117 protein-coding genes (2 of these 117 running past the window's edge) are annotated in these 112,590 nt (G+C 70.5%); 68 read left to right on the top strand and 49 right to left on the bottom strand.

From position 1 onward, the window contains the following. From AB0J78_RS17190 to amaP, 8 genes are all read left to right on the top strand, one after another. A protein-coding gene (locus AB0J78_RS17190; protein WP_363790007.1) for a hypothetical protein crosses the window boundary here: on the top strand, positions 1-317 show its 3' portion. It extends 247 nt beyond the left edge of the window; the window shows 317 of its 564 coding nt (coding positions 248-564); its start codon lies off the left edge, out of view; it ends in the stop codon at positions 315-317. A 146-nt stretch (positions 318-463) separates the two neighbouring features. Then, the gene (locus AB0J78_RS17185) at positions 464-976 is read left to right on the top strand and encodes an Asp23/Gls24 family envelope stress response protein (RefSeq protein ID WP_363790005.1); all 513 of its coding nucleotides are present in this window, start codon (positions 464-466) and stop codon (positions 974-976) included. Positions 977-1,019: 43 nt separating this feature from the next. Then, on the top strand, positions 1,020-1,331 hold the full coding sequence (locus tag AB0J78_RS17180; protein ID WP_363790003.1) for a hypothetical protein: 312 nt from the start codon (positions 1,020-1,022) through the stop codon (positions 1,329-1,331). Beyond that, positions 1,331-1,597, top strand: a complete 267-nt coding sequence (locus tag AB0J78_RS17175) for a hypothetical protein (protein WP_363790001.1) — start codon at positions 1,331-1,333, stop codon at positions 1,595-1,597. Before AB0J78_RS17180 ends, AB0J78_RS17175 begins: the two co-directional genes overlap by 1 nt. A 39-nt stretch (positions 1,598-1,636) precedes the next feature. Further along, positions 1,637-1,816, top strand: coding sequence for a hypothetical protein (locus AB0J78_RS17170; protein WP_363789999.1), 180 nt, complete (start codon positions 1,637-1,639; stop codon positions 1,814-1,816). Further along, positions 1,813-2,154: a hypothetical protein gene (locus AB0J78_RS17165; protein ID WP_363789997.1), complete on the top strand. Its 342-nt coding sequence runs from the start codon at positions 1,813-1,815 to the stop codon at positions 2,152-2,154. The genes AB0J78_RS17170 and AB0J78_RS17165 overlap by 4 nt, the downstream gene beginning before the upstream one ends. A gap of 5 nt (positions 2,155-2,159) precedes the next feature. Next, positions 2,160-2,693, top strand: coding sequence for a DUF6286 domain-containing protein (locus tag AB0J78_RS17160; RefSeq protein ID WP_363789995.1), 534 nt, complete (start codon positions 2,160-2,162; stop codon positions 2,691-2,693). Next, positions 2,693-3,307 (top strand): alkaline shock response membrane anchor protein AmaP, encoded by a 615-nt coding sequence (gene amaP, locus AB0J78_RS17155; RefSeq protein WP_363789993.1) that lies wholly within the window; start codon positions 2,693-2,695, stop codon positions 3,305-3,307. Before AB0J78_RS17160 ends, amaP begins: the two co-directional genes overlap by 1 nt. 4 nt (positions 3,308-3,311) lie before the next feature. On the opposite strand, the gene AB0J78_RS17150 is transcribed toward amaP, so the two are convergent. Beyond that, positions 3,312-3,956 carry a DUF3159 domain-containing protein gene (locus AB0J78_RS17150; RefSeq protein ID WP_363789991.1) on the bottom strand — a complete coding sequence of 215 codons (645 nt, stop codon included), beginning with the start codon at positions 3,954-3,956 and terminating at the stop codon, positions 3,312-3,314. Continuing rightward, on the bottom strand, positions 3,953-5,827 hold the full coding sequence (locus tag AB0J78_RS17145) for a S9 family peptidase (protein ID WP_363789989.1): 1,875 nt from the start codon (positions 5,825-5,827) through the stop codon (positions 3,953-3,955). Before AB0J78_RS17145 ends, AB0J78_RS17150 begins: the two co-directional genes overlap by 4 nt. 156 nt (positions 5,828-5,983) lie before the next feature. Between AB0J78_RS17145 and AB0J78_RS17140 the strand changes: the two genes are divergently transcribed. From AB0J78_RS17140 to AB0J78_RS17130, 3 genes are all read left to right on the top strand, one after another. After that, positions 5,984-6,709, top strand: a complete 726-nt coding sequence (locus tag AB0J78_RS17140; RefSeq protein WP_363789987.1) for a MerR family transcriptional regulator — start codon at positions 5,984-5,986, stop codon at positions 6,707-6,709. Positions 6,710-6,783: 74 nt separating this feature from the next. Continuing rightward, positions 6,784-7,599 carry a polysaccharide lyase gene (locus tag AB0J78_RS17135; RefSeq protein WP_363789985.1) on the top strand — a complete coding sequence of 272 codons (816 nt, stop codon included), beginning with the start codon at positions 6,784-6,786 and terminating at the stop codon, positions 7,597-7,599. A gap of 113 nt (positions 7,600-7,712) precedes the next feature. Next, complete coding sequence (locus AB0J78_RS17130; protein ID WP_363789983.1) at positions 7,713-9,593, top strand: N-acetylmuramoyl-L-alanine amidase; 1,881 nt, start codon at positions 7,713-7,715, stop codon at positions 9,591-9,593. Between the two features lie 18 nt (positions 9,594-9,611). Here AB0J78_RS17130 and AB0J78_RS17125 read toward each other — a convergent pair whose 3' ends face one another. The 5 genes from AB0J78_RS17125 to AB0J78_RS17105 form a co-directional block, all read right to left on the bottom strand. Further along, positions 9,612-11,330 (bottom strand): ABC transporter permease subunit, encoded by a 1,719-nt coding sequence (locus AB0J78_RS17125; protein WP_363789981.1) that lies wholly within the window; start codon positions 11,328-11,330, stop codon positions 9,612-9,614. After that, complete coding sequence (locus tag AB0J78_RS17120) at positions 11,327-12,808, bottom strand: ABC transporter substrate-binding protein (protein ID WP_363789979.1); 1,482 nt, start codon at positions 12,806-12,808, stop codon at positions 11,327-11,329. Before AB0J78_RS17120 ends, AB0J78_RS17125 begins: the two co-directional genes overlap by 4 nt. A 36-nt stretch (positions 12,809-12,844) precedes the next feature. After that, a complete protein-coding gene (locus AB0J78_RS17115) occupies positions 12,845-14,116 on the bottom strand; it encodes an MFS transporter (RefSeq protein ID WP_363789977.1) in 1,272 nt (423 codons plus the stop codon). Beyond that, complete coding sequence (locus tag AB0J78_RS17110; protein ID WP_363789975.1) at positions 14,113-14,658, bottom strand: GNAT family N-acetyltransferase; 546 nt, start codon at positions 14,656-14,658, stop codon at positions 14,113-14,115. The genes AB0J78_RS17115 and AB0J78_RS17110 overlap by 4 nt, the downstream gene beginning before the upstream one ends. A gap of 91 nt (positions 14,659-14,749) precedes the next feature. Beyond that, the gene (locus tag AB0J78_RS17105; RefSeq protein ID WP_363789972.1) at positions 14,750-15,580 is read right to left on the bottom strand and encodes a hypothetical protein; all 831 of its coding nucleotides are present in this window, start codon (positions 15,578-15,580) and stop codon (positions 14,750-14,752) included. A gap of 206 nt (positions 15,581-15,786) precedes the next feature. Between AB0J78_RS17105 and AB0J78_RS17100 the strand changes: the two genes are divergently transcribed. Beyond that, positions 15,787-16,323 (top strand): RICIN domain-containing protein, encoded by a 537-nt coding sequence (locus tag AB0J78_RS17100; RefSeq protein WP_363789970.1) that lies wholly within the window; start codon positions 15,787-15,789, stop codon positions 16,321-16,323. A gap of 343 nt (positions 16,324-16,666) precedes the next feature. On the opposite strand, the gene AB0J78_RS17095 is transcribed toward AB0J78_RS17100, so the two are convergent. The 3 genes from AB0J78_RS17095 to AB0J78_RS17085 form a co-directional block, all read right to left on the bottom strand. Continuing rightward, the gene (locus tag AB0J78_RS17095) at positions 16,667-17,023 is read right to left on the bottom strand and encodes a hypothetical protein (RefSeq protein ID WP_363789968.1); all 357 of its coding nucleotides are present in this window, start codon (positions 17,021-17,023) and stop codon (positions 16,667-16,669) included. 48 nt (positions 17,024-17,071) lie between these two features. Further along, on the bottom strand, positions 17,072-17,308 hold the full coding sequence (locus AB0J78_RS17090) for a DUF397 domain-containing protein (RefSeq protein WP_093413953.1): 237 nt from the start codon (positions 17,306-17,308) through the stop codon (positions 17,072-17,074). A 233-nt stretch (positions 17,309-17,541) separates the two neighbouring features. Then, positions 17,542-18,408, bottom strand: a complete 867-nt coding sequence (locus tag AB0J78_RS17085) for a helix-turn-helix transcriptional regulator (protein ID WP_363789965.1) — start codon at positions 18,406-18,408, stop codon at positions 17,542-17,544. A 270-nt stretch (positions 18,409-18,678) separates the two neighbouring features. Here AB0J78_RS17085 and AB0J78_RS17080 point away from each other — a divergent pair, with 270 nt between their 5' ends. Together AB0J78_RS17080 and AB0J78_RS17075 are read left to right on the top strand one after the other, a co-directional pair. Then, a complete protein-coding gene (locus tag AB0J78_RS17080; protein WP_363789963.1) occupies positions 18,679-19,473 on the top strand; it encodes an exodeoxyribonuclease III in 795 nt (264 codons plus the stop codon). A 123-nt stretch (positions 19,474-19,596) separates the two neighbouring features. Beyond that, entirely contained in the window at positions 19,597-19,983 is a 387-nt protein-coding gene (locus AB0J78_RS17075) for a hypothetical protein (RefSeq protein ID WP_363789961.1), read from the top strand. Positions 19,984-20,035: 52 nt separating this feature from the next. On the opposite strand, the gene AB0J78_RS17070 is transcribed toward AB0J78_RS17075, so the two are convergent. After that, positions 20,036-20,410 carry a VOC family protein gene (locus tag AB0J78_RS17070; protein ID WP_363789958.1) on the bottom strand — a complete coding sequence of 125 codons (375 nt, stop codon included), beginning with the start codon at positions 20,408-20,410 and terminating at the stop codon, positions 20,036-20,038. Between the two features lie 253 nt (positions 20,411-20,663). After that, positions 20,664-21,239, bottom strand: coding sequence for a dihydrofolate reductase family protein (locus AB0J78_RS17065; protein WP_363789956.1), 576 nt, complete (start codon positions 21,237-21,239; stop codon positions 20,664-20,666). A 101-nt stretch (positions 21,240-21,340) separates the two neighbouring features. On the opposite strand from AB0J78_RS17065, the gene AB0J78_RS17060 reads away from it, so the two are divergent. Beyond that, a complete protein-coding gene (locus tag AB0J78_RS17060; RefSeq protein ID WP_363789954.1) occupies positions 21,341-21,871 on the top strand; it encodes a TIGR03086 family metal-binding protein in 531 nt (176 codons plus the stop codon). Here the strand turns inward: AB0J78_RS17060 and AB0J78_RS17055 are convergent. Together AB0J78_RS17055 and AB0J78_RS17050 are read right to left on the bottom strand one after the other, a co-directional pair. Next, on the bottom strand, positions 21,849-23,084 hold the full coding sequence (locus AB0J78_RS17055) for an FAD-dependent oxidoreductase (protein ID WP_363789952.1): 1,236 nt from the start codon (positions 23,082-23,084) through the stop codon (positions 21,849-21,851). The genes AB0J78_RS17060 and AB0J78_RS17055 overlap by 23 nt on opposite strands. Positions 23,085-23,320: 236 nt before the next feature. Next, positions 23,321-24,814: a S8 family serine peptidase gene (locus AB0J78_RS17050; RefSeq protein WP_363789950.1), complete on the bottom strand. Its 1,494-nt coding sequence runs from the start codon at positions 24,812-24,814 to the stop codon at positions 23,321-23,323. Positions 24,815-24,988: 174 nt separating this feature from the next. On the opposite strand from AB0J78_RS17050, the gene AB0J78_RS17045 reads away from it, so the two are divergent. The 4 genes from AB0J78_RS17045 to yhjD all read left to right on the top strand — a co-directional run bounded on the left by AB0J78_RS17045 (position 24,989) and on the right by yhjD (position 30,265). After that, positions 24,989-27,574, top strand: a complete 2,586-nt coding sequence (locus tag AB0J78_RS17045; protein ID WP_363789948.1) for a bifunctional FO biosynthesis protein CofGH — start codon at positions 24,989-24,991, stop codon at positions 27,572-27,574. 297 nt (positions 27,575-27,871) lie between these two features. Then, on the top strand, positions 27,872-28,081 hold the full coding sequence (locus AB0J78_RS17040; protein ID WP_363789946.1) for a hypothetical protein: 210 nt from the start codon (positions 27,872-27,874) through the stop codon (positions 28,079-28,081). A gap of 43 nt (positions 28,082-28,124) precedes the next feature. Further along, complete coding sequence (gene trpS / locus AB0J78_RS17035; RefSeq protein WP_363789944.1) at positions 28,125-29,168, top strand: tryptophan--tRNA ligase; 1,044 nt, start codon at positions 28,125-28,127, stop codon at positions 29,166-29,168. A 62-nt stretch (positions 29,169-29,230) separates the two neighbouring features. Continuing rightward, positions 29,231-30,265: an inner membrane protein YhjD gene (gene yhjD, locus AB0J78_RS17030; protein ID WP_363789942.1), complete on the top strand. Its 1,035-nt coding sequence runs from the start codon at positions 29,231-29,233 to the stop codon at positions 30,263-30,265. Positions 30,266-30,304: 39 nt separating this feature from the next. Here the strand turns inward: yhjD and AB0J78_RS17025 are convergent, their stop codons facing one another. After that, positions 30,305-31,588, bottom strand: a complete 1,284-nt coding sequence (locus AB0J78_RS17025; protein ID WP_363789940.1) for a D-alanyl-D-alanine carboxypeptidase family protein — start codon at positions 31,586-31,588, stop codon at positions 30,305-30,307. 93 nt (positions 31,589-31,681) lie between these two features. Between AB0J78_RS17025 and AB0J78_RS17020 the strand changes: the two genes are divergently transcribed. Continuing rightward, complete coding sequence (locus AB0J78_RS17020) at positions 31,682-31,909, top strand: hypothetical protein (protein WP_363789938.1); 228 nt, start codon at positions 31,682-31,684, stop codon at positions 31,907-31,909. Positions 31,910-32,050: 141 nt separating this feature from the next. Here AB0J78_RS17020 and AB0J78_RS17015 read toward each other — a convergent pair whose 3' ends face one another. The 4 genes from AB0J78_RS17015 to sdhC form a co-directional block, all read right to left on the bottom strand. Beyond that, positions 32,051-32,836 (bottom strand): succinate dehydrogenase iron-sulfur subunit, encoded by a 786-nt coding sequence (locus tag AB0J78_RS17015; protein ID WP_363789936.1) that lies wholly within the window; start codon positions 32,834-32,836, stop codon positions 32,051-32,053. After that, positions 32,836-34,626 (bottom strand): succinate dehydrogenase flavoprotein subunit, encoded by a 1,791-nt coding sequence (sdhA, locus tag AB0J78_RS17010; protein WP_210970438.1) that lies wholly within the window; start codon positions 34,624-34,626, stop codon positions 32,836-32,838. The genes AB0J78_RS17015 and sdhA overlap by 1 nt, the downstream gene beginning before the upstream one ends. Before the next feature lie 88 nt (positions 34,627-34,714). Next, positions 34,715-35,134, bottom strand: a complete 420-nt coding sequence (locus tag AB0J78_RS17005) for a succinate dehydrogenase hydrophobic membrane anchor subunit (RefSeq protein ID WP_132675818.1) — start codon at positions 35,132-35,134, stop codon at positions 34,715-34,717. 6 nt (positions 35,135-35,140) lie between these two features. Beyond that, positions 35,141-35,575 carry a succinate dehydrogenase, cytochrome b556 subunit gene (sdhC, locus tag AB0J78_RS17000; RefSeq protein ID WP_363789932.1) on the bottom strand — a complete coding sequence of 145 codons (435 nt, stop codon included), beginning with the start codon at positions 35,573-35,575 and terminating at the stop codon, positions 35,141-35,143. Between the two features lie 520 nt (positions 35,576-36,095). Between sdhC and AB0J78_RS16995 the strand changes: the two genes are divergently transcribed. The 6 genes from AB0J78_RS16995 to AB0J78_RS16970 all read left to right on the top strand — a co-directional run bounded on the left by AB0J78_RS16995 (position 36,096) and on the right by AB0J78_RS16970 (position 43,226). Continuing rightward, on the top strand, positions 36,096-37,181 hold the full coding sequence (locus AB0J78_RS16995; protein WP_363790433.1) for a BMP family ABC transporter substrate-binding protein: 1,086 nt from the start codon (positions 36,096-36,098) through the stop codon (positions 37,179-37,181). A 195-nt stretch (positions 37,182-37,376) separates the two neighbouring features. Then, positions 37,377-38,906, top strand: a complete 1,530-nt coding sequence (locus tag AB0J78_RS16990) for an ABC transporter ATP-binding protein (protein ID WP_363789930.1) — start codon at positions 37,377-37,379, stop codon at positions 38,904-38,906. A 138-nt stretch (positions 38,907-39,044) separates the two neighbouring features. Then, positions 39,045-40,133 carry an ABC transporter permease gene (locus AB0J78_RS16985; protein WP_363789928.1) on the top strand — a complete coding sequence of 363 codons (1,089 nt, stop codon included), beginning with the start codon at positions 39,045-39,047 and terminating at the stop codon, positions 40,131-40,133. Beyond that, a complete protein-coding gene (locus tag AB0J78_RS16980; RefSeq protein ID WP_363789926.1) occupies positions 40,130-41,386 on the top strand; it encodes an ABC transporter permease in 1,257 nt (418 codons plus the stop codon). Before AB0J78_RS16985 ends, AB0J78_RS16980 begins: the two co-directional genes overlap by 4 nt. Next, positions 41,383-41,760, top strand: coding sequence for a cytidine deaminase (locus tag AB0J78_RS16975; RefSeq protein ID WP_363789924.1), 378 nt, complete (start codon positions 41,383-41,385; stop codon positions 41,758-41,760). The genes AB0J78_RS16980 and AB0J78_RS16975 overlap by 4 nt, the downstream gene beginning before the upstream one ends. Positions 41,761-41,933: 173 nt before the next feature. After that, entirely contained in the window at positions 41,934-43,226 is a 1,293-nt protein-coding gene (locus AB0J78_RS16970) for a thymidine phosphorylase (protein ID WP_363789922.1), read from the top strand. Between the two features lie 3 nt (positions 43,227-43,229). On the opposite strand, the gene AB0J78_RS16965 is transcribed toward AB0J78_RS16970, so the two are convergent. Beyond that, complete coding sequence (locus tag AB0J78_RS16965) at positions 43,230-44,468, bottom strand: hypothetical protein (protein WP_363789920.1); 1,239 nt, start codon at positions 44,466-44,468, stop codon at positions 43,230-43,232. Between the two features lie 345 nt (positions 44,469-44,813). On the opposite strand from AB0J78_RS16965, the gene AB0J78_RS16960 reads away from it, so the two are divergent. From AB0J78_RS16960 to AB0J78_RS16950, 3 genes are all read left to right on the top strand, one after another. Beyond that, positions 44,814-45,902: an adenosine deaminase gene (locus tag AB0J78_RS16960; protein ID WP_363789918.1), complete on the top strand. Its 1,089-nt coding sequence runs from the start codon at positions 44,814-44,816 to the stop codon at positions 45,900-45,902. A 107-nt stretch (positions 45,903-46,009) separates the two neighbouring features. After that, positions 46,010-46,774, top strand: coding sequence for a helix-turn-helix domain-containing protein (locus AB0J78_RS16955; protein WP_363789916.1), 765 nt, complete (start codon positions 46,010-46,012; stop codon positions 46,772-46,774). A gap of 96 nt (positions 46,775-46,870) precedes the next feature. Further along, on the top strand, positions 46,871-47,446 hold the full coding sequence (locus tag AB0J78_RS16950; RefSeq protein ID WP_363789914.1) for a sigma-70 family RNA polymerase sigma factor: 576 nt from the start codon (positions 46,871-46,873) through the stop codon (positions 47,444-47,446). A gap of 6 nt (positions 47,447-47,452) precedes the next feature. Here the strand turns inward: AB0J78_RS16950 and AB0J78_RS16945 are convergent, their stop codons facing one another. After that, complete coding sequence (locus tag AB0J78_RS16945; RefSeq protein ID WP_363789912.1) at positions 47,453-48,679, bottom strand: primosomal protein; 1,227 nt, start codon at positions 48,677-48,679, stop codon at positions 47,453-47,455. Positions 48,680-48,937: 258 nt separating this feature from the next. Here AB0J78_RS16945 and AB0J78_RS16940 point away from each other — a divergent pair, with 258 nt between their 5' ends. From AB0J78_RS16940 to AB0J78_RS16930, 3 genes are all read left to right on the top strand, one after another. Further along, on the top strand, positions 48,938-49,519 hold the full coding sequence (locus AB0J78_RS16940; RefSeq protein WP_363789910.1) for an SMI1/KNR4 family protein: 582 nt from the start codon (positions 48,938-48,940) through the stop codon (positions 49,517-49,519). 83 nt (positions 49,520-49,602) lie between these two features. Next, positions 49,603-49,953: a PadR family transcriptional regulator gene (locus AB0J78_RS16935; protein ID WP_363789908.1), complete on the top strand. Its 351-nt coding sequence runs from the start codon at positions 49,603-49,605 to the stop codon at positions 49,951-49,953. After that, complete coding sequence (locus AB0J78_RS16930; RefSeq protein WP_363789906.1) at positions 49,950-50,567, top strand: hypothetical protein; 618 nt, start codon at positions 49,950-49,952, stop codon at positions 50,565-50,567. The genes AB0J78_RS16935 and AB0J78_RS16930 overlap by 4 nt, the downstream gene beginning before the upstream one ends. A 27-nt stretch (positions 50,568-50,594) precedes the next feature. On the opposite strand, the gene AB0J78_RS16925 is transcribed toward AB0J78_RS16930, so the two are convergent. From AB0J78_RS16925 to AB0J78_RS16910, 4 genes are all read right to left on the bottom strand, one after another. Continuing rightward, positions 50,595-51,467 carry an aldehyde dehydrogenase family protein gene (locus AB0J78_RS16925; RefSeq protein ID WP_363789904.1) on the bottom strand — a complete coding sequence of 291 codons (873 nt, stop codon included), beginning with the start codon at positions 51,465-51,467 and terminating at the stop codon, positions 50,595-50,597. After that, positions 51,460-52,896, bottom strand: coding sequence for an aldehyde dehydrogenase family protein (locus tag AB0J78_RS16920; RefSeq protein ID WP_363789902.1), 1,437 nt, complete (start codon positions 52,894-52,896; stop codon positions 51,460-51,462). Before AB0J78_RS16920 ends, AB0J78_RS16925 begins: the two co-directional genes overlap by 8 nt. Next, on the bottom strand, positions 52,896-53,843 hold the full coding sequence (gene deoC / locus AB0J78_RS16915) for a deoxyribose-phosphate aldolase (protein WP_363789900.1): 948 nt from the start codon (positions 53,841-53,843) through the stop codon (positions 52,896-52,898). Before deoC ends, AB0J78_RS16920 begins: the two co-directional genes overlap by 1 nt. A gap of 282 nt (positions 53,844-54,125) precedes the next feature. Beyond that, entirely contained in the window at positions 54,126-54,347 is a 222-nt protein-coding gene (locus AB0J78_RS16910; protein WP_363789897.1) for a DUF397 domain-containing protein, read from the bottom strand. On the opposite strand from AB0J78_RS16910, the gene AB0J78_RS16905 reads away from it, so the two are divergent. The 4 genes from AB0J78_RS16905 to AB0J78_RS16890 all read left to right on the top strand — a co-directional run bounded on the left by AB0J78_RS16905 (position 54,333) and on the right by AB0J78_RS16890 (position 57,757). Continuing rightward, positions 54,333-54,557 carry a zinc finger protein gene (locus AB0J78_RS16905; protein ID WP_363790431.1) on the top strand — a complete coding sequence of 75 codons (225 nt, stop codon included), beginning with the start codon at positions 54,333-54,335 and terminating at the stop codon, positions 54,555-54,557. The genes AB0J78_RS16910 and AB0J78_RS16905 overlap by 15 nt on opposite strands. Before the next feature lie 88 nt (positions 54,558-54,645). After that, complete coding sequence (locus tag AB0J78_RS16900; RefSeq protein WP_363789895.1) at positions 54,646-55,779, top strand: glutathione-independent formaldehyde dehydrogenase; 1,134 nt, start codon at positions 54,646-54,648, stop codon at positions 55,777-55,779. 72 nt (positions 55,780-55,851) lie between these two features. Beyond that, on the top strand, positions 55,852-56,475 hold the full coding sequence (upp, locus tag AB0J78_RS16895; RefSeq protein WP_363789893.1) for a uracil phosphoribosyltransferase: 624 nt from the start codon (positions 55,852-55,854) through the stop codon (positions 56,473-56,475). A gap of 112 nt (positions 56,476-56,587) precedes the next feature. Continuing rightward, entirely contained in the window at positions 56,588-57,757 is a 1,170-nt protein-coding gene (locus AB0J78_RS16890; protein WP_363789890.1) for a glycosyltransferase family 2 protein, read from the top strand. A gap of 67 nt (positions 57,758-57,824) precedes the next feature. Here the strand turns inward: AB0J78_RS16890 and AB0J78_RS16885 are convergent, their stop codons facing one another. From AB0J78_RS16885 to AB0J78_RS16865, 5 genes are all read right to left on the bottom strand, one after another. After that, the gene (locus AB0J78_RS16885; RefSeq protein WP_132622630.1) at positions 57,825-58,160 is read right to left on the bottom strand and encodes a hypothetical protein; all 336 of its coding nucleotides are present in this window, start codon (positions 58,158-58,160) and stop codon (positions 57,825-57,827) included. A 250-nt stretch (positions 58,161-58,410) separates the two neighbouring features. Beyond that, the gene (locus AB0J78_RS16880; protein ID WP_363789886.1) at positions 58,411-58,863 is read right to left on the bottom strand and encodes an NAD(P)H-dependent oxidoreductase; all 453 of its coding nucleotides are present in this window, start codon (positions 58,861-58,863) and stop codon (positions 58,411-58,413) included. Then, positions 58,864-60,486 (bottom strand): phospho-sugar mutase, encoded by a 1,623-nt coding sequence (locus tag AB0J78_RS16875; protein ID WP_363789884.1) that lies wholly within the window; start codon positions 60,484-60,486, stop codon positions 58,864-58,866. Beyond that, a complete protein-coding gene (locus AB0J78_RS16870; protein ID WP_363789882.1) occupies positions 60,483-61,292 on the bottom strand; it encodes a purine-nucleoside phosphorylase in 810 nt (269 codons plus the stop codon). The genes AB0J78_RS16875 and AB0J78_RS16870 overlap by 4 nt, the downstream gene beginning before the upstream one ends. A gap of 178 nt (positions 61,293-61,470) precedes the next feature. Continuing rightward, entirely contained in the window at positions 61,471-63,159 is a 1,689-nt protein-coding gene (locus AB0J78_RS16865) for a serine/threonine-protein kinase (protein WP_363789880.1), read from the bottom strand. Positions 63,160-63,547: 388 nt separating this feature from the next. On the opposite strand from AB0J78_RS16865, the gene mbhE reads away from it, so the two are divergent. The 13 genes from mbhE (at position 63,548) to AB0J78_RS16800 (ending at position 75,923) form a co-directional block, all read left to right on the top strand. Continuing rightward, a complete protein-coding gene (gene mbhE / locus AB0J78_RS16860) occupies positions 63,548-65,869 on the top strand; it encodes a hydrogen gas-evolving membrane-bound hydrogenase subunit E (protein WP_363789878.1) in 2,322 nt (773 codons plus the stop codon). Further along, positions 65,866-66,405 (top strand): MnhB domain-containing protein, encoded by a 540-nt coding sequence (locus tag AB0J78_RS16855; protein ID WP_363789876.1) that lies wholly within the window; start codon positions 65,866-65,868, stop codon positions 66,403-66,405. The genes mbhE and AB0J78_RS16855 overlap by 4 nt, the downstream gene beginning before the upstream one ends. Beyond that, complete coding sequence (locus tag AB0J78_RS16850) at positions 66,402-66,848, top strand: Na(+)/H(+) antiporter subunit C (RefSeq protein WP_363789874.1); 447 nt, start codon at positions 66,402-66,404, stop codon at positions 66,846-66,848. The genes AB0J78_RS16855 and AB0J78_RS16850 overlap by 4 nt, the downstream gene beginning before the upstream one ends. Further along, positions 66,845-68,380 carry a Na+/H+ antiporter subunit D gene (locus tag AB0J78_RS16845; RefSeq protein ID WP_363789872.1) on the top strand — a complete coding sequence of 512 codons (1,536 nt, stop codon included), beginning with the start codon at positions 66,845-66,847 and terminating at the stop codon, positions 68,378-68,380. Before AB0J78_RS16850 ends, AB0J78_RS16845 begins: the two co-directional genes overlap by 4 nt. Beyond that, positions 68,373-68,921, top strand: coding sequence for a Na+/H+ antiporter subunit E (locus tag AB0J78_RS16840; protein WP_363789870.1), 549 nt, complete (start codon positions 68,373-68,375; stop codon positions 68,919-68,921). The genes AB0J78_RS16845 and AB0J78_RS16840 overlap by 8 nt, the downstream gene beginning before the upstream one ends. Next, a complete protein-coding gene (locus AB0J78_RS16835; protein ID WP_363789868.1) occupies positions 68,918-69,184 on the top strand; it encodes a monovalent cation/H+ antiporter complex subunit F in 267 nt (88 codons plus the stop codon). The genes AB0J78_RS16840 and AB0J78_RS16835 overlap by 4 nt, the downstream gene beginning before the upstream one ends. Then, positions 69,181-69,528, top strand: a complete 348-nt coding sequence (gene mnhG / locus AB0J78_RS16830) for a monovalent cation/H(+) antiporter subunit G (protein WP_363789866.1) — start codon at positions 69,181-69,183, stop codon at positions 69,526-69,528. Before AB0J78_RS16835 ends, mnhG begins: the two co-directional genes overlap by 4 nt. Before the next feature lie 187 nt (positions 69,529-69,715). Then, entirely contained in the window at positions 69,716-70,000 is a 285-nt protein-coding gene (locus AB0J78_RS16825) for a hypothetical protein (RefSeq protein WP_363789864.1), read from the top strand. A gap of 395 nt (positions 70,001-70,395) precedes the next feature. Next, positions 70,396-71,655 (top strand): M20 family metallopeptidase, encoded by a 1,260-nt coding sequence (locus tag AB0J78_RS16820; protein WP_363789862.1) that lies wholly within the window; start codon positions 70,396-70,398, stop codon positions 71,653-71,655. Between the two features lie 143 nt (positions 71,656-71,798). After that, positions 71,799-73,028, top strand: a complete 1,230-nt coding sequence (locus AB0J78_RS16815; RefSeq protein ID WP_363790429.1) for a M20 family metallopeptidase — start codon at positions 71,799-71,801, stop codon at positions 73,026-73,028. An 84-nt stretch (positions 73,029-73,112) separates the two neighbouring features. Beyond that, complete coding sequence (locus AB0J78_RS16810; protein WP_363789860.1) at positions 73,113-73,724, top strand: hypothetical protein; 612 nt, start codon at positions 73,113-73,115, stop codon at positions 73,722-73,724. 145 nt (positions 73,725-73,869) lie between these two features. Further along, positions 73,870-74,571: an HAD family hydrolase gene (locus AB0J78_RS16805; protein ID WP_363789858.1), complete on the top strand. Its 702-nt coding sequence runs from the start codon at positions 73,870-73,872 to the stop codon at positions 74,569-74,571. After that, entirely contained in the window at positions 74,568-75,923 is a 1,356-nt protein-coding gene (locus AB0J78_RS16800) for an FGGY family carbohydrate kinase (RefSeq protein ID WP_363789856.1), read from the top strand. Before AB0J78_RS16805 ends, AB0J78_RS16800 begins: the two co-directional genes overlap by 4 nt. Here AB0J78_RS16800 and AB0J78_RS16795 read toward each other — a convergent pair. Then, the gene (locus AB0J78_RS16795) at positions 75,920-76,390 is read right to left on the bottom strand and encodes a gamma-glutamylcyclotransferase (protein ID WP_093413862.1); all 471 of its coding nucleotides are present in this window, start codon (positions 76,388-76,390) and stop codon (positions 75,920-75,922) included. The two genes, AB0J78_RS16800 and AB0J78_RS16795, sit on opposite strands and share 4 nt — an antisense overlap. 291 nt (positions 76,391-76,681) lie before the next feature. On the opposite strand from AB0J78_RS16795, the gene AB0J78_RS16790 reads away from it, so the two are divergent. From AB0J78_RS16790 to AB0J78_RS16780, 3 genes are all read left to right on the top strand, one after another. Next, positions 76,682-78,085 carry an NAD(P)H-quinone dehydrogenase gene (locus AB0J78_RS16790; RefSeq protein ID WP_363789850.1) on the top strand — a complete coding sequence of 468 codons (1,404 nt, stop codon included), beginning with the start codon at positions 76,682-76,684 and terminating at the stop codon, positions 78,083-78,085. Between the two features lie 31 nt (positions 78,086-78,116). After that, positions 78,117-78,506 carry a DUF393 domain-containing protein gene (locus AB0J78_RS16785; protein WP_363789848.1) on the top strand — a complete coding sequence of 130 codons (390 nt, stop codon included), beginning with the start codon at positions 78,117-78,119 and terminating at the stop codon, positions 78,504-78,506. A gap of 178 nt (positions 78,507-78,684) precedes the next feature. After that, on the top strand, positions 78,685-79,875 hold the full coding sequence (locus tag AB0J78_RS16780; protein WP_363789845.1) for a macrolide family glycosyltransferase: 1,191 nt from the start codon (positions 78,685-78,687) through the stop codon (positions 79,873-79,875). Positions 79,876-79,988: 113 nt separating this feature from the next. Here the strand turns inward: AB0J78_RS16780 and glpK are convergent, their stop codons facing one another. Next, positions 79,989-81,491 carry a glycerol kinase GlpK gene (gene glpK / locus AB0J78_RS16775; RefSeq protein ID WP_363789843.1) on the bottom strand — a complete coding sequence of 501 codons (1,503 nt, stop codon included), beginning with the start codon at positions 81,489-81,491 and terminating at the stop codon, positions 79,989-79,991. A 22-nt stretch (positions 81,492-81,513) separates the two neighbouring features. After that, positions 81,514-82,266: an MIP/aquaporin family protein gene (locus AB0J78_RS16770; RefSeq protein WP_363789841.1), complete on the bottom strand. Its 753-nt coding sequence runs from the start codon at positions 82,264-82,266 to the stop codon at positions 81,514-81,516. A 405-nt stretch (positions 82,267-82,671) separates the two neighbouring features. Between AB0J78_RS16770 and AB0J78_RS16765 the strand changes: the two genes are divergently transcribed. Then, positions 82,672-83,499 (top strand): DeoR/GlpR family DNA-binding transcription regulator, encoded by an 828-nt coding sequence (locus AB0J78_RS16765; protein WP_363789839.1) that lies wholly within the window; start codon positions 82,672-82,674, stop codon positions 83,497-83,499. A 91-nt stretch (positions 83,500-83,590) separates the two neighbouring features. Next, entirely contained in the window at positions 83,591-85,339 is a 1,749-nt protein-coding gene (gene glpD / locus AB0J78_RS16760; RefSeq protein ID WP_363789837.1) for a glycerol-3-phosphate dehydrogenase, read from the top strand. A gap of 188 nt (positions 85,340-85,527) precedes the next feature. Here the strand turns inward: glpD and AB0J78_RS16755 are convergent, their stop codons facing one another. The 8 genes from AB0J78_RS16755 to AB0J78_RS16720 all read right to left on the bottom strand — a co-directional run bounded on the left by AB0J78_RS16755 (position 85,528) and on the right by AB0J78_RS16720 (position 91,144). After that, a complete protein-coding gene (locus tag AB0J78_RS16755; protein WP_363789834.1) occupies positions 85,528-86,334 on the bottom strand; it encodes an ESX secretion-associated protein EspG in 807 nt (268 codons plus the stop codon). Next, positions 86,331-87,188 carry a PPE domain-containing protein gene (locus AB0J78_RS16750; RefSeq protein WP_363789832.1) on the bottom strand — a complete coding sequence of 286 codons (858 nt, stop codon included), beginning with the start codon at positions 87,186-87,188 and terminating at the stop codon, positions 86,331-86,333. The genes AB0J78_RS16755 and AB0J78_RS16750 overlap by 4 nt, the downstream gene beginning before the upstream one ends. Positions 87,189-87,194: 6 nt before the next feature. Continuing rightward, on the bottom strand, positions 87,195-87,545 hold the full coding sequence (locus tag AB0J78_RS16745) for a hypothetical protein (protein ID WP_132686579.1): 351 nt from the start codon (positions 87,543-87,545) through the stop codon (positions 87,195-87,197). Between the two features lie 94 nt (positions 87,546-87,639). Continuing rightward, the gene (locus AB0J78_RS16740) at positions 87,640-88,314 is read right to left on the bottom strand and encodes a DUF3558 domain-containing protein (RefSeq protein WP_363789830.1); all 675 of its coding nucleotides are present in this window, start codon (positions 88,312-88,314) and stop codon (positions 87,640-87,642) included. Positions 88,315-88,358: 44 nt separating this feature from the next. Then, entirely contained in the window at positions 88,359-88,730 is a 372-nt protein-coding gene (locus tag AB0J78_RS16735; RefSeq protein WP_363789828.1) for a DUF1707 domain-containing protein, read from the bottom strand. A 94-nt stretch (positions 88,731-88,824) separates the two neighbouring features. Next, positions 88,825-90,156, bottom strand: coding sequence for a dicarboxylate/amino acid:cation symporter (locus tag AB0J78_RS16730; RefSeq protein ID WP_363789826.1), 1,332 nt, complete (start codon positions 90,154-90,156; stop codon positions 88,825-88,827). A gap of 120 nt (positions 90,157-90,276) precedes the next feature. Continuing rightward, positions 90,277-90,357, bottom strand: a complete 81-nt coding sequence (locus AB0J78_RS16725) for a putative leader peptide (protein ID WP_363790427.1) — start codon at positions 90,355-90,357, stop codon at positions 90,277-90,279. Positions 90,358-90,517: 160 nt separating this feature from the next. Then, positions 90,518-91,144 carry a nucleoside triphosphate pyrophosphatase gene (locus tag AB0J78_RS16720; RefSeq protein ID WP_363789824.1) on the bottom strand — a complete coding sequence of 209 codons (627 nt, stop codon included), beginning with the start codon at positions 91,142-91,144 and terminating at the stop codon, positions 90,518-90,520. A gap of 80 nt (positions 91,145-91,224) precedes the next feature. Here AB0J78_RS16720 and AB0J78_RS16715 point away from each other — a divergent pair, with 80 nt between their 5' ends. The 4 genes from AB0J78_RS16715 (at position 91,225) to AB0J78_RS16700 (ending at position 94,222) form a co-directional block, all read left to right on the top strand. Then, entirely contained in the window at positions 91,225-92,052 is an 828-nt protein-coding gene (locus AB0J78_RS16715; RefSeq protein ID WP_363789823.1) for a biotin--[acetyl-CoA-carboxylase] ligase, read from the top strand. 74 nt (positions 92,053-92,126) lie between these two features. After that, positions 92,127-92,633 carry a PH domain-containing protein gene (locus AB0J78_RS16710; protein WP_363789822.1) on the top strand — a complete coding sequence of 169 codons (507 nt, stop codon included), beginning with the start codon at positions 92,127-92,129 and terminating at the stop codon, positions 92,631-92,633. Next, entirely contained in the window at positions 92,634-93,584 is a 951-nt protein-coding gene (locus AB0J78_RS16705; protein WP_363789821.1) for a hydroxymethylglutaryl-CoA lyase, read from the top strand. Next, complete coding sequence (locus tag AB0J78_RS16700) at positions 93,581-94,222, top strand: adenosylcobinamide amidohydrolase (protein ID WP_363789820.1); 642 nt, start codon at positions 93,581-93,583, stop codon at positions 94,220-94,222. Before AB0J78_RS16705 ends, AB0J78_RS16700 begins: the two co-directional genes overlap by 4 nt. 2 nt (positions 94,223-94,224) lie before the next feature. Here AB0J78_RS16700 and AB0J78_RS16695 read toward each other — a convergent pair whose 3' ends face one another. Continuing rightward, positions 94,225-94,674, bottom strand: coding sequence for a MaoC family dehydratase (locus tag AB0J78_RS16695; protein ID WP_363789819.1), 450 nt, complete (start codon positions 94,672-94,674; stop codon positions 94,225-94,227). 217 nt (positions 94,675-94,891) lie between these two features. Here AB0J78_RS16695 and AB0J78_RS16690 point away from each other — a divergent pair, with 217 nt between their 5' ends. The 5 genes from AB0J78_RS16690 to AB0J78_RS16670 all read left to right on the top strand — a co-directional run bounded on the left by AB0J78_RS16690 (position 94,892) and on the right by AB0J78_RS16670 (position 100,042). Continuing rightward, positions 94,892-95,311 carry a YbaB/EbfC family nucleoid-associated protein gene (locus AB0J78_RS16690; protein WP_363789818.1) on the top strand — a complete coding sequence of 140 codons (420 nt, stop codon included), beginning with the start codon at positions 94,892-94,894 and terminating at the stop codon, positions 95,309-95,311. Between the two features lie 2 nt (positions 95,312-95,313). Next, complete coding sequence (locus AB0J78_RS16685; RefSeq protein ID WP_363789817.1) at positions 95,314-95,634, top strand: hypothetical protein; 321 nt, start codon at positions 95,314-95,316, stop codon at positions 95,632-95,634. Between the two features lie 5 nt (positions 95,635-95,639). Next, on the top strand, positions 95,640-97,643 hold the full coding sequence (locus AB0J78_RS16680; RefSeq protein ID WP_363789816.1) for a TNT domain-containing protein: 2,004 nt from the start codon (positions 95,640-95,642) through the stop codon (positions 97,641-97,643). Then, positions 97,640-97,942 carry a hypothetical protein gene (locus AB0J78_RS16675; RefSeq protein ID WP_363789815.1) on the top strand — a complete coding sequence of 101 codons (303 nt, stop codon included), beginning with the start codon at positions 97,640-97,642 and terminating at the stop codon, positions 97,940-97,942. Before AB0J78_RS16680 ends, AB0J78_RS16675 begins: the two co-directional genes overlap by 4 nt. A gap of 342 nt (positions 97,943-98,284) precedes the next feature. Beyond that, a complete protein-coding gene (locus AB0J78_RS16670; protein ID WP_363789814.1) occupies positions 98,285-100,042 on the top strand; it encodes a DUF2339 domain-containing protein in 1,758 nt (585 codons plus the stop codon). A 198-nt stretch (positions 100,043-100,240) separates the two neighbouring features. Here the strand turns inward: AB0J78_RS16670 and hisN are convergent, their stop codons facing one another. Further along, positions 100,241-101,014, bottom strand: a complete 774-nt coding sequence (hisN, locus tag AB0J78_RS16665; RefSeq protein ID WP_363789813.1) for a histidinol-phosphatase — start codon at positions 101,012-101,014, stop codon at positions 100,241-100,243. A gap of 125 nt (positions 101,015-101,139) precedes the next feature. Between hisN and AB0J78_RS16660 the strand changes: the two genes are divergently transcribed. Both AB0J78_RS16660 and AB0J78_RS16655 read left to right on the top strand, forming a co-directional pair. Beyond that, positions 101,140-101,814 (top strand): response regulator transcription factor, encoded by a 675-nt coding sequence (locus AB0J78_RS16660; protein ID WP_363789812.1) that lies wholly within the window; start codon positions 101,140-101,142, stop codon positions 101,812-101,814. A 202-nt stretch (positions 101,815-102,016) separates the two neighbouring features. Next, positions 102,017-103,291, top strand: coding sequence for an ATP-binding protein (locus AB0J78_RS16655; protein WP_363789811.1), 1,275 nt, complete (start codon positions 102,017-102,019; stop codon positions 103,289-103,291). A 3-nt stretch (positions 103,292-103,294) separates the two neighbouring features. Here the strand turns inward: AB0J78_RS16655 and AB0J78_RS16650 are convergent, their stop codons facing one another. Then, the gene (locus AB0J78_RS16650; protein WP_363789810.1) at positions 103,295-103,819 is read right to left on the bottom strand and encodes a GtrA family protein; all 525 of its coding nucleotides are present in this window, start codon (positions 103,817-103,819) and stop codon (positions 103,295-103,297) included. Positions 103,820-103,943: 124 nt separating this feature from the next. Beyond that, positions 103,944-106,421, bottom strand: a complete 2,478-nt coding sequence (locus tag AB0J78_RS16645; protein ID WP_363789809.1) for a sigma-70 family RNA polymerase sigma factor — start codon at positions 106,419-106,421, stop codon at positions 103,944-103,946. A 232-nt stretch (positions 106,422-106,653) separates the two neighbouring features. On the opposite strand from AB0J78_RS16645, the gene AB0J78_RS16640 reads away from it, so the two are divergent. From AB0J78_RS16640 to purE, 3 genes are all read left to right on the top strand, one after another. Continuing rightward, a complete protein-coding gene (locus AB0J78_RS16640) occupies positions 106,654-107,421 on the top strand; it encodes a hypothetical protein (protein ID WP_363789808.1) in 768 nt (255 codons plus the stop codon). 71 nt (positions 107,422-107,492) lie between these two features. Next, complete coding sequence (locus AB0J78_RS16635; protein ID WP_363789807.1) at positions 107,493-108,677, top strand: 5-(carboxyamino)imidazole ribonucleotide synthase; 1,185 nt, start codon at positions 107,493-107,495, stop codon at positions 108,675-108,677. Between the two features lie 64 nt (positions 108,678-108,741). Next, positions 108,742-109,230, top strand: a complete 489-nt coding sequence (purE, locus tag AB0J78_RS16630; RefSeq protein WP_363790425.1) for a 5-(carboxyamino)imidazole ribonucleotide mutase — start codon at positions 108,742-108,744, stop codon at positions 109,228-109,230. 223 nt (positions 109,231-109,453) lie between these two features. Here purE and AB0J78_RS16625 read toward each other — a convergent pair whose 3' ends face one another. From AB0J78_RS16625 to AB0J78_RS16610, 4 genes are all read right to left on the bottom strand, one after another. Beyond that, positions 109,454-110,236: a thioesterase family protein gene (locus tag AB0J78_RS16625; RefSeq protein ID WP_363789806.1), complete on the bottom strand. Its 783-nt coding sequence runs from the start codon at positions 110,234-110,236 to the stop codon at positions 109,454-109,456. 55 nt (positions 110,237-110,291) lie between these two features. After that, a complete protein-coding gene (locus AB0J78_RS16620) occupies positions 110,292-111,005 on the bottom strand; it encodes a TIGR03089 family protein (RefSeq protein ID WP_363789805.1) in 714 nt (237 codons plus the stop codon). Positions 111,006-111,022: 17 nt separating this feature from the next. Continuing rightward, the gene (locus tag AB0J78_RS16615) at positions 111,023-112,117 is read right to left on the bottom strand and encodes an LCP family protein (RefSeq protein WP_363789804.1); all 1,095 of its coding nucleotides are present in this window, start codon (positions 112,115-112,117) and stop codon (positions 111,023-111,025) included. Between the two features lie 403 nt (positions 112,118-112,520). Next, positions 112,521-112,590 carry the final stretch of a DUF4232 domain-containing protein gene (locus AB0J78_RS16610; protein ID WP_363789803.1) on the bottom strand. It continues 539 nt past the right edge of the window, so 70 of the gene's 609 nt are visible here — the last part of the coding sequence; its start codon lies beyond the right edge, outside the window; its stop codon occupies positions 112,521-112,523.

The raw sequence follows: 112,590 nt of genomic DNA, 5'->3' as shown, positions 1-112,590 counted from the left end.
GCGGCGTCAGCGCCGGACCGACGATCGAGATCCCGCAGGAAGGCGGGGCGTTGCGGATTTCCCCGCACGCCACGCTGGTGCTGGCGCGGCGCTTGACCGCCGAGCTGCTCGTGGGCTTCCCCGGTGTCCGGTTGCTGGCGTGCACGGGCGATTCGCAGGAGATCCGCGTCGAGCTCCAGGTGACCTACGGCTCGGACGCCCCGGAGCTGGCGAGTCGGCTGCGCGATGAGGTCGAGGACGGGTTGCGCGGCGCGCTCGGTCCGGGTGCCCCTGCCGTGTGGGTCCGCATCGCCGACGTCTCGTTCCCCGGGGAGTGACGGCTTCCGCTTCTGCCGTGACGCGCGTCACTTCGCCGTCACAGATCCTTGCGACGCCGCATCTGATCTTCCGTCGGCAGCGGTTCGGCCCGGCCCGCGGTGTTCGCGGTCGGGCGGCCGCGAGTGATCGAGCGGAAGGAATCACCATGCCCCAGTCGAGCGGCAACTCCACCCAGCGCACCGAGTCCCAGGACGTCTCGACCTCGGTGACCACCGGCTCCGGTGCGGGATCGGTTCGGCCCACCGAGCAGACCTCGCAGGGCAAGACCACGATCGCGGCCTCGGTGGTGCAGAAGATCGCGGGCATCGCGGCGCGCGAGATCTCCGGGGTGCACGCGATGGGCGGCGGGGTCTCCCGCGCCTTCGGCGCGATCCGGGAGCGCATTCCGGGTGGTAGCGGCACCTCGTCGACCTCGGGCGTGCAGGTCGAGGTCGGGGAGAAGCAGGCGGCCGTCGACCTGGACATCATCGTCGAGTACGGCGCGTCCATCTCGGAGATCGCCCGCGCGGTGCGCCGCAACGTCATCAGCGGGGTCGAGCGGATGACCGGTCTCGAGGTCATCGAGGTGAACATCGCGGTCAACGACATCCACCTGCCTTCCGACGAAGGCCAGGACAACGAGGGTGCCTCCAGCGGCGCCTCCTCCCGGGTGGAGTGACCGTGGCGTCCGCCCACCTCCCGCGATGCGCGGAGGAACCGGGATGAGCCCCGGCGCAGCTGAGGTGGCCGACCAGGTCGCCGCGGCCGTGCTGGCGCACCCGGCGGTGGCCGGGCTGCACGGCGGGAGTTTCGGCACCACGGCCACGCACCTGCCCGGCCGCCGGGTCGTCGGCGTTCGGCTCGCCGACGCGCAGGACGCGGTCGAGGTCGGAGTGGTGCTGCGGCTCGGCGACCCGCTGCCGGACGTCGTGGAACAGCTGCGGCGGCGAGTCGCCGCGGTCGTCGGCGACGTCTCGGTGGACGTGGTGGTCGGCGCCGTCGTAGCGCCGGGCGAGGAACCGGGAGACAGCTGATGGTCCGCGAACCGGATCCGGACGCGCGGCGCCGGTATCGCGCTTTCATCCGGGCCAACCACCCCGACGCGGGTGGTGATCCGGAGGTGTTCGCAGCGGGTCTGGGACGGCTTCGCGACCGCTCGCGGCCGGAGCGGGGACGCGACGGCCGTCCAGACCGCTACGACGCCCCGGTGCACGTGGTCCCCAACGCGCGGATGGTGACCCGGCTCGCCGGCCGGGTCCGCGCCTGGCGTCGGCGCAGGAAGCGCAGCCGGGTGCGGTGAGAGATCGCCTCGATCGAGGCGACGAGGAGGGTGTGGCGAATGAACGCTGTGCAGACAGGGCTGCTGGCCGGGTTGATCCTCGGAGTTGCCGCTGCGGCAGGAGGTTTCACCGGTTTCCTGATCGCGCTGGTGCTCGGTGCGATCGGTGTGGTCGCCGGCCGGGTCGTCGAGGGGGAACTGGACCTCGGAGAGGTGTTCGGCCGGGGCGGGGACCGGTGAGCGCCCCGGCCGCCGAGGCGCAGGACGCGGGTGAGCGCGGCTCGCTGGAGATCGACCGCGGCGTGCTCCGCAAGATCGTCGAGCACGCCGCGAGCGGAGTCGCGGGCGTCGCGCGCACCCGCCGCGGACCGAGCGCGAAGCTCTCCGGGCCCGCCGAGGAACTGCGCATCCGGCTGGATCTGCCGGTGAGCTACCCGGAACCGGTCCCGGAGACCGCCCGCGCGGTGCGCGAGGCCGTGTCCGAGGAGCTGGAGCGGCTAGCCGATGCCGGGGTGCTGAACGTGGAGGTCACGGTCTCCGCCCTGGTGCCCGCCGCCCGACGAAACCGAGTGGAGTGAGTCCCGTGCGCGTCGTCGTCCGATTGCTCACCTCCCTGGCGGGGCTGGTCGTGCTCGCCGGCGGAGTGCTGCTGATCGTGGAGGTCGTCGGGGTCTGGGTTCGCCCGGACTCGGGCGGCGTGCTGGTCCCGTGGTCGGCCGCTCGGCCCGCGCTGAACGGGCTGACCTGGCGAGACGGTCCGGTGCTGGTTGTCGCTGCCGGGTGCGCGGTGCTCGGTGCGGTGCTGCTGCTGGTCTCGCTGCTCGCGGGACGCCGGGTCATCCGGCTGCTCGACCCGGCGCCGGAGGTGACGGTCACGACCGATCCCCGTTCGCTGGCCAGGGTGGTCGGCCACCGGGTGCGCGCCGAGGGCGGTGTGGCTGCCGCGGCGGTGACCGCCCGTCGGAAGCGGGTGCGGGTGAGGGTGACCGGGCGGTTCCGCGCCGTCGGCGATCTGCGGGACCGGGCGGCGACCACCGCGACCGCCGCGGTCGAGGGGCTGCCGCTGCGGCGCGGCCCGAGGGTGTCGGTGTCGGTCTCTCCGGCGAAGGAGCGGTGATGACGAAGGTGAACGGGGACGTGCGGCCGAGCCGCACGCCGATCGGACGATCGCTGGGATTCGAGCGTTCGCTGCTGAGCGTGCTCGCGCTCGTGCTGCTGGCCGCAGGCGCCTCGGCGCTGGTCGTCGGTACCGGTCTGCTCGGCCGGTTCCGCGCGGGACGGCCGGTGCTGGACCCGCTGCTGGAGAACTGGGTCGGTGCGAACCGTGTGCCGTTCCTGGCCGGCGCCGCTGCGCTGGGCGCGGTGCTGGTTGTCCTCGGGCTCTGGTGGCTGCTGCGTTCGCTGCGCCCGGAGGGGCGGCCGGACGTGCCGCTGGCCGACGAGGACGGCGGTTCGGCCACCATCACCTCCGGAGCGCTCGCCGCGGCGGTGCGCGCCGACGCCGAGCAGGTCGCGGGAGTCAGCCGCGCCCGGGTGCGGATGGCGGGCACCGAGCAGCGGCCGCACCTGCGACTCGCGCTGTCCTTGCAGGAAGGCGCGGACGTGCGCGGGGTGTGGGCGGAGCTGGACGACAAGGTCCTCGACCGCGCACGCCGAGCCCTGGGGGCAGAACGGCTGCCGGCCGCGATCCACTTCCGGTTGGATCGCGCGGCCGGCCGCCGGGTCAGCTGATCGGTCAGGGCTTGAGGGCCTTCGTGGTGCGGCGGAAGGCCCAGAGGACGACCAGGGCGGCCAGCGCGGTCAGCGGGGTGCCCATGGCGATCTTGGCGAAGGCCAGCCAGCCGGTGGAATCGGCGAGGTAGAGCCATTCCTTGACCACGAACCGGCCCGCGAAGACCAGCAGCACCGCCATCGACGCGAGGTAGTGGGCGCGCAGCGCGGACCGGTTCTGGCGCCAGGCGTTCTCGCCGCCGTGCAGGAGGTTCCAGATGACCCCGGTCAGCGGACGTCCGGCGAGCATCGAGACCAGCACGACGACCGCCCCGGCGAGGCTGGCCCAGATCCCGATGAGGAAGAAGTCCTTGGCCGAGCCGGTCCAGGCCGCGACACCGCCGGCGGCGGCGATGGCCAGCACGCCGCCAAGGGCCGAGGACAGCTTCTCGCCGCGCAGCAGCCGGAAACCGGTGAGCGCCAAGGCCACCGCGAGCGCGACCCCGATCGACGGGGTCAGCGGCAGGAACGCGGTGGCGGTCACGAACACCACCACGGGCAGCGTCGTGCACAGCATCCCCATAGGTCCGCCGAGGCCGTCGAGCAGCGTCTGCTGGACGTTGACGGGCTGCTGCTCGCTCTGGGGCGAATCGGCTTCTGTCGCGGTCATTTCACGTCTCCTATGTGGCGGGTGATGAAGCGGTCGGCTGCCTGGAACATGGCGATGACGTTCTCCCGGTTGACGAACATGTGTCCTTCGTCGTCGAAGACCAGGTACTCGACCTCGATGCCGCGCGCGCGGACGGCGTCGACGATCAGGTCCGACTCCTGCTGCACGACGCGGGCGTCGTTGGCGCCCTGGACGACCAGCAGCGGGGCGCGGATCGCGTCGACGCGGGTGATCGGCGAGCGGGCCAGCATGTCGGCCTCCTGCTCCGGATCGGCCGGGTCGCCGACGTAGCGGAACCAGTTGTTGACCAGCCCGGGTTTGACGAAATCGGGTTGGGTGCGCATGAAGTTCGCGAGGTTGGAGATGCCGACGTAGTCGACGACGGCTGCGAAGCGGTCGGGCGTGAAGGTGGCGCCGACGAGCGCCGCGTAGCCGCCGTAGGAGCCGCCGAAGATCGCGACCCGGTCGGGGTCGGCGTAGCCCTGCTCGACGGCCCAGTCGACACCGTCGATGAGGTCGTCGTGCATCGCTCCGGCGAACTCGCCGATCGCGGCCTGCGTGTGCGCCTTGCCGAAACCGGTCGAACCCCGGAAGTTGACCTGCAGGACCGCGCAGCCGCGGTTGGCGAACAGCTGCGCCACCGGGTCGAAACCCCACGCGTCGCGCGCCCACGGTCCACCGTGGACCAGCAGCACCAGCGGCAGCTTCGACGGTTCCACGCCGACCGGGAGGGTCAGGTACGACGGTAGCTCCAGCCCGTCGCGGGCGGTGATGGTCACCGGCGTCATCGGGGCCAGCGACTCGGGGTCGAGGTGCGGCCATGGCCGGAACAGCAGCCGCCGCTCACCGGTGGAGTGGTCGTAGAACCAGGTGGCGCCCGGGTCGCGGTCGTGGTTGAACGAGGCGATCCAGCGCTGCCCGGCGTCGTCGGAGGTGAGTTCGCCGAGGTCGCCGTCGGAGAGCTCCTGGAGCCGGGCCAGCACCTCGGCGAAGTGCGGGTCGAGCGCCCGGATCTCCTGGCGTTCGCCGAGGTAGCGGACGCCGAGCAGCTCGCCGGCGCGGTCGAGGATCAGCGTCGCGGGCGCGGTGGGGAACACCTGCGGGCGCGGATCGAGGTCGAAGGTCGGGTGGCTGTCGACCTCGGTCGACTCGCCGGTGGCGAGGTCGATGCGGACCAGACGGGTCCGGTCGGTGCCCTCGTTGGTGCCGAACCACATGCCGGTGCCGTCGGGCGTCATCTGCGACATGCCGCCGACCGGGTGGTCGGGGCCCGGCAGCAGCAGCACGCGCCGCAGCGCGCCGTCGGCGTCCGAGCGCAGGATCTCGACGTCGCCCTCGGCGGTGAGCGCGGTGGCCAGCAGCTCCCCGCCACCGGCCTGGAACCAGCTCATGCCGAGTCCCGGGCATTCGCCGAGCATCGTGAGCTCGCCGGTGGCGATGTCGAGCTCGTGCAGGTCGAACTCGGCCGGGTTGCGCGCGTTCAGCAGGAGCGCGAGCTTGCCGGGGCGGCCGATGGACGGTTCGGCCGAGACCACCCGCGCGCCGGGGAACGGCGTGAGGTCCACGGCGGGCGCGCCTGGGTCGTCCAGGTCCACCCGGTGCAGGTGCCAGTTCTCGTCGCCGCCGTCGTCTTGCAGGTAGAGCAGCCAGCGCGGATCGTCGGTCCAGTGGAAGCTCTGCACGCTGCGGGTCTCATCGGCGGTCACGCACCGCGGCTCGGCATCCGCGTCGAGGTCCTGAACCCACACGTTGAGCCGGTTCTTCCAGGGCGCGAGGAACGCGAACCTGGTGCCGTCCGGCGAGATCCGCGCCTTGGCGCGCTGCGGGTCGGCGAAGAGGTCCTCGACCGCGATGTGGTCGGGTCTGGCCATGTCATCCCCCTCGTTCGTGGCTGTGGAACAAGGAGAAGGTGTGCCGCTGCGGCATGCTCAAGCCCGCGGCGGAGTGATGCGCCTCACCCTTGACCATGCCGCAGCGGCACGGTTTTGACTACGACGTGCAACGCCCTTGAGACGAGGAGAAACCCGGTGGCCTGGAGCACCCGCGAGATCGCCGAGCTGGCGGGCACGAGCCTGCGCGCCGTGCGGCACTACCACGAGGTGGGGCTGCTCGACGAGCCCGAACGCCGGGCCAACGGCTACAAGCAGTACGGCGTCGCCCACCTGGTCCGGTTGCTGCGCATCAAGCGCCTGGTCGACCTCGGGTTCTCGCTGTCCCAGATCGCCGCCATGGGCGACGCCGACGACCACCCGGAGGAAGCCCTGCGCGCTCTCGACGCGGAACTCGCCGCCACCATCGAACGACTGCAACGAGCCCGCGTGGAGCTCGGTCTCCTCCTGCACCAGGCCACGCCCACCGACCTGCCGCCCGAACTCGGCTCCGCCGCGGCGGAGGCCCCGATGACCGAGACGGACCGCTCGTTCCTCGTCGTGATCTCCAGGGTCCTCGGTCCGCAGGGGATGCAGGCCTACGTCGACATGTTGCAGAACGCCTCGGTCGAGGAGGCCTCCCCGGAGTTCGACGACCTGCCCGCCGACGCCGACGAACCCACCCGCCAGGCCGTCGCCGAAGGGCTCGCCGAGGTCACCCGAACCCTCTACGAGAAGCACCCCGGCCTGCTCGAACTCGACGCCGACGCCCCCGGCGGCTCCCGGCACGCCTGGATCACCGCGGGCAAAGCCCTCGCCGACCTCTACAACCCGGCCCAGCTCGACGTCCTGCGCCGAGTCCACCACCTCGTCCACGGCACCTGACCCGCGGCAGGTTCCCGCCAGGGCGTTGACCGGGTGGGGGTGGGGGTGTGTGCTCGTGGCCGAGGTGATCAACGATGCGCACTCGCCGATCTCGCCGAGCGGCAGGGCTTCTCGGGTTCCTGCTGGCCGCGGCGGTCTCGCTGCCCGCGACGGCGTCGGCCGCGGACCCGTGGAGCGGTGACTTCACCGGCTTCCCGGACGATTCCTGGTCGCAGCAGTGGGGTGTGGTCGGTGACGGGCAGTTCGGGTTCGACCGGATGTCCGGCCAGGACGGGGCCGTGGACGTGTTCTACGGCCGGGGTTCGTCCGCGCCGTCCTGCGAGGACTGCCCCAGCGAAGGCGGCGGCCAGTTCTACAGCGACTTCACCGCCGCCGGGCGCGGCGACCTCGCCGAGGCGCGCAGCCTCCAGCTGACCTACCAGGTCCGGTTCCCGGCGGACTGGGACTTCGGCAAGGGCGGCAAGCTGCCCGGTCTCTACGGCGGAACGCCCGGCGAGGCCGGAGGCGGGAACCACGGTCAGGCGTGGTCGACCCGGTACATGTGGCGCAACGACAGCGGTTCCGGCGCGCGCAGTGCCGACGGCGAGGTCTACGTCTACGACCCGTCGATGGGTGACGGCTACGGCGAGGACGTCGGTCGCGGAGTCTGGCAGTGGCAGGCCGACGACCAGTGGCACACCGTGCAGCAGACCGTCGACCGCGACAGCGGGCGCATCGTGGTGAGCGTCGACGGGCAGCAGGTGCTCGACGAGCAGGGGATCCAGCAGATCTCCGACATCCCCTTCGCCGGCATCTTCTTCTCCACGTTCTTCGGCGGCCACGTCACCGAGTGGGGCCCGAGCCACGACGTGCGCGCCCAGTTCCGCGATTTCCAGGTCAGCACGCCCTGACGGGTAACGAGCGGGCGGCGGTTGCATAAACTCGCCGACGCGCCCGCGACCGGAGGAGGACATTCCGTTCCCGAGCGCTCCATCGTGAGCCGGACACCGAACGGGAGGCCCGGGTGAAGGCACAGGCGAAGCGACGCGCGCTGTGGGCGGCGGTGACCGCGGGGCTGCTGATCAGCACCGCTCCCGCTCACGCGGCGGATCCGGATACCGCGGTGCAGCGGACGTTCGAGTCGGCCGCGGCTGAGTTCGGCGTTCCCGCACCGCTTCTGGTGGCCACGTCCTACCAGCTCACCAGGTGGGAGGACCACCACGGCGAGCAGAGCAGGGCGGGCGGCTACGGGCCGATGCACCTCACCGAGGTCGACGTGGCCCAGCTGCGCGAGGAGAACCCGAAGCTGCGCGAGCTCGCCGACCACCCGGCGCTGCACACGCTGCCGGAAGCCGCAGGGCTCGTGGGCGTTCCGGCGGAGACGCTCAAGCGCGACCCGGAGCAGAACGTCCGCGCCGGGGCCGCGCTGCTCGCCGAGCGCGCCAAGCGGCTCGGCGGCGGTGAGCTCCCGAACGACCTAGGCGCCTGGTACCCGGCGATCGCCGACCTCAGCGGCAGCCCGCGGACCAGCGGCGCGCAGGACTTCGCCGACAGCGTCTACGACGTGCTCGGGCAAGGGCGTTCCCGCACCACCTCCAGCGGGCAGCACGTCGCGTTCTCCCGGATCCCCGAGGTGGAACCCGACCGCGACCTCTCCGCGACCGCTCTCGCCGAGGACGAAGCGGAATCCGAAGCCGAGTGCCCGGATTCGCTGGACTGCCGCTTCATCCCGGCCGCCTACGCGCCGACCGACCCGGAGAACCCCGCGGCCGGGTACGGGAACTACGACACCGCCGAGCGGCCCGACGACGTCGAGATCGACTCGATCGTCATCCACGACACCGAAGTCGCCTACCAGACGGCGATCTCGCTGTTCCAGGACCCGGCGCACGGTGCCGCCTCGCACTACGTGATCCGGTCGTCCGACGGCGAGGTCACGCAGATGGTGCCGACCAAGGACATGCCGTGGCACGCCGGTAGCTGGGACCGGAACATGCGCTCCATCGGCATCGAGCACGAGGGCTGGGCCAACGAGGGCGGCACCTGGTACACCGAGGCGATGTACCGCTCGTCGGCGAAGCTCGTGCGGTACCTGGCGGAGAAGTACGACATCCCGCTGGACCGCGAGCACATCGTCGGCCACGACGAGGTCAGCGCCGACAAGCCCACCGGTGCCGGGTCCGAGCACTACGACCCGGGCCCGTACTGGGACTGGGCGCACTACATGAACCTCGTCGGGGCACCGCTCGACGGCGAGCGCGGCGAAGGCGAAGCGGTGACCGTCCACCCGCGCTTCGCCACCAACCAGCCGCCGGTCACCGAATGCCCGGACGGCGCCTGCCAGGAACTCCCCGCGCAGCCGGCGAACTTCCTGCACCTGCGCACCGAGCCGCGCGACGACGCACCGCTGCTGAGCAACCCGGCGCTGCACCCCGACGGCGAACCCGGCACCACCCGCATCGAGGACTGGTCGGCCAAGGCCGCCACCGGTCAGCGCTACGCAGTCGCCGAGCGGCGGGGCGACTGGCTGGCGATCTGGTTCGACGGGAAGAAGGCGTGGCTGCGCGACCCGGGCGGCCAGAACACCGCTCCCGCCGAGGACGCCGAGCTCGTCGAGGCCCGCCGCGACGGCATCCCGACCTACGGCATGGCGGCCCCGGCGCCGCGCGAGTACCCGGAGGGCATCGACCCCACCGTGGTCGACCCGCTGCCGTACACCATCCCGGCCGGGCAGGTGTACGTCGCCGGGGACGACGTGCGCGCGACGGACTACCACGTCGGCTACGACGGTCTCGAAGACCCGAACAACCACGTGGTCATCAGCGGAGCCGAGCAGTACGTGCGGATCTCCTACAACCACCGCTGGGTGTACGTGAAGCGATCGGACATCAAGCCGGTCGCGTGACGCAGGCGGTTCCGGTGGTCAGCCCGGTTCGGAACCGCCCGGTGCGTGCGGGGCCAGCGCGGCGGTGATCCCGAGCAGGGTGAGCCCCGCGGTCGGGAAGAGCACGCTCCAGGGGGCGGTTTCGGCGTAGTCGATGGACTGCGCGAGGATCGCGCCCCACTCCGGGGAGTCGTGCGGCGCCGCGAGCCCCAGGTAGCCGAGGCCCGCGAGGGCGAGGGCGTTGTGCGGCAACCGGATCAGTGCGTGCCGCAGGACCGGCGTGAACACCGAGGGCAGCAGGTGCCGGGTGATGACGTGGGTCCGGCTCGCGCCGGTGGCGATGGCGGTGCGGACGAAACCCGAGGCGCGCACCTCGGCCGTCAGGGTCCGGGCGTGCACCGCCAGGGGGATCCAGGCGACCGAGCAGACCGCGATGACGGCGCTGAGCATCCCCGGCCCGGCCACGGCCGCGACCACGACGCCCGCCAGCACCGGCGGCACCGCGTTGAGGATGTCGGCGACGCCCGCGCGGGTGCGGGTCATGCCCGAGGCCAGGCCGAGCACCAGCGCCACCGCGCTGACCACCAGCGATCCGCCGATGCTGAGCAGCGCGCCGTGGCCGAAGCGGGCGAGCAGGTCGCGGCCCAGCGAGTCGGTGCCGAAGGGGTGCGTGGACGTCGGGGCCTGCAGCCGGTCGGTCAGCGAGATCGCGTTCGGGTCGCGCAGCAGGCCGGCCAGCACGGCGGCCGCCAGCACTCCGGCCGCCACCAGCGCCCAGCGCGCGCTCCCCGTCGAGTCCGATGTGGACTGCGGGATGCCCGTGCTGTGCAGTGCGGGGCCCAGCATCCACCGGTGCGCGAGGACACCCAGGCCGCCGAGCACCAGGCCCAGCAGGGCCAGCACGATCACGCACCCCTGCACCAGCGGCAGGTCCTGCGCGAGAACGGCGTTCAGCGCGGTCGCCCCGAGACCGGGGATGGCGAAGACCGCCTCGACCACGATCCCCGAACCGAGCAGTCCGACGAACAGCAGCACCAGCTGCGGGAACGCCACCGCCACCGCGCGCCGCACCACGGCCCGCAGCACCGCGCGCCTGCGAAACCCGTTGGCCCGCCACACCCGCACCCACGGCTCGGCTAGCGCGCCGTCGATCGCGCTCGCCAGCACCCGGCCGAGGGCACCGGCGGCCGGAAGCCCCAGCGCCAGCGCCGGGAGCGGCATGTTCGCCGGACCGGACCAGCCCGAGGTCGGAGCCAGCCTCCAGTGCACGGCGAGCAGCACCAGCAACCCGGTGGCGAGCAGGAACTCGGGCAACGCGGCGAGCACGGCACCGGTGGCCAGCGCGCCCCTGCCGACACCACCGGAGCCCTGGGCGGCCCGCCACAGGCTCGGCGCCAGCACCAGCAGCGCGCACACCAGCGCCGTCAGCGAGGCGACGAGGGCCAGCGTGATGGAGATGCCCGCGGCCCGGCCGATCGAATCCGACACCGGAACGCCGCTCACCCAGGACCGCCCGAAGTCCCCGCGCACCGCACCCGCCAGCCAGCTCAGCGCTCCGGTCACCGGGTCGTCGGGAATGCCGACGTCGCGCCGGATCGCTGCGAGCACGGCCGGGTCGAGCTCCTGCTCGGCGGAGCGGGCGCGCAGCACGGTCTGCGCCGGGTCGTCGCCGCGCAGCCACGGCAGCGCGCCGACGACGAACGCGGGGACGAGCACGGCGCCGGCGGTGACGAGCAGTCCGCGCAGCACCTTCCTCATGCGCCGTGCGAGGTTTCGACGGTGATCAGCCTTCGGTCGAAGCCGTCCTCGGCGACCCCGCTGACGCCGGGAGCGACGCCGATGCGGCTGCGCTCGTGCGCGATCGGGACGATCGCATCGGTGCCGAGCACCTGCTCGGCGATGCGCACCGCGGCGCGTTCGCGCTCCTCCGGGGGCGCGGGCTGGGCGGCCTCGACGGCGGCGTCGATTGCCGGGTCGCACAGCCGCGACAGGTTGTACCCGCCGTCGCAGGTCCAGTCGCTGCGCAGGTAGCCGATGGGGTCACCGGTGTCCACCGAGTAGTTGCGGGCGCCGATCACCACGTCGTAGGCGCCGGAGAGCAGGTCGGACTCCATCGTGGAGAACTCCTGCACGACCACGTCGGTCACCTCGAAACCGGCGTTGCGCAGGTCCTCGGCGACCACCGAGGCGATCTCGGGCAGTTCCGGGCGCTCGTCGTAGGTGGCGATGCGGATGCGGCCGCGCGGCTGGGCCGCGGGAGCCGGAGGCGGCGGGCCGGCGGTCGCCCACGGGCTCGCCGGGCCGAACAGACCCCGCGCCGGATCGGCCTGACCCGCGTAGACGCCCTCGGCGATGCGGGCGGGGTCGATGGTCTGCCGCGCCGCCGCGCGCATCGCCGGGTCGGCGAACACCGCGGAGCGGGTGTTGAGGTGCGCGCCGACCAGCCGGGGCAGCGGCACGTCGAGGACCTCGTTGCCCTCGACGGTGGGCAGCTGCGAGACGGGCACGGTGTCGACCACGTCGACCTCGCCCGCGCGCAGCGCGTTCGCCCGGCTCGCGCCGTCGGCGATGAACCGCGCGTCCACACCGGACGCCTTCGGCGCACCGCCCCAGTAGCGCGGATTGGCGTTGAGCGTCGCGCCTGCCGCGCCCTGCACCGAGTCGAGCACGTAGGGGCCGGTTCCGGTGCGCACCGGGTTCGGTGCCGCCGGGTCCGCGTAGGCCGCGGGGGCGAGGACCGCCAGCTGCGGGGCGGTGAGCCGCTGCGGCAGGATCGGGTCCGGTCGCGCGGTGGTGATCTCCAGCGTCCGCTCACCCGCGGCCTTCGCCGTGAGCTGCACGCCCTTGAGCGCGCGGGGCGGGGTCGTGGCGGTGACTACGCGGTTCAGGGATGCGGCGGCGTGCTCGGCGGTCAGCGGTGTGCCGTCGTGGAAGGTGACGCCCGCGCGCAGGTTCAGCCGCAGAGTGAACGGGTCGGCCTGCTCCCAGCTCTCGGCCAGCGCGGGCCGCGCGGTGCCGTCGCGGTCGAGGACGGTGAGCGTTTCGGCGGCTCCGAGCTTGGTGAGCAGCAGCGCGTCGTCGCTGTGAGGCGAGAGGTTCGCGACCGGCTGGAACGACATGGCCACGCCCAGCCGGTCGTCCGCACCACCGCCGGGAGCGGCGGCGAAGCATCCGGAGAGCACGAGCGCGCCGGCTAACAGCGCGGCGACGCGGGTGAGTCCCTGGGGCGAGGGCATGGGGTGCGGACCTCCTCGGGTGCGGAAGCACCCAGCTTAATGAGAACGACTTTCATTCCTGTACCGCCTGGCGAGGATCAGCAGCGTGAGACCACCCACAGCGGGCAGCAGCGCCAGCACCGACCACGGCACCGGCGCCGACGGGCCCGGAGCCTCCGCCAGATCGAGCAGTCCACCCGCGACACCGCTTCCCACGAGCACCGCGAGACCGCCCGCCGAGGACAGGAACCCGTAGTACGAGCCGAGATTGCGCCCACCCGCCAACCGGGGAACCAGGTCCTGGGCCACCGGAACCGCCAGCATCTGCCCGAAGGTCAGCAGCACCACGAACAGCACCGCCGGAAGCAGCGACAGCCCGCCGGGCAGCGTCCACGGCGAGAGCACCGCCACGACGGCGAAGGCGAGGCTGAGCAGGCCGAACCCCAGCGGCAGCGCGCGATGCGCGCCGAACCGGTTGCGCGCCCACGCCGCCAGCGGCAGCTGGCCGACGACGACCACGACCGCGGCGAGCGCGAACATCCAGCCCAGCGCCCAGTCCGCTCCCACCCGACCCAGCTCCACCGGCAGTGCCAGGTAGAGCTGGTTGTAGCTGAGCAGGTAGGCGCTGTACCCGGCGGCGAAGATCAGGAACGTGCGGTTGCGCGCGATGTCGGCCCATCCGGCCAACAGCGGCCGCCGCTCGGAGTGCGGTCCGCGCGGCAGCCATCGCGCGTGCGCGGCCAGGATGACCGCGAAGACCGCGGCCGCGACCGAGCAGGTCAGTCCGAAGTCGACGCTGAGCAGGACCGCTCCGAGCAGCGGCCCGGTCACCGCGCCGACCTCCCCGCACACCGCGAACAGGCCGAACAGCTCGGTCCGGGAGATCACGCCCCGGTCCTCCAGCTCCGCGCCCTGCACGGCCAGCGCCGATTCCACCGCGGGGGAGAACAGCGCGGCGGCGAGCCCGATCAGCACGGTTCCGACCAGCACGGTCGCGAAATCACCTGCCGCGGCCAGCACCAGGAACCCGGCGATGCGCACCGAACATCCCGCGAGCACCGCGGGTCGGACGCCGAAGCGGTCGGCCAGCGCGCCGCCGAGCGCGAACATGCCCTGCTGGCTGAAGGTGCGCACGCCGAGCACGATGCCGATCGCCCAGCCGGCCATCGCCAGATCTTCGGCCAGGTGCGTGGCCAGGAACGGCACCACCAGGTAGAAGCCGATGTTGAAGGCCAGCTGCGTGAGCAGCAGCAGGCGGGCGAGTCCGGGCAGGACGGCCCACCGCGCCAGCAGCGACCACCGGCCGCGCCGGGTGTCGGCGGCGGTCACGCGGGTGAGGTCGGCAGGGCGATCTCGAAGTGGACGATCGCTTCGCCTTCGCCGCGCGCGTCGTGGACCTCCTTGGCGAGGCTCCGCCAGAACGGTTCCGCACCGTCGATCTCGGGGTTGGTGTGCAGGTAGGCGGTGTCGTAGCCGGACTCCGCGGCGAACTCGCAGCACTTCTCGACCAGCGCCCGAGCCAGCCCGCGCCTGCGGTGCGACGCGCGGACGTAGGTGCGCACCAGCTGCGCGGTGGCGCCGCGCGCGTAGTGCTCGGCGAGCCACAGCGGGTTCGGCGGGCTCTTCGGGCCACCGGCACGCAGTCCTGCGGTGGCCACGACCTCACCACCGAAGTCGGCGACGAACAGCGTCTGTCCGGGAGTGCGCAGGTAGGTGCGTTCGAGGTCGATCACGTCGGCGTGCCACTCGGGGACGTAGCCGGAACCCATCTCCCGGTAGAAGGTGTCGAGCATCAGCGCGCGAGCGCCCTCGACGTCCTCCGGGCGGGCTTGCCGCAACGCGTAGTCGCCGATCCGCTGCACCTCGTCCACGTTCCCCCCTCGGTCAGGACCAACCTCTCCGAGGTTAATCACTCCTCGATTGCTGTAGCAATGAGGTGGCAATAAAAGGGGGGGTGCGGGGTCAGACCCGGCGCTGGGCCGCCTGGTCGAGGAGTTCGCCCACGGTTCGGCTGCCCGCGGCGGTGTCGCCGTTGAAGCGGCGCAGGATCTCGATCCGCGCCTCGGCCGCCTGACCCTGCGCGACCTGCAGCAACAGCAGGTCCTTGTCGGCCGACGGCAGATGGGTCACCCAGGCGCCGAGCGCGCTGGGGTCGAGCCGCTCCTGCAGCGGCGTGCTGTTCTCGGCGGCCACCGCCAGCAGGTCGTCGTCCAGCCGCAGGAACTCCGCGAGCGCGGTCTGCGCGGCGGTGAGCTGCGCGAGTCCCGGCGGTACGACCGGTTCGAGCTCGTCCTCGGCGCTGGTGTCGAAGGCGAACTCGTCGCGTTCCCACGTGCCGTAGCCCGCCAACCACGCGAGGTACAGCGGACGCAGGTCCCCGGAGGCGATCTCGTCGCGGATGCCTGCCAGCCGCGGCAGCAGTCCGTCGTGGCCGGTGGGGGTGGAGGGCTCCTCGTCCTCGCTGACGAAGTCCAGCACCACGTGGTCGTCGGAGCTCCAGACGTCGACGCGCTCGGCGACCTCGAACTCCTCGGCGATCGCGTCGTCGAGGTCCCCGCGCGAGACCCGGATCATCAGCCGGTGCGTGCCCCAGCTCGTCACGTGCAGGTGGGCGTCGTAGTAGGACTCGATCATCACGTCGGGGTCACCGCGGAAGTCGTCCTGCTCGTAGGTGGCGGCGAAGGCCGTGTCGCTGATGACCGCCCGGCTGGACAGCTCCCGCACCTCGGCCTGCTCGTCGTCGCTCAACGGCCGGTCGACCGCGAGGAACTCGTAGTGCTGGTACTCGGTCACCGAAAATCCTCGCAGCTCTTGGGGAACACCGGGCCGTCAGGCTACTCACCGGTGGTGACGGTCCGGGGAACACCTCGAATCATCCGGGCTTCGCTCGTTGTGATTACTGGCCGCGAACATCACCCGGGGCGCTGGTATCTATCGATTTCGGGCGAACCGGACTGGCTCGCCTTCCCCGAAACACCTTCATTCTTGGAGGAACAACCATGAGACGCGCTCGCTGGATGCTGGGTGCACTCGGCGCGATGGCGGTCCTGTCGGTCGTGCCCGCGCCGACGGCCTCGGCCGATTCCGTGCTCGTCACCAAGATCACCACAGTCGCCGACAAGTCCCGCTGGGTGGTCAACGGACCCGACTCGGTGATCAGCACCGTGCAACCCCACTCGGCCGCGCAACCGCGCTCGGCCGATCAGTGGGTCATCGCCAAGCGCCCCGACGGCGCGATGACCATCCAGAGCCAGGAGAACCGCCAGTGCGTGACCGCCGAGGCGCGCACGGGTGGTGAGCTGCGCACCGCCGCCTGCGATCCGGCCAACGCAGCCCAGGTCTGGACGATCAACCGCCGCAACGACGGCACCGTCGTCATCAGCCCGAAGTCCACGCCGCGACTGGTCGTGGCGATCCAGCAACCCCCGGCCAAGAACGGCGCACTGCAGCTCATCGAACGAGAACAGGTCACCAGCAATTCCACCAAACCCGTTCACAACGCCACGGACACCCAGTCGTTCAAGCTCGACATCTGAGCGGACGGAGAAGGCGGCTGCCCCACCGGAATTCCGGTCGGGCAGCCGTTTTCTGCGCGGGGAGAACCGTCAGGGAAGCAGCGGTGGAGTTGGCGCTTGTTCGCGGTAATGCTGCCGACAGCGACCACGCACGAGTGAACACGCCCGCCCGAAACCCAAAAGATCGGGTTCCCGCACGCTGGGGGACTTGGGCGCGGGAACCCGATCCATTTGGGGGCGTCCGCTCCGGTGCGCGGCATGGGGGGTGGCCGAACACCGGGGTTTCGGACGGGGGTTTCAACAGCAGGGTCAGGCCCGGGGTGGGACGCGCCCACCACGAATCAGGCCCGGCTGCGAACCTGGTTCAGGCCGTGACGGCGAGCCACTTGGAGCGGCCGGCGTGCGTGGGGATCCAGCAGCCGCTGCCTTCCGCGCCGGTTTCCAGCAGCGGTTCCGGCATGTGCAGCAGCTCGTTGATGACGTCCAGGGCGGGTCCGTTGGTTCGCCACAGCACTCGGCTCGGGAACAGGACGTCGGGCTCGTCCGCGGGGATGCGCGCCGCGTCGGCGTCGTTCTCGCCGAAGAGCTGCAGGATGTCGAAAACCCCGTGGTGCACGCGGATTCCGACCACGGCGACCAGGCTTCCGCTGGAATCACGGGGATGCGTGAACTGGAAGTCGCGGGCGACCAGGGCTTGCAGGCCGTTGGTTATGTCGTTCATGGCGCCACCGTTGTTCGTCGTAGGGGCTCAGACCATGTGGTGACCAGTTCAGACGATCAGATCGTCGAACTCGCCGTCCTTTGCTCCGTTGAGGAACGCTGCGATCTCGTCCCTGCTGTAGACCAGTGCCGGGCCCTCCGGGTAGCGCGAGTTTCTGACAGCAACCCCACCGTCGACCAACGGTGCCAGCTCCACGCAGTTACCCACCGCTCCGCTGTGCCGGCTCTTGCGCCAGTCAGCGTTGGGAAGCTGCTTCGCGGGCATGCCGTTCTGGATGTTCGTCATCCGAACCCCACCCTTCCCCGACTCTCATCTTGCACGGATCATCTGCACGTGCAGTTGATCGTGCAGTCGAAGGTATCAGGTGCAGATGCACGATTGAATGCACGTGCAGGGCGCTGAGAGCGTGATCACACCGTCGGGTGTAAGGCTGTGACGGCACTCGGTGCCGCTCCCGCGGCGAACAGTCGCCCTTGATCGCCCGAACGGGCGAAAAGCTGTGAAATTCCCGGTCGGGCTCAGAATTCCCGGAGCCGGTCCTGCATCAGCTTGCGGGACCCTTCCGGGGTCAGCGCGTCGACCGCGAGCCGGTGGCTGGCCTTGCTGTAGGTCTCGACTTCCTCGGGTTTGTCCAGGTACAACGCGCCGCAGAGGTGTTCGAGGTAGACGATGTCCGGGATCTCCGGTTCGGCGAACCGCAAGATCGTGTAGGCGCCTTCGGCGGCCGAGCGCCCGAGCGCGAAGGGCAGCACCTGCAAGGTGACCGTGGGCAGCTTCGTGGAGTCCAGGAGCGATTCGATCTGCTCCCGCATGACGCTCTTGCCGCCGATCGGGCGGTGCAGCACGGCCTCGTCGATCACGGCCCACACGCGCGGCGACTTGGGCTGGGCGAACATCCGCTGCCGCTGCATGCGCAGCCGGACCCGGCGGTCGACCTCTTCGTCCTCGGCCTCGGGGCGTCCCTGGGTGGCGACGGCTCGCGCGTAGCGCTCGGTCTGCAGCAGGCCCGGGACGAACTGGAGCTCGTAGGTCTGGATCCGGGAGGCGGACTCCTCCAGGCCGACGAAGTCCTGGAACCACGGCGCGATCAGGTCGTTGTAGCGGTTCCACCAGCCCGGCTCGTTGGACCGGCGCACGAGGTCCAAAAAGGACTCGCGCTCGGACTGGTCGGCCACTCCGTACAGGCTCAGCAGGTCGGCGACGTCGCGTTCCTTGAAGCCCACGCGCCCGAGCTCCAGGCGGCTGATCTTCGATCCCGAACCGCGGATGGCGTACCCGGCGTCCTCGCGGGAAATCTGCTTGGACTCGCGCAACCTGCGCAGCTGGCTGCCCAACACGAGACGGCGGGCCGTGGGACCGCTTCCCGTGGCGCTGTCCGGGGCCACGCGAGACCTCCTGCAGGGGTTTTAGGGCGTTCTACGTCCCACTGTCGACACGAAGTGGTTGAACGTTACGGGAGGCGATAGTAGTGGAATACCGCCGCAGGTCTAGTGGCTTCCCCGGTTCGGACGATCTTGCCCAGGTCAACGGGGTGAAATCAGCGGATAACGGAGCGTTGAAATCCGCTCCAAATCCGTCGGCGGGGTCGATCAGCGGTGGAAATCACCCGTGCGGGGCGGTCCATCTGCTGAAAAGCACTCGATAGGCTCGTCGTTGTGCTGACTTTGTCAACGGTGAATGTAAATGGTTTGCGCGCCGCCGCGAAGAAGGGATTCGTCGAGTGGCTCGCGGAGACCGGTGCGGACGTGATCTGCATGCAGGAGACCCGCGCCGAGCCCGACCAGCTCACCGCGGAGGTGCGCGAACCCGCCGGCTGGTGCACGGCGCTCGCCCCGAGCTCGGCCAAGGGCCGCGCGGGAGTGGCGATCTACAGCCGCACCGAACCGGAGGCCGTCCGCATCGGCTTCGGCTCGGCCGAGTTCGACGACAGCGGTCGCTACCTGGAGATCGACCTCCCGGGCGTCACGATCGCCAGCCTCTACCTGCCCAGCGGTGAGGTCGGCACCCCGCGCCAGGACGAGAAGGAGCGCTTCATGAAGGAGTTCGGCGAACACCTCGCCGGACTCCGCGAGCGCGCCGCCTCCGCCGGCCGCGAGGTCGTGGTCTGCGGCGACTGGAACATTGCCCACCGCGAGGTCGACCTGAAGAACTGGAAGGCCAACCAGAAGTCCGCGGGTTTCCTCCCGGAGGAGCGGGCGTGGCTGACCGAGGTCTTCGAGTCCGGCTACACCGACGTCGTCCGCGACCTCCACCCCGAAGGCCCCGGCCCCTACTCGTGGTGGTCCTACCGAGGCAAAGCCTTCGACAACGACTCCGGCTGGAGGATCGACTACGTCGTCAGTTCCCCCGGCCTGGCGAGTCGTTGCACGAAGGCCTACGTCGAGAAGGCCCCGAGCTACGACAAGCGCTGGTCGGACCACGCTCCCGTGACAGCGGTGTTCGACTTCTGAGCGCTGCTCGCAACGCCAGTTGGACCATGCGGGTCTCGAACCGCTGGCGCCTCGCCTGGTCCAGCCGACCACGTGCCTGTGCGGGGTTGACTTCGAGTTTGGTCGAGATTGAACACTCGTGGCATGTTGAATTCTGATGAAGGTCCGATCCTCTTCCGGAACACGATGCGGATCACCGATGGGCATCTCGACGAGTTCAAGGCCGCGGTGCGCAAGGCGGTGGAGTTCGTCGAGGAGCGCGGTCCGCAGCTGATGGTGGACGTGTTCATCGACGAGGAACGGATGCTGGCCTACAGCTACCAGCTCTACCGCGACTCCGATGCGATCCGGGAGCACTGGCGGCTCTCCGACCCCTACATCCGCGGCGTCATGGAGCACTGCGAGGTGGAGCGCTTCGACGTCCACGGAAATCCGGACCAAGCGGTTCGCGACGGTCTTCGCCCGATGGCCGAATCCGGAACGCCGCTCACCATCACCGGACGCACGACCGGTTTCGCTCGCTTCGCATGAGGGCGTTCGACCGGCGGGCGCGAATTCGCGATGAATTCGCGCCCGCTCGAATTCACAGGTACGGCGTCGTGATCATTTCCAGGCCGTGGCCGGCCGGGTCTTTGAAGTAGACGCCGCGACCTCCGTGGTCGTGGTTGATCCGACCCGGTTCGGCGCCGCGCGGATCGGCCCAGTGGTCGATGTCGCGCTCCTGGATCCGCGCGTAGGCGCGGTCGAAGAGGCCGTCGTCGACCAGGAAAGCGTAGTGCTGCATCTGGATCTCCACCGGCGGTTCGGCGAATTGCAGCAGCACGCCTCCGTCGAGCTGGACGTTGGTGAACACGCCCCACGACAGGGCTTCCGGAACCTCGAAGAGCTCCCGGTAGAACCGCGCTGATTCCTCACGATCTTTCGCGGCGATGATGGTGTGGTTGAACGTGACGCTCACAGATCTCTCCTCAGTGGACGGTCAAGTCGTCGTGGAGGAGCGCGGGCTGAAGCGGTGTCGGCGCGCTCGTCCGCCGTCATGAGAGACGGGTGGGAGAAGATCACCCCCTCCCGAACGAGAGGGGGATGGGCGCGCGGCCCGCGGAGAGGTCAGCTCTCCACCGGGTAGCCAATCCGTGCGTGGCGCGTCGCCGTCCCGGTAATCACGAGCAAAAAGCTAGCCGGAACGAGGTCGGGATCGCAATGGAATTCCGTCACCACTTTCGATAAGTGAGGTGTACGACGCCGCTGTTGAAGGGTTTCGCGTCGGCCAGTTCGAATTGCGATGGGGAGAACTCGCCGTCGAACATCGGGATTCCCGCGCCCGCCACGACCGGGTGCAGCTTGACGATCAGCTCGTCGATCTCGGGCCGCAGCGCCGCCGCGAGCTTCCCTCCGCCGCACAGCCAGATGCCCGCACCCTGCTCGCGCTTGAGCTCGCGCACCTTCTCCAGCGGATCGGTGGAGACGAATTCCACCGTCGGGTCCGGGGTTTCGGTGATGCTGCGCGAGAACACGATGCTGCGCAGGTGCCGGTAGGCGTTGGTGATGCCCTCCCGCATTCCGATCTCCCAGCTGCCGCGTCCTTGCAACACCGTGTCGAAGTGCTTGTTGGGAACGTCGTCGAGTCCGAACATCGGTCGGACGTGCGAGGGCAGCAGTTCCGGGAATTCGGCGCGCAGGAAATCGCCGTGGTCGCCCTCGTGCAGGAAGAAGTCGGGGTTGTCGTTGTCCGGACCGGTGATGCGGCCATCGATCGTCGACGCGATCATGTAGGTCATTCTTCGCATTTCGGCCCCCTCGTGGTCCTCGGTGACTGTAGCGGCGCGGCGATGAGTTCGGCGGCTCTTTTCCGTCTACCTCTCCGAGAAGCCGTTCGAGGAGGTCTGCGTTGATCGATCTGACACCCGCCTGCCGCCGGCTGGTCGAGCTGCTGAGCGCCGTGACCGACGACCAGCTGGACCTGCCGACCCCGTGCTCGGAGTACGCGGTCCGCGGCCTCATCGCGCACGTCGACGAGGCGGCGCAGGGTTTCACCGCGCTGGCCTCGGCGAGACCGGGCCCTGGCGACGCCCGCTCGCACGTGCTGGAGCTGGCCGACGCGTGGTCCGCTCCGGCCGCCTGGCGAGGCGAGACCGAAGTGGGCGGGGTCCCGTTGCGCAACGAGGTCTGGGGCCGCATCGCGCTCACCGAGGTGGTCGTCCACGGCTGGGACCTGGCGCAGGCCACCGGAGCGCGGTTTCACCTTCCCGAGGACACCTTGCGGGCCTGCTGGGCGCACGTGCGGGTGTTCGTCCCCAGCGCACCGCTGCCGGAGCTGTGGGGCCCCCCGGTCGACGTCGCCGACGACGCGCCGCTGCTGGACCGGATCGTCGCCATGACCGGACGTGCTCCCGGACTCAGCGAGCGATGTGCTCGTTGAGCGGAACGCTGGGATCGCCGAGCGCCTGGCGGTCGATGGTGGTGCCGGAGGTGATGAGGGTCTTGATCGGCTCGGTGACGTCCCAGATGTTGACGTTCATGCCCGCGAGCACCCGGCCCTCGGAGAGCCAGAAGGCGATGAACTCGCGGGTCGCGACATCACCCCGGAACAGCACCTCGTCGTAGTCGCCCGGTTCGACGTGCCCGAGGTACTCCATGCCCAGGTCGTACTGGTCGGTGAAGAAGTACGGCAGCTCGGAGTAGCTGGTGTCGCCGCCGAGCATCGACGATGCGGCGACGGCGGGCTGGTTGAGGGCGTTGTTCCAGTGCTCGACGCGGATCTGCCTGCCCAGCAGCGGGTGGAACGCGTTGGCGACGTCGCCCGCGGCGACGATGTTCGGGTCACCGGTCCGCAGCGTGGCGTCGACGAGGACGCCGTTGGAGACCCGCAGCTTCGCCTCGGCGGCCAGTTCCACGTCCGGGTCGACGCCGACCGCGATCAGCACCGCCTGGGCGTCGATCTCCAGCCCGTCGGTCAGCCGCACCCCGGTGACCTTCCCCGACGGCGCGAGGATCTCGTCGACCGCCGTGGTGAAGCGGAAGGACACGCCGCGCTCGCGGTGCATGGCGGCGAAGACCTCCGCGACCTCGCGGCCGAGGACCCGCAGCAGCGGCAGTTCGGCGGTCTCGACCACCGTCACGCCGACACCGGCCTGGCGGGCGGCAGCGGCGACCTCCAACCCGATCCAGCCCGCGCCGACCACCACCAGGTCCTCGATGTTGGCCAGGGCCTCCTTGATGCGGTCGGAGTCGCCCACCCTGCGCAGGTGCAGCACGCCTTCGGCGTCGTGGCCTGGGACGGGGATCGAGCGGGGATGGGCTCCGGTGGCCAGCATCAGCTTGTCGAACTCCAGCCTGGTCCCGTCGGCGAGCTCGACCTGGCGCAGCGAGCGGTCGATGTGCCGCGCGGAGGTGTTCAGGCGCAGGTCGACGCGGTTGTCGGCGTACCAGGTCTCGGGGTGCACGTAGGCGGTGTCGAACTCGGCGCTGCCCATCAGGTACTCCTTGGACAGCGGCGGGCGCTCGTAGGGCCGGTGCGCTTCATCGCCCAGCAGCGTGATCCGCCCGTCGAACCCCTGGTCGCGCAGCGCCTCGGCGCCCTTGGCCCCGGCCATGCCGGCGCCGACGATCACGAAACTCTCCGAATCTCCCACCCCCGAAGCGTCCTGCCGCCAGGAGAACCGGGCAACCGGAGCCGACGAGGTCGATCCCGTCGACGACCTGGTCGAAGAGCCAGCCCCTGAGTCGCCTCGTCGAGTGAAAGATCCCGATTTCAGTGGAAACCAGGGCACGGATTTCCGCTGAAATCCGGGTCACCCGAGGTGCGGCGGGGTGGGGTCCCGCCCTGCCGGGGACTTGGCCGGCTGGCAGGGCGGGGCCGGGGACGGGACTACTTGGTGACCGCGTCGAGGGCGTCGATCAGGCCCGCGCCGTAGAAGCCGGCTCCGGTGGAGCCGCCGGTGCAGACCGCGTCGACGACGCCGTCGCCGTCCCCGTCGTAGTCCTTCGGGCACGGCAGCGCGTCGGACTGGTTGTTCAGCGCGCCGATGACCTGCTGCGCGGTCCACTCCGGGTGGGTGCTGCGCAGCAGAGCGGCGACACCCGCGGCGTGCGGGCCCGCCATGGAGGTGCCCTGCATCCAGCCCCAGCCACCGCCGGGGACGCTGGAGAGGATGCGGCCGTTGGCCGACGGGGTCTGCGGGATCTGCCGCGCGTCACCGCCGGGTGCGGTCACCGAGATCGAGCCGAGGCCGTAGTTGGAGTAGTACGACTTCACGGCGTTGACGCCCACGGCCGACACCGACACGACGCCCGGCAGCTCGCCAGGGAGGATGTGGCAGTCCGGCCCGGTGTGGCGGTCCTGAGTCGGGCCGCCGTTGTTCGGGCTGTTGGTGTCGTGGATCGGCTGCGACAGGTCCCAGTTGCTGTTGCCCGCGGAGACGACGTTGACCACGTCGTGGCCCTCGGCGTAGGCGACCGCGCGGTGGACCGCCTCGGCGGCGGCCCTCTGGTCCGGGTCGCTGTCGCACCACAGGTACCAGGGATCGACGAAGTAGGAGTTGTTGGTGACGTCGAAGCCGTGCTCGGCGGCCCAGATGAACCCGCAGATCGCGTACTCGGGGTAGATGAACCCGCCGTCGTCGATCACGCGGACCGAGGCGAGCGTGACGTTCGGGGCCACCCCGGCGACGCCGACGCCGTTGCGCGCGGCGGCGATGGTGCCCGAGACGTGCGTGCCGTGGTCCTGCGTCGGGTCCTGCGGCTGCCACGCCTCCTGGCTCTGGTCCGGCACGCCTTCGTTGACGCAGCTCACCGACCGGGAGACGTCGAGGTTCGGCGCCAGGTCGGGGTGCGTGGGGTCGATGCCGTAGTCCAGCACGCCGACGGTGGTGTCCTTGCTGCCCTGCGAGATCGCGTTGGCCTGGTCGGCCTTGATCTGCGGCAGGTCCCACTGGTCGGCTTCCAGCGGCTCCTCGCCGTCGGCGGCGAAGGTGCCGATGCCGTTCGCGGTGCCTTCCAGGGTTTCCAGCCGGGTCGACTGCGCGGGCGGCAGCTGCTCGGCGAGGTTGCGGCTCGCTCCGGCCTGCTCGACGCCCGGCTGCTGCCGGACGGACGCGGCGAAGGCCGGATCCGGCGAGGACGCGACGACCACGCCGATCTGCGGCCAGCTCTGCACGACCGCACCCCCGACGGTGCGCACCGATTCCTCGGTCTGCGCGAGTCCGTCACCGACGGGGCCGACGACCACGAAGTGCGCGGGAACCGCCGGGGCGGCGGGCGCTTCTGGCGCGGAGCCGAGCAGCCCGGCGGGTAACAGCAGGGTCAGCGCGAGAGCCGAGCCTGCGATCCGCAGCGAACGGCCTCTCCTACTTCTGCGTGACAACTTGTCCCTCCTTGGAGACGAAGAATGGTTCACCCAGTGATATTCGTCCGGATTTTGCGCCTGATTCGGGGATAGGCGTCAGGGCTCAACGGAGTAATTCGGTAGCCGAAAGTGAGGGACTGCGCACGCAGATGACGGCTGGGCAACGACTTCGAGCCGACTTAGAGTCGTCAGGTGTCGGTTGCAGATTTGAACATCACCCCGCCGGAACAGACCCCGAGCTCATCGGCGATGCGACGTGCGCTGCGCCGCGCCACCGACGGCGTCTCGCTCGACGCCACCGAAGCCGCGGTTCTGCTGCACGCGCGCAGCGATGACCTGGACAAACTCCTGACGGCGGCCGGTAAGGCGCGCGATGCGCACCTGGTCGCCGAGGGGCATCCGGGCATCGTCACCTACAGCCGCAACGTGTTCATCCCGCTGACCAGGTTGTGCCGGGACCGTTGCCACTACTGCACTTTCGCCACGGTTCCGCACAAGGTGGAATCGGCGTTCCTGGAACGCGACGAGGTCCTGGAGATCGCCCGCCAGGGTGCCGCCGCGGGCTGCAAGGAAGCCCTGTTCACGTTGGGGGACCGCCCGGAGGAGCGCTGGTCGGCCGCCCGCGAGTGGCTGGAAGCGCGGGGCTACTCCTCCACGGTGGACTACGTCCGCTCCTGCGCGATCGCGGTGCTGGAGGAGACCGGCCTGCTGCCGCACCTGAACCCGGGAGTGCTGTCCTGGTCGGAGCTGACCAGGCTCAAGCCGGTCGCGGCCAGCATGGGCATGATGCTGGAGACGACCTCGGAGCGGCTCTGGAGCGAGAAGGGCGGCCCGCACTTCGGCAGCCCGGACAAGGAACCGGCCGTCCGCAAGCGGGTCCTCACCGACGCCGGACGCGTCGCTGTGCCCTTCACCAGCGGAATCCTGATCGGCATCGGCGAAACCCGCACCGAGCGGGCCGAATCGCTGCTGGAGCTGCGGCAGAGCGCCCGTCAGTACGGGCACATCCAGGAGATCATCGTCCAGAACTTCCGGGCCAAGCCGGACACCGCGATGCGCGGCATGCCGGACGCCGACCTGGAAGAACTGGCCGCCACCATCGCCGTCGCCCGGCTGCTGATGCCCTCGGGCGTGAGCGTGCAGGCTCCGCCGAACCTGGTGGGCGAGGAACACCTGCTGATGCTGCGCGCCGGTATCGACGACTGGGGCGGCGTGTCGCCGGTGACCCCGGATCACGTCAACCCGGAACGCCCGTGGCCGCATGTCGACGAGCTCACCGAGCTCACCGGCAAGGCCGGTTTCCAGCTGCGCGAGCGGCTCACCGCCTACCCGCGCTACGTGCGCAAGGGCCTGGCCGGGGACTCGACGCAGTGGCTGGACCTGCGGGTCGCCTCGCACGTCGACGCGCTCTCGGACTCCGACGGCTTCGCCGATCCTGATGCCGAGATCGCGGGTCGCGAGTGGCAGGAGCCGGACGGCGGTTTCGAGTCGATCGGCCGCACCGACCTGCACCGCAGCATCGACACCGACGGCCGCACGGAGGACCGGCGCACCGACTTCGACACCGTCTACGGCGACTGGGACGAGCTGCGCGGCCAGGTCCCGACGGCGGCGTCCCCGGAACGGCTGGACGCCGACGTCAAGAAGGGGCTGCGGCTGGCCGAGTCGGACCCGGCATCGCTGCTGGAGGAGCAGCACCACGAGGCCGCGATGGCGTTGATGACCTGCGAGGGGCCGGCGATGGACGAGCTCGCCGGCATCGCCGACCGGTTGCGGCGCGAGGTCGTCGGAGACGACATCACCTACGTGATCAACCGCAACATCAACTTCTCCAACATCTGCTACGTCGGCTGCCGGTTCTGCGCCTTCGCCCAGCGCGAGCGGGACGCCGACGCCTACCGGCTCTCGCCGGAGGACGTCGCCGACCGCGCCGACGAGGCGTGGCGGGCCGGGGCCACCGAGGTCTGCGTGCAGGGCGGCATCGACCCGAGGCTGCCGGTGTCGGGCTACGCCGACCTGGTGCGGGCGGTGCGGCGGCGGGTGCCCGAGATGCACGTCCACGCGTTCAGCCCGATGGAGATCGTCAGCGCTTCGGCGAAGGCGGGCGTGACGGTGCAGGACTGGCTGGCCGAGCTCAAGGAGGCCGGTCTGGGCAGCATCCCGGGAACGGCGGCCGAGATCCTCGACGACGAGGTCCGCTGGGTGCTGACCAAGGGCAAGCTGCCCGCTGCGGAGTGGATCGAGGTGGTCAGCGCGGCGCACCGGCTGGGCATCCCGTCCTCGTCGACGATGATGTACGGCCACGTCGACCACCCGGAGCACTGGCTGGGGCACTTCCGCACGCTGGCGGGGGTGCAGGACCGGGCGCGCGAGCACGGCCAGGCCGGGTTCACCGAGTTCGTGCCGCTGCCGTTCGTGCACCGCAACGCCCCGATCTACCTCGCTGGCCTGGCCCGGCCGGGGCCGACGCGGCGGGACAACCGGGCGGTGCACGCGATGGCCCGGGTCCTGCTGCACGGGCGGATCGACAACGTGCAGACCTCGTGGGTCAAGCTCGGCGACGCCGGAACCACCGAGGTGCTCCACGGCGGTGCCAACGACGTCGGCGGCACGCTGATGGAGGAGACGATCAGCCGGATGGCCGGATCGGAGCACGGTTCGGAGCGCAGCGCGGAGGAGCTGCACGAGCTGGCCGCCCGCGCGGGACGCACTGCGCGGCAACGCACTACGACGTATGGGCGAGTGGGTCAGGTGCAGCTCGGCGTCACCGCTGTTTGAGGGCCTGACTGCGCCATTTGAGTGTTATTCAGGTCACTAGGTGACGCTACGTGGGGTCGACGGGGCGTCGACCCCACCGCTCACCTGCGATGCCGTTGATCATCTACCCGGCGGAAGCCGCTCAGGTCCGGAAAATATGATCACCCTGTCGTGGTTGGTTTACGCAAGGCAACCGCGATCGCAACGGGCGGTCGGTACTGTCCGCCACCGGACCACACGAGTAGAGGGCCCCCAAGGGGTCAACTTCCGCAGGGAGGCACGCTCTTGCGTAGCCGAATATCTCGCGTGATCAGGCGAGTGTCCGCGCCTGGCGCCGTGGTGGCAGCGCTGATGCCGGTCACCACGGGCTTCGCCGAAGCCCAGTCCGAGGTCTCCGTGATGGCGGCTCCGTCGATGGACTCGCTCGGCCCGGTCGGCCTGAGCGCCGTCGTGCTCGGCGTCGCCGGCATGGTCGTCGGAGTGTTCCGCAAGAAGAAGATCCAACCGGAGAACCAGCGCAAGGGTTGAACCCGGTCCCGCGCGCGAGGCGGCGCTTGCGAGAATCGGCTTCGTGAGCAGCGACAGCCCCGCAACCCAGACCAGCGAGCAGACCGCGGGCCGGCCCCGCGTCCTCTCGGGCATCCAGCCGACCGCCGACTCCTTCCACCTCGGCAACTACCTCGGCGCCCTGCGGGAATGGGTCACCATGCAGGACACCTACGAGTGCTTCTACAGCGTCGTCGACCTGCACGCGATCACCGTCGAGCAAGACCCGGGACTGCTCCGGCAGCGCACCCGGGTCTCCGCCGCGCAGCTGCTCGCCCTCGGCATCGACCCCGACCGCTCCGCGCTGTTCGTGCAGAGCCACGTCCCCGAGCACGCGCAGCTGTCCTGGGTCCTGGAGTGCATCGCCGGGTTCGGCGAGGCCGGCCGGATGACCCAGTTCAAGGACAAGTCCGCCCGCCAGGAGGCCGACCACGTCAGCGTCGGCCTGTTCACCTACCCGGTCCTGCAGGCCGCGGACATCCTCGTCTACCAGGCCGACGCCGTCCCGGTCGGCGAGGACCAGCGCCAGCACCTGGAGCTCACCCGCAACCTCGCGCAGCGCTTCAACTCCCGCTTCGGCAAGACCTTCACCGTTCCGGCGGCCCACATCCCGAAGGACACCGCCAAGATCTACGACCTGCAGGACCCGACCTCCAAGATGAGCAAGTCGGTTCCCAGCGGCGTGATCGAGCTGATGGAGGACCCGAAGCGCTCGGCGAAGAAGATCCGCTCCGCGGTCACCGACACCGGTCGCGAGATCCGCTACGACGCGGAGAACAAGCCCGGCGTCTCCAACCTGCTGGCGATCTACTCGGCGCTGACTGGGCAGAGCATCGCCGAGCTCGAAACCTCCTACGAAGGACGCGGCTACGGCGACCTGAAGAAGGAGCTCGGCGAGGTCGTCGTCGAGTTCGTGACGCCGCTGCAGCAGAAGGTCAACGCCTACCTCGACGACCCGGCCGAGCTGGACAAGGTCCTGCACCGGGGAGCGGAGAAGGCCCGCGAGGTCTCCTCGCAGACGCTGCGGACCGTGTTCGAACGGGTGGGATTCCTTTCTCCGCTGCGCTGAAGTGATCAACTGCGGGTAGCCTGCCACCGTTCGGGGGATAGCCGTTTGGTGGGAGGCGCACCATGGCGGGTCAACAGGAGCAACCGGGCCGCCTGGCCCGGTTGCGGCAGCGGCACGCGTGGCTCGACAGGTTGATCCGGGCCTTCGGCCGGTATCAGCAGCAGTACGGCGACTACTACGCCGCCGCGATCACCTACTTCAGCGTGCTGGCCCTGGTGCCGCTGCTGATGATCGCGTTCGCGGTGGCCGGTTTCGTGCTGAGCGGGAACCCCGAGCTGCTGGCGAGCCTGAGGAGCTCGATCACCACGGCGGTCCCGAGCCCCGCGATGAGCGACATGCTCAACCAGGTCGTCGACCAGGCCATCAAGCAGGCCGGAGCCGTCGGGATCATCGGTCTGCTCACCGCCCTGTACTCGGGGCTGGGCTGGATGACGAACCTGCGCGAGGCGCTGACCGCGCAGTGGACGCAGATCCCGAAACCGCAGCCGATGCTCAAGAGGATGGGCTCCGACCTGCTCTCGCTGCTGGGTCTCGGCCTGGCGATGGCGCTGTCGTTCGGCATCAGCGCGCTGGGCGGCGGGGCCGGGCGGCTGCTGCTGGAAGCCGCCGGGTTCGAGCGCAGCGTCATCGCGGGGATCGTGCTGCGGGTGCTGTCGATCCTGCTGTCGCTGCTGGCCGGGTGGCTGGTGTTCGTGTGGGTCCTCGCGCGGCTGCCGCGCAGCCCGGTGTCCCTGCGCAGCGCCGTCTGGGGCGCGCTGTTCGCCGCCCTGGGATTCGAGGTCCTCAAGCAGGTCGGCGTGATCTACCTGAACACCGTCACGAACTCGCCAGCCGGCGCCGCGTTCGGCCCGATCCTGGGTCTGCTGGTGTTCGCGAACCTGATGTCGCGCTTCATCCTCTTCGTCACCGCGTGGACCGCCACGTCCTCGGAGAACCTGAAACCGGATCCGGTCGAGGCCCCGGGCCCGGCGATCATCCGCCCCGCCGTGCGGGTCCGCAGGGGCGCCGGCGTCCGCACCGCGGCGGGCATGATCGGCGCCGGAGCCGTGGCCGGCTGGCTGCTCCGCAAGCCGACCCGGTCGCGCCGCGACTCCTGACCGGCCTCGCGGGGCCGCGAGGCCGGTCGGTTGCGGTCCTCAGGGGTGTTCCGCGCCTTCGGCCGAGGTCTGGCGGCGGGCTTGGGCGAGTTGGGCCCTGCGCCTGCGGAGGAGCACCGCGACGGCGACCGCGACGAGGGCGACCGCGAGCAGGAACAGCGGTCCGGTGACGCTGCCGAAGAACGACGACTGGTTGGCACCGACCGCGGCGGGTGGCGGCACGTCGGCCCGCGCGGCCGGGACCGCCTCGGGAGCGCGCGGTGAGGTCGTCACGAGCTCGCCCACCGAGGTGCCCTTGGGCAGCGAGAAGCCGTAGTCGAGCATCGCCATCGTCTGGTGCGACAGCCGCACCGGGCTGTTCTCGCCGCGCACCATCACCGCCACCAGGCGGCGCCCGTCGCGCTGCGCGGAGCCGATGAAGGTGTGCCGCGCGTCGTCGGTGAACCCGGTCTTGCCGCCCAGGCCGCCGGGGTAGTTGCGCAGCACCTGGTTGTCGCTCCACAGCTCGAACGGCGGCTGTCCGGGAGCTCCTGGCAGGAACATCATCGGGGTGGCGATGGCGTTGGCGAAGGCGGGTTCGCGCATCGCGACCCGAAAGATCGTGGCCAGGTCGTAGGCGGAGGTGCTCATGCCCGGCCCGTCCAGACCGGACGGGGTCGCCGCGCGGGTGTCCAGGGCGCCGATCTCGGCGGCCAGGGCGTTCATCTTCGCCAGGGTCGCCGGTACGCCGCCCATCTTCACGGCCAGCGCGTGCGCGGCGTCGTTGCCGGAGCCCATCAGCATCGCCTGGAGGACCTGCCCGACGCCGTAGGTCATCCCGGGCAGCAGGCCGATGCGGGTGCCCTCCTGGTTGGCGTCCTCCTGGGTGGCGACCAAGGTGTCGTCGAGCTTGAGCTCGCGCAGCGCGGTCAGCGCGGTGAGCACCTTGATGGTGGAGGCCGGGCGCTGCCGGGCGTGGGCGTCCTTGGCGGCGAGGATCTCGCCGGAGTCGATGTCGGCCAGCACCCAGCCGGCGGCGGAAGCCGTGACGTCCGGAGGCGGGGCGGGCTGGTTCGGCGCGCTCAGCAGCGCGCAGTCGGCCAGCCGGTCACCTCCCACCGGGGTCTCCGGCACCGGTACCGGGGTCGGGGCGGGCTGTCCGGGCGGGGGGACCTCGGAGGTGTCGACGGCGGGTGGTGGTGCTTCGGCGTTGGGGCAGGCGGGCGCCTGCGCTGCGGCGGGCGCGGTGGTCAGCAGCGGGAGGGCGACGAGCAGCGCAGCGAAAACCGGCCAAAACGGCTGTTTCGCACGGGATTTCGTCGAACGATGAGAACGCGGAGGCACACGTGAGAGGTTAACGGGTCACGTCCATGAACGTTCCCGGAGCAACGGGACCGGACCACCGGGTGAGCCCGGTAACAGCGGATACTCGACCGCGTGACGATTTCTCGCCGAGTTGCGCTGTTCCTGCTGGCCTTCGGGGTCTGGTCCTACTTCCTGTGGCCCACGTTCATGCGCAACATCTGGAACAGCGACCGCTCCTGGGCGCAGGGCAGCCCCACGGCCTACCTGATCGTCCACCTGGTCATCGCCGTGGTCTCCCTGGTCCTGGGCACCATCATCGGAGTCCTCGGCTGGAGGGCCTACCGAGCCACACGCCCCTGACCAGCCCCTTTCGAATTTCGCGCGAAATTCGACTCCACCTCGTGAGGCTCAAACTTCGCGCGAAGTTCGAAAGGCGTCCCTCGAACGTGACGACGGCGCCCACCCCGAGGGTGAGCGCCGTCGTCACGATCGAAGAGCAGCTCAGCGGCGGCGGAACATCAGCGCGCGCTTGACCTCCTGGATCGCCTTGGTGACCTGGATGCCACGCGGGCAGGCGTCCGTGCAGTTGAAGGTCGTGCGGCAGCGCCACACGCCGTCGACGTCGTTGAGGATATCCAGGCGCTCCTCAGCGGCCTCGTCACGGCTGTCGAAGATGAACCGGTGCGCGTTGACGATCGCGGCCGGGCCGAAGTAGTTGCCGTCCGACCAGTACACCGGGCACGACGTGGTGCACGCCGCGCACAGGATGCACTTGGTGGTGTCGTCGAAGCGCTCGCGCTCGGCGACCGACTGGATCCGCTCGCGGGTCGGCTCGTTGCCGGTGGTCTTCAGGTACGGCTGGACCGCCCGGTAGGCCTCGAAGAACGGCTCCATGTCGACGACCAGGTCCTTCTCCAGCGGAAGGCCCTTGATCGGCTCGATGGTCAGCGTGGTCTCGCCGTCCTTGTTGAGCATGTCCTTCATCAGGACCTTGCAGGCGAGCCGGTTGACGCCGTTGATCCGCATCGCGTCCGAGCCGCACACGCCGTGCGCGCACGACCGGCGGAACGTGAGCGTTCCGTCGACGTACCACTTGATGTAGTGCAGCAGGTTGAGCACGCGGTCCGACGGCAGCGTCGGGATCCGGTACGACTCCCAGTGCGGTTCGTCGTCCTGCTCCGGGTTGTAGCGGAGCAGCTTCACGGTGACCATCACCGCGTCGTCCGGGATCGGCGGGGCGTCATCCGGAATAGGGGTGGCGTTCTTCTCTGTGGTGGCGGCAGTCATCAGTACTTACGCTCCATCGGCTGGTACCGGGTGACGGTGACCGGCTTGTAGTCCAGGCGGATGTCGGCCTGGAACCCGGTCAACCCGAGCGGCGCGTTCGGATCTTCGGACTCGGGCAGCACCTTGTACTGCATGCTGTGCCGCATGAAGTTGGTGTCGTCCCGGGAGGTGTAGTCCTCGCGGGCGTGGCCGCCGCGGGACTCCTTGCGGGCCAGCGCCGCGTTGACCAGGGCCTCGGCCAGGTCGAGCAGGAAGCCCAGCTCGATGGCCTCCAGCAGGTCGGAGTTGTACCGCTTGCCCTTGTCGTGCACGGCGATCCGGCCGTAGCGCTCCTTGAGCGCCTGCACGTCCGACAGCGCCGTCTTCAGCGTCTCCTCGGTGCGGTACACCGACGCGTTGGCGTCCATCGTCTGCTGCAGTTCGGTGCGGATGGTGGCGACCCGCTCGCCGCCGCTGGCGGTGCGCAGGTGGTCGACCATGCCCTCGACCAGCTTGGCCGGGTCTTCCGGGATCTCCACGAACTCGTGGCCGTGGGCGTACTCGGCGGCGGCGATGCCGGAGCGGCGGCCGAACACGTTGATGTCCAGCAGCGAGTTGGTGCCCAGGCGGTTGGAGCCGTGGACCGACACGCAGGCGCACTCACCGGCGGCGTAGAGGCCGGGGACCACGGTCTCGTTGTCGCGCAGCACCTCGCCCTGCACGTTCGTGGGGATGCCGCCCATGGCGTAGTGCGCGGTCGGGTAGACCGGCACCGGCTCCTCGGTCGGCTCCACGCCCAGGTAGGTGCGGGAGAACTCCATGATGTCCGGGAGCTTGGACATCAGCAGCTCTTCACCGAGGTGGGTGACGTCGAGAAGCACGTAGTCCTTGTTCGGACCCGCACCGCGACCTTCCAGCACCTCCAGGGCCATCGACCGGGCGACGATGTCGCGCGGTGCGAGGTCCTTGATCGTCGGTGCGTAGCGCTCCATGAAGCGCTCGCCGTCGGCGTTGCGGAGGATGCCGCCCTCGCCGCGGACGCCCTCGGTGATGAGGATGCCCAGGCCGGCCAGGCCGGTCGGGTGGAACTGGTAGAACTCCATGTCCTCCAGCGGCAGGCCCTTGCGGTAGACGATGCCCATGCCGTCACCGGTGAGGGTGTGGGCGTTGGAGGTCGTCTTGAAGACCTTGCCGAACCCGCCGGTGGCGAACACGACGGCCTTGGCCTGGAAGACGTGGATCTCGCCGGTGGCCAGCTCGTAGGCGATGGCGCCGGTGCAGACCTGCTCGCCGTCCGCGCCCTCGCTCATCATCACGTCGAGGACGTAGAACTCGTTGTAGAACTCCACGCCGTGCTTGACGCAGTTCTGGTACAGCGTCTGCAGGATCATGTGGCCGGTGCGGTCCGCGGCGTAGCAGGCCCGGCGGACCGGGGCCTTGCCGTGGTCGCGGGTGTGGCCACCGAAGCGGCGCTGGTCGATCTTGCCCTCGGGGGTCCGGTTGAACGGCAGCCCCATCTTCTCGAGGTCCAGGACCGCGTCGATGGCTTCCTTCGCCATGATCTCGGCGGCGTCCTGGTCGACCAGGTAGTCACCGCCCTTGATCGTGTCGAAGGTGTGCCACTCCCAGTTGTCCTCTTCGACGTTGGCCAACGCCGCGCACATCCCGCCCTGCGCCGCACCGGTGTGCGAGCGGGTGGGGTAGAGCTTGGTCAGCACGGCGGTCCTGGCGCGCTGGCCGGACTCGATCGCCGCGCGCATCCCGGCGCCACCGGCGCCGACGATGACCACGTCGTACTTGTGGAATTGCATGGTCGCCTCCTCGGGCTGTGGCGTGACCCGCGATCGGCAGCCAACGCCTGCCTGCTATCGGCCTCGCCACGCTGTGGTCTCTGCGGCGCTAGCCGATGTTCGGGTCGAAGGTGAAGATCACGAAGCTGCCCAGACCCACGGTCAGCAGGACGGAGACGTACAGCAGCATCTTCAGCCAGAAGCGTGTGCCGTCTTTGCGGGAGTAGTCGTTGATGACGGTACGAAGGCCGTTGCCGCCGTGCAGGCCGGCCAGCCACAGCATCGTCAGGTCCCAGAACTGCCAGAACGGGGAGGCCCAGCGACCCGCCACGAAGGCGAAGTTGATCTTGTGGACGCCGCCGTCCAGGAACAGCATGATCAGCAGGTGGCCCAGCACCAGGAACAGCAGGACCACGCCGGACAGGCGCATGAACAACCAGGCGTAGAGCTCGAAGTTGTTGCGGCGCGCTGCGGGCCGGCTCGGGGTGCGCGGCTTCTCCACGGCGAGAGGTGCGTCGGTGACGGACATTGGCGCTTAACCCCCGAAGATTTCCGTGACGGCGCGGGTGAGCATGCTGATCGCGGCCGGAACCATCAGGACCAGCCAGAGCACGAGCACGGTCCAGAGCATGGGCTTCTGGTACTTCGTGCCCTGGGACCAGAAGTCGACCAGCATGACTCGGATGCCGTTGAACGCGTGGAAGAGCACCGCGGCCAGCAACCCGAGTTCGAAGAGGATCATCACTGGGTGCTTGTAGGTCTCGATGACCGTGTCGTACGCGTTCGGCGACACCCGGACGAGCGCGGTGTCCAGGACGTGCACGAACAAGAAGAAGAAGGTGAGTACGCCCGTGATCCGGTGGGCGACCCACGACCACATGCCCAGATCGCCGCGGTAGAGACGCCCCTTGGCGCGCACGGTTTCGGCGTGCGCCGGTGCGTTGGCCGCGGAGGCGGTGGTGCTGGCCATGGTGGAAGGCCTCCAACCTCGCTGGTGGACTGGCGGCCCCGCGTTCGGGAACAGGGGCGGCCGGCCCCGAGTTGCAGTTGGTCCCAAACGATGTTGGGTGCACGCCCGTCACCGGCCACGAACTGGGGCCTTGACGAATTGGATGCTAGACCCGACTAATCGCCTCGGCCTACTCGCCCGAGCCGTCTGTGATCGACCAGACAAGCCACGCACATCTGTTAATCGAGTAAGAAATCATTTCGTGACACATGAGCAATGCCCAAGCAGCAGCGTCAAGCCTTAATTTCGAGAGTCACGTCACCGGCTGACGTGCACCGCGCACGGAGCGCGTTGATCCACTCGAAAGTGGATCTTCGCTCGGCGCCGCGAGCCCCGCTGATCCGGGGCGCGGCCGGGGGAGCGCGGTGGTCTCGAATGAAAGGGGAACGGCATGCGGCGAACGCCGACACGATTACGGCGCTCGGGTGCCGGAACGCGGCGCAGGAGCGTCGCCACGGTCGCACTGCTGCTCACCGGTGCCATGGCGCTGGCGGGCTGCGCGAAGGACACCGGTGGTGGTGGGAGCAACGCCGGTGGGGGGAACGGGCCGTGCCGGCTGAGCGCGCCGCCCGCTGGAGCCCCCGCGGCTCCGACGAGCGCGACGACCCAGCAGATGCCGCCGCCGAACGCGAGTGCGATGCGGGTCGGCGTGGCCTTCGACATCGGCGGGCGCGGGGACGCCTCGTTCAACGACGCCTCGGTCGCGGGTCTGGACCGGGCCAAGGCCGACATGGGCCTGGGGGAGACCAAGGAGCTCGACGCGGGCGCGGGTGAGCCCGAGGACGCCAAGCAGACCCGGCTGCGCCAGCTCGCGCGCGAGGGCTTCAACCCGGTCATCGCGGTCGGCTACGCCTACGCCGACGCGGTCAAGCTCGTCGCGCCGGAGTTCCCCGGCACCAAGTTCGCCATCATCGACGAGCAGGTCGACGGCATGCCGAACGTCACCCCGCTGGTCTTCGCCGAGGAGCAGGGCTCCTTCCTGGCGGGCGTGGTGGCCGCGCACAAGTCGAAGAACTGCCACATCGGTTTCGTCGGTGGCGTGCAGACGCCGCTGATCCAGAAGTTCGAGGCCGGTTTCGCGGCAGGCGCGAAGGCTGCCGCCCCGGACATCAAGATCGAGAACGAGTACCTGACCCCGGCCGGTGACTTCAGTGGCTTCCAGGACCCGAACAAGGGCTCCGAGGTCGCCACCGGTCAGCTGGAAGCGGGCGCGGACGTGATCTACCACGCGGCGGGCGCCTCCGGTAAGGGCGTGTTCGGCGCGGTCAAGGGCGCGGGCGCGCAGGCCATCGGGGTCGACTCCGACCAGTACAATCAGCCCACCGTGGCCGAGTACAAGGACGTCATCATCAGCTCGATGCTCAAGCGCATCGACCTGGCGGTCTACGACTACATCGCCGCCGTCGCCCGCAACGACCTGAGCACGGTGCCGAAGGAGTTCGACGTCGCCATCGACGGGGTCACCTACTCCACCTCGGGCGGCAAGATCGACGACCTCAAGACCACCCTGGACGCCTACGAGGCCGCGATCGCGGGCGGTCGGATCCAGGTCCCGGACAAGCCCTGATCGCGGGCGGCCTCCGGCCTGAGCAGAGATGATGAAGGGCACCTCGCTCTCACCGCGCGTGCCGGCGAGGTGCCCTCCCTCGTTTCGCCCTCCTGGTTGGCGGTTTCGCGCCAAGATGCCCGGTCGTGGACCGAAACCGTCCATTGTTGAGCGTCCATCTGGTTCGCTGCCGGTGGAGACGAGCCCTGGAGCACCATGAACACCTCTGCCGACCCGGTGTCCGACGGCCCACCGGCCGTCGAGCTGACCGGCATCACCAAGACCTTCCCCGGCGTCGTGGCCAACTCCGACGTCAACCTCACCGTCCGCGCGGGCGAGGTGCACGCGCTGTGCGGTGAGAACGGTGCGGGCAAGTCCACCCTGATGAAGATCCTCTACGGGATGCAGGCGCCGGACTCGGGAACCATCCGGGTGCGCGGCGAGGAGAGCGCCTTCCGCACCCCGGCCGAGGCCATCAGGACCGGGATCGGCATGGTCCACCAGCACTTCATGCTGGCCGACAACCTGACCGTGCTGGAGAACGTCGTGCTCGGCGCCGAGGGCGCCCACGGCATCGGCGGCAGGGCGCGCCGCCGGGTGCAGGAGCTGGCCGAGCAGGCCGGTTTCGAGCTCCGGCTGGACGTGCTGGTCGAACGCCTCGGCGTCGCCGACCGGCAGCGGGTGGAGATCCTCAAGGTCCTCTACCGGGGCGCGCGGATCATCATCCTCGACGAGCCCACGGCGGTGCTGGTGCCGCAGGAGGTCGACGAGCTGTTCACGACCCTGCGCACCATGCGTCGGCAGGGCTTCACGTTCCTGTTCATCTCGCACAAGCTCGACGAGGTGCGCAGCATCGCCGACACCGTCACGGTGCTGCGTCGCGGCACCACCGTCGGCACCGTCGGCGCGTCCGAGGTGACCAGCCGCGAGCTGGCCGAGATGATGGTCGGCAGCGAACTCCCCGTGCCCGAGCACGGACCGTCCACAGTGACCGATCGCGAAGTGCTGACGGTGTCCGGGCTTTCGGCCGCCGAGGCGGACCGCCCGGTGCTCGACGGCATCGACCTGACGGTGCGCGCGGGCGAGATCGTGGGCATCGCCGGCGTCGAGGGCAACGGCCAGACCGAGCTCGTCGAGGCCATCATGGGCATGCGCCCGGCCTCCGGGCAGGTCAAGCTGGGCGACCGGGACATGACCGCGCTGAGCACGCTCGCCCGCCGCGAGGCCGGCATCGGGTACGTGCCCGAGGACCGGCACCGGCAGGGCCTGCTGCTGGACGAATCGCTCTGGCAGAACCGCATCCTCGGCCACCAGACGCGACGCCCGGTCGCCCGGGGCCGGTGGCTGGACCGGCAGGGCGCCAAGGACGACACCCGCCGCATCGTCGAGCAGTTCGACGTGCGCACCCCCGGCATCGACGTCGACGCCGCCGCGCTCTCCGGGGGCAACCAGCAGAAGCTCATCATCGGCCGGGAGCTCTCCGGCGACCCGAAGCTGCTCATCGCCGCGCACCCCACGCGCGGCGTGGACGTGGGCGCGCAGGCGGGCATCTGGGAGCACCTGCGCAACGCACGGGCCGAAGGGCTCGCTGTGCTGCTGATCTCGGCCGATCTGGACGAACTCATCGGTCTCTCCGACACCATCCGGGTCATGTTCCGCGGCGGCCTCGTCGCCACCGCGGACCCGCGCTCGGTGACCCCGGAGCAGCTGGGAGCGGCCATGACAGGGACCCAGGAGGCGGTGTGAGACGCACTCTTCTTCCTCCTCGCAGCGCCGACCGGGGTGCGGGGTGTCCCCGCAAGACGCAGGAGGCGGTGTGAGGCGCACTCTTCTTTCTTCTCGCAACACCGACCGGGGTGCGGCCCGCAAGACTCAGGAGGCGGCGTGAACACCTGGCGGGCGCGGTTGCTGCCGCCGGCCTTGGCGATCGTCTTCTCCGCGGTGCTGTGCAGCGCGGTGCTGCTGATCTCCGGGGCCGATCCGATCGCGACGTTGCTGGAGATGGTCGCCCAGGTCGGTCGTGGCACGACCGCCGTCGACATCATCAACACCGCGGGCGCGTACTACCTGGTGGCGATCGCCGCCGCGATCGGGTTCCAGATGAACCTGCTCAACATCGGCATCGAGGGCCAGTGCCGGCTCGCCGCGTGCGTCGCCGCGATCGTGGCAGGCGCGGTGAGCCTGCCGTTCGGCCTGCACGCCGCGCTGGTCGTGGTGGTCGGTGCGGTCACCGGTGCCGCGTGGTGCGGGATCGCCGCGCTGCTCAAGGTCTACCGCGGGGTGTCCGAGGTGATCTCCACGATCATGCTCAACACCCTGTCCATCGGCCTGATCGCCTTCCTGGTGCGGGTCTTCGGCGAGATGCGCGGCAACAGCCAGGGCACCGCGATCATCCCCGGCAGCGGCCTGGTGCCCGGCATCCCGCTGGGCGGTGCGGGCACGGTGTTCGGCCTGGTGCTGCTGGCGGTGCTGGTCGGTGTCGGCTACGCGCTGCTCGTCGACCGCACGCGCTACGGCTTCGAGCTGCGCGCTTCGGGGCTGTCGCCGACGGCGGCCCGCGCGGGCGGGGTGAACTCCAAGCGCATGATCCTGACCGCGATGCTCCTCTCCGGGGCCATCGCGGGCCTGGCCGGGCTGCCGGAGATCCTCGGCCGCGACCACACCTTCACCGTCAACTTCCCGACCGGCTACGGCTTCGCCGGCCTGGCCATCGCACTGCTGGGCCGCAACCACCCGCTCGGCGTCGCGTTCGGCGCGCTGCTGTGGTCCTTCCTGGACAAGAGCTCGCTGACGCTGGACAACATCGGCGTTCCGAAGGAGATCGTGACCATCCTGCAGGGAACCATCGTGCTGGCGGTGGTGGTCGCCTACGAGCTGGTGCGCCGCCGCGAACTGGCCGCTGAGCAGCGGCGGGTCGGCAAGGCCGTGGAGACCGCCGAACCGGTCGCGGTGAGCGGAGGTGAGCGGGCATGACCACCGTGGTGGCAGAGAGGACGCCTTCCGCTCGCAGCGGGAGGACGATGCCCGGCTGGGCGCGGGTGCTGCTGTGGGTCGTGGTCGGGTTCGTCGCGCTGGCGATCACCTCCTACCAGACCGGAGTGCCGCAGCTGACCGGTTCGGGCACCGTGCAGGCCGCCGTGCGCCTGGGCATCCCGATCCTGCTGGCCGCCCTCGGCGGCCTGTGGGCGGAACGCGCAGGCGTGATCAACATCGGCCTCGAAGGCATGATGATCATGGGCACGTGGGGTGGCGCCTGGGCCGGCTACCAGTGGGGCCCGCTGGCGGGTCTGATCGCGGCGGCCGTGTTCGGCGGGCTCGGCGGACTGCTGCACGCGATCGCCACGGTCTCCTTCGGCGTGAACCACATCGTCTCCGGCGTGGCGATCAACCTGCTCGGAGCCGGAGCGGCGAAGTACCTGTCGACGCTGATCTTCGAGCCGATCTCGCAGAACCCGAGGCAGTCACCGCCGGTGCCGAAGTTCGACACCTACTCGATGCAGCCCCTCGCCGGCTGGCTCCAGCAGCTGGAAGACCTGCAGCGGGTCGGGATCTCCGACATCGCGGGCATCCTCGGCGGTCTCGTCTCGGGCGTCTCGCCGCTGACGATGCTGGCCTACCTGCTGGTCCCCGCGAGCTACCTGATCCTGTGGCGCTCTCCGTTCGGGCTGCGGCTGCGGTCCTGCGGTGAGAACCCGGTGGCCGCCGAATCCCTCGGCGTGAACGTCTACCGGTACAAGTACATCGCGGTGATCATCTCCGGTGCGCTGGCCGGGATCGGCGGTGCGGCCCTGATCCTCAACCCGGGCCAGGCCGGGTACCTCGAAGGGCAGACCAACAACCGCGGCTACATCGGCCTCGCCGCCATGATCTTCGGCAACTGGCGGCCGGGCGGCCTGCTCGGCGGTGCCGCGCTGTTCGGCTACTCGGACGGTCTCCAGCTGCGCAGCGGCGAGACCAGCGTGCACGCCCTGTTCTACGGGGCCGCGCTGCTGCTCGTGGCGGTCGCGGCGTGGCAGATCTGGCGGCGCAACCGGTTCGCCGCAGGGCTCGCGCTGGTGGCGGCCGCGGTGATGTACTCGATCTACTGGTTCACCGACGAGCTGCCCGAGGAGCTCACGGCCTACACCCCGCACCTGGTCACGCTGGTCGTGCTGGGCGTGGCCGCGCAGCAGCTGCGACCACCCGCGGCGAACGGCCTGCAATACCGGAGAGGTGCCGACCAGTGACCGACATCGACTGGGAATCCCTGCGCGCCAAGGCCGTCGAGGCCGCCGCGCTGGCCTACTGCCCGTACTCCGGGCTGCAGGTCGGTGCGGCGGCGCTCTGCGACGACGGACGCGTGGTGACCGGCTGCAACGTCGAGAACGGCTCCTACGGCGTGACGTTGTGCGCGGAGTGCACGATGGCCGGTCAGCTGCACCTCACGGGAGGCGGCCGGTTCGTCGCCGTCGCCTGCCGCAGCGGCACCGGCGACCTGCTCATGCCCTGCGGCCGCTGCCGCCAGGTCCTGCAGGAGCTCGGCGGCCCCGACTGCCTGGTCGACACCCCGCGCGGAGTCCTCCCGATGAGCCAGGTCCTCCCGGACGCCTTCGAACTCTGACCCACCGATGCCCCTCACCCCGCCCCGGCTGGGCCCCCGGCGTGGGTGGTGCGATGACCGACGCGAAGATCACTCGATCGAGGTGCATTCGACCGGATGCGCATTTCCGCGGGTGGGTTTCGCCTCTGTATTGGTGGGGGTGGAGCGAGCAGGCGAGTGCTGGAGGTGCCGTCGTGTTTTCCGCAGTTGACGTGATCCGGGCGAAGCGTGATGGGTCGCGGCTCAGCGACGAGCAGATCGACTGGGTCGTCGACGCCTACACCAGAGGCGACGTCGCCGACGAGCAGATGGCGGCGCTGGCCATGGCCGTGCTGCTGCGGGGCATGTCTCCGGAGGAGACCGCCCGCTGGACCGCGGCGATGGTCGCCTCCGGCGAAACGCTCGCGCTCGGCGGCCTGCCCAGGCCAACGGTGGACAAGCACTCCACGGGCGGAGTGGGCGACAAGATCACTCTGCCGCTGACACCGCTGGTCGCCGCCTGCGGCGCGGCGGTCCCGCAGCTCTCGGGCAGAGGACTGGGCCACACCGGGGGCACGCTGGACAAGCTGGAATCGATCCCCGGCTGGCGGGCGGGCCTGACGGCTGCGGAGATCCGCGACCGGTTGCGCGACGTCGGCGCCGTGATCTGCGCGGCGACCGAGGGCTTGGCGCCGGCTGATCGCAAGCTCTACGCCCTGCGCGACGTCACGGGAACGGTCGAGTCCGTGCCGCTGATCGCGAGCTCGATCATGAGCAAGAAGATCGCCGAAGGCGTGGAGTCGCTGGTCCTCGACGTCAAGTGCGGTTCGGGCGCCTTCATGAAGACCCCCGACCAGGGGAGGGAGCTCGCCGCCGCGCTGGTGGACATCGGCGCGGCCAACGGGCTGCGGATCAGCGCACTGATCACCGACATGTCGGTGCCGCTGGGCCGCGCGGTCGGCAATGCCGTGGAAGTCGCCGAGAGCATCGAGGTGCTGCGCGGCGGAGGGCCGCCGGACGTGGTGGAGCTGACCGTCGAACTGGCCCGCGAGATGCTGCACCACGCTGGAGTGCCCGATGTGGACCCTGCGGAGGTGCTGGCCGACGGGCGCGCCCACGAGGTCTGGTGCCGGATGATCTCCGCCCAAGGCGGAGACCCCGAAGCGGAACTCCCGCAGGCCCGGCACGTCGACACCGTCACCGCACCGGCGTCCGGCATGCTCACCCGGCTCGACGCCTACGCCATCGGCCTCGCGGCGTGGCGGTTGGGAGCGGGCCGGGCCCGCAAGGAGGACGCCGTCGACCACGCCGCCGGCGTCCTCTGCCTCGCCAAACCGGGTGAGCGGGTCATCGAGGGCCAGCCCCTGCTGGAGCTTCGCACGGATCGGCCCGAGACCCTCGCCACCGTTCGCGAATCCCTCGAGGGCGCGTATGAAATCAGCGGTGCCGACGTGAAGTCGACACCGCTGATCCTCGACAAGGTCACCGCGGACCGGTCATCCGGCTGAGGCTCAGGCGCTCTCGGCCGTGAAGTCCTCGTCGCCGCCTTCGATCGCCTTGTTCTCGCCGTTGTCCCGCTTGGCGCTCTTCGAGCGTCCGCGGCGCTGCTGACGGGGCAGCGTCGTGGGCGGCGGCGGGCTCGACTGGGCGCTGCCGCCGAGGATGAGCTCGGCGAACGTGGCCATGGCCTCGTCCAGCTGACCGGCGTGCCGCTGCTCGCTCTCCTCGTTGGCCTCGCGGACCAGGGCGTTGAGCTTGTCGGCGTCGGGACGCTGGGACAACGTGCCGGACAGCTGCGAGAGGTTCTGCGACAGCGTGCCGCCCAGCTCGCCCAGACCGGTCTTGACGCCTTCCTCGACGTTGTCCAGCCGGGTGCTGACGCCCTGCTCGACGGTGTCGATGCGGGTGTTGACGTTGTCCTCGACCTGGGTGAGGCGGCCGGAGACCTGGTCCAGCCGATCGGTCAGCGCCTCCAGGCGCTGCGCCAGGTCGTTGAGCTTGTCGCTCGGGTCCACGGCCGGGCGCTCGGCGAGGTGGTCCAGCTTGGAGTCCAGCTGGTCGCGCGAGCCGGAGACTGCCTCCGCGAGCTCCTTCTGCGAAGCGGCGAGCTCCTTCTGGGCCTCGCTGAGGCCCTTCTGGGTCGTGCCCGCGGAGTCGGAGACCGCGCGCTGCAGGGCCTCGCGGGTCCCGTCGAGGTGCTCGTGCACGCCCTCGTCGATCTCGGCGAACCGGCCGCGCAGGCTGGTCTCCAGCGAGTCGATGCGGTCGCGCACCGGGTCGTTGACCGACGCCGGGAGGGCTTCGAGGCGGCTGTCCTGCTTGTCCAGGTGCGAGCCGAGCTCGTCCATGCGCTTGTGGATGTGGCCGAGCTTGTCCTCCAGGCCGTCCATGCGGCCGGAGACGCCGTCCATCCGCCCCGCGACGCCGTCCAGGCGGCCGTCGAGCTGGGCGAAGGGCTTGGCGAGCTTGTCCACAATGGTCTCGACGGCGCCCTTGAGGTCCAGCAGCGCACCGTCGTGCGCCTCCAGCTTCGCCAGCGTCTCGTCGAGCCGCTCCGCGAGCACGCTGACCTCGGTGCGGTCGGGCAGCTCGGACAGGCGCTTGCGCACCGAGCCCAGGGACTCGAGCGGGGAGAGCCGGGCGTGGATTTCGTCGAGTGCGTCGAAAATCTGCTGTTGTTCGCTTTCGCGGATCTCAGCCGCACGCGTGAGCATGTTGCGCATGCGGTCGAACGACATGTTCTCGGTCACGGCTAGGGGCGTCCTTCGTCGAGGGGTGTGAGGACTTGAGAAGCCTAGCCACTGCATTCTCGCGCTCATAGCCGCCCCCCGTTACATTCCGCGACACCCATCCGCCAATTGGGGCCGATCAGCCCTCAGCGGATGGTCTATTCGCATCAAGCATCCAGAACTGAATGCTCTAAGAAAGACATCTGCATCCATCTGGGTGAGTTTTTTCGCAGGCACCGCTCGGCCAATCGGTTGTGAACCCCGATCGGCGCAGTGGTGGACACCCGCTGAACAGCGCTGAAGCCACGGGGTGATCACGTGGTGGCTCTGTGTGAGCCGCCGGAACGAGGCGGGTAACGTAGTCGCATGTCGACACCGGTGAACCTGGAAAACATCCGGCAGGCGCCGAAGGTGCTGCTGCACGATCACCTCGACGGCGGGCTGCGTCCGCAGACCGTCCTCGATCTCGCCCACCAAGGCGGATACCCCGGGTTGCCCCACGACAACGCCGATGACCTCGCGCGTTGGTTCGTGACGGCCGCGGACTCGGGCTCGCTGGAGCGCTACCTGGAGACCTTCGCGCACACCGTGGGCGTGATGCAGACCAGCGACGCCCTGTTCCGCGTCGCGGCCGAGGCCGCCGAGGACCTGGCGGACGACGGCGTGGTCTACGCGGAGGTCCGCTACGCGCCCGAGCTCTTCCAGGAGCGAGGCCTGACCCTCGACGAGATCGTGCAGGCGGTGCAGGACGGTTTCCGCGAGGGAGAACGCCGCGCGGAGGCCGCCGGGAAACGAATCCGGATCGGCACGCTGCTGTGCGCGATGCGGCAGAACGCGCGATCCACCGAAATCGCCAATCTCGCCATTCGGTACCGGGACGCGCAGGTCGTCGGCTTCGACATCGCCGGGCCGGAAGCGGGATTCCCGCCCACCCGCAACCTCGACGCCTTCGAATACCTGCGGCAGCAGAACGCGCACTTCACCATTCACGCAGGTGAGGCGTTCGGATTGCCTTCAATTTGGGAGGCCATTCAGCACTGCGGCGCAGAACGGCTCGGGCACGGGGTGCGGATCGTCGACGACATCAAGGTCGACGACGACGGCACGGTGCACCTGGGCCGGCTGGCCTCCTACGTGCGGGACCGCCGCATCCCGCTGGAGATGTGCCCCTCGTCGAACCTGCAGACCGGCGCGGTGTCCTCGCTCGCCGACCACCCGATCGGCCTGCTGGCCCGGTTGCGCTTCCGCGTCACGATCAACACCGACAACCGGTTGATGAGCCACTGCTCGATGTCCAGCGAATTCGCCGCGCTGCACGAGACCTTCGGCTACGGCTGGGAGGAGTTCCAGTGGTTCACGGTGAACGCCATGAAGTCGTCGTTCCTCGGGTTCGACGAACGGCTGGCGGTCATCAACGAGCAGATCAAACCGAGGTACGCGGACGTGCTGTCCTGACCGGGACACGCGATGGCGCTAGGCTGCACAGTCTCCGGCGGCACACCGTCGTGCCGCCGGAGATGCCCAGCACAGGTTCGAGTCGCCGCACTGTCCTGGAGGCGCAGGTGAGCAGGACCAGCGAACCCACGTTGATCGCGTCGGTCCAGCGCGCGCTCCGGCTGCTGGAAGTCGTCGGCGAGCACCCCGGCGGGATCACGGCGAAGTGCCTGGCCCGCAGCACCGGACTCGCGCTGTCGACGACCTACCACCTGCTGCGGACCCTCGTCCACGAGGGCTACCTGGTCAAGCTCGACGACGGCGCGTTCATCGTCGGTGAGCAGGTGACCGGTCTGCACGACTCCGCGCAGGCGCAGCAACTGCGCGCCAAGATCCGCGGCGTGATGGCCGAACTCCGCGAAGACCTCAACGCGGCGATCTACCTCGCCCGCTACCAGGACGGCGAGGTCCAGGTCGACGAGATCGTGGACAGCCCGCGCACACCCAGGGTCGACGCGTGGGTGGACTTCCGGCAGGCCGCGCACGCCACCGCGGTCGGCAAGTGCCTGCTGGCCGGGCTCAGCAAGGACGAACGCGCCGACCACTTCCGCAGGCACCCGCCGGAAGACCTCACCCCGCGCACCATCACCGGTGTGCGCGAACTGGTGGAGCGCCCGTCATCGGAGCTGGTCGCCGACACCGGGGAGTACTCGCTGGGCACGGCCTGCCTGGCCGCTCGCGTTCAGAGCGCGACCTCGCCGGTGACGCTCGCGATCTCGTTCCCGGCCCACCAGCTCGCCAGCACCGGCGACTACGTGCGTCCGCTCAGCGCCGCGGCCGACGAGATCTCCCGAGCTCTCGCGCTGGCAGGCGATCGGGCCTGCTGGAACTGACCGAATCCGTGATCACCATCTGAAAATCGGCGCCTTGTCAACCTCTCCCGCGAAACGCGAAAATTTTGCGCAAGCAGCCAGTGAGGGGTTGACCCGATGTCAGCGGGCGACGATGGGACGTTGCTGCACGAGGTCCGAACGGGATCGATGATCGCGTTCGCAGAGCTCTACGCCCGGCACAGAACAGCAGCGCGCACCATGGCTCTGCAGGTCGCTGCGGTTCCGGCCGACGCCGACGACCTCGTTTCGGAGGCGTTCGCCAAGATCCTCGACGTGCTGCGCAGGGGGAGCGGGCCGGAGCGGGCGTTCCGCGCGTACCTGCTCACCACGATCCGCAACCTCGCCGCAGGCGTCAACGCCAAGTCGCGCCGAACGCTCCTGGCGGCCGACATCGACGAGTTCTGCGAGCCGGAGGATCCGGTGCAGTTCACCGAGTCGGCCATCGGGGAGTTCGAGAAGACCTGCGTGAGCGAGGCGTTCGCCCGCCTGCCCGCGCGCTGGCGCCAGGTCCTGTGGTCGGTCGAGGTGGAGAACCAGACGCCGTCGGACCTGGGCCGCCGCTACAACATCAGTCGCAACAGCGCGGCGGCCCTGGTCTACCGGGCGCGGAAAGGACTCCGCCAGGCCTACGAGCAGTGCCTCGCGGCACCGGAGCTGACCTCGGCCGCGTGAGCCGGGTCAGTGCTTGCGGAAGCGGTCTTCGAGATCGGCCATGAGCTTGCGCCAAGTCTGGACCTCGGCGTCGAACGGCGGGCTCGGAGGCATCCGGTTCGGGCTCGGGCGCAGGATGAACGACACCAGCCAGCCCAGTCGTTCCGAGGGCTGCAGGGCGTTCTCGGCGCTGTCGTCGCCGGCCCAGGCCGCTGCGTCGAGCAGCAGCTCCTCGGCCAGGTCCAGCTGGGTGGGGTCCACTTCGGACGGGCCTTCGCCGAGGTCGGTGTCCAGACCGGCCAGCACGTAGGTGTTGTCCGACTCGACCTCGACCTCCAGCTCGCCGCCGGTGGCCGCGTCGCGCAGGCGCTGCCAGGTGGCCACCCGCGCCAGATCGGTGCTCTCGACGGCTTCGTCGTCGGCCAGGAAGCGGGCGAGCGCGCGCCGCGAGGTGAACACGTCGATCTTGCCGTCGTCGCCGAGGAAGACCGGGTCGTCGCCGAGGTAGCAGCGCAGCGTGTAGAGCTCGCTGTCGCTGGTGACGATCTGGATGGGATCGATGCCGATCTCGCCCCAGAAGCCGAGTTCGACCTCTTCGATCTCGTCCACATCGGAGGCCGAGGCGGCGGTGCTGTCCTCGTCGGAGTAGGTCTCGGTCGCCTCGGCGAGCTCGGTCTCGGCGGTGGCGACGGCGTCCGCGGGCACCTCGGGGGTGGTCACGACGGAGTCGATGGCGTCGAGCACCTCGTCCCAGCGCTCCACGACGACCTTGCACAGCTCGTTCCAGCGCTTCTGCCCGTCGCGGCCGTTGAAGGCCAGCATGCCCTGGTTGAGCAGGGAGAAGCCGTCGGCCGAGTCGAGGACCTCGTCCACGGCGTCGAGCTCGCACACCTCGGCCAGCGACCGGGCGATCTCGACGATGTCGGCGAGTTCGGCGACGGTCCAGGTGTCCAGCGGCTCCGCCACCAGCTCCGGGACGCCGACCAGGTCGAACTGGTGGTCCTCGTCGGGGCTGAGCTCGACGGCCGACAGCGCGGGCACCACGTGCCACGCCGGGTGGTCGTCGAGGTCGTGTTCCCGTGCTGTGCGCACGAACGCGGCCAGCCGCGCGGGATCGGGGAAGCCGTAGAGGTCATCCCCGTACCCGAGGAACGCTTCCCATTCCTCACCATCTTCGCGCCAGTGCGGTGCCCACAGGGTGACGACGTCTCCCTGCGGCAGCCCGAGCTCGATGGGGACGATGTCCTGCGCCATCTCTCTACCTCCGGTCACCAGAACCAGACCCCGCGGAAGCCTACGGGTTGGCCGTGGACGGCTTGTGCCCTGGTCCGGTGTCACCGTATCTGGTTCGATCATTGCAACGGCCGACGGAACAGTTGGTAACGATCCCCTGTCGCTTCTCGAACTTGAGGGCTACCCGGATCCGCTGTTCGGTCCAGCGCCTTCACCGTTCGTCTCCGAAGTCCCCTTTGGCGGTACCGCCCCACTGCGCAGCCGGAGACCATGATCAGAATGGATGTCACGGAGCTGTGGAGTCAGATCGCGCACTGGCTCGGGCGACATGCGCCGGTCACGGCAGCCGCTCTGCGTCCGCCAGTCCAGGAACCTGACTTCGTCGAGCTCGAGGGCGAGTTCTCCGTTGCACTGCCGGACGAGTTGCGAGCGCTGTGGATCTGCTGCGGTGGTACCGAGGGCGATGTGCTGGCCGACGTCCTGCCGCCGTTCTACACGCCTTACGGCGCGCACCAGGCGTTGTCGGCGTGGCGCGATCACCGCAAGACCTGGACGGCGCAGTGGGACCGACCGGCCTGCGACTACTACGCGGGATCGCCGGGATCGAGCTTCCACCCGTCGTGGATCCCGATCGCCGGTGATGGTTTCGCCGATGAGCTGGTGGTCGACCTGCGGCCGGGGCCGTTGCGCGGGTGCGTGCTGGAGTGGGAGCAGGAGCACGCGCAGGTGCTGCGGCCGGAGTGGCAGGGCATCACGGCGATGCTCGCCGACGTGCACCGAGCGCTGACCGACGGCGTCCCCGCCGGGCACAGCTACCCGACTGTGACCGAGGACGGCCGTCTGGACTGGCAAATCCGCTGATCAGATCCCCATCGGAGTTCCGGTGGGGATTTTCTCCGACCTACTAGTTGGTGTCGCACACTAGTCGGTGTTACGTTGTAGTCATGGCGGAACGGACGACGGCCAGGCAGACGCAATGGCTGCGCGGGGTGCTCGACCTCGCGGTGCTGGCGCTGCTGGCCGAAGGCGGAGAGGGCTACGGCTACACGCTGCTGCAGCGGTTGGCCGAGGCCGGACTGCCGGACATGAAAGCCGGGACGCTCTACCCGCTGCTCAATCGGCTGGCCGCCGACGGCCTGCTGCAGGCGGAGTGGCGGGCGGGCGAAGGCGGCCCCGGCCGGAAGTTCTTCTCCCTGACCGATCAGGGCCGCGCCGCGCTGGCGGAGATGGGACCGAAGTGGGTCGAGTTCGCCCGGAACTCGATCGCCGTTGTGGAACGAGGGGTGCGAGCATGATGACGCTGGACAAGTACACCGATGACCTGCACAAGGCGCTGCGCTTCCACGAGGTATCCGGTGAGCGCGTGGGCGAGGTGCTCGCCGAGGTCGAGGCGCACGTGGCCGAGACCGGTGAGGACCCGGTGGACGCGTTCGGCAAGCCGCGCGACTACGCGCGGCAGGTCGCCGCGCAGCTCGACCCGGCCACCGGCAAGCGCTCCACCGGCGGCATCGTGCTCACCTTCGTCGCCGTCGCGACGCTGGCCCTGTTCGGCCAGACCTTCTTCGGCGACGGGCTCGCCCTGGACGAGGCGGGGGTGGTCTACACGCTGCGCGATGTCGTGGCGCAGCCGCTCCTCCTGGTGGCGGTCGTCGTCGTGGCCCTGCTGGTCTACCTCGCTCGCACGGCCTCCGCGAACAACAAGCTCTACGCCGGTGGGGCCGTCGTCGCGCTGATCGCGGGCTTGGGCGCCCAGGTGATCTGCAACAAGCACCTCGACGACGAGACTCCGGTCGTCACCGCCCCGAGCTGGTTGATCCTCACCCTCGGCGTCGTCTTCCTCGTCGGCATGTTCGCGATGCTCGCGCACTCCATCCGCCGAGGTCGGGTCCGCTACCCGAACAAGCACTGACGTCGTCCACCCGAACGCGAAGTGGCCTCAGGTTCCCGCGGGGTGCCACACGGTCTTGATCTCGGTGAAGGCGCGCAGGCGCTGCAGATCGGGTTCGCCGGTCCAGTCGGGTTCACCGCGGACCGGCAGCACCCGCTTGACGGTGTCCGCGGCCGAGCGCGCGAGCTCGACGCGCAGCTCGTGGGAGGCCCCGGTCGGGTCCAGCGCGTCGACGTCGGCGTGGGAGGCCAGCCACGGGCCGAGCTCGGCGGCCCGGCCGGTCAGCACGTTGACCACCCCGCCCGGAACGTCCGAGGTGGCCAGCACTTCCGCGAGCGTGATCGCGGGCAGCGGCCGCTCCCCGGAGGTCACGACCACGCAGGTGTTGCCCGCGGCGATCACCGGAGCGATCACGCTGACCAGCCCCAGCAGCGAGGACTCCTGCGGCGCCAGCACGCCCACGACCCCGGTCGGTTCGGGCGTGCTGAACGAGAAGTACGGGCCCGCAACCGGGTTCGACGCGCCGAGCACCATCGCGATCTTGTCGGTCCAGCCCGCGTACCAGACCAGGCGATCCACCGAGGTGTCCACGGTGGACAAAGCGGCTTCCCGCGAGATGCCTTCGGCGGTGGAGACCTCGGCGGCGAACTGCTCGCGCCGCCCCTCCATCACCTCGGCGATGCGGAACAGCACCTGGCCCCGGTTGTAGGCGGTGGCACCGGACCAGCCGCCGAACGCCTTGCGGGCGGCGGCGACGGCGTCGCGCACGTCCTTGCGGGAGGCGTGCGCGACGTTGGCCTGGAACTCCCCGTCCGCAGAGGTCACGGCGAACACCCGTCCGGATTCGGAGCGCGGGAACGCGCCACCGATGTAGAGCTTGTAGGTCTTGGCGACGGCCAGCCGGCCGGCAACGTCAGACATCGAGGTACGCCTCCAAACCAGCCCGGCCGCCCTCGCGGCCGAACCCGGATTCGCGGTAGCCGCCGAAGGGCGCGGTCGGGTCGAACCGGTTGAACGTGTTCGCCCACACCACGCCCGCGCGCAGCTTCTGCGCCGCCCACAGGATCCGCGAGCCCTTCTCGGTCCAGATCCCGGCCGACAGCCCGTAGGGCGTGTTGTTGGCCTTGGCGATCGCCTCGTCGGGCGTGCGGAACGTCAGCACCGACAGGACGGGACCGAAGATCTCCTCGCGGGCGATCCGCATCGACTGCTGCACCCCGGAGAACACCGTCGGCGCGAAGAAGAAACCGCGTTCCGGCAGCTCGCAAGGGCTGCTCCAGCGCTGGGCACCTTCGGCGGAACCGCCCTCGACGAGCTCGGTGATCTTGCTGAGCTGCTCGGCGGAGTTGATGGCGCCGACGTCGGTGTTCTTGTCCAGCGGGTCACCCACGCGCAGCGTGCTCACCCGCGCGCGCAGCTTCTCCAGCAGTTCTTCGGCCACGGTCTCCTGCACCAGCAGCCGGGAACCCGCGCAGCACACGTGGCCCTGGTTGAAGAAGATGCCGTTGACGATGCCCTCGACGGTCTGGTCCAGGGGCGCGTCGTCGAAGACGATGTTGGCGGCCTTGCCGCCCAGCTCCAGCGTCAGCTTCTTGCCGGTCCCGGCCACGGTCCGCTGGATCTGCTTGCCGACCTCGGTCGAGCCGGTGAAGGCCACCTTGTCCACGTCCGAGTGCGCCACCAGCGCGGCCCCGATGTCACCGGCGCCCGGCACGATGTTGACCACGCCCGCCGGCAGCCCGGCCTGGTGGCAGAGGTCGGCGAACACCAGCGCGCTCAGCGGCGTCGTCTCGGCGGGCTTGAGCACCACGGTGTTGCCGCAGGCCAGCGCCGGCGCGATCTTCCACGCCAGCATCAGCAGCGGGAAGTTCCACGGGATCACCTGTCCGGCCACGCCCAGCGGTTTCGGGTTGGGCCCGAAACCGGCGTGGTCGAGCTTGTCGGCCCAGCCGGCGTGGTGGAAGAAGTGCGCTGCGGCGGTGGGGACGTCGACGTCGCGGGATTCCTTGATGGGCTTGCCGTTGTCCAGCGTCTCCAGCACCGCCAGCTCGCGGGAGCGCTCCTGGATGAGCCGCGCGATCCGGAACAGGTGCTTCGCCCGCTCCTTGCCCGGCAGCTTCGACCACACCTGGTCGTGGGCGCGGCGCGCGGCGGCGACCGCCCGGTCCACGTCGCCGGTGTCGGCCGAGGACACCTCGGCGAGGGTTTCCTCGGTCGCCGGGTTGACGGTCTTGATGGTCTGCCCGCCGCCGTCGACGAACTCGCCGTCGACGAACATCCGGTAGTTCGGCTTGAGGTCGGCGAGCTCGCGCGACTCCGGCGCGGGCGCGTACTCCCAAGGGCTGGTCATCAGTCCACCGCCACGTAATCGGGGCCGCTGTAGTGGCCTTCGAGCTGGGTTCGCCGCTGCATGAGCAGATCGTTGAGCAGGCTGGACGCGCCGAACCGGAACAGGTCGGGGGTGAGCCACTCGGGCCCGGCGACCTCGTGCACCGCCACCAGGTACCGGATCGCGTCCTTGGTGTTGCGGATGCCGCCCGCGGGTTTGACACCGCGCAGCTCACCGATGGTGTCCCGCCAGTCGCGCACGGCCTGCAGCATCAGGTGCGTGACCGGCAGCGTCGCGGCGGGGGAGACCTTGCCGGTGGAGGTCTTGATGAAGTCACCTCCGGCCAGCAGCGCCAGCCACGACGCCCGGCGCACGTTGTCGTAGGTCGCCAGCTCGCCGGTCTCCAGGATGACCTTGAGGTGCGCGCTGCCGCAGGTGGCCTTGACGGCCTTGATCTCGTCGAAGACCTGCCCGTAGCGCCCGGCCAGGAACGCGCCCCGATCGATGACCATGTCGATCTCGTCGGCTCCGGCGGCCACGGCGTGCTCCACGTCGGCCAGTTTCACGGCCCGCGCGGCCCGCCCGGAGGGGAACGAGGTGGCCACCGAGGCCACGTGGATCCCGGACCCGTCGAGCTCGGCGACGGCGGTGGCGGCCAGGTCGGAGTACACGCACACGGCTGCGACCCGCGGAACCCCGTCCTGCCCGGGGTCGGGCCGCCGAGCCTTGGCGCACAGCGCCCGGACCTTGCCCTCGGTGTCGGCGCCTTCCAGGGTCGTCAGGTCGACCATGGAGATCGCGGTGTCGATGGCCTGCATCTTGGAGTTCTTCTTGATGCTCCGGGTGCCCAGCCCGGCGGCCCGCTGCTCCAGCCCCACCTGGTCGACGCCAGGAAGACCGTGCAGGAACCGGCGCAGCGACCGGTCATCCCGCACGGCGTCGTCAAGATCGAACGGCGTCCATGCCATGCCCGGCAGTCTAGGTCCAGACCTGGGGTGGGCGTCCGGATGGAGCGTTCACGCCAATTCGCCCATGACCCGTAAACCCTGCTCCCGGCCACCCGCCGCCATAACCACACCTGGCTCAACCCAGCCAACGCCCCGAAGAGCCAGGCGCCGCCACCAACCCGAGACCCCACACCGAACCCCCGGTGCCAGGATGCCCCGGAATACCGCAGTAATCGGGTGCCGGAATACCGCAGTAATCAGGTACCTGATTACTGCGGTATTCCGGGTGAGGTGACCGAGGCGTTACGGGGTCACGGGGTGGTGTTGCTGGTTGCGGAGGCCGGAGAGGAAGTCGTTCCACCGCTCACGGCTGAAGGCGAGGGTGCCGCTCTCGCGGTCCTTGGTGTCGCGCACCCCGACCACCTCGTCGGTGACCGCGACTTCGACGCAGTAGGAGTTGTCCGAGCTGCGTGACGACTTCCGCCAAGCAGCGTCGGATAAGACGTACTTATTGCCGTCACTCATAAATTCGACTCTAGCGGCGGCCTCCGCCACGCCCTGCACCCCGCGGAACCGCCGCACCCTGGCCAGGTCCGCGAAACCCTCTGCGGCGAGACGATCAACCTGGGCAAACCGACCGCGATCGACTGGCTGTCCCCGACGTGCGACACCTGCTGGCTGACCGCCACCGCGACACGCGACCGCCTCCACCCGCCCCGGGGCGATTCCCGCTGAAGTCCTCCGGCCGTGGGAGTGCGCTCGGCCGGAGATGGGTAGTCCCCTGGGGCCATGAGCGGTCACGCATGTGTTCTGGAGGTCTGAGATGAAGGCCGTCGTGTACCAAGAGCCTTACCGGGTTGCTGTGAATGAGGTGGAGAGTCCGAGGATCCAGCATCCCAGCGACGTGATCGTGCGGGTGACCTCGACCGCGATCTGCGGTTCGGACCTGCACATGTACGAGGGGCGCACGGCCGCTGAGCCGGGAATCGTGTTCGGGCACGAGAACATGGGCGTCGTCGAGGAGCTCGGCGAGGGCGTCGTCGGCCTGAGCAAGGGTGACCGGGTGGTGATGCCGTTCAACGTCGCCTGCGGGTTCTGCAAGAACTGCATGGCGGGCAACACCGGCTTCTGCCTGACCGTGAACCCCGGGTTCGCGGGCGGGGCCTACGGCTACGTCGCGATGGGGCCCTACACCGGTGGGCAGGCCGAGTACCTGCGGGTCCCGCACGCCGACTTCAACTGCCTGAAGCTGCCCTCCGGCAGCGAGCACGAGACCGACTTCGTGCTGCTGGCCGACATCTTCCCGACCGGCTACCACGGGTGCGAGCTCGCGCAGGTGTCGCCGGGCGAGACCGTCGCGGTGTACGGGGCGGGGCCGGTGGGCCTGATGGCCGCCTACTCCGCGCTGCTGCGGGGCGCGTCCCGTGTGTTCTGCGTGGACCGCGTCGCGGAGCGGTTGGCCAAGGCCGAGGAGATGGGTGCGATCCCGATCGACTTCTCGCAGGGCGATCCGGTTCAGATGATCAAGGAAAGCACCGACGGCGAGGGGACCGACAAGGGCGTCGACGCCGTCGGCTACCAGGCCCAGGTCGGCGACGCGTCCAAGGAAGAACCCGCCATCGTGCTCAACTCGCTGATCGAAACCGTGCGCCCGACCGGGCGTCTCGGCGTGCCCGGCCTCTACGTGCCCGCGGATCCGGGCGGCCCGTCGGAGGAGGCCAAGAAGGGCAGGCTGCTGGTGTCGGTCGGGAGGATGTTCGAGAAGGGCCAGGTCATCGGCACCGGCCAGTGCAACGTCAAGCGCTACAACCGCCAGTTGCGCGACATGATCATCTCGGGTCGGGCGAAGCCGAGCTTCGTCGTCTCCCACGAGCTGTCGCTGGACGACGCCCCTGATGCCTACAGCAAGTTCGATCAGCGCATCGAGGGCTACACGAAGGTCGTCCTGCACCCGTAGACGTGCGATCGGAGACACGTTCGCGCAAGTCGGTACGCCGGGGGTGGAAAGCGGCCGTTACGGTTGTCCGTCATGGACGTTCGGGTCGTGGACCACCCCCTGGCGAAGTCGCGGTTGTCGACGATGCGCGATGCGCGCACCAACAGCGCCGCCTTCCGCGCGGCGCTGCAAGAGCTCACGCTGATGCTCATCTACGAAGCGACGCGCGATGCCCAACTGGCGGAAGAGCCCATCCACACGCCCGTGGCCAAGACCACCGGCTACCGGATCGCGAACCCGCCGCTGCTGGTCCCGGTGCTGCGGGCCGGGCTGGGCATGGCCGACCAGGCGCACCGGTTGATCCCGGAGGCGCAGATGGGCTTCGTCGGGCTCGCCCGGGACGAGGAGACCCTGCAGCCCACCCCGTACCTGGAGTCGCTGCCCGCGGACCTCACCGGCATCCCGGTGCTGGTGCTGGACCCGATGCTGGCCACCGGCGGTTCGATGGTGCACACCATCGAGCTGCTGGTCGAGCGCGGCGCCACCGACGTCACCGCCATCTGCACCCTCGCCGCGCCCGAGGGCGTCCGGCGCCTCGAAGAGGCCGGCCTGCCGGTGAACGTGGTGACGGCGAGCATCGATAACCGGCTCAACGAATCGGGCTTCATCGTCCCCGGCCTCGGCGATGCCGGGGACCGCGAGTACGGGGCCGTCTGACCCCACGACCCGTTCGCCACACCCCGTAGGAGCGTGGGCGCAACGCGAAGTTCAGCGCCAATTAGGGCATTTGATCAGCACCCGTTTGCCCCTTCCGTGGCACGCTGAGTTCGTGGTTTCACCGCGAAGACACACGAACCGCTGGTCGTTGGTGCTCGGTGCGGTCGCCGTGGGGGTGTTGATCCGCAGCGTGCGCACGATCCGCCAGACGCGCGCCATCGCGTCGCTGCGAGAACCCCGATCGGGTGAGGTCGCGCCGCCGAAGGTCACCGTTGTCGTCCCCGCCCGCAACGAAGCCGCTGTCCTCGCCGACTGCCTGAACTCGATCGTGTCGCAGACCCACGACGCCCAGCACGAAGCGCTGCTGCGGGTGCTCGTGGTCGACGACGGCTCCACCGACGCCACCGGCGAGATCGCCCGCGAGTTCGCCCGGCGCGACCCGCGCGTGGTGCCGGTGCGGGTGGACTCGCCGCCGCCCGGCTGGGGCGGCAAGGTGCACGCGATGCACGTCGGCGTGGAGGCCGCCGGTCCGCCGGAGGCCGGTGAGTGGCTGCTGTTCCTCGACGCCGACACGGTCGCCGCGCCCGATCTGCTCAGCCGCCTGCTGGCCACGGCCGACGCCATCGAGGCCGACCTCGTCTCCACCCCTGGCGGCCCGCCTGCGGACCGCTCGGCGACCTGGCCGCTGCTGATGCCGCCCGGGTTGCAGCTCATCGGCGAGAACGCCTCACCGGACGGCCGGGGTCGCAAGGCGTTCGCCATCGGCCACTGCATCCTGGTGCGCCGCTCGCACTACGAGAAGGTCGGCGGCTGGGCCGCGTTCGCCGCGATCCGCAACGAGGACGTCGCGATCGCCACCGCCGTGCGCGACCACGGCGGCACCACGCGCACCGTCGACGGCCTCGACCACCTGCGCACCAGCGGGATGGACCCCTTCGAGCAGGGCTGGGCGTCGTTCCGGAAGAGCTTCGTGGCGGGCACCAAGGGCTCGGCACCGGTGCTGGCGGCCATCGGCCTCGGCCAGATCGCGATGTCGCTGGCCGCGCCGCTGTCGGTGCTGGTGGGGCGCGGACGCCGGCCCGTGCTGACCGCGCTCGGGCTCGTCGGCTGCGCCGCGCAGGGCGCCGCCCACGCCGGGACGGCGAGGTTCATGCGGGCGAACCCCGAGCTCGCGCCGCTGGCACCGATCAGCGGGACGCTGTTCGGCGTGCTCCTGCTCGACGGCGCCGTGCGCGCCCACCAGGGCCGCGACCAGTGGAAGGGCCGTCGTTCGAGTTTCTAGAAGAGCGGCCCGGCCGGACAGGCCGGCCGGGCCATCGCGTTGATTCGAGAAGGATCTTCAGAGACGGTCAGCCGACGGAGTCGCTTCGCAGTCTGCGCATCGCGATCGGTGCGCCTGCCAGGTCCTCCTCGTTGCACATCAACTTCAGGTCGTAGTACGGGGCGCCGTCTCGATCGTCGTAATCGAGATGAACCGCGATCACATCGATCGGTTCGCCGAGCCAGTTCTGGGCCTCGCGAAGCCACTTGGCGGATCGTTCCAAAGCCGCCGGTAGGTCGTCGTCACGGAACTCGACCGGCCGGTAGGGAACGCCCTGAACCTGGTCGTGAGGACCAGGGGGCTTGGGGAGATCCACGGAGACGCCGGAGTCATCGAGTTCGAGTCGGATCGTTTCCTCACTCACTGTCGCAGGGTAACGCGTACGGCCCCGGAAATGCTGCTGGAGGGCCTGCGGATTCCTCGACGGTCACGAAGGAGCGGGTGGCGGCTGATTACGATGAGCGAAGGTGCGGGGCGCCCCGAACATCGCACGTGATGAGGGAAGGCGGGCTCTGTCCGGGGCGCCCCGCCGTCGTCAAGGGGCGCGCCCCGACGACACGATCAGGTTATAGGAGACGCCCCAACCAAGATCAACTGGGTGGTCCCGGGACCACCTACGGCATCAGGTTCGCGGCCACCGTGGCGCCCAGCTCCCAGCAGGAATCCAGGTCGGATTTCTCCGGCGCGCCCAGGACGGTCGCGGGCTCGGCCGCCTGCTGCCAGCCCAGCCCGGTGGTGATCGAGGTGATCGCGCGCTGCGCTCCCTCGATGCCCTCGTTGCCGTGCACGTAGTAGCCGAACGGCCGTCCGCTGGTCGCGTCCAGGCAGGGGTAGTAGATCGTGTCGAAGAAGTGCTTCAGCGCGCCCGAGATGTAGCCCAGGTTGGCGGGTGTCCCCAGTAGGTAGCCGTCGGCGTCGAGGACGTCGGAGGCGGTGGCGCTCAGCGCGGGCCGCCGCACGACCTCGACCCCCTCGATCTCGTCGGTCGTCGCACCTGCCACCACCTGCTCGAACATCGCCTGCATGCCGGGCGAGGGTGTGTGGTGCACGATCAGCAGCTTGGCCATCTACTCCTCCACCAAGGCCGTCACGGCTCGGGTGAGCTCGTCCAGGCGGTCCGCGGCGCGCTGCTTGGCCTCCGCCAGCGGCAGCTCGCCGACCTGCTCGACCACCTGCAGGTAGCACTTGAGCTTCGGTTCGGTTCCCGACGGGCGGATCACCACGCGCAGCCCGCCGTCGCCGGTGACCACCAGCGCGTCGGTGTCCGGCAGCAGGTCGCGCGTCCGCACGGCCGTTCCCGCCAGCTCCTGCGGCGGTTCGCCGCGCAGCCGCTCCATGATCCGCGGGATCACCGCCAGGTCCGTCACCCGCACCGACACCTGGCCCGTCTGGTGCACGCCGTGCTCGGTGAACAGCTCGTCGAGCAGGTCCAGCAGGTGATCGCCCGAGGCCAGCAGGCTCGCGGTCAGGTCGCAGGCCAGCACCGCCGCCGAGATGCCGTCCTTGTCGCGCACCCGGTCGGGGTCGACGCTGTGCCCCAGCGCCTCCTCGTAGGCGTACACCAGACCGGTTCCCTCGCCGTCGCCCGCGCGCACCAGCCACTTGAATCCGGTGAGCGTCTCGGCGTAGCGGACCCCGAACTCGGCGGCGATCGAACGCAGCATGCTGGAGGACACGATCGTCGTGGCGACCAGCGGATCCGGCGCTGATTCATCCAAAGTGGACAGGATGTGCCAGGCCAGCAGCACCCCGGTCTCGTCGCCGCTCAACATCCGCCAGGTGCCCGCATCGCGCACGCCCAGCGCGCACCGGTCGGCATCCGGGTCCAGCGCGATCGCGAGATCCGCGTTGATGTCCTCGGCCAGCTGCAACAACTCGTCCGTCGCGCCGGGCTCCTCCGGGTTCGGGAAACCCACCGTCGGGAAGTCCGGGTCCGGTTCGGACTGCGAGGCCACGAAGTGCACGTCGTCGAAACCCGCGCGCTGCAACGCCCTTCGCAACGTCTTCGCGCCGACGCCGTGCAGCGCCGTCGCCGCCACCCGGACCTCGCGGTCGCCGCCGCGCGGCAACGCCGACACCCGGGCCAGGTAGTCGTCCTGACCGGACTCCAGCAGCGTCCAGTTCTGCTTGCGCGACACCGCTTTCGCCGCAGGCGTCTTCGCGATCGCCGCCTCGATCTCGGCATCCGCCGGACCCACCAGCTGGACGCCGCCACCCAGGTAGAGCTTGAAACCGTTGTCCTGCGGCGGGTTGTGCGACGCCGTGATCTGGATCCCGGCCACCGCGTCCAGAGCCCGCGCGGCGTGGGCGACCACCGGCGTCGGCAGCGGCTCCGGCAGCACCCGCACGTCGAAGCCCACCGCCGCCAGCACACCCGCGACGTCCAGGGCGAAATCCTCCGACCCGTGCCGGGCGTCCCTGCCCACCACCACGATCCCGCCGCCGAGCCCCTGCTGCACCAGCCAGCTCGCGACCCCGGCGGTGGTGCGCACGACCACCGCCCGGTTCATGCCGTTGGCACCCGCGCGCACCGGGGCGCGCATCCCCGCCGTGCCGAAGCGCGGCATGCCCGACATCCGGTCGGCCAGCTCAGGCGAGTCGAGGAGTTCCCGCAGCTCGTCCTGGGCGCGAGGGTCGACGTCGTCGGCGATCCACTGCTCCGCGGCCGCCCGGACATCCGGCTGGGTCACGCCGCCTCCAGCAACGCCCGCAGCAACCGGCCCATCCGCGATGCCGAAACCCTGCCCGCCTCCAGGACCTCCTCGTGGTTGAGCGGCTGACCGCTCAACCCGGCCGCCAGGTTCGTCACCAACGACAGGCCGAACACCTCTGCGCCCAGCGACCGCGCGGTGATGGCCTCCAGCACGGTCGACATGCCCACCAGGTCCACGCCGAGGGTGCGCAGCATCCGGATCTCGGCCGGGGTCTCGAAGTGCGGACCCGGCAGACCCGCGTAGACGCCCTCCTCCAGCGAGGAGTCGATGCCGCGCGCCAGTTCCCGCAGCCGCGGTGAGTAGAGGTCGGTCAGGTCCACGAAGTTCGCGCCCACCAGCGGCGACAGCGAGGTCATGTTGATGTGGTCGCTGATCAGGACCGGCTGCCCGACCTGCATGCCCTCGCGGATGCCGCCTGCCGCGTTGGTGAGCATCACCGTCCGGCACCCGGCCGCTACGGCGGTCCGCACGCCGTGCGCGACCTTCACGATGCCGTGGCCCTCGTACATGTGGGTGCGGCCGAGGATGACCAGCACGCGCTTGTCGCCCACCGGCACCGAGCGCATCTTGCCGGTGTGCCCGACGGCGCCCGGCTTGGCGAAGCCCGGCAGCTCGTCCATGCTGATCTCGGCTTCGGGCGTCCCGATCTCGTCGGCGGCGGGCTGCCAGCCGGAACCGAGGACGACGGCCAGGTCGTGGCCGTCGGCACCCGTGAGCTCGGCGAGCTTCGCCGAAGCCTCGTGGGCGAGGGCGGACGGGTCGGAGATGTTCGTAGCGGTCACGGCCGGGCAGCTTAGTCTCTCCGTTTTTCCGGCGCGTGCTCGTCCGCCTCACCTGCGGTCGGTTTTGGTCCGAACTGACCGGGCAAATGGGACATCGAGCGTGGACGGTTCGGACCAGAACGGCCCATTGGCGACGACGATCCGCAGCGGGTCCGGTGCTCGCGACCGGGCCGCGGCCTCAGCCGGCGGGTTCGAAGGTGGGGAGCACCTGGTCCAACAGGGCCTCCGCCGTCTGCCACTGATCCGGACTGCTGGTCACCCGGACGATCCAGAGGTCGTCGTCGGATTGCCGCAACGCCGCCGTGGTGCGGCGCTCGATCTCCTTCGCCGGACCGCTGAGCAGCTGCTCCACCTTGGTCGAGTAGACGACCCTGCGCACGCCGTTGACCGTGTGGAAGCTGTTGACGGTGACGTCGGCCGCCGGGCCGCCGATCGCTCGCGGCAGCTGCGTCTGGTAGCCGTCCAGCGTCAGCCCCCTGTCGAAGTAGCCGCCGTAGCGCTGCACCGCGACCTCCGTGGCCCCATCAGCGGACACGAACGCGACCACCGAGTTGTTCGAGAGGTCGTTGCGCTCGCTGTGGAAGGTGCGCCACCCGGCCGGAGCCATGATCGAGAACTCGCCGCCGTTGGGCGCCGCCGAGTGCTTCGCGTTCTCCCTGTGCGGCGTCAGCGCCGGAAGCGCCGGGTTCGGGTCCGAGGTGGACGGTGGCTCCAGCTCCGGAAGCAGCGACTGGCCGGCCATCAGTCGCGTCACCGCGAACGAGCCGATCAGCGCAGCGGTGAACAGCAGCAGCGCTGCCAGCACCAGCGCGAACGCGCGCAGCGGACGGCGCTTCTTCTTCGGCGGGTCGTGCAGCGCGAACGGTGGCGGACCGGGATCGGCCGCCAGCGGCGCCGAACCGGTGAGCTGCGGAGCGGGCGGGATCGACGGCTTGTCCTGAGAGGTCTGCTGCAGCACCCGCTGCCGGACCCGGACGGTCGGCGCTTCGGGATCCAGCAGCATCGCGAACGGACGGGCGCCCGGTTCCGGCAGCAGGTGCTGCAACCGGCGCCGCACCTCCGTCAACGGCATCCGCTGCGCCGGGTCCTTGACCATCAGCGCCCGGATCACGTCGCCCACCGCGCCCGGCCGGTGCAGCGTCGGAACGGGACCGCGCACGACCTCGGTGACCGTCGCGAGTGGATCGTCGCCCACGTCGTAGGGCGGGCGGCCCTCGGCGGCGGCGAACAGCGTGGCGCCCAAACCCCACAGGTCCGCGGCGGCCGTCACCGCTTCTCCGGCGGCGACCTCGGGGGCGATGTAGGCCGGAGTTCCCAGCAGGATCCCGGTGTTGGTGAGCGTGTGCTCGGCGACGTTGCGGGAGATGCCGAAATCGCTGACCTTCAACCGTCCGTCGTCGCCGATCAGCACGTTGCCCGGTTTGACGTCGCGGTGCACGATCCCGGCCCGGTGCGCGGCGTCCAGCCCGGCCGCGACGCCGTCGGCGATCACCGCGAGCTGGTTGTCGTCGAGCGCGCCGTGGTCGTCGAGGATCGCCGCCAGGCTCTGCGACGGGACGAGCTCCATCACCACGAACGGCTCGTCCTGGTCGCGCGCGACGTCGTAGAGCGTCACCACGTTGGGGTGCGACAGCACCGCGATGGCGCGTGCCTCGCGCAGCGCGCGTTCGCGCAGCTCGGCCGCCTCTTCCTCCGGCATTCCCGGCGCGAGCTTGACCTGCTTGACGGCCACCGGGCGATGCAGCAGTTCATCTGTGCCGTACCACACGGTGCCCATCGCGCCGCCGCCGAGCTTGCGCTCCAGGCGGTACCGGTCGGCGATCAGCCGACCGATGCCGGCGAGGGTGTTCTGGTTGTCGGTGGGCACGGCCACATTTTCCACCTTCGGTCCGACAGTCGGGCCGGAACGGGTCCGAAGACCTCCGAAAACTCAGCGGCGAGACATCGACCACCGGGAGATCGCCCAGGTCGGGAGACGATGTTACGCCACGTGAAGAATCCCACTCGCAAAGTCGCGGTCTCGTACCGTTTTCGAGGCGAACGTTATTTCGGCGCAACGAAAAACCGCCTCCCAGCGGCCCGGACGCTCCGATGCGCGGTGTTGGCGCGAGCCGGGTGCGTGCAGATAACTTGTCAGTGGTCGGACCTTCCGGACATCCGCGACGACTGATCGCGTCGTGGTGCGCGGACCTCCTGGGTGGCGAATGATCGGACGAGGCTGGCGGGCATGACAACAGCGGTGCGGAGGAGGTGCTTTGTTCGGCTTCGTCATCGCGCACCTGTTGGTGGCCGTGCTCCTGCCGCTGGTGGCCCGGCGCAACACCCGCGCAGCGTTCCTGATCGCCGCGATCCCACCCGCCGCGGCCGCCTTCTGGCTGCTCGCCCGCACCCCGCAGGTGCTCGCGGGCGCGACGATCACCGAGACCGTGCCCTGGGTGCCGCTGATCGGCCTGAACTTCGGCTTCCGTCTGGACGCGCTCGCGCTGGTGATGACCATCCTGGTCTGCGGCCTGGGCGTGCTGGTGCTGATCTACGCCGACTCCTACTTCGCCCGAGGACGCGGTGACGCGCGGCGTTCCGCACCGCTGCTGCTGGGCTTCGCCGGAGCGATGCTCGGACTGGTCGTGGCCGACGACCTCACCACCGTCTACATCTTCTGGGAACTGACCACGGTCTGCTCGTTCCTGCTGGTCGGGCAGGCGGGCATCAGCCGCGAATCCCGCCGGTCGGCGCTGCAGGCGCTGATGATCACCAGCCTCGGCGGTCTGGTCATGCTGCTCGGCTTCGTCGTGCTGGGCGAGACGGCGGGCACCTACCGGATCTCCGAGCTCATCGCCCACCCGCCGACCGGCACCGCCACCGCCGTGGCCGCGGTGCTGATCCTCGTGGGCGCGTTCACCAAGTCCGCGCAGCTGCCCTTCCACAACTGGCTGCCCGCCGCCATGGTCGCCCCCACCCCGATCAGCGCCTACCTGCACGCGGCGTCGATGGTCAAAGCCGGTGTCTTCCTCGTCGCCCGGCTCGGCCCGATCTTCGCAGCGCAGCCCGAATGGCGCGTTCCGGCCGTGGTGTTCGGGCTGGCCACCATGCTCTTCGGCGGCTGGCGCGCGCTGCACGAGCACGACCTGAAGAAGCTGCTGGCCTACGGCACGGTCAGCCAGCTCGGCTTCCTGATGGTGCTCTTCGGCGCGGGCAGCCACGACGCCGCGCTCGCCGGAGCGACGATGCTGCTGGCGCACGGCCTGTTCAAGGCCACCCTGTTCCTGGTCGTCGGCATGATCGACCACCAGGCCGGCACCCGCGACATCCGCAAGCTCTCCGGGCTCGCCGCCCGACAGCCGTGGCTCGCGGTGATCGCCGCCCTGGCCGCTGCGTCGATGGCGGGACTGCCGCCGATGCTCGGCTTCCTCGGCAAGGAGGCCGCGTTCGGCGCGTTCCTGTCCGGCCCAGCGGGTGCTGCGGTCGACGTCTTCCTGGTGCTCGGCTCGACGCTCACCGTCGCCTACAGCCTGCGCATGTGGTTCGGCGCCTTCGGGACCAAACCCGGGCTCGCGCCGACCACCGTCAAACCCGCCGACCTGCAGGCCCTGATCCCCGCCGGGCTGCCCGCGCTCGCTGGCCTGCTGCTGGGCGTCGCCTACCCGGTGGCCCACGAGCTCGCCGTCGGCTACGCGACGTCTTACGAGTCCGTCGGCAAGCCCGCCGAGCTCGCGCTGTGGCACGGCTTCAGCCTCCCGCTCGCGCTGTCGGTGCTCGCCGTCGCCGGTGGCCTGGGGCTGCACCGGGCGCGCACCCCGCTCACCGCCTGGCGCAACCGGCTTCCGCAGCCGCTCAACGCCCAGCGCGGCTACGAGCGGATCACCGCGCTGCTGGAACGCGTCGCGGTCGCCGTCACCGCGCGCACCCAGGTGGGTTCCCTGCCCACCTACCTCGGCATCATCCTCGTGACGGTCGTGGCCATCCCCGGATCGGCCCTGCTGATCCAGTTCACCGTGCCCGACGACCTGCGCGCCTACGACAACCTGCTGCAGGTGCCGCTGAGCCTGGGCGTGGTGCTCGCCGCGCTGGCCGTGCTGCGCGCCCACCGCAGGCTCACCGCGGTGCTGCTGGTCGGCGTCATCGGCTACGGCATCGGTGGGCTGTTCATCGTCGACGGCGCCCCGGACCTCGCGCTCGCCCAGTTCCTGGTGGAGACGCTGACCGTCGTGGCGTTCGTGTTCGTGCTGCGCAGGCTCCCGGAGCGCTTCACGCAGGCCGACTCGTCGAAGGCCATCCGGATCCCCAAGGCGATCATCGCCAGCGCCGCCGGGCTGTTCGTCGCGCTGGCCGCGATCGGGTTCAGCTCGGCGCGCCAGGCACCGCCGGAGGCCAGCCAGTACTTCATGGATCACGCGGAGAAGGGCGCCGGGGCCACCAACGTGGTCAACGCGATCATCGTGGACTTCCGCGCCTTCGACACCGTCGGCGAGATCGCCGTCCTCGCGGTGGCCGCGACCGGTGTCGCCAGCTTGATCCTGGCCTCCAGGCACGAACGCCGGAGGCGCGAGCAGACGCAACAGCAGGAGGTGCGCAAGTGAGTCCCTCGACCAAGCCGTCATGGACGAGCTGGGACGCGCCGACCGAGCGCTGGCTGCTGTCCGGTTTCCGCCGCGAAGGCCAGGCCCGCTCTGTGCTGCTGGAGCTGGTCGCGCGCATCGTGTTCCCGACCGTGCTGGTGCTGTCGATCTACCTGCTGTTCGCCGGGCACGACCGTGCGGGCGGCGGCTTCACCGGCGGCCTGGTGGCCGGGCAGGCGTTCCTGCTGCGCCACCTCGCCGGTGGCCGCATGGACGACAGCGCCGTGGTGTCGATGCGACCGCCGGTGCTGATCGGCCTCGGCCTGACGATCGCCTGCGCCTCGGCGTTCCTGCCGCTGCTCTTCGGTGGCCAGCTGCTGGAGACCGCGATCTACAAGTTCACCCTGCCGCTGCTGGGCGAGATCAAGTTCGTCAGCAGCGTCATCCTCGACACCGGTGTGTTCCTGCTGATCGTGGGCGTGGTGCTGGACCTGCTGCGCACCCTCGGCTCGGGCATCGAGGCCGATGCCGACGCGGCGGCGAGGGGGCGCCGATGACCATCAACCTGACCGTCGCGTTCGCCATCGCGGTCCTCTACTCGGTGGGCTTCTACCTGCTCATGCAGCGTTCCCTGATGCGGATCCTGCTGGGCATCGTGGTCCTCGGCCACGGCTCGAACCTGCTGCTGCAGATCGCGGGCGGCCCGCCCGGACGCCCCCCGATGCTCGACGTCGCCCGCCCGGAGGAGATGACCGATCCGCTGCCGCAGGCCATGGCGCTGACCGCCATCGTGATCACCTTCGCGCTCACCACGTTCCTGCTGGCGCTGGCCTACCGCTCCTGGACGCTGCTGGGCCACGACGAGGTCCGCGACGACGTCGAGGACCGCCGGATCCAGCGGTTGGAGAAGCGGCTGGAGTCCGGTGATGAGTCGGACGAGGACTCGACGGACGACGAGAAGTCGACGGAGGACGAACCGGCGAAGGAGGCGGCGCAGTGACGGTCCTGGTCGCCCTGCCGGTCCTGCTGCCGCTGGCCGCCGCCGGGCTCTCGCTGGCCCTCGGCCGCTTCGCCGACGTGCAGCGGATCCTCGGCCTGCTGGTGCTGGGCGTGATCATCGCCGACGCGGCGGTGCTGCTCTACGCCTCCGACCAGAGCGGGCCCGTGGTGCTGCAGATGGGCGCCTGGCAGGCTCCCTTCGGCATCACGCTCATCGCCGACCGGCTCTCGTCGTTGCTGCTGCTGGTGTCCTCGGTCGTGACGTTCGCGGTGCTGATCTACTCGATCGGGCAGCGCATCACCGACTACGGCCGGGAGCGCTCCAGCACGACGTTCCACCCGATGTACCTGATGCTGTGCGCGGGCGTGTCGCTGGCGTACCTCACCGGCGATCTGTTCAACCTCTTCGTCGCCTTCGAGATCATGCTCAGCTCGTCGTACGTGCTGATCACCCGCCGCACCACCTCCACCCGGGTCCGCGCGGGCATGACCTACACGATCGTCAGCCTCGCCTCGTCGCTGCTGTTCATCACCATGATCGCGCTGGTCTACGCCTCGACCGGCACGGTCAACCTCGCCGACCTGGGCACCAAGGTCGCCGACCTGCCGCGCGGCCTGCAGATCGCGCTGGCGCTGCTCGTGGTGATCGTGTTCGGCGTGAAGGCCGCGATGGTGCCGCTGCACTTCTGGCTGCCGGACAGCTACCCCACGGCGCCCGCGCCGGTCACCGCCGTGTTCGCCGGCCTGCTGACCAAGGTCGGCATCTACGCGCTGATCCGCACCCAGACGCTGGTGTTCTCGCACGCCGAGACCTGGGACCTGATGCTCGGCATCGCGCTGATCACCATGATCGTCGGCGCGCTCGGCGCCCTCGCGCAGAACGACCTCAACCGGTTGCTGTCGTTCCTGCTGGTCAGCCACATCGGGTACATGCTGTTCGGGCTCGGCGTCTACAACGTCGTCGGCCTGACCGGCGTGATCCTCTACGTCGTCCACCACATCACGGTGCAGGCAACGTTGTTCCTGGTCAGCGGTCTGATCACGCGGCACAGCGGAACGGTGGCGCTGACCCGCATGGGCGGCATGGCCAAGGTCACCCCGCTGATCGCGGTCCTGTTCGCGCTCCCGGCGCTGAGCCTGGCGGGCGTGCCGCCGTTCTCCGGTTTCGTCGCCAAGCTCGCGCTGCTGCAGGCGGGCATCGGCAGCGGAACCATCACCGGCTACGCGGTGACCGCCGGTGCCGTGCTGACCAGCCTGCTGAGCCTCTACGCGATGGCGCGGGTGTGGACCAGGGTGTTCTGGGGCCAGGTGAAGGCTCCCGCGCCGGACCCGGACCCGACCGACGAACTGGTCGTCGGCACCGCCAGCTCCAGTCGTCCGATGCTGGCCGCGACCGGCGTGCTCGTCGTGTCCAGCCTGGTGATCGCGCTGGTCGCGGGCCCGCTGGGAGAGGTCGCGGGCCGCGCGGCCGGGGACCTGATGCACGGCGAGATCTACCGGGCCGCGGTTCTGGGAGGTGGTTCCGGTGGGTGAGCGAATGCCGAAGCACCAGCGCCTGCTGCGCCGGGTTCCGCTGGTGGTCTGGCTGACCGCGGTGTGGGTGCTGCTGTGGGGCAGTTTCGACGTCGGCACGCTGTTCTTCGGCGTGCTGGTGGCGCTGCTGGTGACCCTGCTGTTCCCGCTGCCGATGATCCGCACCGGCATGGTGCTGCGTCCGCTGCCGCTGCTGCGGCTCGTCGGCTACCTGGCCTGGGACCTGGTGATCTCCACCCTCCGGGTGGCCTGGCAGGCGGTCTGGCACCGGCGCAGCGCCAAGGCGGGCATCGTGGCCAGCACGCTGCGCACCGACTCCGACCACCTGATCGCGATCGTGGCCAGCGCGGTGTCGCTCGCACCGGGCAAGTTCGTGCTGCAGATCGACCGCGCCAACCGCACCTGCTACGTCTACGCGCTGGGCCTGCGTCCCGGCGAGGAGGACTCGGTGCGACGCGAGATGTGGTTCCTGGAACGGCTGGTCGTCGATGCGGTCGGCTCCGCCGGACAACGAGAACTGGTCAGGGGTGATGCGGGGTGATCTGGGTCTTCGCCGTGACCTTCGTGCTGCTGAGCGTGGCAGGGCTGCTGGTGGTCGTCCGGTTGCTGCTCGGCACGACCACGTTGGACCGGATCGTAGCGGTCGACGTGCTGGTGACGCTGGTCGTCGCGGGCACCTGCGTGGGCATGGGCTTGCAGCAGGACGGGTCGAACATCGCGCTGCTGGCGGCCTTCGCGCTGCTGGCCTTCATCGGGTCGATCAGCACCGCGAAGTTGATCGAGAGGAAGGAGCCGTACCGATGAGCTGGACGGACGTCTTCTCCGCGATCTGCCTGATCGGTGGCGCGCTGTCCTGCCTGTTCGGCGCGATCGGGCTGCTGACCTTCCCGGACGTGACCGCGAGGCTGCAGGCCGCCACGAAACCGCAGACGCTGGGCCTGATCCTGATCCTGATCGGCACCGGAGTGCAGCTGGACCTCGGTTATGCCACCGGATTGATCCTCGTTGGACTGTTCCAGATGCTCACCGCGCCTGTTCTCGCGCAACTCGTGGGCCGGGCCGCTTATCGCACCGATAGCGTCGATCGGGACACCTTGATCGTCGATGAGCTCGGGGAGCGAATCGATCGTGAACCGGGAGTTCGCTGAACCGGCGGTTGTCCCCCGACGGTCGTTCTAGGACTGTCCTCACTGGGGGGAGTCGACCTCGTTCGCTCGCGGCACGTGTTCGATATGATCGACTCCGACCGGAACGGGTGACCCCTGGACGGGGGTCGCAGAAACACGACCCGGATGTGTCGGTGATCCGGCGCGACGCGAAGGATGTGGAGCCATCATGTGGCGGATCGGCCGCCTGCTCGCGGGACTTGCGATCGCGTTATCCCTGCTGCTCACACCATGGGCGGCGGCCAGTCCGGCGCCCGTCAGGGCCGAGGTGGTCCAGGTCGCCGTCGTGGCCCAGCCGCCGGCGCCGGGGTCGCCCGCGCCCGAGCGCGAGACGCAGGCCGAGCGCAACCAGCGCACCGCGATGGGGGTCGCCGGTGTGATGCTGATCGGGCTCGTGCTTCTTTCCCGCAAGATCAGGAAGAAGCCGGTGCTGTTCTTCGAGAAGAAGAAGTAGGTATTCCTAGAAAACAGACCGCGACGTAGGTTTTCGCTATTTCTTCACTACCAATTTCCGCCATGGACTAGACCTGACGGCGAACCTGTGGGATTTTCACACCTGATCGTGCGTGTGGAGTCATTCCGCACGTTTCCTGGGTGAGTAACCCATCGAGACGTGGGTCGGCGCCGGGAAGCCCCCCGACCGGTGCCGGCCCACACCCATTCCCGGCCCTGCGCCGGGAATGTCCGGCTCGGCCCGTGGAATTGCGTGGAATTCAACAAAGGTGTGAATTCCCTCTTTTCTGCCCAGCTGAAGTCTCGCCACCCGTTCGGCGCAGCTGGGCTACCGGTGGACGCCACGTAGCGTGCTCGTCCCGCGCAGCTGATCCAGCTGATGCAGGATGAACGCACATGCGTACCACCCCGCCCGAAGATCAGCCCGCGCCCGGAGGCCGAACCGCGCTGCGCGACCGCTGCCGCGACGTCGTGCGCAGGAACGGGGCGGCGCTGACCGGGCTGTCCCGCAGCATCCACGCCGAACCGGAGACGGCCTTCGCCGAGCACCGCAGCGCCGCCAAGGTCGCAGCGCTGCTCGCCGAGCACGGCTTCGCCGTCCAGGCCCCGGTCGCCGACCTGGACACCGCGCTGGTCGCCGAGCGCGGCAGCGGTGACCTCGTCGTCGGCATCTGCGCCGAGTACGACGCGTTGCCGCAGGTCGGACATGCCTGCGGGCACAACGTCATCGCCGCCTCCGCCGTGGGCGCCGCGCTCGCGCTGGCCGAGATCGCCGACGAAGCCGGACTCACCGTCAAGGTGTTCGGCACACCGGCCGAGGAAACCGGCGGCGGCAAGGTCGTGATGCTGGAGGCGGGCCTGTTCGACGACGTCGCCCTGGCGATGATGGTGCACCCCGGGCCCGAGGACATCTGCCTGCCGAGCTCGCTGGCCATCACCGACCTGGAGGTCCGCTACACCGGCCGCGCCGCGCACGCCGCGGCCGCGCCCGACCTCGGCATCAACGCCGCCGACGCGCTCACCGTCGCGCAGGTGGCCATCGGACTCCTGCGGCAGCACCTGGAGCCGCAGCAGATGGTGCACGGTATCGTCACGGAGGGTGGCGCGGCGCCGAACATCGTGCCCGCGCGCACCGCGGCGGTCTACAACCTGCGTGCTGCCGAAGCGCGCTCGCTGCAGCGCCTGGAGAACCGCATCCGGGCCTGCTTCGAAGCGGGTGCGACGGCGACCGGGTGTTCTCACGAGATCGTGCAGATCTCGCCGGTCTACGCGGAGCTCGCCTGCGACCAGTGGTTGTCGGAGGCGTACCGTCGCGCGATCACCGATCTCGGGCGTGAACCGCTCGATCGGAGCACCGAGCGGGGCCGGGTCATCGGCAGCACCGACATGGGCAACGTGACCAGGGCCTTGCCCGCGATCCACCCGATGATCGCGGTGGAATGCGGGGACGCGGTCAACCACCAGGCGGAGTTCGCCGCGGCCTGCGCCACTCCCTCGGCGGACCTCGCGGTCCTCGACGGGGCGGTGGCGATGGCCTGGACCGCGCTCGCGGCCGTGCTCGACGGCACGCAGTGCGAACGGCTGCTCGCCGGTGTCGCCGACCGCGCTGGAAAAGGTTCGACCGAACAGTTCTGCACGTCGGGAGGCGTGGCGTGACCGTGGTGGATTCTCGTGGCCCTGACCCGGGCCAGCGCCCGAACCGTGACGGTTCGGCGGTGACGGACGACGAGTGGGCCGTCGCCCAGGCGACGACGCTGGTGGCTGAGCCGATCGGCGCGACCGAAAGCACGATTGCGGACATGGATTCCCGCTTCGGATCCAGTGTGGAGTCCGTCGTGCCCGACATCGGTGCGGGTCGCGGACCGTCCTGGCTGGACGCCTGGCTGAACGCGAACGCGCGTCGCGTGGTCGCCTGGCGCCGTCACATCCACGCCCACCCGGAGCTCTCCCGCGCCGAGCACCGCACCACGGCGTTCCTCGCCGACCAGCTCGGCCGGATCGGCCTGACGCCCCGGCTGCTCCCCGTCGGAACCGGCCTGACCTGCGACATCGAGGGCACGGGCCCCGGTCCCACGATCGCGCTGCGCGCCGACATCGACGCGCTGCCGCTGACCGAGGCCACCGGCCTGCCGTACTCCTCCACAGTGGATGGTGCCTCGCACGCGTGCGGCCACGACGCGCACACCACCGTCGCGCTCGGCGCCGCGATGGCCCTGGCCACCGCCCCCGACCTGCCCGGACGCGTGCGGATGATCTTCCAGCCCGCCGAGGAGGTCATGCCCGGCGGCGCGCTGGACGTGCTGGCCAGCGGCGCTCTCGACGACGTCGACCGGATCTTCGGCCTGCACTGCGACCCGCGCCTGCCCGCGGGCAGCGTCGGAACCCGCGTCGGGCCGATCACCTCCGCCACCGACCTGCTGGAACTGCGGCTGACCTCGCCAGGCGGGCACACCTCGCGGCCCCACCTGACCGCCGACCTGGTGCACGCCCTGGGCAGCGTGATCACCGGTCTGCCCGCGCTGCTGTCCCGCCGCGTCGACCCGCGCACCGGGACCGTGCTGACCTGGGGAGCGGTGCACGCCGGCGAGGCGCCCAACGCCATCCCGCAGGACGGGGTGCTCACCGGCACCCTGCGCACCGCCGACCGGGACACCTGGGCGAAGCTGGAACCGCTCGTCCACGAGCTTGCGCAGAGCCTGCTCTCGCCGCTCGGGGTCGGCTTCGACCTGCGGCACCGCCGCGGCGTCCCACCGGTGGTCAACGAGCGGGACTGCACCGAGCTGATGCGGGCCGGGATCACCGCCGCGCTGGGGGAGCAGGCGCACGCCGACACCCCGCAGTCCTCGGGCGGCGAGGACTTCGGCTGGTACCTGGAGCACATCCCCGGTTCGTTCGCCCGCCTGGGCGTGCACTCGGGCAGCGGTCGGATCAAGGACCTGCACCAGCCGACCTTCACCCTCGACGAGCGGGCGCTGCTGGTCGGCATCCGCACGATGGTCCACACAGCGCTGCTGAGCCTGCGGAGCTGACGGAGCGGGCCGCGGAATTCGCCTGATCGAGGTGTATCCGGGCTCGGGATGTATCTGTGGGCGGGGTTCGCGCCTCTTCTCAGCATGAGGACGAACATCGACCGCCCGCAGTCCCTGCCCGCACCCGGCCCGCAGACCCCTCGGCACTGGCACGGGGCCTTGCCGCGCCACGAGGCCGAGCGCCTGCTCGGCGCCGCCGACCTCGCCGAGGCGTTGGAGGCCGGTGAGTGGGTCCAGCCATGGCCGGGTGTGGTGCTGCCGGCCGCGCTCCTGCGCGATCCGACCGCCAGAGCCGCCGCCGCGCTGCTGCGCGCAGGTGATCAAGGGGTGATCTCCGGACCGACGGCCGTGGCCATGCACGGCTGCGGCCCGGTCGAGGACGCCGTGCACGTGACCGTGCCCTACGACCGGGACCTGCGGTCGCAGGGCGATCTGGTCGTGCACCACGCCTGGTTCCGCGAGACCGAGGTGATCGAGCTCGACGGTCTCCGCGTCCAGGCACTGGACGTCGCGCTGGCGGACGTGCTGTGCTCCGGTCCGCAACGTCGCGCGCTGGACTGCCTGGAACGCGCCCTGGGACGGCTCGGCTCGGGTGCCGAGCACTTCCGCGCGCTGATCGGGGAGCGGCTGGCCCGCCGCCGGGACCGGCGCGGCACCCGGCGGGCCTGGGCGTTGCTGGAGCTGGCGTGGGCGTGATCGGGTGCGGCGTTCGCGAGGGCCGCACCCTCAGCGCACTGGTAGTTATCACATAAAATACTGTTAATTCTGTCGCTCCTGGTGTTATTTTGGGGCTGCAGGGAGCCACCTCGGTCCCGTTGGACCGCGAGCGAAAGGACCGGACGTGCCGGCCGATCCCACAACCGGAGCCGAACCGATCGACCTCGTGCTGCTCGACGTGGGCGGCCCCGTCTACGACGACACCGCGTACCGCGACGCACTGCTGCGCGCCACCCGCGAGCTCGCGGCCGAGGAGGGCGACGAGGTCTCCGAGACCGAGTTCCTGCGCCTCTACGACGAGCGCAGGCAGGCCCAAGGCGGCTCGCTGCGCACGGCGGTGGCGCAGCGCTTCCTCACCGTGCAGGATCGGCAGCGGCTGTCGGACCTGGCGGAGAGCTACTGGGAGTACCCGCCGGAAGCCCTCCACGACGACGTCCTGCCCGCCCTGCGCCTGATCGGCGAGCGCTACCGGATCGCCGTGGTCGCCAACCAGCGATCCGTCGTCGTCGACGCGCTGCGCCGGGACGGCGTCGCCGAGCACATCGACGTCTGGGCCATCTCGGAGACCGTCGGCGCGGAGAAGCCCGACCCGCGGATCTTCCAGCACGCCCTCGACGAGGCCGGTGTGCCGGCGTTCCGCGCGGTGCACGTCGGCAACCGCCTCGACACCGACGTCCGCGGTGCCCAGCGCATGGGGCTGCGCACGGTGTGGGTGCTGCGCGGCGAAGCGCCGCCCGCGCCGACGCCCGAGCAGCTCGCCGAACCGGACATCGCCGTGCACTCGCTGGCGGAACTGCCAGGAGCGCTGGAGAAGCTCGCGTCATGAACGGCGAGCTCGTCGCCGGTGTGGACATCGCCACGGCCACCGTCCGGGTGCAGGTCCACGACCCGGCGGGCGCGCTGCTGGCCCAGGCCTCGCGGTCGTTGCCGACGCCCGTGCGCTCGCCCGGCGGGCGTTCGGAGCAGGACGCCCTGTCGTGGTGGCCCGCCGCGCGCGACTGCCTGGCCGAGTGCACCGACCTGCTGGGCGCGCGCAGCGCCGGGATCACCGCGCTGGCGATCTCGGCCACCTCGGGCACGGTCGTCGCCGTCGACGCCGGCGGCGAGCCGGTCGGCCCGGCGCTGATGTACGACGACCGGCGCGCCCGGGTCGCCTGGCTGGCCGACAACCTCCCGGCGGGCGCCGAGCAGATCTGCCACACGCCCGAGGTGATCGCCCGGCGGCTCGTCGGGCACCCGGTCGCCACCGACACCAGCCACGCGCTCAAGAGCGGTTACGACGCGGCGGCCGGAGAGTGGGCAGCGGGCGTTCCCGCCGCGCTGCTGCCGCAGGTCGTGCGGCCCACGGCCGTGCTCGGCCACGTGGGGCGCGAGGCCGCGGAGCTCACCGGGCTGCCGGTGGGCTGCGAGGTCCGCGCTGGCATGACCGACGGTTGCGCCGGGCAGCTGGCGACGGGCGCCGTCGACGCCGGGCAGTTCGTGACCGTGCTGGGCACGACGCTGGTGATCAAGGGCGTGTCGGAGAAGCTGGTGCACGACCCGACCGGAGTGGTCTACAGCCACCTGCACCCCGAAGGCAGGTGGCTGCCCGGCGGGGCCGCCAACATCGGCGGCTCGGCGCTGTCCGATGTGGACCCGGCTGAACTGCCCGAACTGGACTCGGCGGCCATCGCGAACGGACCCGCGAGCGTGCTCAACTACCCGCTGCGCGGGCGGGGCGAGCGGTTCCCGTTCCAGGCGCCCGAAGCCGAGGCGTTCCTCCTCGGCACACCGCGGAACCGCGCCGAGGAGCATCGCTCGCGCCTGGAGGGCATCGCCTTCTGCGAACGCCTCGCGCTGGAACGCCTGGCCACGCTGGGCGCGGTGGCCGAAGGGCCGGTGCGCACGGCGGGCGGCGGCGCGCGGAGCACGGCCTGGTGCCGCGTCCGAGCTTCGGTCCTGGACCGGCCGGTGCTGCGCGTGCTCGGTGCCGGAACTGCTCTGGGCGCGGCGCTGCTGGCGGCCACCGGTTCGATCCACCCGGACCTGAGCGCGGCGGCGGCCGCGATGGGTCCGGCAGGCGAGCTCGTCGAGCCGGACCGGGCGGAAGTGGCCGCGCTCGACTCGGCTTACGAGCGGTTCGCGGCGGAACTCCGCGAGCGCGGCTGGCTCCAGGACCCGCCGGCAGGACCGCTCTAGAGCTCGCGGGGAGAGCCGGGGCCCACGTTGTGGCAGGGGCGTTTCCGGAGCTTCTCGACGTAGTCCTCGGGGGCTCCGGCGGCTTCCGCCGCGTCGGCCATCACGCCGAGGTAGCGGGCCGAAGGCAGTCCGCCCTCGTAGGCGTCGAGCACGTACAGCCATGCGAGCACGGGGCCGTCGAGCGTCTGCACCATCAGCCGGAGCTTCTTGTGCATCCCGAGCTCGGCGCCCTCCCAGTTGTCCAGGTTCTTCTCGTCTTCCGGGCTCACGTCGTAGAGCACCGTGAAGACCTGCGAACCGGGCTGCTCGACGATGGTCGCGAGGGCGCCTTCCCAGCCGTAGTCCTCGCCGCCGAAGGTCAGCCGCCAGTCCATCAGCCAGCCGCTTCCCGCCAGCGGGGAATGCGGGGCGCGCTTCAACATCTGGGCAGGATCCATGTTGGATCCGTACGCGGCGTACAGAGGCACGCCCCACAGGGTAGCGATCCGTTGGCGGAAAAGCGGACCGGAGGGCAGCACGAATGTGGGTTTCTCGGTCATCCGGTTCTGGCCGGGGCCCGAGAACCCGCGCACCGGCGACGATCACAGGCGGTGTCGGCGGCCCGGAGTGGTCTTCGCCACGATCACCCATCCCGGGCGGTACCACCCGGTTTGCCCGGACTCGTCGCGGCGTACCGTGAGTCCGGCGCCCATCGGTGTAATCGGTGACCATCGGCAACGGGGTGCCCTTCGGCCAGGTGGACTCAGGAGGAGCGCGAAGTGACCCGCATCGTGATCATGGGCGGCGGACCGGCGGGCTACGAGGCGGCCTTGGTCGCCGCTTCCAACGGAGCGGACGTCACGCTCGTCGAGCCGGAAGGTCTCGGCGGGGCCTGCGTGCTCTACGACTGCGTTCCTTCGAAGACCTTCATCGCCTCCGCAGGGGCTCGTTCCTCCTTCCGCGACGCCGAAGAGCTCGGCATCCGGACCTCCTCCCACGAAGCCGACGTCGAGGTCGCCGTCGTGCACGGCCGGGTCAAGGGCCTGGCTCTCGCGCAGTCGGCCGACATCCGCTCCCGGGTGCGCCGCGAAGGCGTCAAGATCATCCCGGGTCGTGCGCGCTTCACCGACCCGACGCCGGGCATGGCCGTGCACCAGATCGGCGTGGACCGCGCCGACGGCACCTACGAAGAGCTCACCGCCGACGTCGTGCTGATCGCCACCGGCGCCACGCCCCGCATTCTCAAGGGTGCCGAGCCCGACGGTGAGCGGATCCTGACCTGGCGCCAGCTCTTCGACCTGCCGGAACTGCCCGAGCACCTGGCCGTCATCGGCTCCGGCGTCACCGGTGTGGAGTTCGCCTCCGCCTACACCGAGATGGGCGTCAAGGTCTCCATGATCTCCAGCCGCGACCGCGTGCTGCCGCACGAGGACGCCGACGCCGCGGCCGTGCTCGAAGAGGTGTTCGCCGAGCGTGGCACCGAGGTCGTCAAGCACGCCCGCGCCGAGTCGGTGGAGCGCACCGAGAAGGGCGTGGTCATCCACCTCGCCGACGGCCGGAAGGTCGAGGCCAGCCACGCGCTGATGACGGTGGGCTCGGTGCCCAACACCAGCGACATCGGCCTGGAGAAGGTCGGCATCGAGACCGGTCGGGGCGGCTACGTCGAGGTCGACCGCGTGTCGCGGACCGGCGCCCCGGGCATCTACGCCGCCGGTGACTGCACCGGTCTGCTGCTGCTGGCCTCCGTCGCCGGCATGCAGGGCCGCATCGCGATGTGGCACGCGCTGGGCGAGGGCGTCACGCCGATCAAGCTGAAGACGGTGGCGGCCAACGTCTTCACCCACCCCGAGATCGCCACGGTCGGCATCAGCCAGCAGGCCATCGACAGCGGCGAGGTCCCCGCGCGGACCGTGATGATGCCGCTGGCCACCAACCCGCGCGCCAAGATGGAAGGCCTGCGGCGCGGTTTCCTCAAGGTCTTCTGCCGCCCGCAGACGGGTGTGGTCGTGGGTGGCGTCGTGGTGTCGCCGAACGCCAGCGAGCTGATCCTGCCGATCGCGCTCGCGGTGCAGAACCAGGTGACGGTGGACAACCTGGCCAACACCTTCTCGGTGTACCCGTCGCTGTCGGGTTCGCTCACCGAAGCCGGGCGCCTGCTGATGCGCCACGACGACCTGGACTGACGAAGGGCCTCCTGTGAGGGAGGATGGCGGCGTGGCCGAACGTCCGGTGCTGATCTACGACGGCGACTGCGGGTTCTGCACCCGCAGCGTCCGCCTCGCCGTGCGCCTGCCGGTGCGCATGCGGGTCCAGCCCTGGCAGGAAGCCGATCTCGCGGCGCTGAACATCACCGAAGACCGAGCCGCTCACGAGGTCCTCTGGATCGACCGCTCCGGCCGGGTTTTCGGCGGCGCCGCAGCGGTGGCAGAACTCCTCAGGGCCAGCCGCGCCCCCTGGCCCCTGCTGGGTGGGCTCATGTCGGCTTCGCTGCTGCGCACCCTCGCCGAACGCCTCTACCGCTGGGTCGCCGACCACCGCCACCGCCTGCCCGGCGCCACCCCGGCCTGCCAGCTCCCGCCCGAACAACGCCCCCAGCGCGACTGACCCCCGGGAAAATCGCGCGACACGCCTCGGGGCTCCGAGCTAATCTCGGCTCGTGCAGTGGCAGTTCTACCTCTGATCAAGCCCGCCTGAAGCGGCCTCACCGCGCGCGGATCTCCGCAGCGCGGTCATCCACCGTTCCCGCTCGACTTCCGGGCGTCTTGATCAGGAGTTCCCACTCATGTCTCAGAACCTCCACCGCACCAGGCGGCGGGCGCACGTCCTTTTCGTGTCCATCCCCGCTCACGGTCACATCAATCCCGGTCTCGGCCTGGTCGCCGAGCTGACCGGGCGCGGACACCGCGTCAGCTACGCGACCACCGACGAGTTCACCGCGCAGGTCACCGACAGCGGCGCCGAACCGGTCCGCTACGACTCCCTGCTGCCCGGCACCGCCGGAGCTCAGCGGTCGGAGTGGCCGGACGACGAGCTCACCGCGCAGCGCCTGTTCCTCGACGAGACCGATCTCGTGCTGCCGCAGCTGGAGCGGGCGCTGGCCGATGATCGACCGGAGGTGATCGTCTACGACGTCGCCGCCTTCGCCGGGCTGGTGCTGGCCGAGAAGTGGCGGATCCCGCGCATCCAGCTGTCCCCGACGTACGTCTTCTCCCCGGGTATCGAGCAGGTGTTGGGCGTGGCGGAGGACACGGCGGGCAAGCGCGAGGTGCGGGACCGCTACGACCGGTACTTCGCCGCGCAGGGCGTCGGCCTGGCCTTCCAGGCCATCGCGGTGCCGCGACGGGCCATCGTGACGATTCCGCGCGGGTTCCAGTACTTCGGGGACGAGGTCGAGGACTCCTTCGAGTTCGTCGGCCCGATGCTCTCGGAACGCGCGTTCCAGGGGGACTGGAGCCCACCCGACGACCGCCCGGTCCTGGTCATCTCGCTGGGCTCGGCCTACAACGACCGCCGCGACTTCTACCGCAGGTGCCTGGAGGCGTTCGGCGGGATGGACCGGCACGTGGTGCTGTCGGTCGGTCGCGGCATCGATCCGGCCGAGCTGGGCGAAGCACCGGAGAACTTCGAGATCCACCAGTGGATCCCGCAGCTGAAGGTGCTCTCGCACGCGGACGCGTTCCTCACCCACGCGGGCATGGGCGGGGTGATGGAAGGACTGCACCACGGCGTGCCGCTGATCGCGGCACCGCAGGCGGCCGAGCAGTTCGCCAACGCCGATCGCGTCGAGCAGCTGTCCCTCGGCGTCCAGGTCGATTCCGGCGCGGTTTCTCCCGAACAACTCCGAGAAGCCCTGGTGGAGGTCACCACGAACCCGGAGATCCGGCGCAGCACGGCGAGGATGCGGCGGGAGATCGAGGAGTCCGGCGGCCGGGACCGAGCCGCCGACGCGGTCGAGTCGCTGCTCGAAACCTGACGTGCGAACGGCGGTTCGCTCGGCTCCGGACGTCCGGAACCGAGCGAACCGCCGTCGGCGTCGGTGAGGCGATCATGCGCGGTCGCCTCACCCGAGGGTGCGGAGCCCTGGCGTCACTCGACCCAGTCGAAGGTCTTGGTGACCGCCTTCTGCCAGTTGGCGTACTGCTTCTCGCGGAGCTCCTCCGTCATCGACGGGTCCCACTGCTTGTCCTTGGCCCAGTTGCTGCGGATGTCGGCTTCGCTCTCCCAGAAGCCGACCGCGAGGCCGGCCGCGTAGGCGGCGCCGAGCGCGGTGGTCTCGTTGACCTTCGGCCGGATCACCGGAACGCCCAGGATGTCGGCCTGGAACTGCATCAGCAGCTCGTTGACGACCATGCCGCCGTCGACCTTCAGCGACTTCAGCGGGACACCGGAGTCGGCGTTCATCGCCTCGATGACCTCGCGGGTCTGGAAGGCCGTGGCCTCCAGCACCGCTCGGGCGAGGTGACCGCGGTTGACGTACCGGGTGAGCCCGACGATCGCGCCGCGGGCGTCCGAGCGCCAGTGCGGCGCGAACAGACCGGAGAAGGCGGGCACGAAGTACGCGCCGCCGTTGTCGTCCACGCTGGACGCGACCTGCTCGATCTCCGGAGCGCTGCCGATCATGCCGAGGTTGTCCCGCAGCCACTGCACCAGCGAACCGGTGACCGCGATCGAGCCCTCCAGGCAGTAGATCGTGTCGTTGTCGCCGATCTTGTAGCCGACCGTGGTCAGCAGGCCGTTCTGGCTGATGACGCGCTCGGTCCCGGTGTTGAGCAGGACGAAGTTGCCGGTGCCGTAGGTGTTCTTGGCCTCACCGGGAGACAGGCACGCCTGCCCGAAGGTGGCGGCCTGCTGATCGCCGAGGATCCCGGCGATCGGGATCCCGGCGAACACACCGCGCTCGCGGAACTGCCCGTAGACCTCCGAGGAGGAGCGGATTTCCGGCAGCATCGACATCGGCACGCCGATCTCGGCGCAGATGTCCGGATCCCACTGCAGGGTCTCCAGATCCATCAGCAGCGTGCGCGAGGCGTTGGTCGGGTCGGTGACGTGAAGTCCACCGTCCGGGCCACCGGTGCAGTTCCACAGCACCCAGGTGTCCATGTTGCCGAACAGCAGCTCGCCCTTCTCGGCGCGCTCCCGGATGCCCTCGACGTTGTCCAGCAGCCACTTCACCTTCGGGCCGGAGAAGTAGGTCGCCAGCGGCAGACCGGTCTTCGCCTGGAAGCGGTTCTGCCCCTCCTTCGCGCCCAGTCGGCTGACGATCTCGTCGGTGCGGGTGTCCTGCCAGACGATGGCGTTGTAGACCGGCTTTCCGGTCGCCTTCTCCCAGACCACCGTGGTCTCACGCTGGTTGGTGATGCCGCAGGCGGCGATGTCGGAGGAGACCAGGTCTGCCTTGGCCAGGGCGCCCGCGCACACCTGGCGGACGTTGTTCCAGATCTCGACCGGGTCGTGCTCGACCCAGCCTGCCTTGGGGAACAGCTGGCGGTGCTCCTTCTGGTTGACCGCGACCACCCTGCCGGAGTGGTCGAAGATCATGCACCGCGAGGACGTGGTCCCCTGGTCAATGGCGGCGATGTACGAGGCCATTGTTCAAACCTTCCTTGTCCGGTCAGCTGCTGATGGGCAGAGCGAGGGCCAGCAAACCCGCCAGCGCGCCACCGATGATCGGTCCGGCGATCGGGACCCACGAGTAGCCCCACTCCGCCGAACCCTTGCCGCGAATGGGCAGGATCGCGTACGCGATGCGCGGACCCAGGTCACGCGCCGGGTTGATGGCGTACCCGGTGGGTCCGCCGAGCGAGTTGCCGATGCCGATCACGATGAAGGCGACCGCCGCGTAGCCGAGCGCGGCGTTGCCGAAGTCCGGAACTCCCGGGGTGTCACCGGCGCTGGCCGGCGGGTTGGTGATGACCCAGAACACCAGCACGAAGGTGCCGATGATCTCGGTGATCAGGTTCCACGGAGCGTTCGGGACCGTCGGTCCGGTGCAGAAGATCCCCCGGGTGTTGGCGGGCTCCTCCGTCGTGTCGAACTGCAACTTGTAGGCCGCCCAGCACAGGACCGCACCCAGTACGGCACCGATCATCTGAGCGATGATGTAGACGGGGACCTGCGACCACGGGGTGTCCCCGTAGATCGCCAGTCCGATGGTGACCGCGGGGTTGATGTGCGCCCCGGCAGGTTCGGCGATGCTGGCGCCGGCGAAAACCGCGAAGCCCCAGCCGAAGTTCACCAGCAGCCATCCGCCGCCGACTCCGAGGCTTCTGCTCAGCGTCACGTTCGCCACGACGCCGCAGCCCATGAGCGTCAGTATCGCCGTCCCGAGCAGCTCCCAGAGGAATACCTCGCCAAGACTGGTCATACTCCCGTTCCCCTCGTGATGCCGCCGTTGGCACAGGCGGGTGTTCGGTGTCTGTCCGACATGGAGCGAGTCGGGACGGTACTGCCGCATGGCAACACGTGTCCATGAGTGCCGCCAGTCGTGCGCAGCACGTTCGTCTGTACCGCCTAATCCCGGAGCTCGCCCGGTGGTAGCGCGGAGTCGAAGATCCCCGGTGCCGGGCTCCCGGTGTGGGGACACCGGCGTCCGGCACGCCTGGACCGAGTGATCGGCCCCGGCTACCGGACGACACTTTAATCACAAACTCCGTGTGAAAAGAAGCGTTGCGGACTGGTTGAGATGGTGTTTTTATCGAGTTGTACGGTGAGCTTGCGGTGACGGAGGTGATCCGGCCGCAGTCAGCGCCACTCGGAGCGAGGAGCCGCCATGTCCGGCCGACGACCGTCCGGCAAGCAGCAGGACCGGCGCCGCAAGATCACCGAACTGGTGATGGCGGAGGGCACCCTGCGCATCGACGACCTGGTCGCGACCATCGGGGCCAGCGCCATGACCGTGTACCGGGATCTCGCCGACCTGGAATCGCAAGGGCTGGTGCACCGCAACAGGGGCAACGTCTCGGCCGCCTCGTCGCTGCTCTACGAAGCGGCTTCGGAATACCGGTTGCAGCAGAACCAGCCCGAAAAGGAGGAACTTGCCCGCGCCGCCGCCGAGCTCATCGAGCCCGGGCAGGCGCTGGTGCTCGACGACTCCACCACCGGCGTGCACCTGGCGCGGCTGCTGCCCGAACGCGCCCCGCTGACGGTCGTCACCAACCACCGCGGCGTTTTCGACGAGCTCGCCGCCGCCCCCGGGATCAGCTTGATCTGCGTCGGCGGCGACTACCTGCCGTGGGCGGACGCGTTCGTCGGTGGCATGGCGCTGGACTCGCTGCGCAACCTCCGCGTCGACCTGGCGATCATGTCGGTGTCGGCGGTGACCGACGGCATCGGCTGCTACCCGCAGCAGGAGATGGTGCAGATCAAGAAGGCGATGCTGGCCGCGGCTCAGCGCACAGTGCTCTACGTTGACCACACGAAGTTCCACCGGCGCGCGCTGCACGCGGTCGCGCCCGTCGAGGACTTCGACATCGTCATCGTGGATTCGAAAACCCCCGGCCACCAGATCGAAGTGCTGCGCGAGCGGGGAGCGCTCGTCGAACAGGCGACCCCAGCGGGACGCGCTGCGCCAGGCACGGACAGTGCTGGTCGGGCATGATGACCACCGTGGTGCGCCACCTGCGCGCAGGTCCGGTTCCGCGTCAGCGGTGGGTTTAACGGTGGGACGCGATCAAAGCGAGGAGGACGCGGTGTCCAAGTCCAAGGACAAGACCGAGACCGGAAACCGGCTGAAGGGCTCGTTGGGACCCACCGAGCGGGCCGAGAACTGGAAGCGGCTCGAACGCGACGAGTTCGACGTCGTGGTGATCGGCGGCGGCGTCACCGGCGCCGGCGCGGCGCTGGACGCCGCGACCCGGGGACTCCGGGTCGCGCTGGTGGAGGCCCGCGACCTGGCGGCCGGGACCTCCAGCCGTTCCAGCAAGCTGTTCCACGGCGGACTCCGCTACCTGGAGCAGCTGGAGTTCTCCCTGGTCCGCGAGGCCCTGCGGGAACGCGAGCTGATGCTGACCAGGCTCGCGCCGCACCTGGTCAAGCCCGTCCCGTTCCTGTACCCGCTGACGCGCCGCTTCTGGGAACGCCCCTACACGGCGGCCGGTCTGCTCATGTACGACACGATGGGCGGTGCCCGCTCGGTGCCGGGGCAGAAGCACCTCAGCCGCGCCGGTGCGCTGCGGATGGTTCCCGCGCTCAAGCGCAGCGCGATGATCGGCGGCATCCGCTACTACGACGCGCAGGCCGACGACGCCCGGCACACCATGACCGTCGCCCGCACGGCCGCGCGCTACGGCGCCGTGGTCATGACCTCCACGCAGGTCACCGGCTTCCTGCGGGAGGCCGACCGGATCGCGGGCGTCAAGGTGCGCGACGTGGAGACCGCGGAAGAGATCGAGGTCCGCGCCCACGCGGTGATCAACGCGACCGGTGTGTGGACCGACGAGCTGCAGAAGCTCTCCGGGGGTCGCGGGCGGTTCCGCGTCCGCTCCAGCAAGGGCGTGCACATCGTCGTCCCGCGCGACCGGATCGTCGCCGAGACCGGCATGATCCTGCGCACCGAGAAGTCCGTGCTGTTCGTCATCCCGTGGGGCAACCACTGGATCATCGGCACCACCGACACCGACTGGCACCTCGACCTCGCGCACCCGTCGGCGACCAAGGCCGACATCGACTACCTGCTCGAACACGTGAACTCGGTGCTGGCGACCCCGTTGACGCACGACGACATCGAGGGCGTCTACGCCGGTCTGCGGCCGCTGCTGGCGGGCGAGAGCGAGGAGAGCTCCAAGCTCTCCCGCGAACACGCGGTCGCGCGGGTGGCCCCGGGGCTGGTGGCCATCGCCGGTGGCAAGTACACGACCTACCGGGTCATGGCCGCCGACGCGGTCGACGCAGTCTCGCCCGACGTCCCCGGCCGGATGGCCTCGTCGATCACCGACCAGGTTCCGCTGATCGGCGCCGACGGTTACCACGCGCTGGTCAACCAGGCCGATCAGCTGGCCAGCGCGCACGGCCTGCACCCGTACCGGATCCGGCACCTGCTGGACCGCTACGGCTCGGAGATCCACGAGGTGCTCGCGGTCTCCGAGGAGCGACCCGACCTGCTCAAGCCGGTCCCGGCCGCCCCGAACTACCTCCAGGCGGAGATCGTCTACGCGTGCAGCCACGAAGGCGCGATGCACCTGGAGGACGTGCTCACCCGGCGCACCCGCATCTCCATCGAGTACCCGCACCGGGGCGTGGACTGCGCTGACGCCGTGGCACGGCTGATGGCGGCCGAGCTCGGCTGGGACGAGGAGACCATCACCCGCGAGGTCGCGGTCTACACCCAGCGGGTCGAAGCCGAACGCGACTCGCAGAGCGAACCCAGCGACCAAGCGGCCGACGCCAAGCGCTCCGCGGCCCCGGAAGCCAGGATCAGCCTCCTGGAACCGGTGGTCTGACACGCGCTCGATGGCCCGTCCTCGGACGGGGCCATCGTCATGAGACCGCGCCGACGAGCCCGGCACGCTTCCGGTCGAACGCGCGCCGAGGTGCGCCTCCGCCAGCAGGATTCGAATTTCGCGCGAAATTCGAATGGTGATGCGGGGGCGAGGTCCTCGCCGTGCCGGGGCGGTGGCCGTGGTGAGCGCTACTGCCGGGGTGCGGCGGTCACCTCGTTGAGCAGTTCTTCCACGTGGCCTGCCAGGCGGCGGTTGTCCGCCGGGGCGATCGTGCTCCAGGCCTCCCCGGACGGGGACGTGGTGCGGAGCTGCGCGTAGCGGCCGAGGGCGGAGTCGAAGAACCCGACGACGCGCTCGGCCCTCTCGCGCCTGCCGTACCGGACTCGCGCGGCCGCGCCGAACTGCCCCTGTGCCACGGCTCCGGCGACCATCTCGCCCAAGACCTCGGCGTCGTCGGGGCGAACACCGCGTCGTTGCAGCGCGGAGGCGAGCTGCTCGGTCTTGTCACCCACCTCGTGGGCGGCGGCGTCGAGGACGTCGCTGGGCACCGACACCGACCGGCCCGGACCGGGAGGCAGCTCCGGCAGCGGCGAGATCGCCGCGCGCGGAAGCCCCGCGGCCGAAACAGCGGAAAAGCTCAGGTGATCGCCGTCCTTGACCACGAGAACTGCGCGCTCGCCGTCCTTCTCGGCCGCGGCCAGCACCCGAACGCTGCGCTGCAACCAGCTCCGCCCGTCGACCTCGCGGCCGGGTTCGGCGACGAGCCGCAGCATCCACGCCAGGTCGGCGTCGAGCTCACCACCGCTGATCAGGCCGCGATTCGACATCGCGCGCCACGCGGAGGCGACCAGCTTCGCGCGTTCGGCGTGGGTGCGTCCCGGCGACGGGACCTTGAGGACCAGCGGGACGCCGTCGAGCTCCAGGTGCTCGGCCAGGACGTCGAATTCCAGCGCCGAGAGGCTGATCAACCTCTCGGCGCGTGCGGTGGTGTTCATCGACCGGGCTCGCCGCCGATCACCGGGCGCGAACCCGTCTGCTGCTCGCCGAAGAACCCGCCGTCACCCAGCTTCTCGGTGACCTCGCGCTGGACGGCCTCGTCGCGGCTGCCCTTGGCGCGCTTGCCCGACGCCCGCCCGGCGGCGGAACCGGCGGCCCGGCCCGAACGTCGACCGTCCTGCTTGGCACCGGGCGCGGTGGTGCCCGAACCGGTCCTGCCGGTCGGCGCACCGGTGCTCGGCGCGGCGACGGTCGGACCCCAGCTGATCGTCACCTGCGGTGATCCACCCGGCGCCCTGGACCCGCCCGCGGCCGGGGCGTCCACGACGACCTGCGGGGGTGGGGCGAACGAGGCCAGCGAAGTCGTGTTGGCCTGCGTGGACGCCTCGTAGGTGCGCATCACGTCGAACGCGCGCTGCTCAGCGGCGTGCTGCCGGGCCTCCTGGACCTCGTAGTCGGTCTGCCCGCCGAACAGGTGCGTGAGCGCGGTCGCCGCGGTTCCCGGGTCTTCGCTGGTCGCCTGCACCGGCGGTGGCATGTCCCTGCGGGCCTTGCTGATGAACTCCGCCTGCTGCTCGGCGCGCTCGCGCATGACTGTGCTCGCCTGCTGCGCCAGCACCGCCCACTCGCCCAGCGGGCGAAGCCCGGCGTTGGCGTTGTCGGCCGCTGAGCCCTGCCAGCCGCTCTTCGCGGCGGCGACCGCGGCGGCCAGACCGCCGTCGATCTCGCCCAGCGCGCGGGTCAGCTCGGTCCAGCGGCGCACGCTGTCGGTCGAGCCGTGCGCACCCGGGCCCTCGTTGATCTGCGCGTGCAGCTCGGCGTGCTGGTATCCCTGCCATCGGTGGTCACCCATCGCGGATCAGCAACCCCCGCCCAGACCGGCCGCGCTGTCGTGGTCGATCTGCTCGTACTCGCGGCCGGCCTGCTGCAACGACTCCGCGGCGGCCTGCAGCTGGTCGCGGTAACCGCACAGCGCGGTCAGCGCGTCCTCACCGCCGCCCACCGATCGCTCGTTGAACAGCTCGGCCGCGTCCGCGCTGACCGGGTCACCGGCCCACGGACGGATGCGGAGCTCGGTGATGGCGTGCTCGATCTGCAGCCCGACGGCGTCCAGGGACTCCTGCAGCGAGTTGACCAGACGCGGGATCGCGGTGGGCTCGACCTGCATCGAACCACCGGAACCCGCGCCGTACGGCTCGGTTAGCGGCACGTCGCCCCCTCCCACAGGTGAAACGTCCGCCGGACACTGTATCCGCGATCTGTAACGCTGTGGAGTCCTCCATACGCGGGGAGTGGCGTGGACCTCAGGGCGTTGACTCGGACGGCAGCTGCGTCGGGGCCTCCGAGCTGGAGGTTCCCGAGGCCGGTGGGTGGGCCAGCGTCCGCACCGCCTCTTCGGCGACCCGCTGAGCACCGGAGCACAGCTGGTCCACCGGCGGCGGTGGCTGCCCCCCGTCGTCGCGGTAGAGGACGTCGAGGTGCTGCCCCTCGGCCACGTCGACCGCCACGTTGCACGACAGGTCGAGTCCCGGGGTCTTGATCACCAGCGCAGGGAACTGCTGCACGAGGATCGGCGTGGCCTCGACCTGCGCGGTGTCATCGGTCCACACCCGCATGCCCTCGGTGGTGATCAGCGCCAGGCGGGCGCCGACCTTGGCGGTGGTGTTGCGGTAGCTGCAGGTGGCGGCGTTGCCGAAGCCTGCGTCGGAGTCCGGCTGCGGTTCGCGGTCGAAACCGAGCTGGTTGCGCTGGTCGGCGGTGAGCAGCTCGCACGGGTCGACGCCGTCCAGGCCGAGGTCGAACGGCCTCGGCGGCAGCGACGGCGGTGCGCTGCTGACCGGTGCCGGTGGTGGCGGTGGAGGCGGTGCGGTGCCTGCCGTGGGCGCCGACTGCCAGATGCCGCAACCGGTGAGGGTGAGCGCGCCGAGGCCGAGCAACGCGCTGAGACGTCGCACCTCGGTGAACCGCGAGCTGTGCATGGGCCTCACCGTAACGAAACGTGGTCGAAGGTGACGGCAGGTCGTCACCTTCGTCGCCACACGAACCAGATGATCACCACGGTCGGCAGCAGCAGCATCAGCCCGATCGGTCTCGCGACCACCACGAGCGCGAGCAGCAGCGCCACCGCGCCGACGGCCAGAGCGATGTTTCCCACCGAGGGCGCGGGGCGTGTCGTGGCGGGTGCCAGCTCGCCGAACGGGCGAGGCCCGGGCAGGTCGTCGAAGAGCACGTCGAGCTCGGAGCCGAACCGCGCTCCGGCCGCCAGCTTGCTGCGCTCGTCGTACTCGGCGAGCTCCAGGCGCCCGGCGGAGAAGTGCTCGCCGAGCAGCCGGATGGCCCGCTCGCGCTCGGGGTCACCGATGCGCAGGTCTTTTCCCCGCCGGCCGCTGTCCACGCGGCCCATCCTACGGATGGGCCATCACCCGAACGAAGTGCCGAGGCGGGTTTTCCCGGCCCGGTGCGCGATCACGCGCACCGGGCCGGTCCGCTCACGCCGTGGCAGGTTCCCGGTCGCCGATCAGCGGGGGCGTGCTGGGGGCGTCCAGCACCTCGTCGTCGAGGACGTTCTCGCTGCGGGCCACGATCACCGGGACGGCGATCTGGCCGGCGACGTTGGTGGCGGTGCGCATCATGTCCATGATCGGGTCGACCGCGTAGGCGATGGCGATGCCGGTGGCCACGACCTCGGGCGGGAAGCCCAGCGCGCCGACGGTCAGCGTCAGCATCGTGAACCAGCCGGTCACGCCCGCGGTGGCGATCGAACCGAACACCGCGACCGCGATGATCGTCAGGTACTGCACCCAGCCCAGCTGGATGCCGAAGAGGTTGGCGATGAACAGCGAACCGATCGCCGGGTAGATCGCCGCGCAACCGTCCATCTTGGTGGTGCTGGCCAGCGGGACCGCGAAGCTCGCGTAGGAGGGCGGAACGCCGAGGTTCTCCGCGGCCTGGCGGGTCATCGGGAGGCTCGCGCCGGAGGAGCGGGAGGCGAAGGCGAACTGCAGGACCGTCCACGACTTGGCGAAGAAGCGGGCCGGGCTGACCTTGGCCACCAGCCCCAGCAGCAGCGGGTACACGGCGAACAGCACCAGCAGGCACGCCACGTAGGTGGAGCCGATGAGCTTGACCAGCGGCAGGAAGAACTCGTTGCCGTAGGTGGCCACGGCGTTGCCGATCAGGCCGAGGGTGCCCAGCGGGGCCAGCCGGATGATCCAGCCCAGCACGCGCTGGATGACCTCGAAGGCCGCCTTGTTGAAGTTCACGAACGGCGCGGCCTTGTCGCCGAGGCTGTAGGTGGCCGCGCCGATGATCAGCGACACGAACACGACCTGCAGGGTCTCGCCCTCGGCGAAGGCGCTGATCAGGTTGTCCGGCACCAGGCCGTTGAGCAGGTCCAGCCAGGAGCCCTGCGTCTTCTCGCCGATCGCCTGCAGCTTCGCCGGATCCGGCTCGATGACCAGGCCGCGACCGGGCTGGAACAGCCGGCCGACGACCAGGCCGATCACCACGGCGATCAACGAGGTGATGGCGAACCACAGCGCTGTCTTGCCGCCCAGCCGGGCCGCGGTCCGGCCGCCGCCGAGCGAGCGGAGGCTGTTGATGCCCACCACGATCGCCGTGAAGATCAGCGGCAGCACGGTGAAGCTGAGCAGCTTGGTGAACGTGCTGCCGATGGTGTCCAGCGCGGTGACCAGCCATTCGGCGCCGGTCTGCTTGGCGACCCAGCCGAGCAGGGCGCCGAGCACCAGCGAGGCGAGCACTGCGACGGCGAACAACTTCGGGTTGAAGCGCAGGCGGGACCGCCCGGCGGTTTCGGACACAGGGATCTCCTGAAGTCGTGAAGGGTTGATGCGGCGAAGGGCGCGGGTCAGCGCCGGAGCGCGGCGGAGCGCCGCGTGGGTGAGTGGCCGAGCGAGGGCTTCAGCTCGGGCCGGAGGAGATCAGCGACAGACGCAGCTGGCCTGCCGTCGAAGATCGACGTGCAGGCGCGAGGTCAACAGCCACGGTCGCAGAACAGGCATAGCGACCTCAATTAACCACCCGATCGAGCGATTAAGTCCCGAAGGTGGGGGAAATGTGCCCACGTTCACCCCGATGGCGGCCCGAGGCGACCGAATGCCCCGGTGTTCGGGTCGTCACGGCTCTGACGGAGCCCGGGATCAGGCGGTGAGGGACCTGGGGTCAGGAGGTGGGGGTGGTCCAGAGGTCGGTGATGCTGAGGCCCAGGTCGGCGAGGAGCCTGCGGGTGAGGGGGAGGCTGATGCCCAGGACGCTGGACGGGTCTCCGTCGACGCCCTCGATGAACCAGCCGCCGAAGCCCTCCAGGGTGAAACCGCCCGCGACGTTGAGGGGTTCGCCGGTGGCGATGTAGGCGTTGATCTCGTCTTCGGTGGGGGTTCCGAAGCGGACCGTCGTGCCCAGGTGGCCCGAGGTGCGCTCGGTGATCTGCCCGTCGCGCACCCGGATGATCGCGTGCCCGGTCAGGAGCTCGGCGCTGCTGCCGGAGTTCTGGGCCCAGCGCTTGGCGGCGACCTCCGGAGTGCCGGGCTTGCCGACGATCTCACCGTCGGCCAGCAGCAGCATCGAGTCGCATCCGACGATCACCGCGTCGGGCTCCGCGCACTCGCCGGCGACCGCCTCGGCCTTGGCCTTCGCCAGCGCGGTGACCAGCTCGGCCGGAGCCGGATCGGTCAGCGACGCGGCCACCGCGTCCTCGTCGACGCCCGAGACCTGCACGAGCGGTTCGATCCCGGCGGAGCGGAGCACGGAGAGGCGGGCGGGCGAGGCGGAGGCGAGGACGAAGCGCACGCGCCCGATGCTAGTGCCTGGTCCCACGCCGGTGGACGTGGTGCGGCGAGCCGGGAAGCGGATCCGCATAGGCTGAGCGGGTGAGTGCTGAAGTTCTGCTTGATGGAGACCGGCTGCGCCGACGACTGGTCGACGAGGGGCCGTATTCCGCGCTGGACGTGGTGGCCGTGACCGGCTCCACCAACTCGGACCTGGCCGCAGCCGCAGCTCGCGGTGCCGCCGACCGGACGGTGCTGATCGCCGAGGAGCAGAACGCCGGGCGCGGGCGGCTGCAGCGGCAGTGGATCTCGCCGCGCGGCGCCGGGCTGTTCGTGAGCGTGCTGCTGCGCCCCGGCGTTCCGCCGTCGGCGGTGGGGTGGATGCCGCTGATCGCCGGCGTCGCCCTCGCCGAGACCGTCGAGCGGACCACCGGCGTTCCCGCCGGCCTGAAGTGGCCCAACGACCTCCTGCTCGGCTCGGGAGAGGACTGGCACAAGGGCGCCGGGATCCTCTCCGAGGCGGTCGCGGGACCGGACGGCATCGCGCTGGTCCTGGGCATGGGGGTCAACGTCCGGCAGCGGCGCGACGAGCTGCCCACCGGCGCGGGCGGCCTGCCTGCCACCTCGCTGGCCGCCGAGGGCGCCGACGTGGACCGGGAGGCGTTCGCGGCGGACCTGCTCGGCGCGCTCGCCGAGGTCGAGGGGCTGTGGCGCGACGCCGGTGGCGACGTGGTGTCCACCGGGTTGCTCGACCGCTACCGCGAGCGGTGCCGGACCCTCGGCCAGCGCGTGCGGGTGGAGCTGGGGGACGGCGACCTGCACGGGGAGGCCGTCGACATCGACGACACCGGCAGGCTCGTGGTGCGCACCGAGGCCGGTCGGACCACGTCCGTCTCGGCGGGCGACGTGGTGCACGTCCGCCGGAGCTGAGAGCGTTCTCCACGTTCGGGAGCGCCCGGTAACGTGATTCGCAGACCGGCTTTCAGGGCTGAGGAAGGGGAACCGTGGCCTACCCGGACGGCCTGCTCCACGACGACGAGAACGTGGTCGTGCACAAGCATCCGCACTGGAAGATGCTGCTCGGCCCGGTGCTCGTGCTGTTCGTGGTGGTCGGTGGCGCCTCCTACCTGGCGGCGCTGGTGGCGACCACCCCGTGGCGACTGCCGGTGTGGATCGCGCTCGGCGTGGTGGGTCTGGTGCTGATCGTCTGGTCCACGCTCGCCCCGCTGGCCCGCTGGCGGACCACGCACTTCGTGATCACCACGCACCGGCTGATGGTCCGCGAGGGTGTGTTCACCCGATCCGGGATCGACATCCCGATGTGGCGGATCAACTCGGTGCGCTCCCGGCGCGGTCTGGTGGACCGCCTCTTCGGCTGCGGCACGTTGGTGGTCGAGTCGGCGTCGGACGAGCCGCTGGAATTCGATGACATCCCGCAGGTCGAGCTGGTGCAGACGCTGCTCTACCGCGAGGTTGGCGATGCTGTTGAACATCGGGCGCAGGAGGGCTGAATGGGACCACGTGAGCTGGGCTTGCCGATGCCGGTCGCCTCACCGGATCCGGCGGGCCTGCCCGCCGAGGTGACGATCTGGGAGGTCGGCGCGCGCGACGGCCTGCAGAACGAGAAGGAGACCGTCCCGCTCGACGTGAAGCTGGAGTTCCTGCGGCGGCTGGCTGATGCCGGTCTGGCCGTCCTGGAGGCGACCAGCTTCGTGCACCCGAAGTGGGTTCCGCAGCTGGCGGACGCCGCCGAGCTGATCGACGGGCTCGACCAGGCCCCCGGCGTGCGGTACCCGGTGCTGGTGCCCAACCAGCGCGGTCTTGATCGCGCGCTCGACGCGAAGGTCCGCGACATCGCGATCTTCGCCGCGGCGTCCGAGACGTTCGCGCAGCGCAACCTCAACAGCGGGCTCGACGAGCAGTTCGCCATGTTCGAGCCGGTGGTGGGGCGCGCCGTCGGCGAGGGGATCGCCGTGCGCGGCTACCTGTCGATGTGCTTCGGCGATCCGTGGGAAGGCCCGGTCCCGGTCGAGCAGGTCGTGGCGACGGGCAAGCGGCTGCTGGAGATGGGCTGCCACCAGCTCTCGCTCGGCGACACCATCGGCGTGGCCACCCCGGGGCACGTGGAGGCCCTGCTCCGCGCGTTCGTCGCGGCCGGTGTCGGGGTGGACGAGATCGCGGTGCACTTCCACGACACCTACGGTCAGGCGCTGGCAAACACCGCCACCGCCCTCCGCCGCGGGGTGTCCACTGTGGATTCCTCGGCTGGTGGCCTGGGCGGCTGCCCCTACGCCAAGTCCGCGACCGGCAACCTCGCCACCGAGGACCTGATCTGGATGCTCGACGGCCTCGGCATCCAGCACGGGGTCGACCTCGGCAAGCTGGTCGACACCAGCGTCTGGATGGCCGAGCGGCTGGGCCGTCCGAGCCCCTCGCGGGTGGTCAAGGCACTGAGCTCGTGATCGCGCCGAGTCCGGTCCTGCACGCCGTGCAGGACCGGCCGGTGCTGGTCTGGCGCTGCACCCGCAAGTGGCTGGCGATCTCCTCGGCGCCCAGCGGCGGCGGCATCGGCCTGCGCGACTGGGTGTTCAACGCGACCGTGGTCACCGACTACGACCACCCCGACCCCTCGGCGCACGCCGCGGAGATGGCGGCAGGACTCGGCCTGACCGGTGCGGGCATCGGCCTGCTCACCGCGGTCGACGTGCGGCACGAGGTCACCGCGACCGACCGCGGTGTCCGCGCCGGCGTGACCACCGGCGCCAACGCGCCCATCTGGGCCGCGGCGCCCGTCGACGAGCAGGCGTGGGCACCGGGCACGATCAACGCGGTCTGCTGGTCACCGGTGCGCCTGAGCGAAGCGGCGCTGGTGAACGCGGTGGCGACCGTCGCGGAGGCCAAAACCCAAGCGCTGCTGGAATCCGGAGTCGCGGGCACCGGAACGGTCACCGACGCCACCGCCGTCCTCTGCCCGGCCGACGGCGACCCCGAGCCCTACGGCGGCCCCCGCTCCCGCGTCGGAGCAGCCCTGGCCCGCGCGGTCCACGCAGCGGTGACGGCCGGGCTGCGCGTCGAGAACGCGCGCCACGACCCGTCCTGAGGTCAGTCCTGCTCGCGGGTACCGAACATCCCCACGAAGCTGAAGCGCAGCACCCGGTCACCGTCGCGATCGGCGGTGCCGGTGATCTCCACCAGGCCCAGGTTCGGCTTGCTGCGGGAACGGCGCTGGCCGGTGACCTCCATGCCGAACTGGAGCACATCACCCGGGAACACCGGGGCCAGCCAGGTCAGCTCGTTGCCGCCGGGCGAACCCTGCGAGGTCGAATCGGCCAGCACGTGATCGACGTAGGCGCGCATCCACAGCGACGCGGTGAACCAGCCCGAGGCGCACAAGCCGCCCAGCACCGAGTTGCGGCCCGCTTCCTCGTCGAGGTGGAACGGCTGCGGGTCGAAGCGGGCGTTGAACGCCAGCATCTCCTCGCGGTCGATCTCGGTCTTGCCCAGATCGAACGTCCGCCCCGGCGTCAGGTCCTCGTACGCGATGGTGGCCATGACGCCATCTTCGCAGCTATCAGGCGCGGACGGTGTTGAGAGGGTCCTCACAAGCCGCTTCCGCGACCGGCGATTTCGGTGGCGACGAGAGCCGGAGGTGGTGAAAAGCGCCCTCGCGCGTGGAACCATCGAACCGTCCGCGCGTCCCACCAGGAGGGGCGCCGACCGCACGCGGCAGGGGAGGGCAGCGGCAGTGCCGACCGACCACAGATCTCAAGTGGAAGAGCTGATGGCCGACTACCGGCGGAGCCGGGAGCGGCTGTCCGACACCCGGCGCGACCTCGCCGCCGTCACCGCCACCGCGAGCAGCGACGACGGCCGAGTGCGGGTCGTCGTCGGCCCGCAGGGAGCGCTGCGCGAACTCGAGATCGCCGACGACGCGGCCCAGCGGATGCGACCGGCCGACCTCGCGGCCACGATCGTCCGGCTCAGCACCGACGCCGCCCGCGCCGCCGCCGAACGCGCCGCGCACGTGCTCGCCGACGTGCTGCCCGCCGGAACCGACCCGGAACTGCTGCTCGGGCCACCCCCGGAACCGGTGTCGCGCAACGATTCACGCCGGATCGACGATGATGCCGACGACGAGGACTTCTCGGACGCCAGCTGGTTGCAGCAGGGCCCGACGGGACGGACGTGACCATGGGCGGTTTCCGCAGCGACACCGAGCGGTTGACGCGACGGGCAGGTGAGTTCGAGGACCTGGCCGGTCAGGCGCAACGCATCGCCGACACCGTGCGGCAGGCCGTGGAGTCCGCGGGCGCCTGCTGGGGTGACGACGAGTTCGGCGAGCGCTTCGCCGCAGCCCACGCACCCCGCGCCGACGCCGCGCTCGCCGCGGCGGGCGCGTTACCGGGCGAACTGCGCGCGCTGGGCCAGAAGTTCGCCGACACCGCCGAGACCTCGCGCCGAACCGACTCCGACAACGCCGACGCGCTCCGCCGGCTCACCGGAGAGGGGTGAGCGGCGTGGGCATCGAACTCCCGCCGGAACTCCGCGACGTCGCCGCCCGAGCCGGAGCCCGCTGGCCTGCCGCGGACGAGGACCAGATGCGCGACTCCGCCCACGCCTGGCGCGAAGCGGCGACGTCCCTCGACGCGCTCACCCGAGACGCCGACGGCGTCGCGCGAGGCGCGCTGAACTCCGTCGACGGCGAGGCGGCCGAGGCCGCCGGCCGGGAGTGGAACGGCTTCATCGCCGAGGACGGACCGCTGCCCGCCACCGCGAAGCAGTGCCAGGCCAACGCCGATCGACTCGACCACGCGGCCGAGCAGATCAGCACCGCCAAGGTCGAGCTCGTGCGCGAACTCGTCTCGCTGGCCAAGCAGACCGACGCCGCCGAACAAGCCGCCGCGACCGGAAACCCGCAGGCCCTGGCCGGTCTCGACACGGCGCTCAGCGGCGCGGCCGCCAACGTCGCCCGCGTCCACGAGACGCTGTCCACCGCGCTCGACTCCGGCGTCCCGGCAGCGGCGGAACGGGCCTCCGGTGCTCTGGCGGAAGCCGGCGCGGTCGCAGGCCATACGCTGGAACCGGAATCCGCAGTGGACGGTGCGGAACCCGGTGATGTCGGTGCTGTGATCGAAGAAGCGGAACGTGGCGTGGCGGAAACAGTCGGAGGTGCCCATGACACCGTCCGCGAAGCGGTTCCGGAAGGTGGGTTCGGCGCTCCCGCAGCTCCCGCCGCTCCCGGCTGGCAGCCGGGAATGGCGGAGGCCGGAACCGGACCGATCCCGGTGATCGGCTCCGGCGGCCACGCCGGTGGGCGGCCCGACGAGGCTCCCAGCACCGCACCCCAGGCCTCGCACGCGGCCTGGGCGGCGCAGCCCGGCCAGCAGCCGCCGGCACCCGCACCGGCAGCGGGTTTCAACCCGCCCCCACCCCCGCCGCCGCAGCAGCAGGGCGGTTACGCCGTCGCCGGAGGCCCCGCGGCCCCGCCACCCCAGCCGGGCGTGGCCGCCGCGCGCCCACCGCAGCCACCCCCGGTCAACCGAGGACCGATGGCCTTCGGGCAGGCCGGACTCGCGCCGCAGCCGCCGGGCGGCCAGCCCCAGCACGTCCAGAACCAGCCCGCGTCCCACCAGCAGGTGCAGCGCGGAGCACTGCGCCCGCTGCCGCCGCAAGCCCAGCCGCCGCAGGCCCCGGTCGCCCCGGAACCGCAGCAACGGCCGCTGCGCCACGGCCCGCGCAACGCCGACGTCGTCGCCTTCGTGCTGCACCAGTTCCCGATCGGCTACATGCCGGTCGCCGCCGACCAGGCCAGCCGCCAGCTCCCGGTGCACGACGCGCCCGAGAACCGCGAGGGCTTGAACTTCCCGCCGCAGGACCACCCCCGCTCCGACCTGGTCGACGACACCGAGGCCCTGCGCCGCGCCCAGAACACCGCGCTGTACGAAGACGCGCGCCGCAACCGCTCCGAACCCGACGAACGCCCCACACCCCCGCAAGAACTGCTCGCCGCGCACGAACCGCTCGGCGAGCTCAGCGAACTCGACTGGGAACGCCGCTACGAGATCCGCGACGGCGAGAACACCCGGCACCGCTGGCCGCAGGCCGAGGAGTTCCCGGAAGGCGGGTTCGAACCGGGCGAGGCCGCGGTGCTGGAACCGGACGCGGTGATCGACCTGCTCGGCACCGGCGACGGACGGCTCTTCTGCGCCGCCGCAACTCCTTTCGCGCACCGCTCGCTGCCTCCCGACCACGCCGAGCGGGACTACCGGCGCTACCGGCTGCTGCGGCCGCTCCCGGTGTGGCGGTCGGTGGCCGCGCCGTGGTTCGAGCAACCGGGCCGCGGAGTCCGCTACCGCGCCACCTATCCGGCCGCCGACCTCGTCGGACTCGGATACCTGGTGGAACTGACCAAGTCCAGGGAGCTGTCGGAAGCCTCCACGCTGCGCCTGGTGCTCACCGGCACCACCGACGGCGAACCGCCCCCGGACGAGCACGATCGGCAACAGGAGAGCCCGCGATGAACAGCGAATCGGTACTCGGCTGGCTGATCGCGATGGGAGTGCCGGAGGAACTGGTCTCCATCGGCGCCGAAGCCGACGACGCCTGGTGCCTGCTGCGCACCGAGTCCGAGAGCGGACCGGGCTGGGAGGTCTTCTGGCGCGAGCAGGGCAACCGCTACGACTGGGCCAGCTTCAGCAACGAGCAGGTCGCCTGCTTCTACCTCTTCGGGCGGCTCACCTGGACTCAGGCTTTGCGCGGTGTCGTGGGGCCGGTCGACGTCACCAGCACTCCGCCTCAGGGGACTCCTGTTGTTCGGTGAGTCCTTCTGGTGGCCGGAATCTGAGCAACGTTTGGGTTCCGGGGGTTGGGATTTCTACTGCAACTGCTCAGTGGTCCTCTTGCTTGGCGGTGCGGGTAGCGGAACCTGAGCGGCTCTCTGGCTCCGGGATCCGAGACTTGTGCATGGTCCAATACACGGCGCTACGGCTGTCCTCACCAGAGAGCCGCTCAGAACCCGCGGCGGTGCCGGTTGCTCAGGTGGGGTAGTGAGGAAGAACCTTCGGTGCTTGCCTGACGGGTATCCGGTGACTGGGTATTGGGCATCCGGTATCTGAGTAGTGCTACGGATGTTTGGGGGGTTTGTTGGCTGGAGCATGTCGGCATGTCGCAACCGCACCAGGGGGACACCCTCCAGTTAGTCGCGGGTGAGCTCGCCGCGATCGGGCAGCGCCTGTCGTACCTGGGCAGCGTGCTGCAGACCGAGGCGGCGACCCGCCCCCAGGACACCTCCGAGCAGCCGGCCGCTCCGCAGCAGCCGCCCGCGGAACCGCTTCCCGCGCACCCCGCGCAGGCCGTGGCCGAGCCTCGACGCCGGATCAGGCCGGACCTCGAACCGAGCCGCGTGCTGGCCTGGGTCGGTGGCGGCGTCACCCTGCTCGGCGTGGTGTTCCTGCTGGTCCTCGCCGTCCAGCAGGACTGGCTGGGCCCGGCCGCGCGCGTCACCGGTGGAGCCGCGCTCGCCGCGCTGCTGATCGCCGCCGGTTGGTGGGTGCACCGCAAGGCCGCCGAGCAGCGCATCGCCTCGATCTCCCTGGCGACCACCGGTTTCGCGGCCATGTTCCTCGACGTCGTCGCCGCGACCGCGCTCTACGGCTACCTCCCGGCCCCGGCGGGGCTGGGCACCGGCCTGCTCGTCGCGATCGGCGGACTCGTCCTCGCGGACCGCTGGCAGGCGCAGCCGTTGGCGATCGGCGTCGTGCTCGGCTCCGCGATCTGCGCGCCGATGATCACCCAGGGCGCCGACGCGCTGCTGATCGGCTTCGTGGTGCTGCTGCAGGTCGCCGCGGCCCCGGTCCAGGTGCGACGCGGCTGGGGCGGACTCGCGCTCGCCGCGGGCATCCCGACCGTGCTGGCCGCGCTGGTCGGAGCCTTCTGGGGGCTGGCCTTCCCGAACCCCGTGCTGGTGCCCGCGATCCTGGTCGCCGCCGTGCTGGGCGTCGTCGTCGCCGCCGTGACGGCCGGTTTCCGGCCCGCCGCCGAACGCACCGCGATCGGCCTGCTCGTCGCCGCACCGACCCCGTCGTTCCTGGCCGGCCCGCTGTTGCTGGAACGAGCCGAGGCCACCGCGACCGGCGCGGGCATGGCGCTGCTGCTCGCCGCGATCTGGGCCGTCGGCCGCTACCTGCCCGCCTTCGCTGACTGGCTGCCCGGCCGCTTCCTGGCCGCCGTCGGCGCGATGGCCGTCGTGGCCACCGGGCAGGCGACGATCACCGCGCTGGACGCGTCCAGCTGGGCCACCGGCCTGCTGTGCGAGGCGCTGCTGCTGACCGCCGCCGGGCACCTGCTGCGGCGCGGCGGAATCCTGCTGGGCGCCGCCTGCTACGCGGTGTTCGGGTTCTTCCTGGCCCTGGCCAACGAGGTGCCGATCAACGCACTGCTGTTCACTGACGAAGGAACCGGCGTGGCCGGTCTGGTCGCGGGCCTGCTGATCGCCGTGGTGGCGGTCGCCCTGCCCACCGCAGGGGTGCGGATCGGGAAGGTCGCCAGCCTGCCGGCCTCGCTGCCGCTGTGGGCCTCGGCGGCGCTCGCGCTGCTCTACGGCACCGCGAGCGCCACGATGGCCGCGTGCCTGCTGGTCAGCGAGTCGCGCGGAGCGTTCCTGACGGGCCACATCCTGATCACCCTGTGCTGGGTGGTGTTCGCGATCGCCCTGCTGCTGCGCGGAGTTCAGGTGCGGCACCTGCGCATCGGCGGCCTGGTGCTCACGGCCGTGTCGCTGGCGAAGCTGCTGCTGTTCGACCTGGCCACGCTCGACGGCTTCGCCCGCGTGATCGCGTTCCTGTGCGCAGGACTGATCCTGCTCACCGCGGGCGTCGGCTACGCCAGACTCCTCACCCGCCAAGCAGAGCCATCGATCTAGGTCTGTTGAGGAGAGCGGCGGTAGCCGCTGTTTCAGGTGCGGGACTCAGCTCGCACCGCCGCGGGTTCTGAGGCGGTTCTCCTGTGAGGACGTGTCGATGTGGTGTATTGGCATACATGAGTCGGCGCGCCCGGAGCAGGAGGGCCGCCTCAGGTTCCGCTACCCGCACCGGCGAGCAAGGTGATTCCCCAACAGTTTTCAACGCTCCAGCAGGCGCAGGGCTTCGTCGTGGAGGTGCCCGTTGGTGGACAAGCCGTTGCCGCCGTCGTAGCGGGCGACGCCTGCGAGGTCGGTGAACCTGCCGCCGGCCTCCTCCACGAGGATCTGCGCCGCCGCCACGTCCCACGGGTTGACGATCGGTTCCGCGGCGATGTCGATGACGCCCTCGGCGACCAGGCAGTGGTGCCAGAAGTCGCCGAACGCCCGGTTCTCCCAGCAGGCGTCGATCAACCGCAGGTAGGACTCCCGCGAGTGGTGCTCCACCCAGGTGCCCAGGTGGGTCGTGGACACGTAGGCGTCGGCGGTGTCGCGCACCCCGGACACCGAGATCCGCTCGGGCTCGCCCTGGCCGGTCCGGCACCAGGCACCTTCGCCCGCGGCGGCCCACCAGCGCTTGCCCAGGGCCGGGGCGCTGATCATGCCCACGATCGGGCGCTGGTGATCGACCAGCGCGATCAGGGTGGCCCAGGCGGGCACGCCGCGCAGGAAGTTCTTGGTGCCGTCGATCGGGTCCAGCACCCAGGCTCGCCCGTCGCCCGTCGTGCCGCCGCGCTCCTCACCGGCGACGACGTCACCTGGCCGTTGCTCGGCGAGCACCTTGCGCACGGCGTCCTCGACGGCCAGGTCGGCGTCGGTCACCGGGGTGCGGTCGGGTTTGCGGTCGACGCCGAGATCGCGGGCGCGGAAGCGCGCCGTGGTGATCGAGTCGGCAACATCGGCCAGCTGCTGGGCGAGATCGAGATCGCTGGTCACATCCCCAGACCCTAGCCCGTCGCCACCGGTGACCTGGCGAGGGCGGTGATCCGCGGGGCCTTTCAGGTCCTCCCAGCCGCACCGCTGGGCGAAGGAACTTCCGCGCAGGCTCTAGTCTGGGATGCGTGAGCGTGGTGTTGCTGGCAGAAGATGATCCGGCCATCGCGGTGCCGCTGTCCCGGGCGCTGCAACGCGAGGGCTACGCGGTGAAGGTGATCGCCGACGGTCCGTCGACGCTGCACACCGCCGCCGAGGGTGGCGTTGACCTGCTGGTTCTCGATCTGGGACTGCCCGACATGGACGGCCTGGAGGTGTGCCGCAGACTGCGCGCGCAGGGCCGCGGACTCCCCGTCCTGATGCTCACCGCGCGCACCGACGAGGTCGACTTCGTGGTCGGCCTGGACGCCGGTGCCGACGACTACGTGGCCAAGCCGTTCCGCCTCGCCGAGCTGATGGCCCGCATCCGCGCGTTGCTGCGCCGGGGTGCGCCGGAAACGGTCGAGGCCTCCGGGGTGCGCCTGGACCTGACCGCCCGCCGGGTCCTGGTCGACGAGCACGAGGTGCAGCTGGCGAACAAGGAGTACGAGCTGCTGCGGGTGCTGATGCAGCACGCGGGCCAGGTCGTGACCCGGGAGGAGATCCTCGAAGAGGTCTGGCCGGAGTCCGACCGCAAGGGCAGCAAAACCCTGGACATGCACATCTCCTGGCTGCGCCGGAAGCTCAGCGACAGCAACGGCCGGCTGGACGAGACCCGCATCGCCACCGTGCGCGGCGTCGGGTTCCGCTTCAACTCGGACTAGGAGCGGCTGAGGAATGCGGCGAAGCCGCTGTTTCAGGTGTGGGACTCAGCCCGCACCGCTGCGGGTTCTGAGCGGTTTCGTGGCGAGTACGCCGGGACGCCGTGCATTGGCATACATCAGGAGCGGCGCACGGGGTCCACGGAGCCGCTCGGGTTCTGCCACCTGCACCGCTAAGCACAGCAACCCCATCAACAGGATTTAGATGCGTCGCCGGATCTTGCAGGCCACCCTGCTCGCAGTGGCCGTCACCACGGTCGTGCTGGGGCTCCCGCTGGGCTTCAGCGCGCTCAAGCTCGTCCAGGACCTCACCGGTGCCGACCTGTCGACGCGGGCGCAGCAGATCGCGACGCTGCTCGACGAGCAGGTCGCCAACCAGCGCCCGATCGACCTCAACGCCGTGCGGCTGGCGGTTCCCGGGGGAGCCCGCCTGGTGGTGCGGACCCAGGCGCACGACTACGTCTACGGGCCCGATCCCGGTGAGGACCCGCTCGTCCAGAGCGTGCCGATGGTGCAGAGCGGCACGGTGACCATCGCCGCGCCCAGCGCTCCGGTGCGCACCCAGCAGCTCCAGGTCGCAGGGCTGGTGCTGATGCTCGTGGTCCTCTCCGCGGGCACCGGCATGATCGTCGCCTCGGTGACGGCGCGACGCCTCGCCGATCCCCTCCGCCACGTCGCGTCGAGGGCCGCGCGGCTCGGCGCGGGTGACTTCCGTCCCGATCCGCAGCGGCACGAGGTGCCCGAGCTCGACCGGGTCGCCGACGCGCTGGACGCCTCCGGCGCGGCGCTGTCCCAGCTGGTGCAGCGGGAACGCGAGCTCGTCGGCGACGTCTCGCACCAGCTGCGCAGCCGCCTGACCGCGCTGCACCTGAGGTTGGAGGCTCTGGCGGCGGTCGACGACGCCGACGTCTCCGAGGAGGCGGGCGCCGCGCTGGAGCAGGCCGAGCGGCTCTCCGCCGTGCTCGACGACCTGCTGGCGGCCGCGACCGCGGCGCGCGCCCGCGACGCCGAACCGCTCGACGTGACGAGCCTGCTCAACCAGGTCGCCGACGAGTGGCGCGAACCGCTGCGCAACCACGGCCGCACTTTGCGGCTCAAGATCGGTGACGAGCTGCTGGCGCGCGCCACCCCGGCCCGGCTGCGGGAAGCGATCGGCGTGCTGCTGGACAACGCGCTGCGGCACGGCGAAGGCCCGGTCACGCTCACCGCCAGGCACGGCGGTGGCACGGTGCTCATCGAGGTCTCCGACGCCGGGTCGGGCGTGCCGGACGAGCTGGTCCCGCACGTCTTCGAGCGCGGCTTCTCCGGGCACGGCTCCACCGGCGTCGGCTTGGCGCTGGCCAGGGCGCTGGTGGAGGCCGACGGCGGTCGCTTGGAGCTCAGCCAGGCCCGCCCGGCGATGTTCGAGGTGTTCCTCAGGGTCGCCCGCGCCGACGACGTGCTGGGCCTGCTGTGGAAGCCGGAACCCACCCCGCGCTGAGCCTCAGCGGGCCAGCGCCCGGTCGTTCTCCGGGGTGTCCTCTTCGTGATCGGTGGGGAAGACCCACTTGCGGAAGGCCCACCAGCGGAACGCCATGCCCAGCAGCAGCCCGACGATCTGCCCGGCGGTGAAGTCGGCGATCTCCTCGATCAGCCTGCTCGTGTAGGGCGTTTGCAGGTGGAGCACGTAGCGGGAGACCCACAGCGGCGCGGAGTACAGGCCGACTCCGATGCCGCTGATGACGAAGTACAGCGTCGCCTCGTGGTGCCTGCGATGGCCGCCGCGCGTGCGGAACGACCAGTCGCGGTTGAGCACGTAGGACACCAGCGTCGCCACCAGCACCGCGATGACCTTCGAGGTCACGGGTTTCGGCGAGAGGATCGTCAGCTTCAGCGCGTAGAAGATGCCCGTGTCGATGAAGAAGGTGATCGCGCCGACGACACCGAACTTGAGCAGCTCGCGGTACCGAAACGCGAAAGCCCGGTACGGCTGCGGGACCCGCGCCAGCACCGAATCTGCAACGGACACCCCTCAAGTCTACGGAGGCGCCGCGCGTCCCTGGGCCAGGACCGGAGTACGTCACCTCACTTCCGGCGGCTCGTCCCGACCTCGATCAGACCGCGGATCGAGGCCGGGACGAGCGCTGACCAGGTCAGGAACCCGAGGTGGGGGTGCTCGACGTGGTGGGTCGGGTCGTGGTGGACGAGGACGGCGGTGCGGTCGTCGTCGACGGAGGCGTCGACGAGCTCGGAGCCGGGCTCGGCGTCGTCGTGGTCGTGGTCGGCGGCGGTGCTGTCGTCGTGGGCGGCGGCACCGCGGTCGATGACGGCTGCGGCGGCGGAAGCGGGCGCTCGTGCGACGGTGGGCTGCAGGGCCCGTGCTCCCACGGCCGGTCGTGACCGTTGCCGTGCCCGTTCCCGGGCGTCCACGGCGGCTCACCGGTGTGGCCCGGCGGCCACCACGGCGGGCAGTCCGGCCCGGTGCTGGTCGTCGTCGACGTGGTCGTTCCGGTGGTGGTCGGCGGTGGGGTGGGTTCCGGTGGCTTCGGCGGCCACCAGGGAGACCACAGGTGCAGTGCCACGGCCTGCCGATCGGTCGCCTCGCCCAGCGTCGCGGTGATCGGCAGCCAGACGTCGTGCCGGTGACGGCCGTCGACGGCCACCGCGTCCTGACCGTGCAGCGGCCACCACGGGTGGCCCGGGTGCTCGCGGTCGCTGGAGACCCACAGCTCCCGGTAGAAGCCCTCGCGCGGAGCGAGACCGTCTTCGGCGCAGGTCACGAGGCGACCGACGGAGGTGCAGCCGGTCGGCACGACGTCGGCCTCGACGCCTTCGGGCAGCTCGGCCACCACTTCCGCGCGACCGGTGCTGGTGCCGGTGTTGCGCACCCCGATCGCGACCCGGCTGATGTCCATCCACGGCTGGTCCCACGCCCAGGCGTGGAGATCGACCCGGTCGACGGGCTTCGGCGGGGCAGGCGGTTCGGGTTCGGGCGCGGGCTGCACGATCACCGGAACCGCGGGCAGCCGCAGGTCGATCTGGCCACCGGCGCTGATGGACACGGTGATCTCGCCGCCGGTGGCCGTCTCCTCGGCCCGCACCAGGTGGTCGAAGACCATCGACTCACCGGGCTGCAGGCCCCGGTCGGTGGTGCAGGTGATGGTGCCGGTCTGACCGTTGCAGCGCACCGCAGGAGCACCGGCCGCCTGCGTCCGCACCGAGGCGCTCTGCGGCGACGTGCTCGCGGGCGTGGTCGACGCGGCCTGGGGAGCGGTGCTCGCCGGGCCGGACACGGCCGCCGGGAGCTGCGCGGTCACGCCCGGTGGCAGCGCCATCGTCGAGGTGAGCGGCACCGAGGGGCCGGTGCCGCTGTTGGTCACCCGGATCGGCACCGACACTGGTGCACCCCCGGCGACCAGCTGCAACGGCTGCGAGGGGCCGGTCGCGTTGAGCGAAGGCGTCACAGCCGGAGGGGGCGGCGGAGCGGGCGCCGGGGCCGGCGCGGGAGCAGCGGGCGGCGGCGCCGCGGGAGGAGGCGGCGGCGGAGCGGGCGCCGCAGGCGGTGCGGGCGGCGCCGGTGGCACCGCGGGGGGAGCCGGTGCCGGCGCGGGCGGTTCCGCGGCGGGCGGAGGGGCAGGCGCCTGCGCGACCGGGATGGACTGGTCGGCCCCCGAGGTCATGGCCACCGCGATCGCGGCCGCCAGCACGGCGGATGCGACACCGGCGGTCACCGCCTGGCGAGGACCCGAGCTGGCCGCGTCCCCGGCGGCCGCACCGGCACCACCGGCGACGAGCGCCCCGGCAGCGGTACCGCCGGAGGAAGCCGTGGCGAGGTAGCCGGTGGCGGTGGCGCCCAGGACCAGCGGCGCGATGATGACCCGCAGCGCGCCGTTGACGTCGGCGAGCTCGGCCGCCAGCGCCCGGCACCGGTCGCAGGTGTCCAGGTGGGTCTCCACCTGCGCGGTCTCGCGCTTGGACAGACCACCTCGGGTCCACGCGCCCAGCTTGTCGACGGCGGCCCGGCACTGCTCGACACCGGAGCCGGTCGCTTCCAGCTGACCCAGGTGGACCTGCAGGTAGGCCTGCCGGAGCCCTTCCCTGGCGCGGTAGGCAAGCGCGGACACGCCGTTGGACGTCAGCCCGAGCAGCGGGGCGACCTCGGCGGGCGACTGCCCTTCGATCTCGACGTGCCAGAGCACGGTCTGCCAGCGCTCCGGCAGCCGGGAGAACGCCTGCGCGGCGAGCGTGCGCTCTAACCCGTCGACGGCGGTGTCGGTGAACGGCACGCTGACGTCGGCCCCGGAGACCTCGGCGACGTCGTCGGCCAGCTGTACCTTGCGCTCGCGCCGGGTCCGGTCGTAGGCGCTGTGCCGCAGCGCGGTCAGCAGGTAGGCGCGGAACGCCGTGGTGGGACCGCGTCCTTCGCGCAGCGTGTCGAGGACCTTGGCGAACGCCTCGGAGACGAGGTCGTCGGCCTCGGCCGGCGACTTGGCGACCTGGCGGGCCATGTTGTAGGCCGCCGCCACGTGCCGCTCGTAGAGCTCGCCGTAGGCCTGCGACGAACCGCCGCGCACCTCTTCCAGAAGCTCACCATCGCTGGAGCCTTCGATTTCCGCTGGAACAGTCGCCACGCCGCACCTTCCTCCCCGCAGGGGGCATGTCCTCGTCAGTCCTACCTGGGAGCTCGGTTGGCGAAAACCACCTGGTGTGGAATTCGCCGATCATTGTGATCCGAATCGTATGGGCAAAGCCAGCGAGTCCACCGTCATGGGCGACCGTCTGCTCCGTCTCGCTCACGAGTAGGCCCTATGGGGAGGGACGTTGAGCATGCGGGACTGGCCACTGAGGTGTGACGCGTCGGCAGTGCGGACGCTGGAGCGAGCGGTGCGCTCGCGCTGGCGGACGGCGAGCCTAGCAGCGGGGTGGCCGTTTCCCAGCGATTGGGAGGTTTCGGCCGTCGACGCCGTGTGCGCGGCCGTCGTGGCGGGCGACGACCTGTCCGATCCGCTGGCGGAACTGGGCGCGTCGCGCGCGGAATCGGGCGTGGGACTGTCCGGAACGCTGCAGGACCTCGCCGCCCTGCACGCCGTGACGAGCGAGGACTCCGACGGGCTGGTCTCGGCCGACCCGGACGCGGTGCCCGCACCGCTGATCCGGATCACGGCGCTGGGCTGGGCGGACGCGGTCAGCGGCATGTCGATCGGCCGCGAGGTCGAGGACCCGCTGACCGGGCTCAACACCGCCACCTACCTGCGCACCCGGCTGCACGAGATCTACCGGGAGTCGAGCTCGCGGGACTCCACCGCCGACGAGGACTACGCGCTCATCACCGTGATGCTGGGCGTGTCCGCCGACGGCTACCCGCGGATGGTCGCGATGGTGCTCATCGCCGACGTGCTGCGCGCGGTCTTCGACGCGGGTGAGACCACGGCGCTGCTGCGGGCGGCAACGGCGGCGATACTCGCCCCCCGCACGCCGCAGCTGCGCAGCCGCTGCCAGCAGGCGCAATGGATGATCGAGCACCGGCTGGCCGCGGACCCGGCGCTGCGCGACTGCGGCCAGATCCGGTTCCGGGAGGAGACGCTGCCGGGCGATCACGCGGAGGTGTGCCGGTTGCTCGCCGCGCTGTGATGGCTGTGAACCAGGTCGCGCTAGTCCGTCCCGGTGCAGGTGTGAGCGGTGCGCAGCCTTAGGCTGGACGGGTGGACCAGCGCACCGGAACCCCAGTTGTCGGCATGATCGGCGGTGGCCAGCTCGCCCGGATGACGCACCAGGCGGCGATTCCGCTCGGGCAGTCGCTGAAGGTGCTGGCGAACTCCGCGGACGAGTCCGCTGCGCTGGTGGCCTCGAACGTCGAGTTCGGCCACCACACCGACCTGGAGGCGCTGAAGACCTTCGCGCAGGGCTGCGACGTGGTCACCTTCGACCACGAGCACGTTCCCGGCGATCACCTCCGCGCGCTGGAGGCCGCCGGTGTGTCGGTGCAGCCGCGCCCCGACGCGCTGCTGCACGCCCAGGACAAGCTGGTGATGCGCCGCAAGCTCGCCGAACTGGGGCTGCCGGTTCCGCCGTTCGCCGAGATCACCTCGGTCGACGACGTGCTGAAGTTCGGTGCCGAGCACGGCTTCCCGTGCGTGCTCAAGACCGCGCGCGGCGGCTACGACGGTCGCGGCGTGTGGGTCCTCGACTCCGCTGAGGACGCCGAGCGCGTCGTCTCCGAGCTGCTCGACGGCGGCGCGCCGCTGCTGGCCGAGCAGCGGGTGCCGCTGCACCGCGAACTGGCCGCGCTGGTCGCGCGCTCGCCGTTCGGGCAGGGCGCGGTGTGGCCGCTGGTGGAGACCGTGCAGGAGGACGGCATCTGCGTGCAGGTGCTGGCCCCGGCCCCGGACGCCTCGCCGGAGCTGATCGAGCGGGCCCAGGACATCGCCCTCAACGTCGCCGAGTCGCTGGGCGTCACCGGCGTGCTGGCGGTGGAGCTGTTCGAGACCACCGACGGCCTGGTGATCAACGAGCTGGCGATGCGCCCGCACAACTCCGGTCACTGGACCATCGAGGGTTCCCGCACCTCGCAGTTCGAGCAACACCTGCGATCGGTCCTCGACTACCCGCTGGGCAGCACCGAGCAGACCGCGCCCGCCGTGGTGATGGCGAACCTGCTGGGCGCCGAGGTCGAGCCGACGATGAGCGTAGACGAGCGGCTGCACCACCTGTTCGCCCGCTACCCGCACGCCAAGGTGCACCTCTACGGCAAGAGCGAGCGCCCCGGCCGCAAGCTGGGCCACATCACGGTTCTCGGCGACGACATGGCCGAGGTCCGCGAGCAGGCGCGGCTGGCGGCGCACTGGCTCTCCGCGGGCGAGTGGCTCGACGGCCACGAAATCCACTGACGTCCAGCAGCTCTCGACATTCCAGGAGGTCCGCGTGAGTGAGCAGCCGCTCGTTGGCGTGATCATGGGCAGCGACTCCGACTGGCCGGTGATGCAGGCGGCCGGTGACGCGCTCACCGAGTTCGACGTCCCCTTCGAGGTCGGCGTCTACTCCGCGCACCGCACGCCGCAGCGGATGCTCGACTACGCGCGCCAGGCCGCCGACCGCGGGATTCGCGTGATCATCGCCGGCGCGGGCGGCGCCGCGCACCTGCCGGGCATGGTCGCGTCGGCCACGGTTCTGCCGGTGATCGGCGTCCCGGTTCCCCTGAAGCACCTGGACGGCATGGACTCGCTGCTCTCCATCGTCCAGATGCCTGCGGGAGTTCCGGTCGCCACGGTCTCGGTCGGCGGAGCCCGCAACGCGGGCCTCCTCGCGGTCCGCACTCTCGCCACCGACTCCGGCGACCTCGGCACCCGCCTCCGCCACCAGATGGCGGACTTCCAAGCAGCCCTCGAAACCATGGTCCACGAGAAGCACGCAGCCCTCCAGGCCAAGACCAACCAGCCCTGACCCTCCAACACCCCACCCGGGCCAACCGGAATGCGGCGGTATTCAACCACCCGATCACCGCGGTTTTCCGGGCCCGGATCGCGGCGGTGTCCCGGGTGCGCGGATTACTGCGGTTTTCGGTTGCCGGATTACTGCGGTTTTCCGGGTCCGGATTACGGCGGTAATCGGGTCATCCCCCGCCGCGTCTCGGTGGGAGGGGTTGTTCGCGTGCTGCGGGTCGGGGTCAGCCCAGTTGGTTGACCATGACTGCTTCTTGGGCCGTGCCGATGGGGCCCTCGGTGTCGTAGAGGTGGGCGTGAGCGGTGCCGATCCCTGTGAGTTGGACGTCTCGTCGCATCTCCATGCCGAGCCACTCGCCCCGCATCTCGCGGTGCAGGTAGAGCGAGACGTCGGTGTTGATCCAGGGACCGAACAGTTCGCCGATCGGGCTGGCGGCGCTGATCGCGTCGGCGAGGATCGCCACGTGCGACAGCGGGCTGAGGGGTTCACCCGGCAGCAGGGGGAGCGGCATCCGCATCCACGCGCGGCTGGTGCCGATCGCCGACTGGTCGGCGATCCACCGCACCTGCATCACGTCGTGGACTCCCCAGCGAAGTCCCAGCTCGGGCGGGAGCAGCGTGCGGTCCTCCAGGCCGTCGGGACCGTCGAACGGCACCGCGGAGTCGGGCGCGGGACCGTCGAGGTCGGAGCGTCGCAGCAGGTGAGCGGTGGCGTTGGTGTGCAGCCGGCCGTCGATGTGCAGTCCGGCCTGCACCACCTTGAGCCGCTTGCCGGTGCGCAGCGGCCGCACCTCGATCGACAGCGGAACGCGCGGTACCGGGCGCATCAGGTCCACGGTGAGCCGGGCGACGAACAGGTCCGGGTCGTCGTTGGCCGCTTCGACCGCGCGGGCGATCAGACCCGCGACGGGGCCGCCCCCGGTCAGCTCGCCCCAGGGGTTCCCGGACGCCTCGTTCGGCACGAGGAACTCGCCCTCGGTGCGGAAGAGTGACTGCGCATCACGCATCCATCGATGTTACCCACGAGTAGGTAAGTGGTGGGGGCGTTGTGTGAGGGGTCTCTCAGAGCCCGAGTTCGACGGTCGTGCGCTCATCGGCGCGTCGCTTGTCGAGCTTGGCGGGGTCCGGGTTGGTGCAGTGCACGAGCGCGGCCTCCGCGGCGAGCACCGCGAGCAGTCCGTCCACGACGCCTCCGGGCAACGTCCAGTCCAAGGTGGACAGGACTCGGTCGTCGCGACCGATTCCCAGTTCACCCGCGCGGCGCCTCGCCAGCTCCAGCACCTCGTCCACGGACTTGCCCAGCAACGCGGGCGAATCCCCGGCGACGGGCATGATCGGGCTGAAGTCGTCGCCGTGCACGCGGATGTCCGAGACGTAGTCCGCGGTGCCGGTGGGCAGGCCGCGAGCCGGAGCCCCCAGCGGGTCCAGGCCGACGGCGGCGACCACGTGCGCGCCCTCGCCGCGCGCGAGGTCAGCGGCCGGTACGAACGCGACCTCGGCACCTGCCGGTTCATCGGTCACGTGCGCACCCGCCCACCAGGCGCCCAGCAGCACGCCGACCGTCTGCCAGTGCGCGGGCAGCGACACCGAGATCGGTGTCTCCGGCTCCAGGTCGATCTCGTCCACCAGCCAGTTCGCCGTCTTGGCCGCCCAGTTCGCGGTGGTGGCTCGGGAGAGCTCGATGCGAGCACCGGTGGCGTCGTCGTAGTGCGTGATCAGCGGTTTGGGTGCGCCGCTCGCCAGCAGCGGACCGAGAAGTGCCTGGGTGACGCTCATGCGCGCAGCCTAACCGGCTAGTTCACGCAGGGAACGTCGCCGTCGGAGGTGATCGGTTGCTGCCGGGCGGTCCCGTCCAGCCGCAGACCCGGTCTCGGGGCCAGGCCGGGCGCGTTCGCGGACAGGCCCGCGAAGAACTGCTGCACGGCCGCGCGGTCGATGGAGACGATGCTCTGGCCCCGCTCGTCGCGCGCGCCCGCGCTGAGCACCGGCATCGTCACGAAGTTGACCCGCCCCGCGGCGATCTGCTGCATCTGCTGCACGAAACCCAGCGCGTCCCAGTCCTCGTCGAGCTCGACCGTGCGCTGGGTGGCCGCGGTCAGGTCGTTGACCATCGCGGGATCGGTGAGCGTGCCCGTCGAGAGCACCTTGTTCGCCAACGCCGCCATGAACACCTGCTGACGCACGATGCGGTCCAGGTCGCCGCGCGGCAGGCCGTGCCGCTGGCGGACGAAGGACAGTGCGTCGCCGCCGGTGACCGTGTGCCGCCCGGCGCTGAAGTCGGCCCCGGAATTCTTGTCGCTGGTCGCGTTGTTGAGGCAGACCTCGACACCACCGACCGCGTCGGTGAGCTCGAAGAACCCGAGCAGGTTGATCTCGGCGTAGTGGTCGATGCGCATGCCGGTGAGCGTCTGCACGGTCTGCACCAGCGCGCGCTGCCCGGCGACCTTCGAGCGGTGCTCGACCTCGACGGCAGGCAGGTTCTGGCCTTCCAGCTCATCGGCAGCGGCCTTCTTGGTGAGCCCGTACACCGCGTTGATCTTGTCGGGGCCACCGGTGGGCGTCTCGGTGTAGGTGTCGCGCGGGATGGACACCGCGGTCGGAGCTGCGCCGCTGTGCGGGACGCGGATGAGCACCAGGCTGTCGGTGTTGAGCCCACCGGTCGCCTCGGTGCGCAACTGCTTGAGGACCTTCAGCGGCAGCGGATTGCCCTGCGCGTCCGTGCGGCTGTCGCTGCCGACCAGCAGCACATCGGTGGCCCCGTCATCGGGCGGGGGAGCGTGCGGCACCTCGGCGAGCACCTTCGCGGAGCTGACCTCGCTGAGCCGGTCGATGACGAACCAGCCGACGGCGCTGAGCCCCAGCACGACGACCGACGCGAATGCCACCACGCTTCGTCCTGCGATCCGCGCCGCTGAGCGGGACCGGCCGGACGAAACGACTTCGGGGCCGTCCGGCTCGGGGAGCTCATGCCCCTGATCCGGTTCGTCCACCGAGCCCTCCCCCTGGGTTTGTGTCGATGATTCACAGTAAACCGCCAAGGATCATGCTCAAAAGCCGGAGGAGGGGAACCTTTCGCTCACGTCGTGAAGGGAGCTCCTCGGTTGCGAGGAGGGGAACTTTCCGTGTCGTGAAGGGCCCCTGGGTCGGGAGGAAGGGAACTTCCCGCTCACGTCGCGAGGGGAGACCTTGGGTCACCGGGCTGGGAACCTTTCGCTCACTTCGCGAAGGGAGCCCTGAACGCGGCGAAGCCCGCGCCTGTGCGGCGCGGGCTTCGGACAGGAGTCGCGTCGGTCAGAACAGGACGCCCTGGGCCGAGGGCTGGAGGGTGCCGACCTGCAGGCTCTTCAGCGGGATCTCGGTG

This window comes from Saccharopolyspora sp. NPDC049426 (assembly GCF_040676935.1).
Lineage (GTDB): Bacteria > Actinomycetota > Actinomycetes > Mycobacteriales > Pseudonocardiaceae > Saccharopolyspora.
The sequence above is the reverse complement of the archived record's forward strand: the minus strand, read 5'-3'. Positions and strand labels throughout refer to the sequence as shown.

Excerpts from the sequence above, each read along its gene's own strand:
- AB0J78_RS17185 (WP_363790005.1), top strand. The coding sequence starts at position 464 with ATGCCCCAGTCGAGCGGCAACTCCACCCAGCGCACCGAGTCCCAGGAC.
- AB0J78_RS17180 (WP_363790003.1), top strand. The coding sequence starts at position 1,020 with ATGAGCCCCGGCGCAGCTGAGGTGGCCGACCAGGTCGCCGCGGCCGTG.
- AB0J78_RS17175 (WP_363790001.1), top strand. The coding sequence starts at position 1,331 with ATGGTCCGCGAACCGGATCCGGACGCGCGGCGCCGGTATCGCGCTTTC.
- AB0J78_RS17170 (WP_363789999.1), top strand. The coding sequence starts at position 1,637 with ATGAACGCTGTGCAGACAGGGCTGCTGGCCGGGTTGATCCTCGGAGTT.
- amaP (WP_363789993.1), top strand. The coding sequence starts at position 2,693 with ATGACGAAGGTGAACGGGGACGTGCGGCCGAGCCGCACGCCGATCGGA.
- AB0J78_RS17150 (WP_363789991.1), bottom strand. The coding sequence starts at position 3,956 with ATGACCGCGACAGAAGCCGATTCGCCCCAGAGCGAGCAGCAGCCCGTC.
- AB0J78_RS17145 (WP_363789989.1), bottom strand. The coding sequence starts at position 5,827 with ATGGCCAGACCCGACCACATCGCGGTCGAGGACCTCTTCGCCGACCCG.
- AB0J78_RS17135 (WP_363789985.1), top strand. The coding sequence starts at position 6,784 with ATGCGCACTCGCCGATCTCGCCGAGCGGCAGGGCTTCTCGGGTTCCTG.
- AB0J78_RS17125 (WP_363789981.1), bottom strand. The coding sequence starts at position 11,330 with ATGAGGAAGGTGCTGCGCGGACTGCTCGTCACCGCCGGCGCCGTGCTC.
- AB0J78_RS17120 (WP_363789979.1), bottom strand. The coding sequence starts at position 12,808 with ATGCCCTCGCCCCAGGGACTCACCCGCGTCGCCGCGCTGTTAGCCGGC.
- AB0J78_RS17100 (WP_363789970.1), top strand. The coding sequence starts at position 15,787 with ATGAGACGCGCTCGCTGGATGCTGGGTGCACTCGGCGCGATGGCGGTC.
- AB0J78_RS17095 (WP_363789968.1), bottom strand. The coding sequence starts at position 17,023 with ATGAACGACATAACCAACGGCCTGCAAGCCCTGGTCGCCCGCGACTTC.
- AB0J78_RS17090 (WP_093413953.1), bottom strand. The coding sequence starts at position 17,308 with ATGACGAACATCCAGAACGGCATGCCCGCGAAGCAGCTTCCCAACGCT.
- AB0J78_RS17075 (WP_363789961.1), top strand. The coding sequence starts at position 19,597 with ATGTTGAATTCTGATGAAGGTCCGATCCTCTTCCGGAACACGATGCGG.
- AB0J78_RS17065 (WP_363789956.1), bottom strand. The coding sequence starts at position 21,239 with ATGCGAAGAATGACCTACATGATCGCGTCGACGATCGATGGCCGCATC.
- yhjD (WP_363789942.1), top strand. The coding sequence starts at position 29,231 with ATGGCGGGTCAACAGGAGCAACCGGGCCGCCTGGCCCGGTTGCGGCAG.
- AB0J78_RS17015 (WP_363789936.1), bottom strand. The coding sequence starts at position 32,836 with ATGACTGCCGCCACCACAGAGAAGAACGCCACCCCTATTCCGGATGAC.
- sdhA (WP_210970438.1), bottom strand. The coding sequence starts at position 34,626 with ATGCAATTCCACAAGTACGACGTGGTCATCGTCGGCGCCGGTGGCGCC.
- AB0J78_RS17005 (WP_132675818.1), bottom strand. The coding sequence starts at position 35,134 with ATGTCCGTCACCGACGCACCTCTCGCCGTGGAGAAGCCGCGCACCCCG.
- sdhC (WP_363789932.1), bottom strand. The coding sequence starts at position 35,575 with ATGGCCAGCACCACCGCCTCCGCGGCCAACGCACCGGCGCACGCCGAA.
- AB0J78_RS16995 (WP_363790433.1), top strand. The coding sequence starts at position 36,096 with ATGGCGCTGGCGGGCTGCGCGAAGGACACCGGTGGTGGTGGGAGCAAC.
- AB0J78_RS16990 (WP_363789930.1), top strand. The coding sequence starts at position 37,377 with ATGAACACCTCTGCCGACCCGGTGTCCGACGGCCCACCGGCCGTCGAG.
- AB0J78_RS16980 (WP_363789926.1), top strand. The coding sequence starts at position 40,130 with ATGACCACCGTGGTGGCAGAGAGGACGCCTTCCGCTCGCAGCGGGAGG.
- AB0J78_RS16960 (WP_363789918.1), top strand. The coding sequence starts at position 44,814 with ATGTCGACACCGGTGAACCTGGAAAACATCCGGCAGGCGCCGAAGGTG.
- AB0J78_RS16950 (WP_363789914.1), top strand. The coding sequence starts at position 46,871 with ATGTCAGCGGGCGACGATGGGACGTTGCTGCACGAGGTCCGAACGGGA.
- AB0J78_RS16945 (WP_363789912.1), bottom strand. The coding sequence starts at position 48,679 with ATGGCGCAGGACATCGTCCCCATCGAGCTCGGGCTGCCGCAGGGAGAC.
- AB0J78_RS16940 (WP_363789910.1), top strand. The coding sequence starts at position 48,938 with ATGGATGTCACGGAGCTGTGGAGTCAGATCGCGCACTGGCTCGGGCGA.
- AB0J78_RS16935 (WP_363789908.1), top strand. The coding sequence starts at position 49,603 with ATGGCGGAACGGACGACGGCCAGGCAGACGCAATGGCTGCGCGGGGTG.
- AB0J78_RS16930 (WP_363789906.1), top strand. The coding sequence starts at position 49,950 with ATGATGACGCTGGACAAGTACACCGATGACCTGCACAAGGCGCTGCGC.
- AB0J78_RS16925 (WP_363789904.1), bottom strand. The coding sequence starts at position 51,467 with ATGTCTGACGTTGCCGGCCGGCTGGCCGTCGCCAAGACCTACAAGCTC.
- AB0J78_RS16920 (WP_363789902.1), bottom strand. The coding sequence starts at position 52,896 with ATGACCAGCCCTTGGGAGTACGCGCCCGCGCCGGAGTCGCGCGAGCTC.
- deoC (WP_363789900.1), bottom strand. The coding sequence starts at position 53,843 with ATGGCATGGACGCCGTTCGATCTTGACGACGCCGTGCGGGATGACCGG.
- AB0J78_RS16910 (WP_363789897.1), bottom strand. The coding sequence starts at position 54,347 with ATGAGTGACGGCAATAAGTACGTCTTATCCGACGCTGCTTGGCGGAAG.
- AB0J78_RS16900 (WP_363789895.1), top strand. The coding sequence starts at position 54,646 with ATGAAGGCCGTCGTGTACCAAGAGCCTTACCGGGTTGCTGTGAATGAG.
- upp (WP_363789893.1), top strand. The coding sequence starts at position 55,852 with ATGGACGTTCGGGTCGTGGACCACCCCCTGGCGAAGTCGCGGTTGTCG.
- AB0J78_RS16880 (WP_363789886.1), bottom strand. The coding sequence starts at position 58,863 with ATGGCCAAGCTGCTGATCGTGCACCACACACCCTCGCCCGGCATGCAG.
- AB0J78_RS16850 (WP_363789874.1), top strand. The coding sequence starts at position 66,402 with ATGACCATCAACCTGACCGTCGCGTTCGCCATCGCGGTCCTCTACTCG.
- mnhG (WP_363789866.1), top strand. The coding sequence starts at position 69,181 with ATGAGCTGGACGGACGTCTTCTCCGCGATCTGCCTGATCGGTGGCGCG.
- AB0J78_RS16825 (WP_363789864.1), top strand. The coding sequence starts at position 69,716 with ATGTGGCGGATCGGCCGCCTGCTCGCGGGACTTGCGATCGCGTTATCC.
- AB0J78_RS16820 (WP_363789862.1), top strand. The coding sequence starts at position 70,396 with ATGCGTACCACCCCGCCCGAAGATCAGCCCGCGCCCGGAGGCCGAACC.
- AB0J78_RS16815 (WP_363790429.1), top strand. The coding sequence starts at position 71,799 with ATGGATTCCCGCTTCGGATCCAGTGTGGAGTCCGTCGTGCCCGACATC.
- AB0J78_RS16810 (WP_363789860.1), top strand. The coding sequence starts at position 73,113 with ATGAGGACGAACATCGACCGCCCGCAGTCCCTGCCCGCACCCGGCCCG.
- AB0J78_RS16800 (WP_363789856.1), top strand. The coding sequence starts at position 74,568 with ATGAACGGCGAGCTCGTCGCCGGTGTGGACATCGCCACGGCCACCGTC.
- AB0J78_RS16780 (WP_363789845.1), top strand. The coding sequence starts at position 78,685 with ATGTCTCAGAACCTCCACCGCACCAGGCGGCGGGCGCACGTCCTTTTC.
- glpK (WP_363789843.1), bottom strand. The coding sequence starts at position 81,491 with ATGGCCTCGTACATCGCCGCCATTGACCAGGGGACCACGTCCTCGCGG.
- AB0J78_RS16770 (WP_363789841.1), bottom strand. The coding sequence starts at position 82,266 with ATGACCAGTCTTGGCGAGGTATTCCTCTGGGAGCTGCTCGGGACGGCG.
- AB0J78_RS16765 (WP_363789839.1), top strand. The coding sequence starts at position 82,672 with ATGTCCGGCCGACGACCGTCCGGCAAGCAGCAGGACCGGCGCCGCAAG.
- AB0J78_RS16755 (WP_363789834.1), bottom strand. The coding sequence starts at position 86,334 with ATGAACACCACCGCACGCGCCGAGAGGTTGATCAGCCTCTCGGCGCTG.
- AB0J78_RS16750 (WP_363789832.1), bottom strand. The coding sequence starts at position 87,188 with ATGGGTGACCACCGATGGCAGGGATACCAGCACGCCGAGCTGCACGCG.
- AB0J78_RS16740 (WP_363789830.1), bottom strand. The coding sequence starts at position 88,314 with ATGCACAGCTCGCGGTTCACCGAGGTGCGACGTCTCAGCGCGTTGCTC.
- AB0J78_RS16725 (WP_363790427.1), bottom strand. The coding sequence starts at position 90,357 with ATGCCTGTTCTGCGACCGTGGCTGTTGACCTCGCGCCTGCACGTCGAT.
- AB0J78_RS16705 (WP_363789821.1), top strand. The coding sequence starts at position 92,634 with ATGGGACCACGTGAGCTGGGCTTGCCGATGCCGGTCGCCTCACCGGAT.
- AB0J78_RS16695 (WP_363789819.1), bottom strand. The coding sequence starts at position 94,674 with ATGGCCACCATCGCGTACGAGGACCTGACGCCGGGGCGGACGTTCGAT.
- AB0J78_RS16685 (WP_363789817.1), top strand. The coding sequence starts at position 95,314 with ATGGGCGGTTTCCGCAGCGACACCGAGCGGTTGACGCGACGGGCAGGT.
- AB0J78_RS16675 (WP_363789815.1), top strand. The coding sequence starts at position 97,640 with ATGAACAGCGAATCGGTACTCGGCTGGCTGATCGCGATGGGAGTGCCG.
- AB0J78_RS16670 (WP_363789814.1), top strand. The coding sequence starts at position 98,285 with ATGTCGCAACCGCACCAGGGGGACACCCTCCAGTTAGTCGCGGGTGAG.
- AB0J78_RS16655 (WP_363789811.1), top strand. The coding sequence starts at position 102,017 with ATGCGTCGCCGGATCTTGCAGGCCACCCTGCTCGCAGTGGCCGTCACC.
- purE (WP_363790425.1), top strand. The coding sequence starts at position 108,742 with ATGGGCAGCGACTCCGACTGGCCGGTGATGCAGGCGGCCGGTGACGCG.
- AB0J78_RS16625 (WP_363789806.1), bottom strand. The coding sequence starts at position 110,236 with ATGCGTGATGCGCAGTCACTCTTCCGCACCGAGGGCGAGTTCCTCGTG.
- AB0J78_RS16620 (WP_363789805.1), bottom strand. The coding sequence starts at position 111,005 with ATGAGCGTCACCCAGGCACTTCTCGGTCCGCTGCTGGCGAGCGGCGCA.